Consider the following 112,419-nt stretch of genomic DNA (forward strand, 5'->3'; position numbering starts at 1 on the left):
CGCGCGGAGCTGGTGGGCATCAGCCTGGCGCTGCACCCCAACCTCGCCTGCTACATTCCGCTCGGCCATGGCGGGCAGGACCTGCTCGCCGAAGTGCCGCAACAGCTCGACCGCGCGGTGGCGCTCGCCAAGCTCAAGCCGCTGCTGGAGGACCCGACGGTCCTCAAGATCGGCCACAACCTCAAGTACGACATGATCGTGCTCGCCCGCTGCGGCGAGGGCGGCATCCGCGTCGCGCCTTATGATGACACGATCGTCATGAGCTTCGACCTGGACGCCGGCCGCCACGGCCACGGCATGGACGAGCTCGCCGCCACCCACCTGTCGCACAGCTGCATCGCCTATAAGGAGGTGGTGGGCACGGGAAAGAACCAGCGCGGCTTCCACGAGATCGATCTCAAGTCGGCGACCCGCTACGCCGCCGAGGATGCGGACGTGACGCTGCGGCTGTGGCGGCGGTTCAAGCCGCGGTTGCCGTATGAGTCCGCGACGCGCGTGTACGAGATGGTCGACCGGCCGCTGGTGCAGGTGCTCGCCGACATGGAGTGTCGCGGGGTCAAGGTCGACGCGGGGGCGCTGGCCAAGCTGTCGGAGGAGTTCTCCGGCCAGATCGCGGGGCTGGAGACCGAGATCCACGCGCTGGCCGGCGGACCCTTCACCATCGGCAGCCCCAAGCAGTTGGGCGACGTGCTGTTCGACCGCCTCGGCCTGAAGGGCGGGCGCAAGGGCAAGTCGGGTGTCTATTCGACCGACGTCAACGAGATGGAGCGGCTCGCGGCCGACAAGGACCAGCCGCAGGGCGCCGAGATCGCGGGCAAGGTGCTCGAGTGGCGCCAGCTCACCAAGCTCAAGAACACCTATACCGATGCGTTGCAGGCGCAGATCAACCCGGCGACCGGACGCGTGCATACCAGCTATTCGCTGACGGGCGCGCAGACCGGGCGGCTGTCGTCGACCGATCCCAACCTGCAGAACATCCCGATCCGCACCGAGACCGGGCGCCAGATCCGCGACGCGTTCGTGGCGGAGCCGGGCAATGTCATCCTGGCGGCCGACTATTCGCAGATCGAGCTGCGACTGGCGGCGCACATCGCCGACGTTCCGCAGCTGCGCGAGGCGTTCGAACGCGGCGACGACATCCACTCGCTGACCGCGACCGAGCTGTTCGGCGAGGTCAACCGCGACACCCGCGCGCGCGCCAAGACGATCAACTTCGCGATCCTCTACGGCATCTCGCGCTGGGGCCTGGCCGGACGGCTCGACGTCTCGGCAGACGAGGCGCAGGCGATGATCGACCGCTATTTCGAGCGCTTCCCCGGCATCAACCGCTACATCGCCGAGACGCTGGAGGGCGTGAAGGAGCGGGGGTTCACCACCACGCTGTTCGGGCGCAAGACGCACTTCCCGCGCATCAAGTCCAAAAACCAGGCCGAGCGCGCAGGCTCGGAGCGGGCGGCGATCAACGCGCCGATCCAGGGGACGAGCGCCGACATCATCAAGCGGGCGATGGCACGGATGGAGCCGGCGCTCGTCGACGCCGGGCTGCCGAACGTCCGCATGCTGATGCAGGTGCACGACGAACTGGTGTTCGAACTGCCCGAGGCCGATGCGGAGGCGGCGCGTGCCGTGATCGAGCGGGTGATGGCCACGGCCGCCGAGCCGGCGGTCACGCTCACCGTGCCGCTCGCGGTCGAGATCGGCGTCGGCCCAAGCTGGGGCGCGGCGCACTAAGCGCTGGCGGGGATCGGACCCGACACCGCCGCCCGGGCTCTGCCTGGCGGATGGGTCCGCCCCGCCTTCTGTACGCCGCGCAACGCACCGACCCTTGCCGGGTGCGCGCCGATCCGTATCATCACCGGACTTCCAGGGGCGCAGACCCACCGGAGGTCAGGTATTGAGCAGGGGAGGTGTCGGTGATCTTCTTGTCGCTGTTGCTGCTGGCCCAGGCGGGGACGACGCCCGCTCCCCAGAAAGATGTGCTCAGCCAGACGCTTGAGGAGCAGTCCGCCGAGCTGGTGACGGTCACCGCACCCAGCCTGAAGGCGACCGGCGACGCACTCGAACACTGCCTTGCCCGTGCCTGCCCGCCGCAGGAAGACATTGCGGCCTCCCTTGCCCATGCCGAAAATCTGGTGATCGCCGGCGAGCTTCAGGATGCGCGCTCGGTGCTGCTGAAGGCGCGCGGCCGTAACAGCCGCCATGCCGCGGCCCTGCCGGTGCCGGTCAGCACGCTCCACGCCTTCAACGCGGATGTCGCATCGCTGCTGGGGCTGCCTGACCCGGCCCGCATCGGCACCATCGATTCGGTTTCTGCACTTAAGAAGGGCCTCCCGGCCGACGATCCGCGGATCGCGGCGCAGCGGCTGCGCGTCGCCGACGTGTTCCTGCGCGAGGGGCGGGTCGCCACTGCGGTGCGGATGTACGATGCGGTGGCGGAACGGGCGGAGGAAGCCGGCTGGGCAGAGATCCAGGGCATGGCGATGTTCCGGTCGCTGATGGTCTATGCCACGCTCGCCCAGCACAACTCCGGATACAAGGGACAGGCCCGACGCCGGTACGCCGCGCTTCGCGGAACGACACAGCCGGTGCTGCAGCCGACCCGCGACGCGACGTACCTGCTGGAGGCGCGGCTGCGGCTGCTGAACGACAAGAACAGCAACGTCGATGCGGTGCTGAAGAAGATGCGCGGCATCCGCACGGTCGAGCCGATGCTGGTGGTGGAGCCGACGATCGACATGCGGAAGCTTTTACCCGACACGGTGACGCCTTCGATCGCGCAAAGTCAATGGATCGACGTCGGCTATCGGATCACGCCCGAAGGGAAAGTTGCCGACGTCGAAATGCGCCAGGGGCCGAAGGCACGGGACCCCTGGGTGGACGCTGTCCGGCGCGCGATCGAGAACCGCCGCTACCTGCCGCTGGCGGTGCCGAACGATGCCGCGGGTCTGTGGCGTCGCGAGCGGATCATGATCGTCGTCGATGCAGCGCAGGCGACCGGATCACACATCCCGGATGCCGCCGGCCCGCCCAAGTTGCGGCGGATCGACCTAACCCGCGGGCCCGCACCGGCGTCTGCGGCCAGTTCGTAACGCCGCCCGTCCACCGTCACCCGAAAGCCGCAGGGCGCGCGCATTCTGCATCAAGGGCTTATGCGTGCCGCCCGGCTTGCTTATGGGGCGCGGATGAACCGCGCAGACGGCCTTACGACTTCCTCCCCCGACGATGACATCGCGGCACTCGCCAAGGGCGGCCGGACCAATGTGTTCGGCTTCGTCCTTCGCCTGCTCGCGCGCTTGCCGTTCCTGTTCATCGCCGGCCGCGTCTATGGCCCGGAGACGGTGGGGCGCTTCGCGCTCGCCGTGCTGGTCGTGGAATTGGCTGCGCTGCTGGCGACGTTGGGCCTGAAGCGCGGGCTGGCCCAGGCGCTGTCCTCCACCGACCGGCCGCACGTGCATGTCGTGTGGGATGCGATGGTGGTCGCGTTCGTCGTCTCGGTGGCGGCGAGCGCGGTGCTCTTCGTCTTCCCGCAGATCATGTATCCCAACAGCCACATCCTGGGCTTCGAACGGCTGCTGCCGCTGATCGTGTTCGCGATCGCCTGGTCCGACGTGAGCCTGGCGGCGCTCGCCTATCGGCTGAACGTCAAGGCCGCGGTGACGGCGCGGGCGGTGGTGGAGCCGTGGACGATCTCGATCGCGGCATGGGCGCTGTCCTATGTCTCCACGCGTGACGGGCTGATCCTCTCCTATGTGCTGTCGATGGCCGCGGCGCTGGTGGCCTCGCTCGTGCCCTTCATCCGCAGCTATGGTCTGCCGCGGGGCTGGACGCCCCAGTTGCGGCCGATGCTGGCGCTCGCGCGGCGCAACATGCCGCTGGCCGGCGCCGATGCGCTCGAATGGGGATCGCGCAACGTTGACCGCTTCATCCTGGGCGTGCTGTTCCCCCCGGCGATCGTCGGCATCTATTACATGGCGCAGCAGGTCTCCTCGCTGCCGCAGAAGCTCAAGACGAGCTTCGATCCGGTGCTGGGGCCGGTCATCACCAAGAGCCTGGCCGAGGGGGACAAGGCCGCAGTCGCGCGCCAGGTGCTGCAGGTGGGCTTCTGGATCATGGCCGCACAGGCGGCGCTGGCGCTCGCCGGATCGATCCCGGCGGAAGGCGTGATGGGGATCGTCGGGCCGCAATTCGTGAGCGGTGCGGGGGCGCTGTCCTTCCTGCTGGTGGCGGAGGTGCTCGCCGCGACCGGCGCGGTATCCGAAGCGGCGCTCGTCTATGTGGCGCGTCACCGCAACCTGATGCTTTCGATCGGCCTCCTTACCTTCCAGGTGTTGCTGAGCTTCGCGCTGGTGCTGCTGATGCGCTGGCTGGGCTTTCCCCAGCCGTGGCAGGCGGCAGGGCCGGCAGTCGCGCTTGCGGTGTCGCTCGCCTGCGGATCGTGGCTGAAGTCGCGGCTGCTGGCGCGCATCCTGGGCTATCGGGTGGCGGAGATTCGCCGGCCGTTCGTGCTGGCGATCGCGGCGGCATGTGCGGTGGGCTCGGTCATCATGCTGCTGCCGCCGCGGCTTGAGTGGGCGGAGATGCTGTTCGGCATCCCGGCGATCCTGCTCACCTACGGCTTCGTGCTGTGGCGCTGGGCGTTCGGCCCCGCCGATCGCGCGCTGTTCCACAAGGCGCCGGTGACGGCGACCATTCCGACCGAGAAGCACAAGAGCTAGGCGCGTCTCTCCTGCCGTCCTCCGGCGGTTGGCGCGGAAAGCTTTTGGGTGACGGGCATAAAAAAAGGGGCGCTCGCGAGCGCCCCTTTTCGTGTCGGTGATGTCCCGCCTCAGTGGCGGAAGTGGCGCATGCCGGTGAAGACCATCGCGAGGCCTGCCTCGTCGGCGGCGGCGATCACCTCTGCGTCGCGGATCGAGCCGCCCGGCTGGATCACCGCAGTGGCGCCCGCCTCGACGGCGGCCATCAGCCCATCGGCGAAGGGGAAGAAGGCGTCGGAGGCGACCGCCGAGCCGATCGTGCGCGGCTCGGCCCAACCGGCCTTGTCTGCGGCATCCTTCGCCTTCCACGCGGCGATGCGCGCCGACTCCAGCCGGTTCATCTGCCCGGCGCCGACGCCTGCGGTGCTGCCGTCCTTGGCATAGACGATCGCGTTCGACTTGACGTGCTTGGCGACAGTCCAGGCGAAGCGGCAGTCGGCGAGCTCCTGCTCGGTCGGTGCGCGCTTGGTGACGACCTTGAGCTCTTCCGGCGCCAGCAGGCCGTTGTCGCGCGACTGGACCAGGAGGCCACCGGCGATCGACTTGATCGCCAGGCCGGCGCGTGCGGGGTCTGGCAGCTCGCCCGTGACGATGAGGCGCAGGTTCTTCTTGGCGGCGAAGACAGCGCGCGCTTCCTCGTCGGCGTCGGGTGCGCACACGACTTCGGTGAAGATGCCGCTGATCGCGCGGGCGGTCTCGCCGCCGAGCGGGCGGTTGAGCGCGATGATGCCGCCGAATGCCGAGACGCTGTCGCAGGCGAGGGCCGCCTGATAGGCCTCCAGCAGCGTGTCGCCGGTGGCGACGCCGCAGGGGTTGGCGTGCTTGACGATGACCACGGTCGGCGGGCCGTCGCGGAATTCGGAGACGAGCTCCAGCGCGGCGTCGGCGTCGTTGTAGTTGTTGTAGCTCAGCTCCTTGCCCTGAAGCTGCTGGCCCTGGGCGATGCCGCGGGTGGCGCCGGTGTTGGGCAGGTAGAGCGCCGCGGTCTGGTGCGGGTTCTCGCCGTAGCGCAGCGTGTCGGCGCGGGTGAAGGCGAGCGGCAGCGTCTGGGGCAGCGTCTCGCCCTGGTCGACGCTCGCGAACCAGCCGGCGATCGCCGAGTCATAGGCGGCGGTGGCGGCATAGGCCTTGGCGGCGAAGCGGCGGCGGGTGTCGAGGCTGGTGGCGCCGGCGTTGGCATCGAGTTCCTCGACCAGTGCCGCATAGTCGGCGGGATCGGTGACGATCGCGACGTGGGAATGGTTCTTCGCGGCGGAGCGCACCATCGAGGGGCCGCCGATGTCGATGTTCTCGATGATCTCGTCGCGGTCGGCGCCCTTCGCCACCGTCTGGGCGAAGGGATAGAGGTTCACCACCACCAGGTCGATCGGGCCGATGCCGTGCTCGGTCATGGAGGCGACATGCTCGGGATTGTCGCGCACCGCGAGCAGGCCGCCGTGTACCACCGGGTGCAGCGTCTTCACGCGGCCGTCCATCATCTCCGGGAAGCCCGTGAGGTCGGAGATGTCGCGGACGGGAAGCCCCGCCTCGCGGATCGCCTTGGCAGTGCCGCCGGTGGAGACCAGTTCCACGCCGTGGCGGTCGAGCGCCCGGGCGAGGTCGAGGATGCCGCTCTTGTCGGAGACCGAGAGCAGCGCGCGCGTGACGGTGACGTTCATGGCCGGCTCCTTTGCCCCGATTCGCGGGGGAGGCAAGGGGAAGAGGTGAGGTTCGGGTCGGATGAACCCTCCCCGTCTGTCTTGAGTAGGGATCGAGCTTGTCGAGAGCCCGTATCGAGAGAGCCACAACAACCGATTTCTCGATACGCCGTCTCGACAAGCTCGACGGCTACTCGAAACGAACGGAGAAGGGGACGGGACTCCCGGGCCTATCGTGCGCGGTGGAAGCGCCAGCCGATGCCGGCGCCGCCGGGGGGCGCGATGCCCGTCAGCACCAGCTGCTGTGTGCCGTGCGGGATACCCTCGCCATCGATCCACAGGCTGTCCTCGACGCCAAGCGCCGCACCGCGGCAGCGGAACTGCCACACCGAGCGCCCGTCCGGCAGGCGGAGGAAGGCGGCAAGGCCGTCGGCGGTGGTCGCGACCTCGACGCCCAGGCCCAGGTGGAAGCGGATGGTGAAGCCGACGTCGCCGTGCTTGCCGCTGCTGCCGCCGCGCGTGGAGGCGGGGAGCAGCGTATCCTCCCCCACCAGGTCGCGGCCGTCGGTGGAGAGGGTGATGAGGCGGCGGTGGATGAGGCCCAGGCGGCGGACATAGCCGTCGTGGCTCGCCTCGATGCGGCTGAGCTCGTCGGTTTCCTGGCGGCTGAGCTCGACCTCGCCCACGCCGCGCCCGAGCGCGCCGTCCGCGTGGATGGCGGTGGAGTTGGAGTCGCCCAGCACCAAAGTCGAATGAGCAGCCGTCGTGCGCAGGGCCGGCGCGAGCGTCGGCGGCAGCGTCAGCAGCGCGCCATTGGCGCCGCCGCAGTTGACGACGATGCGCTGGCCGGCGTCCGACAGTTCGAAAGCCAGGGTGGAGGCACAGCCGCCGGTCGCCTGGCGGTTCGCAGGCGGCGGCGCCGCATCGAGTACCACCACGGTCTTGCCGGCCGACAGGCGCTGGTAGCCCCACTCGCGGGCCTGGCGCAGCGGACGCGTGCGCACGCCGGTCGCCTCGACGATCTGCTCGATGCGCTCGCCAGAGACGGGCGCCGATCCCTGCCAGCTGCCGAGTCCGCCATCGGAGTGGCAGACACCCAGCAGCGCCGACACCAGCCGGGTGAGGGTGTCCCCCAGCACATCGGGTGCCTCCATCCGCCGCGCGGCATAGGTCTCGCGCAGCATGGTGAGCAGCTGGATCAGGTCGAGCTGGTCGGCGGGCGAGCGACCGAGCGAGCCGCCGTCCTCGAACACCGCCGCGGCAAGCGCGCGAGCGAGCCCGGCCTCGCCGAACACGCGACGCGGATCGCCACCCGGGATCATCAGGCCGGCGGCGACCACGCCGCACCAGGCGGCGACGCGCGGCACGCCGGCTGCGACCTTGGCGGCGGTGTTGTCGAGGTGGCGGGCGCCGCGCGCGAGCGCGTGCAGCACCTTGGACCGATAGACGAGGTCGGTGCTCGACAGGATCAGCGGCGCATGCGCGGTCCAGAACAGCAGGCGACGGCCCCAAAGGTCGGCGCGCCAGGCGGGATTGGACACCTTGGTCTCGTGCGCGGCGAGCCAGTGGCGCATGATCGCCTCGGCAATCGGGGCGGCGGTGGCGCGGGTCGCGACGCTGGAGAGGTCGCGCAGCCAGGCGAAGCTATGGAGATATTCGGCGAACGGCGCCGAAAAGCTCGGGCGCGACAGCGACAGCGCGTTGATCGGGACGGCTTCACCCCGGAACAGCACCATGCCGTCGAGCAGTGCATAGCCACGCTCCAGATCACCGAAGAAGGGATCGTCGGCAACCGCAATCAGCTTGAGCGGATGCTTGCCGCGCAGGCGCAGCGCGTGGAACGGGGTGCGCCAGGTTAGCCGCTCGAGCCGTTCCGATAGTCGTTCGGCCAGCGACAGCCCCTTGCCGCCGCTCTGGCGGATGAGCCGCTTGCCCGCTTCGATCCCGTCGAGCCCGGTGGTTTCGGGAAGCGGATCCGTCACGCGCCTCTCAGAGCCCGGATGTTGTCGGCATAGGCGGCAGGGCCACCGGCGAAGGTGGCGGTGCCGGCGACGAGCACATTGGCACCCGCCTCGATTGCCAGAGGCGCGGTGGTGCGGTCGATGCCGCCGTCGACCTCCAGGTCGATCTCGCGGCCGCTCGCATCGATGCGCTGGCGCAGCGCCGCGATCTTGGCGAGCTGGCTCGTAATGAACTTCTGTCCGCCGAAACCCGGGTTCACGCTCATCACCATGATGAGGTCGACGAGGTCGAGCACATGGTCTACCGATTCCACCGGCGTCGCCGGGTTCAGCACCACGCCCGCGCGCTTGCCGAGCGCCTTGATCGCCTGGAGCGAGCGGTGGAGGTGGGGACCCGCCTCGGGGTGAACCGAGATGATGTCGGCCCCGGCCTCGGCAAAGGGCTGGAGCAGCGGATCGGCAGGCGCAATCATCAGGTGGACGTCGAAGGGCTTGGCACTGTGCTGGCGCAGCGCCTTCACCACCATCGGGCCGATGGTGAGGTTGGGCACGAAATGCCCGTCCATCACGTCCACATGGATCCAGTCGGCACCGGCCGCGTCGATCGCACGCACCTCCTCGCCCAGGCGGGCGAAGTCGGCGGACAGGATCGAGGGGGCAATGCGGACGGGTCTGCTCATGATCGGCCGACCTCTAGCATGGCACACCCCTGCCGCAACCGGGTGTCGGGAGCGGTCGGCGATTTCCGAGGGCGGGCTGTCGCTGCGGGAGAGTGTCGCACTCTCTCGTCTTGTACCCCGGCGGAGGCCGGGGCCCAGTTGCGGTGGTGCTGGATTGGAGCACCCCGCGGAGGCCTTCCCACCTGGGCCCCGGCTTCCGCCGGGGTACAGAAGGAAGGAACGGCGTTCCTCAGCCGACCCGATCGACCCGCGCGATGAAGAAGCCGTCGAGGCCGCCCTGTTCCGCCAGCATCCCCGGTAGCGTGCGCACCCAGCCTTGCGGGGAGGGCGCGATGCCCTCCGGCAGCAGTTCGGGCGCGGCCGGCACCAGGCGATAGTCGGCACGCTCGGCCAGGAACCGCTCGACCTGCGCCTCGCCCTCCTCGCGCTCCAGCGAGCAGGTCGCGTAGACCAGCCGGCCGCCGGGCTTCACCCATTCGGCGGCACGGGCGAGCAGGCGGGCCTGCAGCTCGACGGCCTCGGCGATCACCGCCGGCCGTACGCGATGGAGCACGTCGGGGTGCCGGCGGAAGATGCCGGTGGCACTGCACGGCGCGTCGAGCAGCAGCGCGTCGACCGCCTCCTTGGGCTTCCATTTGAGGGCGTCGGCGGCGATCACCTTTGCCGAAAGGCCGGTGCGCTCGAGATTCTCGGACAGGCGGGCGAGCCGCTTCTCCGACACGTCGAGCGCAGTCACGTCCCAGCCGGCGGCCGCGAGCTGCAGCGTCTTTCCGCCCGGCGCCGCGCACAGATCGAGCGCGGTGCCGGGCCCGTCGCCCAGCAGCCGCGCGGGCAGCGAGGCGGCGAGATCCTGCACCCACCATTCGCCCTCGGCAAAGCCGGGAAGTTCGGGGACGGTCGCGAACGCGGGCACGCGCAGGTGACGCGGCAGCAGCGACATGCCCTCGGCGGCGGTGGTGTCGCCGCGCAGGCTGAGATCGACCGGCGGCGGGGCGGCGATGGCGACGCGCGCGGCCTCGGCCACGTCCTCGCCCCAGGCCGCCTGCCAGCGCAGCCAAGTGGCGGCGGGGAGCTCCGGCAGCTCGGGCAGGGTCGCGTTCCGGCGCATCAGCGTGCCGAACACGCCGTGGACCAGCTTGCGCGGGCCGCCGTCGACTAGCGGCAGCACGGTGGCGATCGCGGCGTGTGGCGGCGTGCCGAGCGCGAGCGCCTGGACCAGCGCGATGCGGAGCGCAAAGCGCGCCTTGGCATCCTCCGGCAGCGGCCGCGCGGTGGCGGAGTCGATCAGCGCGTCGAGGTCGGGCAGCCGGCGCAGCGCCTCGCTGACGATCGCGTGGACCAGGCCGCGATCCTCGCGGCGGTCGAGGCCGGTGGTGGCGCGGTCGAGCGCCGCTTCCAGGGCGAGGCCGCGACGCAGCACGGCGTCGAGCAGGCGAAGCGCGGCGCGCCGGGCGGGGACGCCGGGCGGTTCAGGGGCGAGCTGGGGCCGCGCCATCAGCGATGCCGTCCGTGCGGCCGCTGCCGCATGCCGTGGTTGCTGTGCTTCACTTGATCCCAAGCCTTTCGCCGCCGATGTGGGGGCTGCATCATTATCGGAGAGTCCCATGGGCCAGCGACCGCCCCACGTGAAGCCACCCGAGCATCTTTCCAAGAGTCCGCCGGTGCCGACTCCGGAACCCGTCGTGCCGCCGGCCGCCGATCCGCTGGGCAGCAACCCGGTGCGCTACGGCGACTGGGAGCTGAAGGGCGTGGCGGTGGATTTCTAGGGCTCCGCACCGCTCGAAACTCCCGTGCTCCTGCGAAGGCAGGAGCCCAGAGTACCGCGCGATGCACCTCGTGGCCCTGGGCTCCTGCTTTCGCAGGAGCACGGGGTGAACGCGAGCCGCCTTACTTCGGCAGTTCGTCGCCGCGGGCGCGATAGAATTCCTCGACCGCCTTCCAGCCTTCCTCGGCGGTCTCGCAGAAGGTGATGAGGTCCAGGTCGCGCGGCGAGATCACGCCCTCGTCGCACAGCGCCTCCAGGTTGACGACGCGCTCCCAGAACTCGCGGCCGTAGAAGAGCACGGGGATCGGCTCGACCTTGCCCGTCTGGATCAGCGTCAGCAGCTCGAAGCTCTCGTCGAAGGTGCCGAAGCCGCCGGGGAACACCGCCACGGCACGCGCGCGCAGCAGGAAGTGCATCTTGCGCAGCGCGAAATAGTGGAACTGCATCGACAGCGAGGGCGTAACATAGGGGTTGGGCGCCTGTTCGTGCGGCAGCACGATGTTGAGGCCGACCGACTCGGCGCCCGCCTCGCTCGCACCGCGGTTCGCGGCCTCCATGATCGAGGGGCCGCCGCCCGAGCACACCACGAAGTGGCGCTTGCCGTCCTCCGACTGCGGGAAGTTGCTGGCGAGGCCGGCGAGCTCGCGGGCGACGTCATAATATTTGGACTTGGCGATCAGCCGCTCGGCGATGCGCTTGGCGCGATCGTCCTGCGCGAGTTCCAGGAGCGCGCCGGCCTTGCTCGGTTCGGGGATGCGGGCGGAGCCGTAGATCACGAAGGTGGAGGCGATGTTCGCCGCGTCGAACACCAGCTCGGGCTTCAGCAGCTCCAGCTGGAAGCGGACCGGGCGCAGGTCCTCGCGCAGCAGGAAGTCCATGTCCTGGAAAGCGAGGCGGTAGGACGGATGCTCCGTCTGCGGCGTCGAGATCTGGGTGCGGGCGCTCTCGGCCTCGTGCTTGGCGTCGCGAAATACGCGCGACGGAACTCGGGTATCGGTCATGACACTTCCTGCAACAGCCAAGGCGGGCGGGGCGCGCGCTTGGCGAAAGCGGACCAATCTAGAGCGGCTGGGCGCGCACGCAAGCTAGCGGCAGAAATCTCCGCGTCCGCCCATGTCGAAATGAAGGTGGTTGTAGTGGGCGGCGTTATAGTCCGGCCCGAGCACGGTCTTGAAGCGGCGGCAGGCGGAGCGGTGCACCACCTGCAGGAACTGCTGCACCGCCGGGTCGCCGGAGCGCCAGCCCTGTTCGATGCTGATGCGGCGGCCGTCGGCGAGCACGAAGCCGCCGATATCGATCGCGTTGGCGAGCCCGTGCTGCGACAGCTTGGCCGATCCGGCAGCGCCCTGCCCGACGATGCCGCGGCACACGTAGCTGCCATAGCTTTCGATCCGCACCACGTCGCTGCCCAGGATCTGGCGGGCGGCCGGGCCGACGCCGTACTGGACCCAGCCGACGAAGGCGCGCGCGGTCGGGCAGCGGATCGCCTTCAGGCCCGCGGTGGGCGTGCCGAAGTCGATGAGCTGCACCGCGCCCAGCACCAGGCAGCCGCCGCCATAGTCGCGGTCGGGCAGGGGGCTAAACCGGACGCCGGCGCGCGACAGGTCGGCATAGCATTGCTGCGTGCCGGGCGGGGTCTGGCCGGTCAGCGTCACCGGACCGCTGCCGCGTGGCCGCGGGGCCGGGCGGCGCTCCTCGCGCCCTCCGCCGAAAATGCAGCCTGCGAGCAGCAGGGGCAGCAACAGGGCGGAGAGCCGACGCGAAACCAAATGCATGGGGAGGGGTGTAGCGGACATCCGGCGGGCGGCGCCACCCGGCCGGAGGCGCCCACGCCTCGTCCTGCCGCCTTTCCGAACAGCTACCCAATTGGCGTAACGCGTTGACAAGCGCTCGCACGCCGCTAGGGCCGGCGGCGGGCCACGCTGTCCCAACGCAGCGCGTGCTCTCTGTGAGGAGAGACTATTTTGACGGATACAGTTTCGGTTCCCGCCACCGGTGCGTCTGCCGCACCCGCGAAGCCCGCCACCAAGCCGGTACGCCCCCATTTTTCCTCTGGTCCCTGCGCCAAGCCGCCGGGCTGGTCGCCCGAGAAGCTCGCCACCGAGGTTCTCGGCCGCTCGCACCGCTCGAAGCTCGGCAAGGCGCGGCTCCAGCGCGCGATCGACCTGACCCGCGAACTCCTCCAGGTCCCCGACACCCATCGCATCGGCATCGTTCCGGGCTCCGACACGGGTGCCGTCGAAATGGCGATGTGGTCGCTGCTGGGCGCACGGCCGGTGACGCTGCTCGCCTGGGAGAGCTTTGGCGAGGGCTGGGTGACCGATGCGGTCAAGCAGCTCAAGATCGAGCCCAACGTGCTCAAGGCACCCTATGGCGAGATCGTCGACCTGACCCAGGTCAGCCCCGAGCATGACGTGATCTTCACCTGGAACGGCACCACCTCGGGCGTGCGCGTGCCGAACGGCGACTGGATCGCCGACGACCGCGGCGGCCTGACCATCGCCGACGCCACCTCGGCCGTGTTCGCGATGGACCTGCCGTGGGACAAGCTCGATGTGGTCACCTTCTCGTGGCAGAAGGTGCTGGGCGGCGAGGGCGCCCACGGCGTGCTGATCCTGGGCCCGCGCGCGGTCGAGCGGCTGGAGAGCTACACCCCGGCCTGGCCGCTGCCCAAGATCTTCCGCATGACCAAGGGCGGCAAGCTGATCGAGGGCATCTTCAAGGGCGAGACCATCAACACGCCGTCGATGCTCGCGGTCGAAGACGCGATCTTTGCGATGGAATGGGCGCAGCACGTCGGCGGGCTCAACGGCCTGATCGCGCGCTCCACCGCCAATGCGACAGCGCTCGGCCGGATCGTCGAGGCGCGCGACTGGCTCGACCATCTGCCGGCGGATCCGGCGATCCGTTCGAACACCAGCGTCTGCCTGAAGCTCGTCACCGATGCAGATGCCGACGCCCAGGCGGCGATGATCAAGAAGATGGCGTCGCTCCTGGAAGCAGAAGGCGCGGCGTTCGACATCGCCGGCTATCGCGACGCCCCGGCGGGCCTGCGCATCTGGTGCGGCGCGACCGTGGACACCGCCGACATCGAGGCGCTCGGCCCCTGGCTCGACTGGGCCTGGGAACAGGTCAAGCCCGCCTGATCCCCGCGCTCTGACGTGCTCCTGCGCAGGCAGGAGCCCAGGGCCACACGCGTCTCGTTTCGAAACTCTAGGCTCCTGCCTTCGCAGGAGCACTGCATCTTCTTTCCAAGGACCGACCCATGCCCAAAGTCCTCATCTCCGACAAAATGGATCCCAAGGCCGCTCAGATCTTCCGCGAGCGCGGGGTCGAGGTGGACGAGATCACCGGCAAGACGCCCGAAGAGCTCAAGGCGATCATCGGCCAGTATGACGGCCTCGCCATCCGCTCCTCGACCAAGGTCACCAAGGAAATCCTGGACGCCGCGACCAACCTGAAGGTGGTTGGGCGCGCCGGCATCGGCGTCGACAACGTCGACATTCCGGCGGCCTCGGCACGCGGCGTGGTGGTGATGAACACCCCGTTCGGCAACTCGATCACCACCGCCGAACATGCCATCGCGCTGATGTTCGCGCTCGCCCGCCAGCTGCCGGAGGCAGACGCCTCGACCCAGGCCGGCAAGTGGGAAAAGAACCGCTTCATGGGCGTCGAGCTGACCGCCAAGACGCTGGGCCTGATCGGTGCGGGCAACATCGGCTCGATCGTCGCCGACCGTGCGCGCGGCCTGAAGATGAAGGTCGTCGCCTTCGACCCGTTCCTCACCCCGGAGCGCGCGATCGAGATGGGCGTGGAGAAGGTCGATCTCGACATGCTGCTCGCGCGGGCCGACTTCATCACGCTGCACACGCCGCTGACCGACCAGACCCGCAACATCCTGTCGGCCGAGAATCTCGCCAAGACCAAGAAGGGCGTGCGCATCATCAACTGCGCGCGCGGCGGCCTGATCGACGAGGCGGCGCTGAAGGCCGGGCTCGATTCGGGGCATATCGGCGGCGCGGCGCTCGACGTGTTCGTGACTGAGCCGGCGAAGGAATCGCCGCTGTTCGGGACGCCCAATTTCATCTCCACCCCGCACCTGGGCGCATCCACGACCGAAGCGCAGGTCAACGTCGCCATTCAGGTGGCCGAGCAGATGGCCGATTACCTGGTGTCGGGCGGCGTCACCAACGCGCTCAACATGCCGTCGCTGTCGGCCGAGGAAGCGCCCAAGCTCAAGCCGTACATGGCGCTGGCCGAAAAGCTCGGCTCGCTGGTGGGCCAGCTGGCGCATGGCGCGCTCAGCTCGATTTCGATCGAGGTCGAGGGCGCGGCCGCCGAGCTCAACCAGAAGCCGATCACCGGCGCGGTGCTCGCGGGCCTGATGCGCGTCCATTCGGACACGGTGAACATGGTCAATGCGCCGTTCCTGGCGAAGGAGCGGGGCCTTGAGGTGCGCGAAGTGCGCAACGAGCGCGAGGGCGACTATCACACGCTGGTGCGCGTGACGGTGCGCACCGAGGCGGGCGACCGTTCGGTCGCAGGTACGCTGTTCGGCAACCAGGCGCCGCGCCTGGTCGAGCTGTTCGGCATCAAGGTCGAGGCCGACCTTGCCGGCCACATGCTCTACATCGTCAACGAGGACGCGCCGGGCTTCATCGGCCGCCTCGGCACCACGCTGGGCGAGGCAGGGGTCAACATCGGCACCTTCCACCTCGGCCGCCGCAATGCCGGGGGCGAGGCGATCCTGCTCCTCTCGGTCGACGAGCCGGTGACGCCGGAACTCGCCGCCCAGGTTCGCGCGCTTCCGGGCGTGCGCACGGCGATGGCGCTGGCGTTCTAAGGAGCAACCTAGCATCGTACCCCGGCGGAGGCCGGGGTCCAGTTTGGAAAGCGGCTGGGGGTGGGCCAACGCCTCGAACCCGCCGTAACTGGACCCCGGCCTTCGCCGGGGTACGAGCCTGCAAGGGGTGGGCGCGCCGACCAAGCTTGTCGGGCGCGCATGCATCCCGTAGCTGGCCGAGGCGCGCCGATCGGGGCTGCGCCCAACAGGATTTTGCGATGACCGGCCTTTTGCCCGAAGGGTTTCACGACCGCCTGCCGCCCGCTGCCGATGCGGTGGCGCGGTTCGAAGGGCGCGTGCTGTCGGTCGCGCGCAGCTATGGCTATGAACAGGTCGATCCGCCGCTTGCCGAATATGAGGATGCGCTCGGCCGCCGGCTGAAGGCGGCGCGCGCGCAGGATGCCGTCCGCTTCGTCGATCCGGTGTCGCAGCGCACGCTGGCGATCCGCCCTGACATGACGGCGCAGGTCGGCCGCATCGCCGCGACTCGCATGGGCCATCACCCGCGCCCGGTGCGGCTGTGCTATGCTGGCCCGGTGCTGCGGCTGCGCGCCGCCGATCTCGACCAGCGCCGGGCGCTGCGCCAGATCGGTGCCGAGCTGATCGGCCTCGACAGCGTGGCGGCGGTGCGTGAGGTGGTGACCGTCGCCCTGGAGGCACTGGCGGCTGCCGGGCTTTCGGACGTGTCGGTCGACTTCACCCTGCCGGACCTGCTCGACGCGCTGGCCGGCGACACGCTGGCGCCCGAGCAGTTGACGGCGCTGCGCGAGGCGCTTGACGGCAAGGACGCCAGTGCGGTCGCGGCGATCGACCCGGCCTATCTGCCGCTGATCCAGGCGGCGGGGCCGTTTGACCAGGCGCTCGCCGGGCTGCGCGCGAGCGACGTGGCGGGAACGCTCCGCACCAGGCTTGACGGCCTGGAGGCGATCGCCGAGGCGATCCGCGGCCGCGCGGCGCTGACGCTTGATCCGACGGAGCGGCATGGATTCGAATATCAGAGCTGGGTCGGCTTCTCGCTGTTCGCGCGCGACCTGCGCGCGCAGATCGGCCGCGGCGGCGCCTATGCCGTGGTAGGCGAGGACGGACGCGCCGAGCCGGCGGTGGGCTTCTCGCTCTATGCCGACGTGTTGCTCGACGCGGGCATCGGCGCGGACGCGCGGCGGCGGCTGTTCCTGCCGTTCGGGACCCCGGTCGCATCCGGCGCGGCGCTCAGGGCCGAGGGCTGGGTGACGGTCGCGGCGCTGACCGCAGACGACACGCCCGAGGCGCAGCTGTGCACGCATCGGCTGGGGAGCGAGGGGCCGGTCGCGCTGGGGTGAGAGGTTTTCCTCCCTTTCCCCGTTCGTGCCGAGTAGAGACCGAGTAGCTCCGTAAGGAGCGTATCGTGGCTCGTATCGAGGTGCCGCCCGGGGAGGCGACCTCTCGATACGCTGCTTCGCAGCTACTCGACGGCTACTCGAGGCAAACGGAAGGGGGGTCGGGGGCTGCGTGAGCCTCCCAGCCTCACCCCGCCCTTGTCAGCTTCAGCAGCCGGCCGCCTTCGCCGTCCTCCAGCAGCCAGATCGCGCCGTCCGGGCCCTGCTCGACGTCGCGGATGCGCTTGCCCATCGGCCACTGGTCGCCCTTGCGGGCGTTGGTGTCGTTCACGTCGACGCGGACCAGCGCCTCGCTCGACAGGCCGCCGATGAACAGGTCGCCCTGCCACTCGGGGAACATCGCCCCCGTATAGACCAGGAGCCCGCCCGGCGAGATCACCGGGTTCCACGACACCTTGGGCGGCTCGAAGCCATCGCCGGCCTTGTGGTCGGGAATGTCGCGGCCGTCATAGTGGCTGCCGTTCGAAACCTTCGGCCAGCCATAGTTGCGGCCGGGCAGGATCAGGTTGACCTCGTCGCCGCCCTTGGGGCCCATCTCCTGCTCCCACAGATTGCCCTGGGCATCGAAGGCGAGGCCGAGCAGGTTGCGGTGGCCGTAGGACCAGACCGCGGGGTGGAAGCCGCGCGCGGTGAGGCCGGGGTCGCCCGCCGGCTTGCCGTCGAGCGTCAGGCGCAGCACCTTGCCGAGCGTCGCCTTGGGATCCTGTGCGGGATCGAACTTCTGGCGCTCGCCGTTGGTGAAGAACAGGTGCTGGCCGTCCGGCGCAAAGGCGATGCGGCCGGAGTAATGGCCGTCGCCGGAGACGAAGGGCGTCGCGCTGAACAGTTCCGTGACGCCCTCCAGCCGCGCGCCCTGCTCGGCATCATGCACAAGGCGGCCACGCCATAGCTTCACGCCCTTGCCGCCGGGACCGGTGACGGAGCCCGAGAAATAGACGAGCTTGCTGCGCGCGAAATCGGGTGCCGCGACCACGTCCATGAGCGCGCCCTGGCCTTCGCTGTCGACGGCAGGAACGCCTGCGATCGGCCAAATGATGGGGTTGCCGCCTGTTGACTGCTGCACCAGCAGCATCCGCCCCGCCTTCTCCGTCACCAGCATCCTGCCGTCGGGCAGGAAGGTCATCGCCCAGGGGGAGTCGAGGGTGGTGACTGGCGTCACCGCGAAGGGGCGACCGTCCGTGGCAGCGGGGGCGCTGCTCGCCTGGGGTGCGCTGCCGTTGGCGATGGCGGGATCGTTGGGCGCGCCGCAGGCGGCGAGCAGGATGGCGGCGGTGGCGCAGGCGATGGTGCGATGCATGAACGTCTCCCTGTTGCTGCCTCAACGCAGGCGGCGGTGCGGCGTTGCGCAGACCCGGCGCGCGTTTCGCGCTTGTCCTGATCCGGCGAACGCCCTATATCGCGGCTGTTCTCGACATTGGAAACCTTGGCGAGGTCGGGCCCGACGGGTCCGGCGGCGGCGGGGCGTACCTTGGTTCGAACCGACTCTAAGGACCGGCGCTTGGCCGGCCGCAACGAACTGGAGCGTGGATTGGCGGACATCGCCGAACTCAACCGGCTGATCGAGCCCGAGGCGAAGGCCCTGGGGCTGGCGCTGGTGCGCGTGAAGATGTTCGGCGGCAAGTCGGACCCGACGCTGCAGGTCATGGCCGAGCGCCCGGACACCCGCCAGCTGACGATCGACGACTGCGCCACGCTGTCGCGTCGCCTGTCCGACGTGTTCGACGCGCTGGAGGCCGAGGGCCGCGACCCGATCGAGGGCGCGTACCGGCTCGAAGTGTCGTCGCCCGGCATCGATCGTCCGTTGACGCGCCTCCAGGACTTCGCCGACTGGGCAGGGCAGGAAGCGCGCATCACGCTCGCTGAGCCGATCGAGGGACGCAAGCAGCTCACCGGCGACCTCGTCGGTGTCGAAGGCGACCAGATCACGATCGACGTCCGCAAGTTTCGCGCGATGACGATCCCGTTCGCCGCGGTCGCCGACGCCAAGCTCACCATCACCGACAAGCTCCTCGCCGCCACCCAGCCGCTCGACGCGAGCGGGGCGGACGACATCATCGAAGTAGAAGGGTAAGCCCATGGCCACTGCCGTTACCGCCAACCGCGCCGAGCTGATCGCGATCGCCGATTCGGTCGCGCGCGAGAAGCTGATCGACAAGGGCATCGTCATCGAGGCGATGGAGGACGCGATCCAGCGCGCCGCCCGTGCCCGCTATGGCGCCGAGAACGACATCCGCGCCAAGCTCGACCCCAACACCGGCGACCTGCGCCTGTGGCGCGTGGTCGAGGTGGTCGAGGCCGTCGACGACTATTTCAAGCAGGTCGACGTCACCCAGGCGCAGAAGCTCCAGAAGGGCGCGGTCGTCGGCGACTATATCGTCGATCCGCTCCCCCCGATCGAGTTCGGCCGCATCGCGGCGCAGGCTGCCAAGCAGGTGATCTTCCAGAAGGTCCGCGACGCAGAGCGCGAGCGCCAGTTCGAAGAGTTCAAGGACCGCGTGGGTGAGATCATCACCGGCGTCGTCAAGCGCGTCGAGTTCGGCCACGTCGTGGTCGACCTGGGCCGCGCCGAGGGCGTGATCCGCCGCGACCAGCAGATCCCGCGCGAAGCGGTGCGCGTCGGGGACCGCACCCGCTCGCTGATCCTGAACGTCCGCCGCGAGAACCGCGGGCCGCAGATCTTCCTGTCCCGCGCGCACCCGGACTTCATGAAGAAGCTGTTCGCGCAGGAAGTGCCCGAGATCTACGACGGCATCATCGAGATCAAGGCGGCCGCCCGCGACCCGGGCTCGCGCGCCAAGATCGGCGTCATCAGCCGCGACAGCTCGATCGACCCCGTCGGCGCCTGCGTCGGCATGAAGGGCAGCCGCGTGCAGGCGGTCGTCCAGGAGATGCAGGGCGAGAAGATCGACATCATCCCTTGGTCGGAAGACACCGCGACCTTCGTCGTCAACGCGCTGCAGCCGGCGAACGTCAGCCGCGTCGTGATCGACGAGGAAGAGGATCGCATCGAGGTGGTCGTCCCTGACGATCAGCTGAGCCTCGCGATCGGCCGTCGCGGCCAGAATGTACGACTGGCCAGCCAGCTGACCGCCAAGGCGATCGACATCCTGACCGAGGCCGATGCGTCGGAGAAGCGCCAGAAGGAATTCGTCGAGCGTTCGGCGATGTTCGAGCGCGAACTCGACGTCGACGAGACGCTGGCGCAGCTGCTGGTCGCCGAGGGCTTCGGCGAGCTGGAAGAAGTCGCCTATGTCGAGGTGGACGAGCTTGCCGCGATCGAGGGCTTCGACGAGGACCTCGCCGCCGAGCTCCAGAACCGCGCGCAGGAAGCGCTGGAGCGTCGCGAGGAAGCGAACCGCGAGGCACGCCGTGCCCTGGGCGTCGACGACGCGCTGGCCGAGATGCCGTACCTGACCGAGGCGATGCTGGTCACGCTCGGCAAGGCGGGCATCAAGACGCTGGATGACCTGGCCGACCTCGCCACCGACGAGCTGGTCGAGAAGAAGCGCGCCGAGCCGCGCCGTCGCAACGACGATGCGGCCAAGCGCAGCGAGCCCAAGGGCGGCATCCTGGCCGAGTACGGGCTGTCGGACGAGCAGGGCAACGAGATCATCATGGCCGCGCGTGCGCACTGGTTCGATGACGAGGAAGCGGGCGAGGCTCCGGCCGAAGCGTCCACCGGCGAGGAGGCCGAGGCCTGATGCCGTTCGTCGACATTCGCCTGGCCGGCGCCGCCTCGCGCGAGCAGAAGGCGGCGATTGTCGCCGACGTCACGCGTTCGCTGGTCGAGCGGCTGGGCAAGAACCCGGCCGCCGTCCAGATCAACATCACCGAGCTCTCGACCGAGAACTATGGTGCGGGCGGCCAGCTGATCGCGGATCGCGATGCCGGCACGCCCCAAGCGAGGGAGGACGCGCATGCGGAACCCTCGCAATGATGCCGCTTCGGTAACCCCGCGCGCCTCCGGGCACCGCGGACAGCGTAATCCCGCCACGCCCCGGCCTCCGCGTGAACCGCGCGGACCGGAGCGCAGCTGCATCCTCACTCGCGAGACGGGTGAGCGGGGCGCGCTCGTGCGCCTCGCGCTGTCTCCGGACGGCGAGGTGCTCCCCGACGTCCATGCCAAGGCACCCGGACGCGGTGCCTGGATCGGCGTCGATCGCGCGGCACTGGATGCGGCGATCGCCAAGGGCCGGCTGAAGGGTGCGCTGTCGCGCGCCTTCAAGACGCAGGCGATCACGATTCCCGACGACCTCTCCGACCGAATCGAACAGGCGCTGCAACGCGCCGCGCTCGAACGGCTCGGGCTGGAGGCGCGTTCGGGCAAGCTGGTGTCGGGTGGCGAGCGGATCGTGAAGGCGGCGCGCAGCGGCCAGCTTCACGCGCTCTACCACGCCTCCGACGCGGGTGCCGACGGGGCGGGCAAGCTCGCCCAGGCATGGCGCGTCGGGTCCGATCGCGAAGGCAGTGGCGTCAGGGGATTGGAATTGCCCGTCGGGCGTACCATATTGTCCTTGGCGCTGGGGCGCGAAAATGTGGTACATGTCGGTGTGACCGACAGACCAGCGGCCAGTCGGGTCGGCGAAGCGATCGCCCGATGGCTGCACTTTATCGGACCCGTACCCTCCTCCGTGTCTTGCGAAACCGAATCGCAGGGCGCATCGGCTGCCGGAATCTCGGCCGCCGCACAGACGACGACGAAGCAGGAACTCGAGTAACGCATGAGCGAGACGGACAACGACAAGCCGAAGCTGGGCGCGCGGGCACCGCTGGGGCTGAAGCGCACGGTGGAGACGGGCAAGGTGAAGCAGAGCTTCAGCCATGGCCGCTCCAACACCGTGGTCGTGGAGGTCAAGCGCCGCCGCGTGCTCGGCCGCCCGGGCGAAGAGCAGCAGCAGGGTGCTCCTGCGGCCGCGCCCGCCCAGGAGGCCACGAGCCCGACGCCGGCGCCTGCGCCCGTCGCACCGCGTGCGCCTGCGCCCGCCCCGGCCGTGAACGCCAATGCCGGCCTGTCGCGCCACGAGCTTCAGGCGAAGCTGCTGCGTGAGGCCGAAGAGGCCCGCATGACCGCGCTCGAAGAGGGCCGCCGTCGTGACGAGCGCCTGCGCCAGGAAGCGCAGGAGCAGGAGCAGCGTCGCGCCGAGGAAAGCCGTCGCGCGGCAGAAGCGCCGGCAGCGGCGCCTGCCGAGCCGGCCGCCCCGGCCGTGGAGCCGACGCCCGAGCCCAAGGTCGAAGCCGCCCCCGCACCGGCTCCGGCAGCGCCCGAGGTTTCCGAGCCGGTCGCCGTGGCACCTGCCGCTCCGACTCCCACCCCTGCGCCGACGCCCGCACCGGCCCCCGCGGCCGAAGCGCCGAAGCCGGCTGCGCCTGTCGCTGCCGCGCCGAAGCCGGCCGCTCCTGCCGCCCAGGCACCGCGTCGCCCGGCCGCGCCGCCGCGTCCGGCGCAGCCCGTGACGGTGCAGTTCGACTCGTCGCTGCCGGCGCCGCGTCGCTTCACGCCCGTGCAGCGTCCCGAGATCCCGAAGCCCGAGCCCAAGCCCGCACCGGCTCCCACGCCGACGCCGAGCGCCTCGCCCGCTTCGAACAACGCCTCGCCTGCGAACCGTACGGGCGCCGCCCTCCCGCCGCGTCGCAACGATGCGCCGAGCCGGCCTGCACCGTCGCGCGACCGCAAGGGTGACGATCGCCGCCAGTCGGGCAAGCTCACCGTCACGCGTGCGCTTGGTGATGGCGACGGCGCGCGTGCGCGCTCGCTCGCGGCGCTGAAGCGCGCCCGCGAAAAGGAAAAGCGTCACTACGGCGGCCCGCGCGAGCCGCAGGCCAAGCAGGTCCGTGACGTGCAGGTGCCGGAGGCGATCACCGTTCAGGAACTCGCCAACCGCATGGCCGAGAAGGGCGCCGACCTGGTCAAGGCGCTGTTCAAGATGGGCATGCCCGTCACCATGACGCAGACCATCGACCAGGATACGGCCGAGCTGCTGGTGACCGAGTTCGGCCACAACATCGTCCGCGTGTCCGACGCCGACATCGACCTGGCGCTCGACACGACGGAGGACGCACCCGAGGCGCTCAAGCCGCGTCCGCCGGTGGTGACGATCATGGGCCATGTCGACCACGGCAAGACCTCGCTGCTCGACGCGCTGCGCGGCACCGACGTGGTGCGCGGCGAGGCCGGTGGCATCACCCAGCACATCGGTGCGTATCAGGTGACGCTGAAGGACAAGTCGAAGATCACCTTCCTCGACACGCCGGGCCACGAGGCCTTCACCGAGATGCGTGCGCGCGGTGCCGACGTCACCGACATCGTCGTCCTGGTGGTGGCGGCCGACGACGGGCTGATGCCGCAGACGATCGAGGCGATCAACCACACCAAGGCGTCGGGCAAGCCGATGATCGTGGCGATCAACAAGATCGACAAGCACGAGGCGAACCCGCAGCGGGTGCGCGAGCGTCTGCTCGAGCACAACGTCCAGGTCGAGGAAATGGGCGGCGAGACGCAGGACGTCGAAGTCTCCGCGCTCAAGAAGATCGGTCTCGACACGCTGATCGAGAAGATCCAGCTGCAGGCCGAACTGCTCGAGCTGCGCGCCAACCCCGACCGCCAGGCCGAGGGTGCGGTGATCGAGGCGAAGCTCGACAAGGGCCGCGGCCCGGTCGCGACGATCCTCGTCAACCGCGGCACGCTCAAGGTCGGCGACGTGTTCGTCGTCGGTGCCGAGAGCGGCAAGGTCCGCGCGCTGATCGACGACAAGGGCCGTCAGGTGAAGCAGGCGGGTCCGGCGATGCCGGTCGAGGTGCTGGGCCTGTCGGGCGTGCCGATGGCCGGCGACCTGCTGCAGGTGGTGGAGAACGAGGCGCGTGCCCGCGAAGTCGCGGAATATCGTGCCGGCGTGATCCAGCAGAAGCGCACCACCAACGCGCCCGCGAGCCTGGAGAGCATGTTCTCTGCGCTCAAGGACAAGCAGGCGATCGAATATCCGCTGGTCGTCAAGGCCGACACCCAGGGCACCGTCGAGGCGATCGTGGGTTCGCTCAACAAGATCTCGACCGACGAAATCCGGGTGCGCATCCTGCATTCGGGCGTCGGCGGCATCACCGAGAGCGATGTGACGCTGGCGGGTGCCTCGGGTGCGCCGATCATCGGCTTCAACGTCCGCCCGAACAGCAAGGCGCGCGAGATCGCCGAGCGGAACAAGGTGGCGCTGAAGTATTACGACGTCATCTACGACCTGGTGGACGAGATCCGCGCCGGCATGGCGGGCGAGCTCGGTCCCGAGGCGTTCGAGACGGTCGTGGGCCGCGCCGAGATCCGCGAAGTCTTCTCCGCGGGCAAGACGGGCAAGGCCGCCGGTCTGCTGGTGGTCGAAGGGGTCATTCGCAAGGCGCTCAAGGCGCGCATCACGCGCAACGACGTCATCATCTACCAGGGCGAGATCGCCTCGCTCCGTCGGTTCAAGGACGATGTCGCCGAAGTTCGTGCAGGCCTGGAATGCGGTGTGACGTTCACGCAGAACTTCACCGACATCAAGGCCGGCGACTTCCTTGAAACCTTCGAGGTCGAGCTGCGCGAGCGCACGCTCTGAGTATCCGTGTCACCTCGGCTCCGCGCCGGGGTGACACCCTTTTTCTAAGATTGCACCATGAAGAACGAACCGCAGGAACGCTCCGTCCGCACGCTCCGCGTGGGCGAGCAGGTGCGCCACGTCCTGTCCGAGATCCTGCAGCGCGGCGACGTCCATGACGAGACCCTGGCCAAGCACATGGTGTCCGTGACCGAGGTGCGCATGTCGCCGGACCTGCGCCATGCGACCGTGTTCGTGAAGCCGCTGCTCGGCAAGGACGAGGAGGCGGTGCTGAAGGCGCTGCGCACCAACACCGCCTATCTGCAGCGCGAGGTCGCGCACCGCGTGAAGATGAAGTACGCCGCCAAGCTCAAGTTCCTGGCCGACGACAGCTTCGAGGAAGCAAGCCACATCGACGCGCTGCTGCGTGCGCCTAAGGTGGCGCAGGATCTGGGTGGCGAGACCGACGGCGACGATTGACGCTGCAGCCGGTAAGACGCATCTTACCGACGTGGGCGCGCAAACTACTATGTCCGAAAAGGGCCAGGTCGTCATCCCGAAGGATGTGCGGGATGCGCTTGGGTTTGCCCCGGGGCAGCGGTTCGAGGTGATTCGTACCGGTCGCGGCGTCCTCCTCCAGCCATCCGCTGCGAAGAGCGGCCGGAGCAGCGAAGAACTGCTCCGCGAGATCCGCAAGATCACCGCGGCCTACAAGGGCCCGCCCGTCACGATCGATGAGATGAACGACACTGTCGCCGCCGAATGGGCGAAGAGCGGCACGCGCGGCGAGTGGTGAAGGCGCTCGACACCAATGTCGTGCTGCGCTTGCTGGTCCCGGACGATCCCGATCAGACCCGCCTAGCCGAGGAGCAGATGCAGGGCCCTGTCCTGCTGCCCCTCACGGTGCTGCTGGAGACTGCATGGGTCCTGGGTTCGCGCTACGGCTTCTCTCGCGGACAGATCGTGTCGATCCTCACCCATTTGCTCGACCAGCCGCAACTTACCGCCGAGGCCGTGGATCAGCTGCCCTGGGCGCTGGAGCGCTATGCAGCCGGGGGCAATCTTGCGGATATGCTGCACCTCGTCGCCGCACGGGGAGCCGATGCGTTCGTCACCTTCGATCGCGCGATCGCCAAGTCGGCAGGCCCGAACAGCCTTCTTCCCGTCGAGACCCTCGCCTGATGGCCAAGCTCTATTTCTACTACGCTTCCATGAATGCCGGGAAGTCGACCACCCTGCTGCAGGCGGACTTCAACTATCGGGAGCGGGGGCTCACGACACTGTTGTTCACGGCGGCGCTGGACGACCGGGCGGGCGCGGGGACGATCGGGTCGCGCATCGGCCTGTCGGCGCCGGCCGCGATGTTCGATGCCGCAACCGATCTCTACGCCGCCGTCGCCGCCGAGCCCGCGCCGGTCGGCTGCGTGCTGGTGGACGAGGCCCAGTTCCTCTCGGCGGAGCAGGTGGACCAGCTCGCGCGGGTGGCCGACGAGCTGAACGTGCCGGTGCTCGCCTATGGCCTGCGCACCGACTTCCAGGGCGTGCTGTTCCCGGGCTCGGCGCGGTTGCTCGCGATCGCGGACGCGCTGGTGGAGATCAAGTCGGTGTGCGTGTGCGGGCGCAAGGCGACCATGAACCTGCGCGTCGATGCGGCGGGCCGTGCGGTGCGCGAGGGCGCGCAGACCGAGATCGGCGGCAACGACCGCTACCTCGCACTGTGCCGCAAGCATTTCTGCGAGGCGATGCGCGCGTGATGGCGTTGGGGAATACCCGTTTGTCCTGAGTAGCCATTGAGCGCAGTCGAAATGGCGTATCGAAGGACCGGTCGCGGTGCTTCGATACGGGGCTTCGACAGGCTCAGCCCCTACTCAGCACGAACGGTCGTACCCAAACGCCTCTTGAACCAGCTGGTGTCCGCGTGCGGACTTGCGGCGGGTCCCGTGCATCGCCACTGACACACCCATCATGGACATTGCACAAACCGCTTGGACCATCGCCGTGTGGCTCGTGCCGCTGGTGATCGCCATCGTCTTTCACGAGGTCGCGCATGGCGTGGTCGCCAACTGGCTGGGGGATCCGACCGCGGCCGAGCAGCGGCGGCTGACGTTTAACCCGATCCGCCACGCCGACCCGATCGGCACCGTCGCGCTGCCGCTGGTGCTCGCCGTCTCGGGTACGCCGGTGTTCGGCTGGGCAAAGCCGGTGCCGGTGAATGCCGGGCGCCTGCGCAACCCGCGCTGGCACATGGTGCTGGTGGCGCTCGCCGGACCTGGCATCAACCTGCTGCTGGCGCTTACCGCCGCGCTGCTGATCGCCGTTGTGGCGGCGGTCACCGGCGAGGAGGCGGGGATCGTCAGCCGGTTCGTCGTCAGCAATCTCCTCAACTTCGTGCTGATCAACCTCTTCCTGGCGGTGTTCAATCTGATGCCGGTGCCGCCGTTCGACGGCGGGCACGTGGTGGAGGGGCTGCTGCCGCGCCCGCTCGCCTATCGCTACGCGCAGCTCGGGCGCTTCGGCATGCCGGTGCTGCTGCTCCTCTTGCTGGTGCTGCCGATGCTGTCGCCGCAGCTGAACGTGGTCGAGCGCGTGGTGTCGCCGATCGTGTTCGGACTGGCCGAGGCGTTGCTACGCCTCGTCGGGCTGGGGGGCTGAGATGCACGGCTGGATCTTGCTCGACAAGCCGCTGGGGCTCGGCTCCACGCAAGGGGTGAGCGCGGTCAAGCGCGCGCTGCGCGACGGCGGCTATGGCCGGTTCAAGGTCGGCCACGGCGGCACGCTCGATCCGCTCGCTACCGGGGTGCTGCCGATCGCGCTGGGGGAGGCGACCAAGCTTGCCGGGCGGATGCTCGACAGCGACAAGGTCTACGACTTCACCATCCGCTTTGGCGAGCAGACCGACACGCTCGACCGCGAGGGCGCGGTGATCGCGGAGTCCGACGTGCGCCCCGCCCGCGCCGCGCTGGAGGCGGTGCTGGCGCGCTTCACCGGCCCGATCGCACAGGTGCCGCCCGCCTATTCGGCGCTCAAGGTCGATGGCCAGCGCGCCTATGATCTTGCGCGGGCGGGGGAGGAGGTCGTGCTCAAGAGCCGCGACGTCACCATCCACGCGCTGACGATCGCCGCGGCGGGCGATGGCGCGCTGGAGGAGGCAACCCTCACCGCCCATGTGTCGAAGGGCACCTATATCCGCAGCCTCGCGCGTGACATTGCGCTGGCGCTCGGCAGCGTCGGCCATGTGACGATGCTGCGGCGGGTGAAGGCGGGGCCGTTCGGGCTCGACGCGGCCATTTCGCTGGACAAATTGGCGGAACTCGGTAAGGGCCACGCGCTTGCACAAGCGCTTCTGCCATTGAGGGCAGGGCTGGACGACATCCCGGCTTTTTCCCTCACCCCCGACCAGGCAGGGCGGCTCCGCCAGGGGCAGCAGTTGGTCGGGATCGCCGCTGACGATGGTCAGGCCTTTGCGACGCTGGACGCGGTTCCGGTCGCCCTGGTCGAGGTCCAGCACGGGGTCGCCCGTGTCGTTCGCGGCTTCAACCTCGAATAGAAAGGACGACGATGTCGATCACCCCGGAGCGCAAGGAAGCGCTGATCAACGAACACGCCCGCGAGAGCGGTGACACCGGCAGCCCCGAGGTCCAGGTCGCGATCCTGACCGAGCGGATTTCCAACCTGACCGAGCACTTCAAGACCCACGCGAAGGACAACCATTCGCGCCGCGGTCTGCTGATGCTGGTCAACAAGCGTCGTTCGCTGCTCGACTACCTTCGCAAGAAGGATGCCGAGCGCTACACCGCGCTGATCGCGAAGCTGGGTCTTCGCAAGTAAGGAACGGCGCCCCGCGGGGCGCCGTTTTCTTATCCCCACATTGCCGGGGATATGGCACAAGGGCGCCGCCGCCTTCGGCGGCACCCACGAAATTCCTCCGACGTCTCTCTGCTGAAGCGGAACACGAAGGAGCAAGCAGGACCGGACGCAATCCGGCGATCTGGTCCCGAGCCCTAAGCGGCTCATCCCTGCGGGCGGTGCCCGCAAGCTGCCCCGGACGGCATCGGGCCGCCGGAGTGAAGGAAACGACATGTTCGATATCAAGAAGACCAGCATCGAGTGGGGCGGCAAGACCCTGACGCTCGAGACGGGCCGCGTCGCCCGCCAGGCCGATGGCGCGGTGATCGCGACCCTTGGCGAGACGGTGGTGCTGTGCGCGGTGACCGCCGCGCGTTCGGTGAAGGAAGGCCAGGACTTCTTCCCGCTGACCGTCCACTATCAGGAGAAGTATTCGGCCGCGGGTCGTATCCCGGGCGGCTTTTTCAAGCGCGAGCGCGGTGCGACCGAGAAGGAAACGCTGACCAGCCGCCTGATCGATCGCCCGATCCGCCCGCTGTTCCCGGAGGGCTTCTACAACGAGATCAACGTCATCGCTCAGGTGCTGAGCTATGATGGCGAGAACGAGCCGGACATCGTCGCGATGATCGCCGCGTCCGCTGCCCTCACCATCTCGGGCGTGCCGTTCATGGGCCCGATCGGCGCGGCGCGCGTCGGCTACCAGGATGGCGAGTATATCCTCAACCCGACGCTGGAGCAGACCAAGGCGGGCGAGCTCGACCTGGTCGTCGCCGCAACCCACGACGCGGTGATGATGGTCGAATCCGAAGCCAAGGAGCTTTCGGAAGAGGTCATGCTGGGCGCCGTCGTGTTCGCGCACCAGGAGTCGAAGAAGATCGTCGAGGCGATCATCGATCTGGCCGAGCAGGCTGCCAAGGATCCCTGGGAGCTGACCCCGGTCGCCGACCAGTCCAAGCAGAAGAAGAAGCTGAAGGATCTGATCGGCGCCGATCTGGCCGCCGCCTACAAGCTGACGGGCAAGCAGGACCGCCAGAACGCGATCAACGACGCCCGCACCAAGGCGCGCGAAGCGTTCGCGGACCTGAAGGAAAGCGATCCCGCGCAGTATCTGGGCGTCCTCAAGCTCGTGAAGAAGCTCGAGGCGGACGTGGTGCGCACCGCGATCCTGAAGGAAGGCCGCCGCATCGACGGCCGCGACACCAAGACCGTCCGTCCGATCGAGGCGATGGTGCACTTCCTGCCGCGCACCCACGGCTCGGCGCTGTTCACCCGGGGCGAGACCCAGGCGATCTGCTCGACCACGCTTGGCACCAAGGACGCCGAGCAGATGATCGACGGCCTGAACGGGCTGCACTACGAGCACTTCATGCTGCACTATAACTTCCCGCCCTATTCGGTCGGTGAAGTGGGCCGCTTCGGTGCGCCCGGCCGTCGCGAAGTCGGCCACGGCAAGCTCGCCTGGCGCGCGCTGCACCCGGTGCTGCCGTCGAAGGAGGAGTTCCCCTACACGATCCGCGTCCTGTCCGACATCACCGAGTCCAACGGCTCCTCGTCGATGGCGACGGTGTGCGGCGGTTCGCTGTCGATGATGGACGCGGGCGTGCCGCTCAAGCGTCCGGTGTCGGGCATCGCGATGGGCCTGATCCTGGAGGGCAAGGACTTCGCCGTGATCTCCGACATCCTGGGTGACGAAGATCACCTGGGCGACATGGACTTCAAGGTGGCAGGCACGTCCGAGGGCATCACCAGCCTTCAGATGGACATCAAGATCGCCGGCATCACCGAGGAGATCATGAAGGTCGCGCTGGCACAGGCGAAGGAAGGCCGTGCGCACATCCTGGGTGAGATGAACAAGGCGCTGGGCGAGACCCGCACCGAGCTTTCCGCCCATGCCCCGCGCATCGAGACCTTCACGATCGACAAGTCGAAGATCCGCGACGTCATCGGCACCGGCGGCAAGGTGATCCGCGAGATCGTCGCCACCACCGGCGCCAAGGTCGACATTGACGATGAGGGCGTGATCAAGGTCAGCTCGTCCGACACCGCGCAGATCGAAGCCGCGATCAACTGGATCAAGGGCATCGTCGAAGAGGCCGAGGTCGGCAAGATCTACACCGGCAAGGTCGTCAACATCGTCGACTTCGGTGCGTTCGTGAACTTCATGGGCGGCAAGGACGGCCTCGTCCACGTCTCCGAGATGAAGAACGAGCGCGTCGAGAAGCCGGGCGACGTCGTCACCGAAGGCCAGGAAGTGAAGGTCAAGGTCCTCGAGGTCGACCAGCGCGGCAAGGTGCGCCTGTCGATGCGCGTCGTCGACCAGGAGACCGGCGCCGAGCTGGAGGACACCCGTCCGGCGCGCGAACCGCGCGGCGAGCGTGGGGATCGCGGTCCGCGTGGCGACCGTGGTGACCGTGGCGATCGCGGCCCCCGCCGCGAGGGTGGCGAGCGCGGCGGCGAGCGCCGTCGCGAGCGCGGCCCGCGCCGTGAGCGCAGCGAAGGCGAGAACAAGGGCGGCGAGGACGGCGGCGACATCGGCCTGCCATCGTTCATCACCGACAACTGATCGGTCGCTGAAACCGATCGAAGACGAGGGGCTTGCGGCAACGCGGGCCCCTTTTTCTTGCAGCCCTTCCAATTGCTTGTCCCCTGCGGCCGTGCCATGGAGCGCAGCCGCCCTGGGTGCGGCGGGGGAGCAGCACGCGTGATGCCGAAGGCGGGAAGCCATTTCCTGGAACGCTTGCCGCTCGCCAGCGATCGGCCGGTTCTGGGTGTATCGATCACCCTGGTCCTGGTCGCGGGCGCCTTCGTCCTGCGCTGGTTCGCCGACCCGTTCCTGCCGAGCGGCTTTCCCTATGTCACCTTCTTCCCGGCGGTGATCGTCAGCTCCTTTCTCTTCGGAGTTCGACTGGGGGCCTTGTCCGCGCTGCTGTGCGGGTTGCTCGCCTGGTACTATTTCATCCCGGAGTACCACAGCTTCGACGTTGCGGGGCCGGGCGTGCTCGCCCTCCTCTTCTACGTCTTCGTCGTCGTGACCGACATCGCCCTGGTGCACTGGATGCAGCGTGCCAACCGCAACCTGGCGCGTGAGCGCGAGCTGAGCCGGACGCTCGCGGAAACGCGCGAACTGCTGTTTTCCGAACTCCAGCACCGGGTGTCGAACAATCTGCAGGTCGCGGCGGGGCTGCTGTCGGTCCAGAAGCGGCAGGTGGTCGACATGACCGCCCGCGCAGCGCTGGACGAAGCGGCACGCCGGCTGGCGCTGATCGGCCGGATCAGCCGCCAGCTCTATGACGCCGGCGGCGCTACGCGCAGCATGCGCGAATTCCTGGAGCCGCTGTGCGCGGACGTGGTGGAGGCGAGCGGACGTACGGGCGTGCGCTGTTCGATCAACGTGGCGGAAGACGCGCCGCTCTCCCCGGACGCGGCGATCCCGCTCGCGCTGATCGTTGCCGAGGCGATGGCAAACGCGATCGAGCACGGCTTTCGCGACAAGGAGGGCGGTTGCATCGAGGTGCATCTGGCGCGGCACGGCGCCGACATGGTGAAGGTCGAGGTCCGCGACGACGGCGACGGCCTGCCGGATGGCTTTCGGATCGAGGCGTCCGACAGCCTGGGCCTCAAGATCGCGACGATGCTGGCGAGCCAGCTCAACGGGAAGTTCGATCTGATCCGCGAGCACGGGACGACCGCCCGTCTGCTGCTGCCAGCCTGAGCGAGAGAGCGGGAACCGCGCGTCGGCCCATGCGCTGACTGCGGACACCCCTATCGCGAGGAGCATGCCGTGGACGACGAACGGGTCTGGCAGTTCGAGGAAAGCCTGTGGACGGGAGATGCGGAGCACTACCGCGCCTCCATCGATGACGAGAGCGTGATGGTCGTGCCGGCCAAGCCGTTCGTCGTCACGGGCATGCAGGCGGCAGAGGCGGTATCGGATACGCCGCGGTGGCAGTCGGTTGCCTTTTCCAACCAGCAGATCATGCGCCCGCAGGAAGGGCTGATCGTGATCGGCTATACGGCAGAGGCCAGTCGTGGCGAGGAGCGCTACGTCGCGCACTGCACCTCGACCTATCGCCGGCTGGCGCACGAGGAGTGGCGCGTGGTCCAGCATCAGCAGACGCCGCCGCCGGTTGCGGAGGCCAGGGAAGGCTGAAGGTGGTGAGTGGGGAGCTTCTGTTGCCCGGTGCTCCCCGAACCGCTGGAATCCGCTTCTGTTGCCCGGTGCGGTCCAACCGCGCATTTTAGTCTAACCTTAGGCCGTTAAGCCGTGGGGTTAGGCCGCAATAGCGAGTGCTTCGTTATCGTTGGCACTTGTGTAATGGGCCGTTGCGGTGGTCCCATTCCGAGCGAAAACAGCGCCTTTCAACACACGTCGATCCTGGTTCGGCCCCGTCAGGACCGGCCTGGAAGGCTGGTTCTGGTGGAGCCGCCGGGTACTGCCCCCGGGTCCGCTGCGCCTAGTCTACGCCGCAGTTTATCGCCATATCCGGCCGAAGCCGGCAGAAGCGCATATAGCCACTCGGTTTCGGCAATTAAAGCCTGCCGCGGTCTTTTCATGGCCACAAAGGGCTGGCATGGGCTCCTCCAAGATGTTGACCCAGCGTTCCCGTTATGCGCTGCGCGCAATGTTGTTCCTGGCCGCCCAACCTCCGAGCGTCGCACCCACCCCGATGCACCGGATCGCGACCGGGGCCAATGTCCCGCGCAAGTTCCTCGAACTGATCCTCGCGGATCTGCGCGAGGCGGGGTTCCTGCTGTCCACGCGCGGCAAGGCGGGCGGCTATCGCCTCGCCCGTCCCAGCCACCTGATCTCGCTGGGGGAAATCATCCGCGTGATCGAGGGGCCGCTGGCGCTGGTGCCCTGCGTGAGCCGGACGGCCTATCGTCCCTGCAACGACTGCAAGGACGAGGCGGCCTGTGCGATCCGCATCGCCATGGCGCGGGTGCGGGACGAGACCGCCCGCATCCTCGACGGCACCAGCCTGGCGGACGCGACGGCCGAGGAACTGGCCGCCGCCTGACGCCTCGGCGCCGCCTGGTTTCCGCACCGGACGCGCCGGCGCGGGACGACCCGGCTCAGTCGCGCTTCATCGCCTCCAGCAGCCGCTTCACTTCCTGGGAGCGGCCGCGCGGCAGGATCAGGATGTCCTCGCCGCTCGCGACGACGATCAGGTCCTTGACTCCCACCATGGAGATGCGCGCGCGGTCGCTGCGGACCAGGCAGCCGCTGGTCTCCAGCATCAGCACCTCGGGACCGGCGACATTGTCGTTCTCGTCGCGGGCGCTGATCGCGTGGAGCGCGTCCCAGCTGCCGACGTCGCTCCACCCCATCGCCACCGGGACGACGACGACCTGGGCCGCCTTTTCCATCACGGCATAGTCGATCGACTCCGAAGGCGAGGCGGCAAAGGCTTCGGCCTCGGGATAGACGCGCTTGCCCGCATGCCGGGCGCGGCTCATCGCCGTTTCGGCAGCGACGCGCATTTCGGGCGCATGGGTGCCGAGCGCGCCCAGATACATGTCGGCGCGGAACAGGAAGATGCCGCCGTTCCAGGCGTGGCTGCCATCGGTCAGCATCGCCTCCGCCTTCTCCCGCGCGGGCTTCTCCACAAAACGCTCGACGCGGTGGGCACCGGGCGCGATCTCTTCGCCCACCTTGATCCAGCCATAGCCGGTCTCCGGCGAATCGGGGGCGATGCCGAAGGTGACCAGCCAGCCTTCCGCGACCAGCGGCAGCGCTGCCTCGATCGCGGCGTGGAAGGCGGGCACGTCGGCGATGACGTGGTCGGACGGCATCACCAGCAGCGGGGTGGCGTCCCCGCCGGCCGCCACCGCCGCCAAGGCGATCGCGGGCGCGGTGTTGCGTCCCATCGGCTCCAGCACGAGCGCCTGGGCCGCGGCACCGATCTCGCCGAGCTGGTCCTCGATCTCCTGCGCGTGGGCGGCGTTCGCCACCACGATCGGCGCGCCGAACCGCGGTCCCGACGCCCGGCGCGCGGTCAGCTGGAGCATGGTCTCCTCGGCGGTCAGGCAGAGCAGCTGCTTGGGGCGCTCCCGCGTGGAGATGGGCCACAGCCGTGTCCCGGACCCTCCCGACAGGATGACGGGGACGATCGCGGTTGCGGACTGCATGTGGCGCTTCTCCATGGAAAATGAGATATGCCCCGAAGGATGCGGGGCATTAGACGTCAGGATGACGCAGCGCACAACGCACCGTGGGCGTCTGTGTTCAGCTTTTCTTTGGGTATTGTTGCAAGAGGGAAGGGGTGCCGACCGGGTTCTTACGCCCGGCCAGGAAACCGGGCGTCATGATCAGGCTGTTCAAGCACTACATACCCCATGCCGTGCTGTTGCTCGGGATGCTGGACTTCGCGCTGTTGCTGGTGGCGGCGGAGCTGGGCTGGATCGTGCGCGCCGGGCAGATCGGCATGGTCGCAGAGCCGATCCAGACGCGCATCCCCGAATTGCTGAGCTTCGCCGCGGCACTGGAACTCGCGATGATTGCGGTCGGCGTCTATGGTGCGGAGGCGCTCCAGTCGCTGCGCTTTGCCGCCGCCCGGCTGATCGTCGCCATTGCCCTGGGCGCGATCGCGCTGGCGGCGCTGTTCTTCCTGATCCCCACGATCACCTTCTGGCGCTCCAACCTGCTCTACGCGATGGGGTTCGCCGTCGTCCTGCTGCTGATGCTCCGGATCCTGCTCGGGCGGACGCTTGGAGGCCACGTCTTCAAGCGGCGCGTGGTGGTGCTCGGCGCCGGCCCCCGTGCCGCGCGGCTGAAGGCACTGGCACGCGCGCCGGGCGCTGCCTTTGTCGTGGTCGGCTATGTCGGCATGGGGGACGCGCAGCCGGTGATGCCGGAGGCGATCGGACGCGAGGCGATCAACAACCTGGCCGAGCACGTCGTGCTGCTCAACGCGAGCGAAGTGGTGCTTGCCCTGGAGGAACGGCGCAACGCGCTCCCGCTCAAGGACCTGCTGCGGATCAAGACCACCGGCGTCCACGTCAACGAGCTCTCGACCTTTCTGGAGCGCGAGACCGGGCGCGTCGACCTGGACAGCGTGAACCCGTCCTGGCTGATCTTCTCCGACGGATTCTCGTCGGGCCGGGTGTTTTCCAGCATGTTCAAGCGACTGTTCGACGTGACGGTCAGCCTGCTGCTGCTCGTCCTCGTGATGCCGGTGCTGGTGCTCGCCGTGCTGGCGGTGAAGCTCGACAGCCGGGGACCGGCTTTCTACCGCCAGCGCCGGATCGGCCTCTACGGCCTCGCCTTCGACATCATCAAGCTGCGCTCCATGCGGGTGGATGCGGAGGTCGGCGGCAACGCCGTCTGGGCGGAAAAGGATGATCCGCGCATCACGCGGGTAGGCCGCATCCTGCGCAAGCTGCGGATCGACGAGCTGCCCCAGTGCTGGAGCGTGCTGAAGGGCGACATGAGCTTCGTCGGCCCGCGCCCCGAGCGCCCCCAGTTCGTCGACGATCTCGAGCAGCAGCTTCCCTATTATGCCGAACGGCACATGGTGAAGCCCGGCATCACCGGATGGGCGCAGATCAACTATCCCTATGGCGCCTCGATCGAGGATTCGCGCCAGAAGCTGGAATACGACCTCTACTACGCCAAGAACTACTCGCCCTTCCTGGACCTGCTGATCCTGCTCCAGACGGTGCGGGTGGTGCTCTGGCCCGAGGGCGCGCGCTGAATGCTGCCCGACCTCATCCTGTGGAGCCATGCGCTGGCCGCGCTGCTGTTCGGGATGCTGGCGATCTGGGCGGTGCGCAGCCGCGAGCTGCCGCGCGTGATCCGCGTCAGCTTTGCCGCCGCGCTGGTGCTGACGGCGCTCTGGGCCCTGTCGGTCGCCGGAATCGGCAATGCGGAGCCCGTCACCGTGGTGGTGGAGGGAGTGCGCAACCTTGCCTGGCTGGCCGTCATGCTGGCGATCCACCGCTGGGGCGGTGCGCGCTACCTGACGCTGCCGATCGCCTATGCGGTCGTGGCGCTGGTGGTCGCGTTGCAGGTGGTCCTGCAACTGCTGGCGACCGGGGCGAAGCCGGAAGCCGTGGCCACCGGGCTGATGCGCGCCGCGCTGCTGATGCGCGCCCTGTCGGCAGCGGGGGGGCTGGTGCTGCTCTATGGGTTGAGCACGGGGCTCGGCCGGTCGGGACTGCGGCTGGCGATGACCGCGATCGGGGCGCTGTGGCTGATCGACGTCAACCTCAGTGCGCTCCGCTATCTGACCGGGGACGCCCCGGGCGAGTTCCAGGCGATGCGCGGCCTGGCACTGGCGCTGCTCGCCGCCGTCATCGCGCTAGCCTTCCACCGCAGCGGCGGGCGCGAGTTGCGGGTGTCCCGCACCGCGACGCTGCACTCGCTCTCCGTTCTGGGCCTGGTGGGCTATGTGCTCGTCATGATCGCGGGCAACGCGGCCTTGGCGAGCCTAGGCGGCGACCATGCACGCGTTCTCCAGACGGCGTTCGTCTTCGGGTCGACCGCGGCGCTGCTGACGCTGATGTCGTCGACCTGGCTGCGCGCCTGGGTCCGGGTCAAGCTCACCAAGCACCTGTTCCAGCACCGTTACGACTATCGCGTCGAATGGGCACGCTTCACCGAGACGCTAGGCCGGCCCCAGGGCGGCGCGCCGCTTGCCGAGCGCGTGGTGAAGGCGATCGCGGACCTGACCCAATCCCCGGCGGGCATGCTGCTGATCGCGGGCGAGGAGGGGCTGGAGCGCGCCGCCGGCTGGAACTGGCCGATGGAGGGGCCGACGCCGGGGCCTGCCGCTGCCCTCGCCCGGCATCTGGCGGAAAGCGGACGGGTGCTGGAGCTCGATGCAGTCCGCTCGGGCATCGCCGAGCGGATGGATGCGGAGGCGATTCCCGCCTGGATGCTGGACCTCGCGGATGCCTGGGTGGTCGTGCCGCTGCCGCACCTGGGGCAGCTCGTCGGCGCGATCCTGGTGGCGCGGCCGCCGGTCGACCGAGCGCTCGACTGGGAAGATTTCGACCTGCTCAAGATCGCGGGGCGCCAGGTCGCCAGCTATCTGGCCGAGGCGCGCGCGACCGAAGCCCTGTTGGAGGCGCAGCGCTTCGACGAGTTCAACCGGCGGTTCGCCTTCATCCTGCATGACCTGAAGAACCTGGTCAGTCAGCTGAGCCTGGTGGCGCGCAATGCCGAGCGCCATGCCGACAACCCGGAGTTCCGCGCCGACATGGTGGCGACCTTGCAGGAGTCCGCCGCGCGGATGAACGACCTGCTGGCGCGGCTTGCGCAGCGGCAGCCGGCGGCGGCGGGCACGCCGAGGCCGCTCGACCTGGTGGCGCTGGCGCATGGGATCGCCGAGGCGCGGCGCGCCCAGCATGCGGTGCGCGTGGAGGCCGAGGAACCGGTTCGCGCGATTGCCGATGCGGCGCGGCTGGAACAGCTGCTGGGGCATCTGGTCCAGAATGCCGTGGAGGCGAGCCCGCCAGACATGCCGGTGATGCTGCGCGTGCGCCATGCCGAGGGCATGGCAGCCATCGAGGTCATCGACTGTGGCCAGGGCATGTCGCCGGCATTCGTGCGCGAGCGCCTGTTCAAGCCGTTCGTCTCGTCAAAGGCCGGCGGTTTCGGGATCGGCGCGTTCGAGGCCAGCCAGCTGGCGCAGGCGATGGGCGGACGGGTCGAGGTGACCAGCCGCGAGGGGCAGGGATCGACGTTCCGCGTGCTGCTGCCGCGTGCCCCGCAATCGACCATGGAGGAGGCGGCATGAGCGCCGAGATGCGACGGCTGCTGATCGTCGAGGACGACCTGGGCCTCCAGCGGCAGCTGCGCTGGGCCTATGAGGGCTATGCGATCACGGCGGTGGGCGACCGTGCGGCGGCACTCGCGGCGCTCCGGGCGGAGGAGCCCCAGGTGGTGACGCTCGACCTGGGGTTGCCGCCGGATCCGGACGGCACCAGCGAGGGCTTCGCCACGCTGGAGGCGATGCTGGCGCTGAAGCCGGACACCAAGATCATCGTCGCATCCGGCCACGGCGCCCGCGAAAGCGCGCTCAAGGCGATCGCGATGGGTGCGTTCGATTTCTACTCCAAGCCGATCGACATCGACACGCTGGGGCTGATCGTCGCGCGCGCGTTCCACGTCCATGCGCTGGAGGCGGAGAACCGGCGGCTGGCGGCCCGGATCGAGGGTGAGACGGCGCTGGGCGGCATGCTCACCGCCGCGCCGGAGATGCTGAAGGTCACGCGCACCATCGAGCGGGTGGCGCCGGCCGACGTGTCGGTGCTGCTGCTGGGGGCATCGGGCACGGGCAAGGAACTGCTGGCGCGCGGGCTGCACGACGCGAGCCCGCGCGCGAAGGGCGCGTTCGTCGCGATCAACTGCGCGGCGATTCCGGAGACCCTGCTCGAAAGCGAGCTGTTCGGGCATGAGAAGGGCGCGTTCACCGGCGCGATCAAGACGACCGCGGGCAAGATCGAGGCTGCCCAAGGCGGTACGCTGTTCCTGGACGAGATCGGCGACGTGCCGCTGCCGTTGCAGGTGAAGCTGCTGCGCTTCCTGCAGGAGCGGGTGATCGAGCGGATCGGCGGACGCAAGCCGATCCCGGTGGACACGCGCATCGTCTGCGCGACCCACCAGGACCTGGACGCGATGGTGGCGGACGGGCGCTTCCGCGAGGACCTCTACTATCGCCTCGCAGAGATCGTGGTGCGGATCCCGTCGCTGGCCGAACGGCCGGGGGACGCCGGGCTGCTCGCGCGGCATTTCCTGCGCCGCTATGCGCGCCAGATGAACGCAGGGGTGACCGGCTTTGCACCCGACGCCCTGGCGGCGATCGATGCCTGGAACTGGCCGGGCAACGTGCGCGAGCTGGAGAACCGGGTGAAGCGCGCCGTCATCATGGCGGACGCCAAGCAGGTCACCGCTGCGGACCTGGACCTCGACCATGGCGAGGCCGAGCCGATCAACCTGAAGGCGATCCGCGAAGAGGCGGACCGCCGCGCCATCCGCCATGCGCTGGCGCGGGCCCAGGGCAACATTTCCGGCACCGCGCGGCTGCTGGGGATCAGCCGGCCGACGCTCTATGACCTGATGAAGGCCTATGACTTGCAGCCGTGAGCTTGCCTGACGCCATCGCGCGCGGGTAGCGCGGGCACATGGACGCACAGAACGACACGCTGGCGCGGATCGCCGCTGCGCTCGAACGGCTCGCACCGCCGCCGCCGCCCGCTGCCGATCCGCTCGCTCATCCCGCATACCTGTGGGACGGAACGGTGCTGAAGGCGGCGCGCGCGTTCGATCCGCTGCCGATCGCGCTGCTGTCGGGCATGGAGGCGCAGAAGGCGAGCTTCGTCGCGAACCTCCAGCGGCTGGCCGGCGGCATCGCGGCGCAGGACGTGCTGCTGTGGGGTGCGCGCGGCACCGGCAAGTCGGCGCTGGTGAAGAGCGCCGTCGCCGCCGTGCAGGCCGGAGGCGCGGCGCTGGCACTGATCGAGGTGGTGACGCCGCGACTGGAAACGTTGCCGGCGCTGTTCGCGGCCATTGCCGGCGCGGGGCGGGCGTTTGCGATCTTCCTGGACGATCTCGGCTTCGAGCATCCGGGCGAGGCGCGGGCGCTGCGCTCGCTGCTCCAGGGTGGGGCGGAGGCGCGGCCCGCAAACGCACGGCTGGTGGTGACCTCCAACCGCCGCCACCTGATGCCGCGCGACTTGGCCGAGCAGGCGAGCGCGATCAACCCGCGCGATTCGGTCGACGACAGCCTGGCGCTCGCCGACCGTTTCGGGCTGAGCCTGGGATTCCATGTCGTCGATCAGGACGCTTATCTCGCGATCGTCGCCGGCTATTGCGCGACCCACGACCTGCCGTTCGATCCCACCGATGCGGTGGGCTGGGCGACGCGCCGCGGCAGCCGCTCGGGTCGCATCGCATGGCAGTATGTCACCGACCTGGCGGGCCGGCACAGGCGCGCGTTGTAGCAGCCATGCTCCTGCCTTCGCAGGAGCATGGGGCGATCAGCCCGCCAGCGCCTCGGCTTGCTCGGCGAGTTCCAGCCAGCGTTCCTCGGCCGCATCCTTGTCGGCGCGCGCCTTGGCGACGCTGGCCATCAGCGTGTCGAACTTCTTGGGATCGCGGGCATAGAGGTCCGGGTCGGCCAATGCCGCCTCGTCCCGCGCGATCGCCTGCTCCAGCTTCTCGATCTGGCCGGGCAGCAGGTCGTAGTCCCGCTGGTCCTTGTAGCTGAGCTTGGTCGGCTTGGTCCGCACCTGCTCGGCGGCGGGAGCCGCCTTGGGCTTGCGCTCCACCTTGGGCTTGCGGCGCGCTTCCCAGTCGGCATAGCCGCCGACCACTACGTCGACCGTTCCAGATCCGTCGAGGCCCAGCGTCACCGTCACGGTGCGATCGAGGAAGTCGCGGTCGTGGCTGACGATCAGAACGGTGCCGGCATAGTCGCCGATCACTTCTTGCAGCAGATCGAGCGTTTCCAGGTCGAGGTCGTTGGTTGGCTCGTCGAGGACCAGCAGGTTCGAATGCCGCGCGAACTCGCGGGCCAAGAGCAGCCGCGAGCGCTCGCCGCCGGACAGCGTGCCGATCTTGGCCTCGGCGATGCTGGGGTCGAACAGGAACTCCTTCAAATAGCCGTGGACGTGCTTCTTCACGCCCAGCACCTCGATCCAGTCGCCGCCATCGGCGAGGACGTCGCGCACGCGCTTCTCCGGCGCCATCAGCTTGCGTTGCTGGTCGATGACGATGCCGTCGAGCGTCTTGGCGCGGGTGATCTTGCCCGAATCCGGCTCCAGCTCGCCAGTGAGCATGCGCAGCAGCGTGGTCTTGCCCGCGCCATTGCCGCCGACGATGCCGATGCGGTCGCCGCGCCGCACGCGCAGCGAGAAGTCCTTGATGACGGTGCGGTCGCCGAATGCCTTGGTGACGTGCTCTGCGTCGATCACGACCTTGGTCTTGGTGTCGTCGCTCTCCACCGCGAGCTTGGCAGTGCCCTGCGGCCCCGTCATCGCCGCGCGTTCGGCGCGCATCTTGTGCAGCGCCTCCAGCCGGCCCTGGTTGCGCTTGCGCCGTGCCGTCACGCCGCGGTGGAGCCAATGCTCCTCGATCTTGAGCTTGGCGTCGAGCTTCTCGGCGGCGCGCTGCTCCTCGGCCTGCACCGTCTCCATCCACGCGTCGAAGCCGCCGAAGCCGATCTCGTTGCGGCGGATCGTCCCCCGGTCCAGCCACAGCGTGGAGCGGGTCAGCCGGGTCAGGAAGGTACGGTCGTGGCTTATCGCGACGAAGGCGCCCGAAAAGCGGCCGAGCCATTCCTCCAGCCACTCGATCGCGGACAGGTCGAGGTGGTTGGTCGGCTCGTCGAGCAGCAGCACGTCCGGGTTCATCGCCAGCGCGCGCGCAATGGCCGCGCGGCGCCGCTCGCCGCCGCTGGCGGTTGCTGCCTCGCGCGACAGGTCGATGCCGAGCTGGTCGGCGATCGCCTCCACCTCGTGGGTCGCCGCCGCGTCCTCGCCGTGACAGGCGAAGTCGTGGAGCGTCGCAAAGCCCGAGACGTCGGGATCCTGCTCCAGCAGCACGACGCGCGTGCCGGGTACCACCGTCCGGCGACCCTCGTCGGAATCCAGCGTGCCGGCGATCAGCCGCAGCAGCGTCGACTTGCCTGCGCCGTTGCGGCCGATCAGCGCCAGCCGGTCGCGCTGGCCGATATGGAGGTCCAGGCCGCGGAACAGCCAGCCGGATCCCTGGATCAGGCCGAGGCCTTCGTAGCTCAAGATGGGTGCTGCCATGGGCGGCAGGTAGGCGGCCGCTGCGGACGGGGCAAGTTGCCGCCGTGCAACACTTGCCCGCCCGGCCATATTCATAGGCTATTCAACGCGCTCCCCCTATGCCAACCAGCATGAAGATGTTGGTTCGAGCCGGTCTCTGCGTGTGCGCACTGCTGCCTGTGGCAGCGGATGCTGCGCCCGTGGCCGGCATGCAACGCCATCGGGGCGATCAGGAAGCGGCGATGGAAGGCCGCAAGCAGGGCCGCATCCTGCCCCTGCGCGAGATCGAGCGGCGGGTCACCGGCAAGATCCGCGGCGCACAATATCTGGGCTTCGACTTCGATGCCGGCACTGCCATTTACACGCTCAAGTTCCTGCGCGATGGAGCCGTGATCTGGGTCGATGTCGACGGCCGCACCGGTGAGATCGTTGGCCGGACGGGAAAATAGAGCCTTCGCGAAAGGGTGGAAATGCGCGTTCTGATCGTCGAGGACGAACCGAATCTGGGCCGCCAGCTGCGGGCCACGCTGGAAGGCGCCGGCTATGCCGTGGACCTCGCCACCGATGGCGAGGAGGGGCATTTCCTGGGCTCCACCGAAACCTATGACGCGATCATCCTCGACCTCGGCCTGCCCGAGGTCGACGGGCTGACCGTGCTCGATCGCTGGCGCAAGGAGGGGCGCACCGCACCCGTTCTCGTGCTGACCGCGCGCGACAGCTGGTCCGACAAGGTGGCGGGGCTCGATGCCGGCGCCGACGACTATGTCGCCAAGCCGTTCCAGACCGAGGAACTGATCGCGCGGCTGCGCGCGCTGATCCGCCGCGCGTCCGGCAATGCCTCGGCCGAGCTGATCGCGGGCGACATCCGCCTCGACACGCGCTCGGGCAAGGTCACCAAGGCGGGCGAGCCGGTGAAGCTCACCGCGCAGGAATATAAGCTGCTGAGCTACCTCATCCACCACAAGGGCAAGGTGGTCAGCCGCACCGAACTGATCGAGCATATCTACGACCAGGACTTCGACCGCGATTCGAACACCATCGAGGTGTTCGTGACGCGCATCCGCAAGAAGCTGGGCTCGGACGTGATTACCACCATCCGCGGCCTCGGCTACAGCCTCGACGAGCCGGGCGCGCCTGCGCCGATCGCGTGATGCGGGGCCGATGAAGGCAGCGTTGCAATGAAACCCTGGGGCGGCCTGCTCGACACCTGGGCTGCGCGCCACGACAAGGCGGCTATGCCGGTGCAGCCGGGCCCGGGCGACCCGCCCCCGCGCAGCTATGTGCGGGTGACGGGCTCGCTCAGCCGCCGCATGATCCTGATCGCGGCGGTATGGATTCTGGTGCTGCTGTCGGGCGGCGGTTTCGCGCTCGACCGGGTGCTGACTTCGGCGATCACGCGCAATTTCGACGACCAGCTCGACTATCTGCTGACCTCGATGATCGTCACGGCCGAGATCGGGTCGGACGGGGAAGTCGTGTTCAACCGCAACCTGGGGGACCAGCGCTTCCTGGAGCCCGGTTCCGGCCTCTACTGGCAGGTAAGCGGCAAGGGCTTCGAGCCGTTTCCGTCGCGGTCGCTGTGGGATCGCAAGCTGCCCGAGGGCGACCCGCATCACGACAAGGAAATCCACACCTACGACAGCAACGCCTTCCCGGACGAGAAGCTGCGCATCGTCGAGCGCGACCTGACGCTGCCGGGATCGCCGGTGCGCTGGCGCTTCCAGGTGGCGGAATCCCGCGACGTGCTGGACGCGCAGATCGACGCGCTGCGCCGTACGCTGATCCGCAGCTTCCTGCTGCTGGGGCTGGGGCTGATCGTGATGGCGGCGCTGCAGACCTGGTACGGCCTGCTACCCTTGCGCAAGCTGCGCTACGCCATCGCCCGGCTGCGCAGCGGCGAAGCGGCGCGGCTGGAGGGCGCGATGCCCGCCGAGGTCGCGCCGATGGTCGAGGAGCTCAACGCGCTGGTCGAGCACAACGACCGGCAGGCGGAGGAGGCGCGGCGCCACGCCGGCAACCTCGCCCATGCGCTCAAAACGCCGCTGACGGTCATCATGAACGCCGCGGCGGCCGGGCAGGACGATCTGGCGGCGACGGTGATCCGCGAGGCGCGCACGATGCGCCGGCAGGTCGACCATCACCTCGCGCGCGCGCGCGCGGTGGGGCGGCGCGGCAGCGCCCACAGCCGCGCCGAAGTGTGGCCGTCGGTGGAGGCGGTCGAGCGCGCGGTCAGCCGGCTTTATCCCAACGTGCGGGTCGATGTGGATGGCGCGCGCGATCTGATCGCGCGGATCGAACGTCAGGACCTGGACGAGATCCTGGGCAACCTAGTCGAGAACGCCGCCAAATACGGCGGCGGGAGCGTGTTCGTGACGGTGCGCGCGGACATGGGCTTTGCCGAGATCCTGGTCGAGGACGACGGCGTCGGCATTCCGGAGGCCGATCGCCAGCGCATCTTCGACCGCGGCGTCCGGCTGGACAGCGGCAAGCCGGGCACCGGCCTTGGCCTCGCGATCGTGCGGGACGTGGCCGAAATCTACGAAGGCACGGTCACGCTGGAAGAGAGCGAGGACCTGGGCGGATTGCTCGTGCGGCTGCGCCTCCCGGCCTTCGGCTAATACCCGGCGGCGGCACGACGCCCCTCAAAAGACGTGGAGGCCCAGCCGGCGTGCGGCCGCTGCATAGTTCCGCATCCCTTCGAACGCCTTGTTCGTGAGCGCGATATAGGCGCGGCGGCGGTCCAGTGGGTCGTCCTCCCGCTCGAACAGCCCGGCCTCGATCATGGTCGTGATCCAGCGTAGCGCCGTCGTTGGCGGGACCGCGGCAGCGATGCACAGGCTGGAGACCGAGACCGAGACCCGCTCCAGGCGCGCCGCCATCAGGTCGAGCAGCATGTCCCAGGCCGGATCCGCGAACAGCTGCGGATCGAAGAACTGCGCGCGCAGCCGACGTGCCCGGATCTGCGCGCGGATCGCGGCCGGCTGCGGCAGCGGCTCCTCCTCCGACGGCTTGGCTTTGGCACCCGCATCCGGGCCGGAGCCGTCCAGCCGCTCCGGCTCGGCACCGTAGCCGTCGCGATCCTGCGCCTGTCCGTTCGCGCTCGCGAAGGTGAGGCGCGTCAACGCCTCGGCAATGCGGGCGACTTCTTCACTCAGCCGCCGGATGCGTTCGCCGTCGGTCTCGGTCGCACCGGCATATTGGATCGTCGGCCGGCATCCCGCGATCGCGAGCGCGGAGACTCGTTCGGACACGTCCGGGGCGCACAGCATCTGCACGCCCGCCACGGACGTCTGGGCCACGGCCTGGTCCAGTTGTGCCGGCGTGAAGCAGACGATCAGCCGAGAGCCGGCCCAGGCGCGGATCTCCTCGCCCCACTGCAGCAGCGCTTCCAGTTCGGTGGGTGACGCCGGTGCGGCCTCGATCAACAGGATGTCGTGCCGAGGCAGGTCCGATGGCCGCGGCAGGTCGCCGAAGCCACCGCGTCCGATCACGTGCGCGCCGGCCAGCGCTGCCGCGTCTGCTGCCGCTTCGGCTCCGGAGGCATCATGGGCGACGATGAAGAGGGCCGCGGGGTGATGAAAGCCCTGTGCGCTGCTCGGGGCATCCGCCGGAGACCCGAACGCGCGGGAAGACGATCCAAGCATGACAGGCCCCCAACCGTGTACCGGACGTTAAGCATCCGCTATGGAGCCTTGTCTGGCATAGAAGCGGGACAGTATCAATCGAGTGCCTTGACGATCTCTTCTGTCATCTTCTTGGCGTCGGCCAGGAGCATCATGGTGTTGTCCATGTAGAACACCGGGTTGTCCACGCCGGCATAGCCGACGCCGCCCATCGAGCGCTTCACGAACAGCACCGTCTTGGCCTTTTCCACGTCCAGGACGGGCATGCCGTAGATGGGCGAGCTCTTGTCGGTTTTGGCCGAGGGATTGGTGACGTCGTTGGCGCCGATCACGAAGGCGACGTCGCTCTGCGCGAACTCGGCGTTGATGTCCTCCAGCTCGAACACCTCGTCATAGGGAACGTTCGCCTCGGCCAGCAGGACGTTCATATGGCCCGGCATGCGACCGGCGACTGGGTGAATGGCGTATTTGACGCGGACACCATGCGCCTTGAGCTTGTCGGCCATCTCGCGCACCGCATGCTGCGCCTGGGCGACCGCCATGCCATAGCCGGGGACGATGATGACCTGCTCGGCCTGGCTCATCAGGAAGGCGGCGTCCTCGGCCGAACCGCGCTTCCACGGGCGGTCGATCGCCTCGCCGCCGCTGGCGCCGCCGCTCTCGGCCCCGAAGCCGCCCGCGATGACGCTCAGGAAGCTGCGGTTCATCGCGCGGCACATGATGTAGCTCAGGATCGCGCCCGACGAGCCCACCAGCGCGCCGGTGATGATCATCGCGCTGTTGCCGAGCGTGAAGCCCATCGCCGCGGCAGCCCAGCCCGAATAGCTGTTCAGCATCGACACCACGACCGGCATGTCCGCACCGCCGATTGGGATGATGAGCAGGAAGCCGACGGCAAAGGCGAGCAGCGTGATCGCCCAGAACATCCACGGTGCCTGCGTCTCGTAGAAGCCGGCGATCAGGGCGAGGATCGCGCCCAGCACGGCCAGGTTGAGGACATGGCGGCCCGGCAGCAGGATCGGCTTGCCCGACATGCTGCCGTTGAGCTTGAGGAAGGCGATCACGGAGCCGGAGAAGGTGATCGCGCCGATGGCGGCGCCCAGCGTCATCTCGATCCGGCTGACCCGGTGGATGGCCGCGAAGGGCTGGCCGATCATCGGCACCACCAGCTCGGCGATGCCGAAGGCGACCGGGTTCAGGAAGGCGGCGCAGGCGACCAGCACCGCGGCGAGGCCCACCAGCGAGTGAAAGGCCGCGACCAGCTGCGGCATCGCCGTCATCGCGATCCGCCGGGCGGTGGTGAGGCCGATGACGGCGCCGAGCGCGATGGCGCCCAGGATCTCCAGCAGCGTGAGCATGTCGATGCGCGCAAACAGCGGGCCGGTCGCGGCGATGGCTCCGCTGGGGTCTGCCAGGACGAGGCCGACCGTCTGCACGGGCAGGTGCGTCACCAGCGTGGTGACGACGGCCAGGCCCATGCCGATCATCCCCAGCCGGTTGCCGCGCCGGGAGGTGGCGGGGGACGACAACCCGCGCAGGGCCAGGATGAAGCACACGCCCGAGATCAGATAGGCCAGCGCCACCCAGGGGTTTATCGAAGCCGTATGTTCCATCCTGAACCCCCTTTCCGTCCCCCCGGCGAAGGCCGGGGTCCATCTTTCCACCTGCGCATGCCGCACGATGGATCCCGGCCTTCGCCGGGATGACGACCTAGTGCCTGGCGGCCGTGTCAGGCCGCTCCTTCTTCTTGTACATGGCCAGCATGCGTTCGGTGACCGCGAAGCCGCCGAAGATGTTGATGCTCGCAAGCACGACGGCGAGCAGCCCCAGCCATTTGGCGCCGGGTGCGCCCGCGGCCGCTGCCGCGACCAGCGCGCCGACGATGATGACGGACGAGATCGCGTTGGTGACGGCCATCAGCGGCGTGTGCAGCGCCGGGGTGACCGACCACACCACATAATAGCCGACGAAGCACGCCAGCACGAAGATCGACAGGATCGAGACGAAGTCCATGCTCTTGCCCTTTCGTCAGCGGCTCGCGGGGATCGCGCGCAGGCAGGCCTCGAACGCCGCCATTGCCGCCGGGTCCCCGTCTGCGACCGTCACCCATTCCCCGTGCGACGCGACCGCGCCGCCGAGCATCAGATTGTCCTGATGGCCGAAATCCTCCACCACCGCGTTCGGGTCCGAACCGACCAACGCCCGCATGCGCGTCGCGAAATCCTCGGCGCTCGACGAATAGCCGTAGATCGGCCGTTCGAGCGCCGCGAAGAAGCCGAGTTCGAACGCGGTGCCGGCGTCGGCACCGGGCCCGCGGAACGGCGTCAGATTGGCAAGGATCGCATCGGCCGAACGCATCAGGGCGAGATTGGCGCGATAGATCGCCACTCCTTCCTGGAAGCTGCCGCTGGCCGACGGGCTCGCCTCGACATCGAAGGGGAAGATGCCTTCGAAGCCGTGCTCGGCGCACAGGGCGAGCTTGGCCCGGGCGATCGCCGGCGCGTGCCCCAGGAACACGTCCGGACCGGCAAGATAGAGGCGCCTGAGCATGCGGACCCGTCAGGCCTGCAGCAGCCGGGGCTGCACCACGGCGCCCCCGCGGGTCAGGCGGATGCCCTGGGTGACCTCGTCCTCGTCGGGGAGCACGGGGCGACCCGCTTCCTTGTCCCAATAGGCAGAGAGGAAGTTGTAGAGGTTGCGCGCGAACAGCGCCGAGGCGTCGGCGGCGAGGCGGCTCGGCATGTTGCGGTGGCCGAGGATGCGCACGCCGTGGCGCTCCACGACCTCGCCGGCGACCGCGCCCTCGACATTGCCGCCCTGCTCGACGGCCAGATCCACGACGATGCTGCCGGGGCGCATCGTCTGGAGCTGCGCATCGCTGATCAGCCGCGGTGCGGGACGGCCCGGGATCAGTGCGGTGGTGATGACCACGTCCTGCTTGGCGAGGTGGCTGGAGACGAGTTCGGCCTGCGCCTTCTGATACTCGGGCGACATCTCGGTGGCATAGCCGCCCGAACCCTCGCCCTCGATGCCGGCGACATTCTCCACGAAGATCGGCTTGGCGCCGAGCGACTGGATCTGCTCCTTCGTCGCCGAGCGCACGTCGGTGGCGGAGACCTGCGCACCCAGGCGCCGGGCGGTGGCGACCGCCTGGAGGCCCGCGACGCCCACGCCCATCACGAAGACGCGCGCGGCCGAGACCGTGCCTGCTGCCGTCATCATCATCGGAAAGGCGCGGCCGTACGCCGCGGCCGCATCGATCACTGCCTTGTAGCCGGCGAGATTCGATTGCGAGGAGAGGATGTCCATCGATTGGGCGCGGGTGATGCGCGGCATCCACTCCATCGCCAGCGCCTCGATACCCAGCGCGGCATAGCCGTCGACCCGCGCGCGCTCGCCAAAGGGATTGAGGCCGGCGACCAGCCAGGCGCCCGGCTTGATGCCCGTGAGCGACTCGGGTGCCGGGCCCTGCACCGCCAGCACGACATCGGCATCGGCCAGCACTTCGGCGCGGCTGCCGAGGGTCGCCCCCGCGGCGGCATAGTCGGCGTCGGCGACCGAGGCCGAGCGCCCGGCGCCCGCCTCCACCGCGACGCGGGCGCCCAGCTGGACGAACTTCTTGACCGTCTCGGCCGTGGCGGAGACCCGCCGCTCGTCCAGAGCGGCTTCGGACAGGACGGCGATCTTCATCAGGCGGCGATCAGCCAGACCACCAGCGCGGCGAGCAGGAGCACGATGATCGTTCCCCATTTCACCAGCGTGAGGAATCCGTTGTACGTGTCCTTGTGCGCGCTCAGGTCGCCATTGCCGGCCATCCTCGGATCCCCTGTCGTCTGCTGTTGGACGGAGCTTAGCTTCGCCGCCGGGAACCGCCAACCCCTGCCTACGGGCGGGCTTAAGCGGGCCTTTACCGTCGTGCTATAGCCACGGCGCGACGAGACTTGGGGAGTCGGGAATGACGCGCAATGGCCAGCGCCTGCTGATGGTGATTGACGACGACCCTGCGCAGCGCCGCCTGATCTCGGTGATCGCCGCGCGGCGCAGCTGGCGGACGATCTTTGCGGACGATGTCGATTCGGCCCTGGAGACGCTCGCGACGCCGGAAGGGCTGGCGCTCGACGCGATCCTGCTCGATCATCGATTCCCGGATACGGAGACGGAACTCGCCGGCCTGATCGGGGCGCTGCGCCGCAATCGGCCGGCGCTGCCCCTGCTGATGCTGACCGCCGACGGCTCGGTTGCACAGGCGGTGGCCGCGATGCGCGCGGGCGCCAGCGATTTCCTGGTCAAGCCGCTCGTCCCCGAACGGCTGCTCTCCGCCCTCGACGCGGCGGCGGGTGCCGGCGACACGGGCGAACTGCGGCCGCTTGCCGAAAAGCTGTCGATGCCGCTCGCTTTCGACGAGGTCGTGGGCTCGGCTCCCCAGTTCCGCGCGGCGCTCGCGATCGCGGCAAAGGCCGCGCGCGCACGCGTGCCGGTGCTGGTCGAAGGCGAGAGCGGCGTCGGCAAGGAAGTGCTGGCGGAGGCGATCCACGCCGCATCGCCGCGCGCGCGCCGCCAGATGGTGCATTTCAACTGCGGTGCGATTCCCGCAAACCAGATCGAAAGCGCGCTGTTCGGACACGAGAAGGGCGCCTTTCCCGGCGCCTTCGAACGCCGCATCGGGCGATTCGAGGAGGCGGACGGCAGCACGCTGTTCCTGGACGAAGTGGGCGAGATGCCGCTCGCGGTGCAGGCGAAGCTGCTCGACGCGATCGTGTCAGGGGAGGTGCGGCCGATCGGCGCGTCCTATGCGCGCAGCGTCGACGTGCGCGTGATCGCGGCGACCAACCGCACGCTCGCCGACGAGGTGGAGGCCGAGCGCTTCCGGGAGGACCTCTACTATCGCCTGAACGTCGTCCAGCTGACGATCCCGCCCCTGCGCGAGCGTCCGGGCGACGTGGCCCCGCTCGCACGCCACCTGCTGGCGCGGATCGGACGGCAGCCGGGGCTGCGGCAGCTTGGCATCACCGACGATGCGCTGGCGCTGCTCGCCGGCTACGACTGGCCGGGCAATGTGCGGCAGCTCCAGAACGCGCTCTTCCGCGCGGCGGTGCTGTGCGAGGGGGATGCGCTGACGCGTGCCGATTTCCCGCAGATCGCGCAGCTGTCCGACGAGGAGACGATCCGTCGCCCGGCGCCGGTGCGCCCGACCGAGGCGGGGGTGACGCTGTTCCGGCCCGACGGCAACCTGAGGGCGCTCGACGAGATCGAGGCCGATGTGATCCGGCTGGCGATCGGCCATTATCGGGGGCGCATGAGCGAAGTCGCCCGGCGCCTCGGCATCGGGCGCTCGACGCTCTACCGGAAGCTGGGCGAACTGGGGATCGACCAGAGCGCCGCCTGACGTTCATTCAGAGGCATTTCCCGGGGCCGTCCGCGGCGGCACGGGCGCGGTCGTTCTGGCCGGCGCCGGGACGGATTTTGGCGGACAGGCAGGGCGTCCGCTCCAGCGACACCGGCAGCAGGTAGGAGGTCGGCCTGGTCGGCTGGTCGAAGTTCTCGACCACGTCGTAGCGCAGGATCAGCGCGTCGGGGCGGAAGCTGCCGTCCTGCTCGCGCCCACGCCATTCGATCCGCTTGCCCAGCTCGCTGAAGCCGCCGCTGGTGACGGACGAGAGGCGCAGGTTATGCTCGCGCCCGCCCGAGACGAGCAGGAGGTTCTGGCGCCCGTCGGCTTCGACCAGCTTGAGCCGATATTCGCCGAGGCCAGGGCAGCTCGATTCGGAGAAGCCCGCCTCGTCCGGGGTCGAGCGCACCACCCGGCAATCGGAGAGGCTGGTGTAGCGCGACACGCGGCCCGCGGTGGACGAGGTCGCGGCCGGTGAAGGCGTCGGCGTGTCGCTGCTCGGCACGGGCGTCGCAGGTGCCGTGGGCGCTGGGGTCGGTGCAGGGGTTTCCTCAGCGACGGCGGCGTTGGGCGCCGCCTCCTCGGGCGTCTGGTCGCCGCCGCACGCACACAGGCAGGTCAGCGCCAGCAGGGGAAGGAAGGACCGCATGGGGGAGTAACGGTGGACGTGGCCGAGTGGCTCCATCCTCAACCCGCGAGCGCCGTGTCGCGCAGGCCGCGCCACACCCGCAGCGCCTGCACCGTTTCCGGCACGTCGTGGACGCGGATCAGCTGCGCGCCCATGTCCGCGCCTTTCAGCGCCAGCGTGAGCGAGCCCCCCAGCCGCTGGTCTGCCGGCGCCTCGTTGGCGAGCGCGCCGATCAGCCGCTTGCGACTGGCACCGAGCAGGATCGGGCAGCCGAGGCCGTGGAAGATCGCGACGCCGTTCAGGAGCGCGAGGTTTTCGGCAAGCGACTTGCCGAAGCCGATGCCGGGATCGACGAGGATGTTGGCGCGGTTGACGCCCCCGGCGACCACCGCCTCGATACGCTCGTCCAGCCAGTCGAATACGTCGGTGAGCACGTTGCGATATGCCGGGCGGGCATGGCCACCGGTTGCCGGGTCGGGCGAGTGCATCAGCACCACCGGGCAACCGGCGTGGGCCACCACCTCCAGCGCCCGTGGGTCGAACAGCAGGGCGGCGACGTCGTTGACGATGTGCGCGCCTGCCGACAGCGCCGCCTCCATCACCGAGGCCTTGCGGGTGTCGATCGAGACGGGGGTGCCGCTTGCGGCCAGGCGCTCGATCACCGGCAATACGCGGGCGATCTCGTCGCCTTCCCAGACGGCGGCGGCGCCCGGCCGGGTCGATTCGCCGCCGACGTCGATCAGCGCCGCACCGGCCTCTGCCATGCGATGCCCGGTGGCGGCGATCGCTTCGGGATCGCTGCCGTTGCGGCCGCCGTCGGAAAAGCTGTCGGGCGTGCAGTTGAGGATGGCGGCGACCAGCGGCTGGTCGAGGCGCAGCACGCGCTCGCCACACGCAATGGGAGCACGGGGCGAAGTAATGCGGGCGTGCAGGGTCTGCAGCCGATCGGCCTGGGTGCTCGATACGCCTTCGAGCAGCCGGGGGAAGTCGGCGAGCGGAACGGTCGCTCGGAGGCCGGGGGCGAGCAGTTCATAGGCAGCGAACCACTGCATCCCACCAGCTAGCCGTTCGGCCTGGCCGTCGAGCGCCACGGGCGTGTCGATCAGCTGGACCGGGCGAAGGTGGAGGCGGGCATCGGGGGCGATCGGAGGGACGGTCATGGCCTGCTTTCGCGCAGGCTCGCGTCTGCCGCAACCGGAAGGCCGTGCTCCTGCCTGCGCAGGAGCCTAGAGCTCCGACGGCGTTGGTGGCCCTGGGCTCCTGCCTGCGCAGGAGCACGGTTTTATGGAGTGTCGCCGGCCTTAAGGCTGCGTCGCCAGCAGGTACGTCTGCCGCAGTGTGTCGATCGCCTGAAGGCGTCCTTCGCTCTCGTGGTGCCAGAAGGTCCAGCCGTTGCAGGAGGGCGCGCCCTGGAGCGTCGCGCCGAGCTTGTGGATCGAGCCGGTCTCGACGCCGCAGGCGAGCGAGCCGTCGGCGCGCACCACCGCCTGGAAGCGGCGCTTGGCATCGGTCAGCACCATGCCAGGTGCGACCATGCCGTTTTCGACCAACGTGCCGAAGGCGACGCGCGGGGTGCCCTTGGGCGCCTGCATCGTGCGCAGGGACGATTCGTCGAGCGGCAGCGCCTCGGCAATGCGCTGGGTGGCGGCGTCGATGTAGACGCCCTCGCGCTCGATGCCGATCCAGCGGCGGCCCAGCCGCTTGGCGACGGCGCCGGTGGTGCCGGTGCCGAAGAAGGGGTCGAGCACCACGTCGCCCGGATGGGTCGCGGCCAGCAGCACGCGGTAGAGCAGCGCCTCCGGCTTCTGGGTCGGATGGACCTTGTGCCCGTCCTTCTTCAGCCGCTCGGGCCCGCCGCAGATCGGGAACTCCCAGTCGGAGCGCATCTGCAGCTCGTCGTTGAGCGTCTTCATGCTGCGATAGTTGAAGGTGTACTTCGACTTCTCGCCCATCGACGCCCAGATCAGCGTCTCGTGCGCGTTGGTGAAGCGGGTGCCGCGGAAGTTCGGCATCGGGTTGGCCTTGCGCCAGACGATGTCGTTGAGGATCCAGAAGCCCAGGTCCTGGATGGTCGCGCCGACGCGGAAGATGTTGTGGTAGCTGCCGATCACCCAGATGGTGCCGTCCGGCTTCAGGATGCGGCGCGCCTCGGCCAGCCAGTCGCGGGTGAAGCGATCGTAGCTCGCGAACGAATCGAACTTGTCCCACTCGTCGGTGACGGCGTCGACGTGGCTGCCGTCGGGGCGGTTGAGGTCCCCGCCGAGCTGGAGGTTGTAGGGCGGATCGGCGAAGATCATGTCGACGGACGCAGTCGGCAGCGCGCGCATGTGCGCGATGCAGTCGCCTTGCAGGATGGTGTCGAGCGGCAGCGCCGCGCGCGGTTCCGCCATCGCCGTCTTCGGCGACCGCGTCCGCACTTTCTCCAGCACCCCCATCGATTCACGCCCCCTTGTTGTTGCCCACACTCCTGCGGATCGGCGGAGTCGGGTCAAGCAAACATTTATTTACCAGATTCCCCCGCGATTCCGCGGAGATGCGCGGCAACGCGCCCTGACCGAAGATATTGAGTCTGTACCCGTTGCCACGCCCTACCACTGGTGGGTGTGGCGCAAAGGACTCAGCCGACGGTTTCCAGCGGCAGCCACGCTTGCGCGACCGGCGCGAACGAACGGCGGTGCAGCGGCGTGGGGCCGAGCGACTTGAGCGCCTCCAGGTGCGCCTTGGCCGAATAGCCCTTGTTGGAGGCCCAGCCATAGCCGGGATGGCGGGCGTCGGCCTCGATCATGATGGTGTCGCGGTGGTGCTTGGCGACGATCGAGGCGGCGGCGATCGACAGGCAGAGCGCATCGCCGCCGACCAGCGCGCGCGAGGGGTGGGGCCAGTCGGGGCAGCGGTTGCCGTCGACCAGCACCATGCCGGGCGCCACCCCCAGCGCATCCACGGCGCGGTGCATGGCCAGCATGGTCGCCCAGAAGATGTTGATCTGGTCGATCTCCTCGACGCTGGCGATGCCGATGCCGACCTTGGCGCAGGCGAGGATCTCCGCACACAGCCGCTCCCGGCGCAGCGCCGTCAGCGCCTTGGAATCGTCGATGCCATCGGGAATGCAGTCGGGGTCGAGCACCACCGCGGCGGCGACGACCGGACCGGCAAGCGGGCCGCGGCCGGCCTCGTCCACGCCCGCGACGGGGCCGGGGTGCAGGCGTTCATGAGAGTAATCAGGCATTTGCGATGCGCCATGGCGGAAACCGCCGCATCTCGCCAGCCTGGTAGAGACAGACGGCATTGCCCGCGGGATCGGTGAGCCGCGCCTCGCGCCAGCCCCAGGGCTGCTCGACCGGTTCCTGGGTGAAGGCGACGCCCTGCTGGCGGAGGTAGCGGACCGGGATGTCGAGGTCGCCGACCTCGAAATAGACAGTCGGGCGGTCGGTACCCTCGGCCATTTCGATCGAGAAGGTTGCGCCGCCCTCGCTCTCGAAGCGCGCGTAGCGGCGGCTGGAACGGACGATCTGGCGCAGTCCGAGCATCCGGTAGAAGCGCTCGCTGGCAGCGAGATCGGTGGCGGGCACCGTCACCTGGTTGAGCATCGGCGACCAGCGGCTGGCGTTGAGGTCGAGCCGCACGCCCTGCTGCGCCATCGGACCATGGCCGTCGCCCAGCGGTTCGGCTCCCAGCATTGCGATCCGCACGAAGCGGCGTGCGCGGGCGATCGCCTGGGCGAGGTTCCACTCGCCGGCGAGGCTGCAGGCAATGGCGGTGGAGAGGGTGCAGCCGGTACCGTGCGTCGCGGTGCTGTCGATGCGGGGATCGCTCCATTCGAGCACGGGCGGCGCGCCGCTTTCTGCCGGATAGAGCCGGTCGATCACCATCGGTCCGTTGTCATGGCCGCCCTTGACCAGCACGGCGCAGCCGTGGGCGGCCGCGAGCCGGCGCGCGGCCTCCGCCCGGGCCTCGACCGTCGGGAGGGCCGCACCGGCGATTGCCTCGAGTTCCGGGATGTTGGGCGTGACCACGGTTGCCCGGTCCATCAGCCGCTCGAACGCGGCGATGGTGGCGGTGTCCGCCAGTCGGGCGCCGCTGCTCGCCACCATGACGGGGTCGAGCACCACCGGCACGCCGGGGAGCTGTTCGAGCCGTTCCGCAAGCGCGAGTGCGGTGCGGGCCGAGCCGATCATGCCGATCTTCACCGCGTCGACGCCAATGTCGGAGACGACCGAATCGATCTGCGCCAGCACCATGTCGGTCGGGATCGGGTGGACGCCGTCGACGCCCAGCGTGTTCTGGGCGGTGATCGCGGTGATCGCGGTCATGCCGTGGCCGCCGAGCATGGTGACGGTCTTGAGGTCCGCCTGGATGCCGGCGCCGCCGCCGGAATCGGAACCGGCGACGATCAGGATGCGGGGGATCGTCACGCCGCGTATCGCCGCTCGGTGGAGGCGGGATGGTCCCTCAGCGCCTTTCCGACGCGGGCGGGCCGGTCGAGCAGCTCCCCGCCGCAATTGGGGCACTGCTCGTCCAGGTCGTCTGCGCATTCCGCGCAGAAGGTGCATTCGAACGAGCAGATGAACGCGCCGCCCTGGTCGGCGGGCAGGTCGGTGCCGCAGCGTTCGCAGTCGGGCCGCATCTCCAGCATCAGGCCGCCGCCTTCTGCACGGCGTCGCAGATGCGGGTCACCACCGCTTCCACCTGCGCGCGATCGTCGCCTTCGGCCATCACCCGGATCACCGGCTCGGTGCCCGACGGGCGGATGACCAGCCGGCCGCGGCCGGCCAGCTCGGCCTCGGCCGCGGTGATGATGTCGGTGACACGCGCGTCCTCCAGCGGCTTGCCGCCTGCGAAGCGGACGTTGCGCAGCAGCTGGGGCAGCGGATCGAAGCGGTGCAGCACCTCGCTTGCCGGAGCGCCGGCGCGGGTGACCTCGGCGAGCACCTGGAGCGCTGCCACGAGGCCGTCGCCGGTGGTCGCATAGTCGGACAGGATGATGTGGCCGGACTGTTCGCCGCCGACATTATAGCCGGACGCGCGCATCTTCTCGAGCACGTGGCGGTCGCCGACCTTGGTGCGCACCATGCCGAGCCCTTGCGCGGCGAGATGGCGTTCGAGGCCGAGGTTGGACATGACGGTGGTGACCAGGCCGCCGCCCTTCAATCGGCCCTGGCGCGCCCAGCCGGCAGCGATGGTCGCCATCAGCTGGTCGCCGTCGATCACGCGGCCGGTCTCGTCGACCACGATCAGCCGGTCGGCGTCGCCGTCGAGCGCGATGCCGATTGCGGCGCCGGACCCGATGACGGTTTCGCTGAGCGTGGCGGGTGCGGTCGAGCCGACGCCGTCGTTGATGTTCTTGCCATTGGGGGTGACGCCGATCGCCACCACCTCGGCCCCCAGCTCCCACAGCGCGGAAGGGGCGACCTGATAGGCGGCGCCATTGGCGCAATCGACCACGACCTTCAGCCCGTCCAGCCGCAGTTCCTCGGGGAAAGTGGACTTGGCGAAGTGGATGTAGCGGCCCCGTGCGTCCTCGACCCGGCGGGCGCGGCCGATCTCGGCCGAGGGCGCGAGCGGGACCTGCCCGTCGATCAGCGCCTCGATCGCCGCCTCGTCGGCATCGGAAAGCTTGAAGCCGTCCGGGCCGAACAGCTTGATGCCATTGTCCGCGTAGGGGTTGTGGCTGGCCGAGATCATCACGCCCAGGTCGGCGCGCATCGAGGTGGTGAGCATCGCCACCGCTGGCGTCGGCATCGGCCCCACCAGCACCACGTCCATGCCAACCGAAGTGAAGCCAGCGACCATGGCGTTTTCGAGCATATAGCCCGACAGGCGCGTGTCCTTGCCGATCACCACGCGATGGCGGTGGTCGCCCCGGCGGAAGTGCGCGCCGGCGGCCATGCCGACCTTCATCGCCATCTCGGCGGTCATCGGCGACTGGTTGGTGGCGCCGCGAATGCCGTCGGTGCCGAAATATTTTCTTGCCATCGGCTCAGCTGCCCTCAGGTTGTGCCGCTCGTGATCGGCGTGGATAGCGCGCGTTTTGACGAAGGGCGAGCATGTCGCAAGCGGCGCGTATTCTGACCGGACTGGTGGCGGGACTGGCGCTGGGGGTGATGCTCGCCGCCCAGGCGCCCGGCACCGCGCTCGCGGGCATCGCCTGGGCAGAGCCGATCGGCACCGCCTGGCTCAATGCGCTGCGCATGACGATCGTCCCGCTGGTGGTCGCGCTGCTGGTGACCGGCGTCGCCCAGACCGCAGAAGCCGCGCGCGCCGGCCGGATCGCGACCCGATCCATCCTGTTGTTCGTCGTGATCCTCTGGACCTCCTCGGCGCTGGGCGCAGGCGTCACCCTGGGGCTGCTCGACTGGTTTCCGCTGTCGGACACGGCAGCCGGCGCCCTGCGCGGGACCTTCGGGCAGGCGGGCCCCACGGCGGAGGTTCCGCCCTTCACCCAGTTCCTGGTCGCGATCGTGCCGACCAACCCGATCGCGGCCGCGGCGAACGACCAGTTCCTGCCCCTGATCCTGTTCACCCTGGTGTTCGCCTTTGCGCTCACCCGGCTTTCGGGCGATTCCCGCCAGCTGCTGGTGCGGCTGTTCCAGGGGCTGGCCGACACGATGCTGATCGTGATCCGCTGGGTCTTGTGGCTGGGGCCGCTCGGCGTGTTCGCGCTCGGCTATGTCGTCGGCGCGCGGGCGGGTACGGCCGCCTTCGGTGCGCTGGTGCACTATGTGCTGATCGTGATGGCGGTCGGCATGGTGGTGTGGCTGCTCGCCTATCCGCTGGCGATGTTTGGCGGGCGTGTGTCCCTCGGCCGCTTCCTGCGCGCGACGGCGCCGGCACAGGCGGTGGCGATCAGCACCCAGTCCTCGCTCGCCTCGCTGCCGGCGATGCTGCGCGGATCCGAGGAGGCGGGGGTGCCCGTCGCCACCTCCGGCGTGGTGCTGCCGATGGCGGTGGCGCTGTTCCGCGCGACCGGGCCGGCGATGAACGTCGCGGTCGCGGTCTATGTCGCGCATGTCTTCGGCGTCCACTTGGGCGCCGGGCAGATCGCGGCCGGTATCGCCGCGGGCGCGATCACCACCATGGGTGCGGCGAGCCTCCCGGGCCAGATCAGCTTCGTCTCGTCGATCGCGCCGATCGGCATCGCCATGGGCGTGCCGGTCGAGCCGCTCGCGCTGCTGGTGGCGGTGGAGACTTTCCCCGACCTGGTCCGCACGCTCGGCAACGTGACGATGAACCTGGCGGTGACCAGCGTGATCTCCGAGCGGGTCGCTGGCGGTGCTGCGCGGACCGGGTCGGACGCGCTGCTCTCGGGGGATGAGGTGCCGGCTCGCTAGGACAGACAATCGCAATGCGATCCGTTTGTCCTGAGTAGCCATTGAGCGAAGTCGAATTGGCGTATCGAAGGACCTGCGCAGGTGCTTCGATACGGGTCTTCGACTTCGCTCAGCCCCAACTCAGCACGAACGGTTTCCTCCGGGGCTCGAGGCCTCGCCCGTTCAGCGCATCAGCACCAGTTCCTCGGCCATGCTCGGGTGGAGCGCCACCGTCTGGTCGAAGTCGTCCTTGGTAAGGCCTGCCTTCACCGCGATGGCGGCGGCCTGCAGGATCTCGGGCGAGTCCGGGCCGATCATGTGCAGCCCCACGACCCGGCCAGTCTCGCTCTCGCAGATCATCTTATAGAGCGCGCGCTCGTTGCGGCCGGCGAGCACGTTCTTCATCGGGCGGAAGTCGGACTGGTAGACCTTCACCGAGCCGAGCTTGTTCTTGGCCTGTGCCTCCGTCATGCCGACGCCGGCCATCGGCGGATGGCTGAACACGGCGGCGGGGATGTTCTCGTAATCGACGCGGTGCGGCTTGCCGCCGAACACCGTGTCGGCGAACGCCTGCCCCTCGCGGATCGCCACAGGCGTCAGCTGCACGCGGTTGGTGACGTCGCCCACCGCATAGATGCTGTCGCAGCTCGACTTGCTGTCCGCGTCGACCTTGATCGCACCCTTGTCGTCCAGTTCGACCCCGGCCGTCTCGAGCCCGAGCCCTTCGGTGTTGGGAACGCGGCCGGTGGCGAACAGCACGCAATCGACCGTGATCGGCTCGTGGTTCGACATGGTGACGGTGAGGCAGCCGTCCTCGCCCTTTTCGATGCCTTCGAACTCGGCATGGAAGCGGAAGTCGATGCCCTTGAGCATCGAGATCTGGAGCAGCCGGTCGCGGATGGATTCGTCATAGCCGCGCAGGATCACGTCGCTGCGGTTGATGAGCGTGACCTTGCTGCCGAACTCGTTGAAGATCCCGGCGAACTCATTGGCGATATAGCCCGCGCCCGCGATCAGGATGCGCTTGGGCACCGCGTCGAGGTGGAACGCCTCGTTGGAGGTGATGCCATGCTCATGGCCGTGGCAGACGGGGATCGCCGGGCGCGCGCCGACCGCCACCAGGATCTTGCCCGCCGTGATCGTGCGGCCGGAAGCCAGCGTCACCGAATGGGAGCCGGAGATCGTGGCGCGCTCGCCGATGATCTCGACGCCATGGTTGGTGAGGGTGGCGGTATAGGCCTTGTTGATCCGGTCGACCTCACTCAGCACGTTGTCGCGAAGCCGCGGCCAGCTGAACGCGCACGGCTCCGGCACGTCCCAGCCGAACTGCTTGGCATCGCGCAGGTCCTCGGCGAAGTGCGCGCCGTAGACGAGCAGCTTCTTGGGCACGCAGCCGCGGATCACGCAGGTGCCGCCGACCCGATATTCCTCGGCGATCGCCACCTTCGCCCCATGCGCTGCGGAGACGCGGGCGGCGCGCACGCCGCCGGAGCCGGCGCCGATGACGAAGAGGTCGTAGTCGAAGTCTGCCATGATGCTCGCCTGCAGGAAGGGGCGCGGGTGGGCGCGAAGGAACTGCCTCTATAACGCGGGATCGGCGTGAGGGTGGCGCAATGCCTCCCTCACGTCGATCGGCTGCGTCGATCAGCCGGCGAGACCGGCGCGGCGGAGCAGGTCCGTCGTGGACGCGTCGAACGCTTGGCCGCCCTTGTCCGCCGCCTTGGCCATTTCCTTGCCGAGTTCGACGCCGAACTGGTCGAACGGGTTGATCCCCAGCAGTGCCGCGCTGACGAAGGTGCGGTGCTCGTAGAAGGCGATCAGCGCGCCCAGCGTGCGGGCGTCCACCTGGTCGAGCAGCAGCGTCGACGACGGGCGGTCGCCCGGATAGGCGCGCGCCTGGTCCTCGTTGTCGCGCCCCGCCATCAGCGCCGCGCCCTGGGCCAGCGCATTCAGCAGCAGCTGGCGGTGGTGGGCTTCGCTCAGCACATCGCCCGGCTCGATCGCGGCGATGAACTCGACCGGCACCAGGTGGGTGCCCTGATGGAGCAGCTGGAACACCGCGTGCTGCGCGTCGGTACCGACGCCGCCCCAGGTGATCGGTGCGGTCGGGCGGGTGACGGGCGTGCCGTCGGCGGTCACGCGCTTGCCGTTCGACTCCATCTCCAGCTGCTGGAGATAGGAGGGCAGCAGCCGCAGCCGCTCGTCATAGGCGAAGGTGGCGCGGGTCTCGGCCTTGCGGACCTGGGTGTAGTAGAGGTCGGCAAAGGCCGCGAGCACCGGCGCGTTGCGCAGCGGCTCGGCTAGGCGGAAGTGGCGGTCCATCTCGGCCGCGCCCTCCAGCAGTTCCTCGAACACGTCCCAGCCAAGGCCGATCGCGGCCGGAAAGCCGATCGAGGACCACAGCGAATAGCGGCCGCCGACGCTTTCGGAGAAGGGGAGGACGCGGGTCTCGTCGACGCCCCATGCGATCGCCTGCTCGGGGTTCGCCGTCAGCGCGATCACCTTGCCATAGGGGTCCGCCACGCCATTCTCGGTCATCCAGCCGATCGCGCTCTCCGCATTGAGCATCGTCTCGGTGGTGGTGAAGGTCTTGGACGCGATCACCAGCAGGGTCGCATCGGGATCGAAGTCCTCGATCGCTTCCTCCAGCGCGAGGCCATCGACGTTGGAGACGATCGCCACGTCGTAGCGGTCCGAATCGCGGCCGAGCGCATCCATCAGCAGGTCCGGGCCAAGCGCCGAGCCGCCGATGCCGATGTGCAGCACGTGCCGGATCGGGCCCAGTGCGTCGGCCTCGATCGCGTCGATCAGCGCGCGCATGCGGGCGTGGAAGCCGCGCGCCTGGGCGACACTCTCCGGATGGCCTTCGCCGCGCTGGGCCGCATGCTCGGCGGCGCGGCCCTCGGTCACGTTGACCGGCTCGCCCGCGAACAGCGCGTCCCGGCGTGCGGCGAGGCCGGCGGCATCGGCCAGCTGCGCGAACGCCTGGAGCCCGGCTGCGTCGAGGTGCGTCTTGGACCAGTCGAAATGAATACCGGCGACGTCGAGCGTCAGCGCCTCGAGCCGGTCTGGCTCGGCTGCAAACAACTCGGTCAGGCGCTTGGGCGCCAGTGCCTCCACGGCCTGCCAGGCGGTGTCCGTCATGCGTTTTCTCCTTCAAGCCGTCGTCGTGGCGCGACCTAGCGCGGCACAGGCCGCTCCGCTACTCCCCAACAGCCTGGGTTGACGTGGGCAGGAGTCCCCCGCACAGCAGGCGTCATGGCCAGCAAACCCGCCGCCCGTCGCCAGCGCTCCGAACTGCGCGAGACGGTGCTGTTTTTCGTGAAGCTCGCGATCTTCGTGTTCGTGATCCGCAGCTTCTTCTTCTCGCCCTTCAACATCCCGTCGGGCTCGATGCTCCCGCGGTTGCTGGTCGGCGACTATCTGTTCATCACCAAGTGGAACTACGGCTATTCGCGCCACAGCCTGCCGTGGAGCCTGCCGCTGATCCCCGGCCGCGTATTTGCGAGCACGCCCGAGCGCGGCGACGTGGTGGTGTTCAAGGCACCGCCGACCGCCGAGGACAATTGGGTCAAGCGCGTGATCGGCCTGCCGGGCGACCGCGTGCAGATGCAGCGCGGCCAGCTGTTCTTGAACGGAAAGCCGATCCCGAAGCAGCGCATCGCCGACTTCGTGCTGCCGGTGTCGCCGAACTTCGGCTGCCAGTTCGAATTCCAGGACGAGGATGCGGCCGGCAAGCCGATCTGCCGCTATCCGCAGTTCGAGGAGACGCTCCCCAACGGCAAGCGCTATCGCGTGCTCGACCAGGCGGAGACGCCCGCCGACGACACCGGCGTCTACACGGTGCCCGCGGGGCATGTCTTCTTGATGGGCGACAACCGCGACGACAGCGCCGACAGCCGCTTCCCGGCGATGCCCAACCAGGGCATCGGCTTCGTGCCGATGGCAAATCTGGAGGGCAAGGCGGTGGTCAACTTCTGGTCGACCGACGGCAGCGCGCAGTGGCTGCTGCCCTGGACCTGGGTCAGCGCCGCGCGCTTCGATCGGATCGGGGAAGGCTTCTGAGCACGCCCCCGCTCGCCCCCTGGATCGCCGCCACCTTCGGCCGCGACGACCTGCCGCTGCCGCTGTTCGAGCGGGCGGTGACGCATGGCAGCCATGCCGGCGAAAGCTATGAACGGCTCGAGTTCCTGGGCGATCGCGTGCTCGGCCTGCTGATGGCGGAGTGGTTGTTCGAGCGTTTCCCGGAAGAGCCCGAGGGCAAGCTGTCGCGGCGGATCAACGCGCTGGTGACGGGTGCCGTGTGTGCCGAACTGGCGCGCGAACTGGGCGCGGTGCCGCACCTGCGCCTGGGTAAGCAGGCGCGCGACGACGGCGCGACGCAGAGCGACAATGTGCTGGGCGACGTGATGGAGGCGCTGATCGGCGCCTTCTACCTGGAGGCGGGGCTGGAGGCGACGCGCGGCTTCGTGCGCCGGATCTGGGCCGATCGCATCGAAACGCAGGTCCGCGCGCCCAAGCACCCCAAGTCCGCGCTTCAGGAATGGGCCGCCGCAAATGACCGGCGCCCGCCCGAATATACCGTGGTCGACCGCTCCGGGCCGGGGCACGCGCCGCGGTTCACCGTCAAGGTGTCGATCGGCAAGCTCGCCGAGGCGTCGGCACAGGGTACGTCCAAGCAGGAGGCGGAAACCGCCGCCGCCAAGGCGCTGTTGCGCCAGCTGGAGCGTTGACGCGACAGCGGTGGCTTGCACGGCCGGGCTTCGCGGCCCACAATTTCTCTCTTAGCATTTAGGCTTGCATATGAACCCCTCCACCCAACGCTGTGGCCTCGTTGCCGTGGTCGGCGCCCCCAACGCGGGCAAGTCGACGCTCGTCAACGCGATGGTCGGCCAGAAGGTCGCGATCACCAGCGCCAAGGCACAGACCACGCGCACCCGCCTGATGGGCATCGCCATCGAAGGCGACACGCAGTTGCTGCTGGTCGATACGCCCGGCATCTTCGACCCGCGCCGCCGGCTCGATCGCGCGATGGTCGCCGCCGCCTGGGAAGGTGCCGAAGGCGCGGACGCCATCGCCTTCGTGGTGGATGCCAAGGGCGGCCTCGGCCCCAAGGTGACGGACATCGCCGAGCGGCTCGCCCACCGCCGCGAGCCCAAGCTGCTGATCCTCAACAAGGTCGACATCGCCGACAAGCCGCGCCTGCTGACGCATGCCGCGCGCCTGAACGAACAGATGGGCTTCGACGAGACTTTTTTCGTGAGTGCCCAGACCGGCGACGGCGTGCCGGAGCTCAAGGCTGCGCTTGCGGCGCGCATGCCGGAAGGGCCCTGGCACTTCCCGGAGGACCAGGTCTCCGACGCGACCGACCGGATGCTGGCGGCGGAGATGACCCGCGAGCAGATCTACCACCAGCTCCATGCCGAGCTGCCCTATGCGATCGCGGTCGATACCGAGCTGTACAAGGAGCGCGAGGACGGGTCGGTCGAGATCCACCAGCAGATCCTGGTCGGGCGCGAGAGCCAGCGTGCGATCGTGCTGGGCAAGGGCGGGACCCGCATCAAGGAAATCGGCGCCAAGGCGCGAGCCGAGCTCCAGACGCTGATGGGTGTGCGCGTCCACCTCTACCTCCACGTCAAGGTGAAGCCCGACTGGGAGGAGGACCGCACCCTCTATCGCGACATCGGCCTCGACTGGGTGGAGTGAGGCTCAGCGCCCGGCGAGCACTTCCTCGACCCATTCCGGCACCAGCCGTGTCGCCGGACCGAGGCGGCTTTCTTCGAACGAGTGGCTGCCGGCCGAGGGTTCGAGATTGAGTTCCAGGGTAGCGGCACCAAGATGCGCGGCCATTTGGACGAAGCCGGCGGCGGGATAGACCGCGCCGGAGGTGCCGATCGATACGAACAGGTCGGCGTCCGCGAGCGCCGCCTCGATGCGATCCATGTCGTACGGCATCTCGCCGAAGAAGACGATGTCCGGGCGCAACGCCGCCGCGCCACAGACCGGGCAGCCGCTGCCGGGAGGCAGCGGGCCCTCGTGCGGCATGCGGGTGCCGCACGCCGCGCACAGGGCGGAGCGCAGCGCGCCATGCATGTGCAGCAGCCGTTGCGCACCGGCGCGCTCGTGCAGGTCGTCGACGTTCTGGGTGACGATCAGCAACTCGCCCGCCCATGCGGCATCCAGGCGCGCCAGGGCCTGGTGCGCCCCGTTGGGCTCCACGGTGTCGAGCGCCTCCCGCCGCGCATCATAGAAGCGGTGCACCAGCGCCGGATCCTGCGCCAGCGCCTCGGGCGTGCACACGTCCTCGACACGATGCCCTTCCCACAGGCCGCCGGGGCCGCGGAAGGTCGCAAGGCCGCTTTCGGCGGAAAGGCCGGCGCCGGTGAGAACGACGATGTTGCGGACGGCGTGCATGGGGGGATCTAGCCCCGGGACGGGACAGCCGCCAATCCACAAACACGCTTGAAGCGGTGGCGGCGTACGACTAGCTGCGTGCCGCAATGCAACAAATGCTCGAACTAGCCCGTTCCACCCCCGTGAGTGACGCCCAAGAAGACCGCGCGAGCATCAGCGACATCCTGCGCTTCGCAATGATGCAGCGCATCTGCGTGTCGGTGGTGTACAACAACATGGACATGCTGCTGGCGCCCCACATGCTGTGGACCAAGCATGGCGACCTGCACGTCGATGCGGTCACCGTGGAGCGTGCCGGCGGCGCGCCCAAGGTGGCGAAGCTCGGCACCTTCAAACTCGCCGGGCTGAACGGCGTTGCGCTGACCTCGCGCCTGTTCACGCCGTTCCCCGAGTTCAATCCCCAAGATCCGAAATACGCCGAGGCACCGGTCGCGCACGTCGCCGCCTGATCCGTTTCGCTGTCGCTTCCGCTTGTCGGGGGCGGCGGCTTTCTGCCATGAGCCGCGGACCGGTCGTCGAGGCGGGGAGCCGGTGCTCCCGACGCGCGTTGGGCCGCCGGGCACGGCAAGGCGGAGCATCATGGCAAGCATCGGCATCTATGGGCGGCTGGGCCGCATGGGACAGGCCATCGCCGCCGTCATCCCGGAGCTGGGCGCGACGCTGGCCGGTGGCGCCGATGCCGGCGAGAATCCGGAGGGTATCGCGCGCAGGGCCGACGTCCTGGTCGACTTCTCCGCAGCCGTTGCCGTCGATGCCCATATCGCCGCCGCCCGCGCTACGGCGACCCCGATCCTGATCGGCACCACCGGCCTGTCGCGCGCGCAACATGCGCTGATCGACCAGGCTGCCGAGGAGATCCCGATCCTGCAGACCGGCAACACGTCACTCGGCGTGGCGCTGCTGTCGCGCCTGGTGCGGGAGGCGGCCGAGCGGCTCGGTTCCGACTGGGACATCGAGATCGTCGAGATGCACCACCGCATGAAGGTGGATGCGCCGTCGGGTACGGCGCTGATGCTGGGCGAGGCCGCGGCCGAGGGCATGGGCGTCGAGCTGTCGGAAGTGGCCGTGGTTGGCCGTGCCGGGCTGGTCGGTGCGCGAGCGCAGGGCACGATCGGCTTTGCGGCGCTGCGCGGCGGGCGCGTGGTGGGTGACCACCAGGTGATCTTCGCCGGCGAAGGCGAGCGGATCGAGCTGGGCCATCGCGCCGACGACCGCGCGATCTTTGCGCGTGGCGCGGTGAAAGCGGCGCAGTGGCTCGTGCAGCAGGCGCCCGGGCGCTACAGCATGGACGCGGTGCTGGGCCTTTGAAGCGGGCCGACGTTTTCGAATTCTACCGGCGGTTGGCCGAAGCCAATCCGCACCCCGAGACCGAACTCGAATCGGTCAACGACTTCACCCTGCTGGTGGCGGTCGTGCTCTCGGCGCAGGCGACCGACGCCGGCGTCAACAAGGCGACGCGCCGGCTGTTCGCCGAGGTCGACACGCCGGAGAAGATGGTGGCGCTCGGCGAGGCGGGGCTGAAGGAGCACATCAAGACCATCGGCCTGTTCAACACCAAGGCCAAGAACGTGATCGCGCTGTCTGAGGCGCTGATCGCCGAGCATGGCGGGAAGGTGCCGGCGAGCCGTGAGGCGCTGGAGAAGCTGCCCGGCGTGGGGCGCAAGACCGCAAACGTCGTGATGAACGTCGCGTTTGGGGCGGAGACGTTCGCCGTCGACACCCATATCTTCCGGGTCGGCAACCGCACGGGCCTGGCCAAGGGCAAGACGCCGCTGGCGGTGGAACTGGTGCTCGACCGGGTGACGCCGCAGCCGTTTCGGCTGCACGCGCACCACTGGCTGATCCTGCACGGCCGCTATGTGTGCAAGGCGCGGACCCCGGAATGCTGGTGCTGCCCGGTGGTCGATCTGTGCGCCTACAAGCCCAAGACACCGCCGCCCGCGGCCCGCAAGGCCGCCGCTGGCGTCTGAACTGCCGAGCCCCACACGGCTGCCGGCCCTTGCGGACCGGCAGCCGGGGCTCTCCCAAGCGCGTTAGAAGCTGTAGGCGAGGCCCACCGAGCCCAGCCACTGATCGCGGTCGCCCGCGATGCTGGTCACGGGGCTTTCGGCGAAGTCGTTGAGCATGCGGCGATAGACGACGCCGCCGAACGCCTGCAGGCCGTTGCGCAGGTTGCCGGTCAGCGACACGGCGCCGGCCCCGCCCAGCGTCCAGTTCTTCCAGCCGCCGCGCGCGTTGTAGACGGGCAGGCCGCTATCCTCGCTCTGCTGCGGATTGATGCCGAAGTAGCTCTGCGCGTACCCCTTTTCCGCGCGCTCGGCCGCGACGAAGATGGTGACGACCGACTTGGTGCTGAGCGGGGTCATGTAGGTGACGGTCGGCGTGAAGATGCCGGCGGAGTGCGCCCCGGTCACGCCCTTGCGATAGCTGACCGAGGCGGAGAGACGATCGAACTCGCTGGTGAAGACGCCGGTCTGGCCGATGCCGAGATAGCCACCGACTTCGAGCGCGGTCTTGCGCTTGCCGAGCGCCTTGACGCGCTCGTCGTCGATGCTCTTGGTGCTGCTACGGTTGAAGTTCAGCGCCGCGACCGGACCGGCCTGAAAATCGAGGCCGGGGCCGAAGTTGTCCGCAATCAGGTCGACGCTCAGCCGGTTGCCCGCGAGCAGGAAGTTGAAGCCCGAAACTCGGCCGATGCCGATCGGAACCGGCGTAAAGCTGTAGTCGTCGGAACCCTCATAGTCCGTCAGGATCGCGCCGCCCAACCCGAGCACGGCGTAGTCGCTGCCGTCATCGTTGTTGTGGATGGTGGTGGAATCACCGTCCTGCGCCAGTGCAGGAGTGGTGCCGAGGGCAGAAAGCGAAAGCACCAGCGCGGCAGAGGCGGTGCGGAAGATCGTAGTCAAGGACAGGTGCCTTTATGGAATGTTGCTGGAGCGTAACGCCGCGCAACACCCTTGGCTCCCGCGGTTCCGCTCAAAACAGATAACGGATCTTTACCTGTTGCCGATCGGCATCACCTGACAGCGCGAACTGCGCGGCGGCGAAGCGCGGCGGTCCGAATCCGAGGCCCGGATTGTTGGAAAAGCCGAAGCCCTCGCGCGGGATACCGGCAAAGGTGTCGAGCTTGCCGTTGCCGTTCTCGTCGTGGATCACCGACAGCGCATAGGTGCCCGGCACAAGCCCTTGCACGCGGATCACATGCTCGGCGGCGGGGACGGAGCGGGTGATGGCATGCGCGTCCTTGGCACAGCCGGGAAAGCTTTTCGGGTTCGCGGTCACGCACAGCCGGATCATACCCTTCGAAGAGCGCAACTGGTTGAGGGTGACTTCAAGCTCGGTGGTCGGCGTGGCTCCCGTCAGCAGCACCAGTGCCGCTGCGCCCCAGCCGAACCGTATCGCTGTTGCGCACGCCTGCTTGATCATTCCTGTTCTTTCCAAAGCTGCCGAGTCCGTCATCGGTGCCGCACAGGCGATCCCAGAAGCGGAAGTAGAGGCCGAAATTGCAGCCATAGCGCTGGTGGTGGCGCTGGTGATGGCTGGCGGTGATGAGCCAGCCGCCGAGCGGCCCGGCCCAGACCGCGCGCGGGAAAATCTCCCACCCCATGTGGTTGGTGACGCCCATCACCGTCATCACCGTCAGCACCACGCCCAGCGCCCCGACATGGATCGGGATCAGGAACACCAGCAGCGGGATGACGAAGGCGCCGGTCAGCGCCTCGATCGGGTGGAACGCCATCGCCGCCCAGGCCGTCGGTGGCCGGCTGGCGTGGTGGACCGCATGCGCCACCCGGAACACGCGCGGCCGGTGCATCCAGCGGTGGCTCCAGTAGAACCAGGTGTCGTGCAGGAAGAGATAGAGCAGCACCGACAGCGGCAGCCACCACAGCGGCCGGTCGTGCACGTCGGTGTAGATCCGGGTCCAGCCCCGGTTCTGCCAGCCCCAGGCGACGACGCCGGCCGGGATGCCATAGATGGCGGCGGAGATCAGGCTCCAGCGGATTTCCTTCACGATCTGCCGGTCGAGGCCCTGGTAGAGCCCCGGCTGGCGCAGCCGCGTCGCGAACGCGAAGCCGCCGGACGCGAGCAGGTAGCGCACGCCCACGATCGCGGTCATCGCAAGCGCGGACAGCAGGATGGCGAGGGCGACGGACATGGGCGGGCTTTAGCGGTTCCGTCGGCCCGGCGCCATGGCGCGCTGCCCTTTCGCCGCTCGGCAAGCTCCGCTAGGCGAGGGGCATGCCAACCCATCATCACTGCGACCTGGCGATCCTGGGCGGGGGACTCGCAGGAGGGCTGATCGCGCTGGCGCTCGCCAAGCGTCGCCCGGAGCTGTCGCTGCGGCTGGTGGAGTCGGGCGAGCGGTTCGGCGGCAATCACCTGTGGTCCTTCTTCGACAGCGATGTCGCGGCGGCCGATCGCTGGATCATCGAGCCGGTCGTGGGCCATCGCTGGCAGGGCTATGACGTCGCTTTTCCGGGCCACCGCCGCACGCTCGACGCCACCTACAACAGCGTGGAGTCGGAGCGGCTCGACGGGGTGCTGCGCGCGGCCCTGCCCGACGACGCGCTCCTCACCGGCCGGAGCGTGGTGGAGGCCGGTGCGACCAGCGTGGTGCTGGACGATGGCACACGGATCGACGCCAAGGGCGTGATCGACTGCCGGGGTCCCGGCGACCTGTCGCGCCTCCAATGCGGATGGCAGAAGTTCGTCGGGCAGGAGCTGGTGCTGGAACAGCCGCACGGGCGCACCCGGCCGACCGTGATGGATGCGCGCGTCGAACAGCTCGACGGCTACCGTTTCGTCTATTGCCTGCCGCTCGGCCCCGACCGGATGTTCGTCGAGGACACCTATTACAGCGACGGTCCCGAGATCGATGCGGCGGTGCTGCGGCAGCGCATCCGCGCCTATGCCGAGGCGCAGGGTTGGCGCATTGCCGAGGTGGCGCGGGAGGAGCGCGGGGTGCTGCCGGTCGCGTTCGGGGGCGACTTCGACGCCTATTGGAACTCCACCCCGCCGGTCGCGAAGGCGGGCATGCGATCCGGGCTGTTCCACCCGCTGACCGGCTATTCGCTGCCCGACGCGGTGCGGACGGCGGCGGCGATCGCGGGCGCGCGCGATCTGTCCGCCGCGGGCCTCGCCGAGTTGACGCAGGGCCTTGCGCGCACGACATGGCGTGCGCGGGGATTCTACCGCATGCTTACCGCCATGTTGTTCAGGGCAGCGAAGCCTGAGGCGCGCTATCGCGTGCTGGAGCGATTCTATCGGCTGGACGCGGGACTGATCGGGCGCTTCTATGCCGGACGGTCGAGCTGGGCCGACAAGGTGCGTGTGCTCGCCGGCAAGCCGCCGGTCCCGGTGGCACGCGCGATACGGGCGATTTGGGACATGCAGGCTGGCGGCCGGGAGAAACGGACTTGAGAACGGCAACGGTGATCGGCGCAGGATTCGGCGGCTTGGCGCTCGCCATTCGCCTGCAATCGGCCGGGGTCGAGACGACGCTGATCGAGGGCCGCGAAAAGGCCGGCGGCCGGGCCTATGTGTTCGAGCGCGACGGCTTCACCTTCGACGCAGGCCCCACGGTGATCACCGATCCCGACTGCCTGCGCGAGCTGTGGCAGCTGTCGGGGCACGAGATGGCCTGGGACGTGACGCTGGAGCCGGTGACGCCCTTCTACCGGCTCAACTGGGCGGACGGCACCAACTTCGACTATTCGAACGACGATGTGTCGCTGCGCTCCGAGATCGCCAAGCTCGATCCGCAGGACGTCGATGGCTACGCGCGCTTCCTGGAATACGCCAAGGGCGTGTACGAGGAAGGCTATGTGAAGCTCGGCGCCAAGCCGTTCCTCGACTTCCGATCGATGCTGAAGGCGGCGCCGGCGCTGGCGAAATACCAGGCGTGGCGCTCGGTCTATGCGATGGTCTCCACCTTCGTGAAGAACGAGAAGCTTCGCCAGGCGCTGAGTTTTCACACGTTGCTGGTCGGTGGCAACCCGAGCACAACCAGCGCCATCTATGCGCTGATCCACAAGCTGGAGCGCGACGGCGGCGTCTGGTTCGCCAAGGGCGGTACCAACCAGCTGGTCTCGGGCATGGTCGCGCTGTTCGAGCGGCTGGGCGGCACGCTGATCCTGGGCGATCCGGTGACGGAGATCGAGACGCTGGGCGACCATGCCACCGGCGTGGTGACCCGCAGCGGCAGGCGCATTGCGTCGGACGCGGTGGCGAGCAACGCCGACCTGATGCACAGCTACAAGGACCTGCTGCGCAACTCCCGCAGTGCGCGCCGGACGACGGCGCGGCTGGAGAAGAAGCGCTTCTCGCCGTCGCTGTTCCTGGTGCATTTCGGGATCAAGGGCACGTGGCCGGGCATCCCGCACCACATGATCCTGTTCGGGCCGCGCTATCAGGGGCTGCTGTCCGACATCTATGACCATGGCGTGCTGTCGGAGGATTTCTCGCTCTACCTGCACCACCCGACCGTCACCGATCCGAGCTTGGCGCCGGAGGGGCATTCGACCTTCTACGCGCTGGCGCCGGTGCCGCACATGGGCAAGCTGCCGATCGACTGGGACACCATCGGCCCCATGTACGAGAAGCGAATCCTGGACGAGGTCGGCCGCCGGCTGATCCCCGACATCCACGATCGGATCGTCACCAAGTTCAGCTATGCGCCGCCCGATTTCGCGAAGGACCTCAACGCGCATCTGGGCTCGGCCTTCTCGCTGGAGCCGATCCTGACGCAGAGCGCCTTCTTCCGCGCGCACAACCGCGACGACCATATCCCCAACCTCTATTTCGTGGGGGCGGGTACGCATCCCGGCGCCGGCATCCCGGGTGTGGTGGGAAGTGCGAAGGCGACCGCCTCGTTGATGCTGGAACGCGGCCGCTGACCCGCGGCTGCGTCGACATTCCAAGGACAAAGTACGTGAAGCGACTGGCCATCTATTGCGGTTCGGCGACTCCGTCGGACCCCGTCTACATCGATAATGCGCGCTTCGTCGGCCGCACGCTGGCGGAACGCGGCATCGGCGTCGTCTATGGCGGCGGCCGCCTCGGCCTGATGGGTGCGGTTGCCGACGGCGCGCTGGAGGCGGGCGGCGAGGTGATCGGCGTGATCCCGACCGCGCTCGTCAATGCCGAGGTCGCGCACCGCGGCTGCACCGAACTGCACGTCGTCGAGACGATGCACCAGCGCAAGCAGGCATTCACCGACCTGTCGGACGGCTTCGTCACCATTCCCGGGGGCACCGGCACCATGGACGAGCTGTGGGAGGCGATGAGCTGGGCGCAGCTCGGCTATCACACCAAGCCGGTCGGGCTGCTCAACGTGGCGGGCTATTACGACGGGCTGATCGCGTTCGTGGACAAGATGGCCGAGGTCGGCTTCCTGCGGCCGATGCATCGCGACATCCTGCTGATCGACGACCAGCTCGATTCGCTGCTCGATCGCATGGCCGGGCACAAGGTCGCGCGGCCGATCTTCTCGATGTCGAGCAGCGAGCTCTAAGCTTCATGACCGCCGCGGTGCATGCCGATCGCCCGAGCCGCGATGCGATCGTCGCGACCGCGCGCGAGACGATTGCGGCGGGATCGAAGAGCTTCGCCGCCGCGAGCCGGCTGTTCGACCGGCGGACGCGGGAACGTGCGTGGCTGCTCTATGCCTGGGCGCGGGCGTGCGACGACCTCGCCGATGGGCAGGAGCTCGGCCATGGCATGACGGCGGTCGCCGACGCGCCCGCGCGGCTGGCGGAGATCACGGCCAAGACGAACATGGCGCTGGCCGGCGAATGGGTCGGCGATCCAGCGTTCGATGCGCTACGGATCGTAGCCGCCGAAGCCCGGCTACCGCACGCGCTGGTGCATGACGTGATCGCGGGCTTCGCTCTCGATGCGGAGGAGTGGCGCCCGCGCAGCGAGGACGACCTCTACCGCTATTGCTACCATGTCGCCGGGGCGATCGGCTGCCTGATGGCGGTGGTGATGGGAGTCGATCCGGCCGACCAGGACACGCTCGACCGTGCGTGCGACCTGGGGATCGCGTTTCAGCTTTCCAACATCGCGCGCGACCTGGCCGAGGATGCGGCTGCGGGGCGCTGCTACCTGCCGGTCGCGTGGCTGGTCGAGATCGACGCGCCACCGGGCGAGCATATGAAGCCGCACCTTCGGCCGCGGATCGCGATGCTCGCGCGGCGGCTGGCGGACCAGGCCGAGCGGTATGAGGCAAGTGCGCGCGAAGGCACGCCGGCGCTGCCGTTCCGCGCCGCCTGGGCCGTGCTGGCGGCGGCCGACATCTATGGCGGGATCGGGCGCGCCGTCAGGGCACGCGGCGAGCATGCCTGGGATCACCGCGTGACCACCTCCAAGCCGCAGAAGATCGCCGCGATCGCACGGGCCTTTGCGGCGGCGCAGGGGCGGGCGAAGCGCTATCCGCGGACGCCGCGCGATCCGGAGCTGTGGACGCGGCCTCGGCACGGGTGAACCGCCCCGTGCTCCTGCGCAGGCAGGAGCCCAGAGCCGCAGGAGGTGTCGCTTGTGGCCCTGGGCTCCTGCCTCCGCAGGAGCACGCGTTAGGCGACGAACTGGCGCTCCCCTCCTGTGCGCAGCCCGGCCTCGTTGGTGCCTGAGGGCCAAGACGGGACCGTCATGCCGGAACGTTGGCATTCAGACGCGCTAGATCCCGGCTACCGATGTACCGGCAACGCCGTCCGACTTCCGCCAGGATAACGATGATTGCCTTTGGAGGGAAAACCGCTTCCGGTTCCCGGCCTGAGCCTGGGAACCGGAGCAGTTGTGGTGCGGTCGAGAAGACTCGAACTTCCACGGCCTTTCGGCCACAACGACCTCAACGTTGCGCGTCTACCAGTTCCGCCACGACCGCACATGAACACCGTGGGGAGAACCCCCGGCTGGTAGGCGAGCGCCCCTAGCAGTCGATTCGGCGGCATGCAACCGACTTCGCGATTTTCCTGCGGCAGATGGTGCGCCGGGGCCCTTTTCTGATGGATGTCGCCGAGATGCCGGGCGTTCCGCTTTGCCGAACCCGCCGCTAGGGCTCTGTCCGTCGCCTCTTGCCGTCGAGTATCTCCGTGTCCCCGATCCCCGCTGCCGCTCTTGATGCTCCCTCGCCGCGATCCGAGGTTCGCCGACTGCTGGCGCTGGCCTGGCCGGTGATGCTCACCAGCCTCAACTGGACGCTGCTCCACGTGACGGACGTGGTCGTCGTCGGTCTGGCCGGCACGGAAGAGGTGGCCGCGCTGGGGGCGAGCCGGTCGCTGACCTTCGTCGGCATCGTCGTCGTGCTCGGCTGGCTGTCGGGCGTGCTGGTGTTCGCCGCCCGGGCGGATGGTGCCCGCGACCTGCCGGCGACGGGCCGGGTGCTGCACGAGGGGCTGGTGGCGGCGCTGCTGCTCGGTCTCGCCAGCGGCGGCGTGCTGCTCGCCTTCGCCGAGCCCTTGTTGCGCCTGCTCGGGGTCTCGCCCGCTCTAGCGCCGGCAGCGGCGGCGGTGGTGCGCGCCATGGCCTTTGCCTATCCCTTCCAACTGCTCACCATTGCGGCGAGCTTCTTCCTGGAGGGTATCAGCCGCCCGCGGCTGGTGACGGCGGTGAACCTGGGTGTGCTGCCGATCAACGCGCTGCTCGCCTGGGCGCTGGTTGGTGGGCATCTGGGGCTGCCGGCACTGGGCGCGGTCGGTGCAGCGGCGGCCACCGCGATCGCATCGGCGATCGGGGCGATCGTCCTGCTCGCGTGCGTGCTGCGGCTGCCGGACAGGGCGGTCCGCCACGTCGGCCGCTGGCGCGGGGCGGCGGCGCCGCGCTGGTCGGGCGTGCGCGCACTGCTGGGCTTCGGGCTCGTGCCGGCGATCGCCTCCGGGCTGGAGCTGGTCGGCTTCGCGGTGCTGATCGGCCTTTCGACCCAGCTCGGCACCGAGACGGCGCACGCCTTCCAGATCGTGTTCTCGATCCACAACGTCACTTTTGCGGTGGCGCTGGGGCTGGGCTCGGCTGCAGGCGTGCGCGCCGGCAACGGCGTAGGAGAGGGCGTGCCGCACCGCGCGATCCAGCGGGGCGTGGTCGCTGCCGTCCTGGCCGCCGCCGCGACCGGGCTGCTCGCGCTGGTGCTGCTCCTGTCCGCGGGCTGGATCACCGGGCTGTTCCCCGCGACTGCCGACGTGCACTTGCTGGCCGGCGCCATGCTGCTGCGCTGGGCGCCCTTCATCCTGTTCGACGGGGTGCAGGTGGTGCTGGTCTATACGCTGCGGGCGCTGGGCGATCAGGTGATGGCGGGCGCCAACAGCATCCTCGCCTTCTTCGTGGTGACCGGCGGCGCGGGCTGGCTGCTGGTCGGGGCGGGCGTCGGCCCGCTGGCGCTCGCCTGGGCATCGGGCCTCGGCATGCTGGTGGCAGCGCTGCTCCACGGCGCGCGGCTGGCACAGCTCGCGCGCCGGATCGCCAAAGCTTCCGGGCCACCGCGGGCCGGCGCCAGTGCCTAGAGGCCGTTCACGAAGCTGAGTTCGAGCATCTTGGAGTTCGCCGGGACGTCGAGCTTCGCCGAGTTGAACAGGATGGTGCCGCTGGGACCCAGCTCCCGCTGCGACGGCGTGATCGTCCAGCTGTAGACGACGCGCTCCTGCTGGTCCTTCAGATCGACGCGGATGTCGGGCACGCGCTGGCGCTCGCCGGTGGGGTTCACGACCTTGCCGGAAATGGCGAACAGCTCGTTGCCGCTCGACAGGTTGCGGCGCTCGATCTGCTTGTCGGCGAACAGCAGCGGCGTTTCGATCTTGCCGATCGGCAGGCCGACCTTGGCAGCGATGCCGGGCGTGCCGAGATAGAGGATGGCGGCGATGCCGATGATCATCGCGACGCTCGCGGCGATGGCGGCCGCGGTCCAGCGGCGGAACGGGTTGCGGCGCGGGCGGAACGGCGGGCGCGGCGCAAAGGCGTCGTAGCGGCGCGGCTCACCGCGCTCGGCGCGCTCGCCCTCTGGATCGACATAGCGGTGCGAGGGCTGGACGGCGGCGGGCGAGGTCGCTTGCGCAGCCGGTGCGGGCGGGGGTGGCGCTGCCGGTGTCGGCGCGGCAACCGGCTCGGCCACCGGGGGAGACGCTGCCGCGGCCGGCGCGGGCTCCTGCGCCGGGAGTGCCTCCGCCGCGCCCAAGTCCAGCAGCGGTGGACGCTGGAACCAGCTGTGCTTGCAGCTTGCGCAGCGGACGGTGCGTCCGTCGGGCCCGATCGCATGGTCGGGCACCACATAGCGCATGTGGCATTGGGTGCACTCGAGGATCATCGACGCGGCAATTCCGATCTGGGCATAGCGATCCTAAGCATGCGGAAACCCGTGCTGGCAAGGGTGCAGCAGCGTCCCCCGCTTGAGCAGGTCCGGCGGCTGTGCGATGGCGGCGCCCGCGAAGCTTCAAACGGGGTGGCCGGCGCCAGCGATGGCCAATATCGTACAGTTTGAGAATGTCGGCCTTCGCTACGGCAATGGGGCAGAGACGCTGTCGGACGTGAGCTTCACGCTGACGACGGGCTCCTTCTATTTTCTCACCGGCGCGTCGGGCGCGGGCAAGACTTCGCTCTTGAAGCTCCTCTACCTCGCCCAGCGGCCGAGCCGGGGCGTGATCCGGCTGTTCGGCGAGGACGCGGTGACGCTGCCGCGCGCGCGTCTGCCCGGTTTTCGCCGGCGTATCGGCGTGGTGTTCCAGGACTTCCGCCTGGTCCCGCACCTGTCGGCCTATGACAATATCGCCTTGCCGCTGCGGGTGGCCGGTGTGCCGGAGGCGGACGTGGCGGTGCCCGTCAACGAGATGCTCGCCTGGGTGGGGCTGTCCGACCGGGCCGACGCGCCACCGCCCACGCTTTCGGGCGGCGAGCAGCAGCGCATCGCGATCGCGCGCGCGGTGATCGGCCGGCCCGAGATCCTGGTGGCGGACGAGCCGACCGGCAACGTCGACCCCGACATGGCCGAGCGGCTGCTGCACCTGTTCGATTCGCTCAACCGGCTGGGAACCACGGTGGTGGTGGCGACCCATGACTATGAGCTGCTCCAGCGGATTCCGGCTGCGCGCATGATGCGGCTGGAGCGGGGTAAGCTGATCGACCCCACCGGCCAGATGCGCTTCCCGCCCGCATCGGATGGACCACGCTGATGGCGATGCGCGCAAGCGACCGGCGCCTGCTGGGCGACCGGCAGGGACGGCGCACCATGGTGTGGATCATGGCGATCATGATCTTCCTGACGGTGCTGGCGGCAGCCATGGGCCTGTCGGTCGCGGGTGCCGGTGGTGCGCTGGACCGGCAGCTCGCCGGCCGGCTGACCGTGCAGGTGGTGGAGGCGGACGCCGCCAAGCGCGATGCCGCGGTCGCACGGCTGCTCGCCGGGCTGCGCAAGGCGCCGATGGTGGCGCAGGCCGTCGAAGTGAACCGAGCCGAACTGGCCGAGCTGATGCGGCCGTGGCTGGGAGAGGCGGGGCTGGATGCCGACCTGCCGATCCCGGCGATGGTGGACGTGGACCTGCGGCAGAGCGACGACGCTGCGGTCGCGGCGGTGACCCGCATCGCCCACGCCGCCACGCCGGCTGCCCGGGTCGACTGGCACGCGAGTTGGCTGGCGCCGGTGCGCGGTTTCCTGCGCACGCTCGGCTGGGTCGCGTTCGGTCTCGTCGCCGTGATGGCGACCGCGACGGCTGCGGTCGTGCTGCTTTCGGCGCGGGCAGGGCTGGACACGCACCGCGGGACCATCGACATCCTCCACATGCTCGGCGCCACCGATGTCCAGATCGCCCGCCTGTTCCAGCAGCGGATCGCCGTCGACACGCTGACGGGCGGGCTGATCGGCACCGTCGCAGGTCTTGCGGTGGTGCTGGTGGTGGGGCTGCAGATCGGCGGCCTGGAGTCGCAGGTACTCGCCGGGCTCGCGCTGTCGACGGCCGACTGGCTGCTGATCGTGGCCACGCCGATCGCCTTCATGCTGCTGGCGATGGTCGCCGCACGCATCGCGGTGCTGCGCGCGCTGGGGCAGGTGCTGTGATCTGGCGGCTGTTCTCGGTGGCGCTGATCGCCTGGGTCCTGGGCTTCGCGCTGTTCACCGTTGCGCTGCCGCGCCCGGCACCGGACGGGCTGGTGACCGATGCGGTGGTCGTACCGACCGGCGCGCCCGGCCGCATAGACCGCGGCCTGGCCGTCGTGCGCGCGGGCAAGGCCAAGCGGATGCTGGTGACCGGCGTCGACCCGGACGTTCGCCCCGGCGAGCTGGCGGCCGCGTACAAGGTGCCGGCGCGGGTGTTCGCCTGCTGCGTGGACCTGGGCCATGAGGCGGTCGATACCCGCTCCAATGCCGACGAGACCGCGGACTGGGTCCGAACCCACGGCTATGGCACCGTGCGGCTGGTGACGTCGGACTGGCACATGGCACGCGCCGCCCTGGAGCTTCGCCATGCGCTCGACGATCGGGTGGAGGTGATCGCCGATCCCGTCCCGGGCACGCCGCGCTTCGGCATCCTGTTCGACGAGTACAACAAATATCTGGTCCGGCGCGTGGTCCTGTGGCTGGGGCTGGGCGTATGATCGCCTGGCTGCGGACGCTTGCGTTCAACCTCGTCTTCTATGCCCTCACGATCGCCATCGTTCTCGCCGCGCCGCTGGTCGCGCTGGCGGGACCCAGGGCGTTGCGGCGCCATGCGGAAGGATGGGCACGCGCCCAGGGCGCACTCGCCCGCTGGCTGCTCGGCATCCATGTCCGGATCGAGGGGGAAATTCCCCAAGGACCGTTCCTGTTCGCGGCCAAGCACCAGGCGATGTTCGAGACGCTGGAACTGGCGTGGCGGATCGGCGCGCCGGTGATCGTGATGAAGCGCGAACTGACCCAGATCCCGTTCTGGGGCCGTGCGGCGCAGCGCTACGGCAGCATCGGCATCGACCGGGCGGGAGGCGCCGACGCGCTGCGGGCGATGCTGCGCGAGGCCAAGGAAGCGCGCCGCGCCGGCCGCGCGGTGCTGATCTTCCCGGAGGGCACCCGCGTCCTGCCGGGCGAGACGCCGCCGCTGCGCTCGGGCTTCGCCGGCCTCTACAAGGCGCTCGCGATGCCGGTGGTGCCGGTCGCGCTCGACAGTGGGCCGTTGTGGCCGCGCAAGGGCGTGAAGCATGCGGGCACCATCACGCTGCGCTTCGGCACGCCCATTCCGGCCGGCCTCTCCCGCGCCGAGATCGAGGCGCGGGTCCATGCCGGCATCAACGCGCTGGAGCCGGCGTTCTCCGCCGACTGAGGCGTCAGATGCCGGCGTACCAATCGTAGTCGGCGATATCCTCCCACAAGCCTCCCTTGCCGCCGGCGATGCCGTCCAGGCTCGCCACCGCCTCGATCCGCTCGACATATTTGGCGTGCTTGTAGCCGAGCTGGCGCTCGACCCTGAGGCGCAGCGGCGCGCCGTTGGGGACCGGCAGCAGCGCATCGTTCATCGCCCAGGCGAGGATCGTCTGCGGGTGGAAGGCGTCGATCAGGTCGATCGATTCGTAATAGGGCCGCCCGCCCAGCCGGTCGGCGCAGTGGAAGACGATGTAACGGGCCTGGTCGCGAAGGCCGGCGAGGTCGAGCAGGCGCGACAGGCGGGGGCCGCTCCACTTGCCGATCGCGCTCCACCCCTCCACGCAATCGTGGCGGGTGATCTGGGTACGCGCGGGCATCGAGCGGATCTGCGCCATCGAGAGCGACAACGGCCGCGCGACCAGGCCGTCGACGGCGAGCCGCCAGTCGGCGAACGCGCTGGCCGCATGCGCGGCATAGGCGGACGTGTCGGGTCGTGCAGTGCCGTTGGAGCGGAAGATCGGCGAGCGCTGGTCAGCGCGGTATTCGGGCGCGAGCGCGTTGCGGGCGGTGAGCCCGCGCTGCAGCCAGCGCTGCGCGTCCTCGCCCTTGAACAGCAGGCCACGGACGGCGGGCGACTCCCCCAGCTGGTCGCAACCGGAAACGAGGCCGGCGGCGCCTGCGGTCATGCCGGCGAGGACGCGGCGGCGGGTGAGGATGCGGCTCATGGCTGCTCCTCTTCGGGTACGCGCCACCAGCCGGTGATCATCGAGCGGACTTCGTTGATCGGGCCGGCGAGAATCACCAGCACCAGATGCACCACTGTGAAGAGCGTGATGGCGGCGGCGGCGAGGAAGTGGATCGACCTCGCCGAGGCGCGGCCACCGAACAGGTCGAGCAGCCAGGGCCAGGCCGCGTTCATGCCGGGCGAGAGGGTGAGGCCGGTCAGGATCACCACCGGCAGCGCGACGAACAGGATCGCGATGTAGCTCAGCTTCTGGAAGCTGTTGTAGTCGCGCGGCGCCTCCGGATCGTGGAAGCGGAAGGCCAGGTGGGCGCGAAAATCTGCCCGGAGGTGCCGCCGCGAGAGCTCGCCACGGCTGATCGTGAGGTCGCGCGAGAGGTGCCGGTTGAGGAGGCTGCCGATCAGGAAGATCAGCAATCCGAACGCGAGCACCAGCGCGAAGAACAGGTGCCAGCGGCGCGCAAGCGCGAGATTGTAGGTCGACGGGATCGTGATCCAGCCCGGGAACCGGTCGAAGCGGATCCAGGCGTGGTCGAAGTTCGCGCCATAGTCGCCCCAGTAGAGCTGGGGGTGGGCGTTCAGGATCATGAGCCCGCTGCCGATCATCACGAAGATTGCGACGGCGTTGACCCAGTGCCACAGCCGGGTGAGCGGACGGTGCCGATAGACGGCGCGGGGCGGCTGGCGGCTCACCGGCAGAACGATAGACCGTGCGGCTGCCTGCGGGTAGCCCCCCGGCCGGCTCACGCGTTAGGAGCGGCCATGACCGACTTCCACTTCTACGAGCCCGCCGACGGGCACCGCCTGCCGCACGATCCTTTCAACGCGATCGTCGCGCCCCGCCCGATCGGTTGGATCAGCACGCTGGGTGCCGATGGCCGGCGCAATCTGGCGCCCTACAGCTTCTTCAACGCGTTCAACTATCGGCCGCCGCTGATCGGCTTCGCGTCCCAGGGCCGCAAGGACAGCCTGGCCAATTGCGAGGCGACGGGCGAGTTCGTCTGGAACCTGGCGACGCGCGCGCAGGCGGAAGCGGTGAACGCGAGTTCGGCATCGGGCGATGCGGACGAGTTCACGCTCGCGGGGCTGGAGGCGCTGCCCTCCCGCCTGGTGGCGGCGCCGCGGGTGGCAGGCAGCCCGGTGCAGTTCGAGTGCAAGGTGACCCAGATCGTCCGGCTGGAGACCAAGGAAGGCCGCGCGCTGGACCAGTGGCTGGTGCTGGGCGAGGCAGTCGGCATCCACATCGACACGGCGCTGCTGGAAGACGGCATCTACCAGACCGCCCGCGCGCGCCCGATCGTGCGCGGCGGCGGCCCGGCCGATTACTTCGAAATCGCCGAAGACGCGCTGTTTCACATGCGACGGCCGGCATAGAAGGCGCTCGCACTCGCGCTGCGACATCCGTATTCTGATCCCATGACGGACCAGGATCGAGCTTCCGAGACAGAGACCTACTGGCGGGATGGCTATGTTCCGCTTCGGGGATTATTTCCGCGCGAGATTCTCGACGCCTTCTACATGCGGATGCGCGCCGATCTGGAGGCGGCCGGCAGGCCACTGCAGTCCTTCGTCGCGGAAGGACCCTTGCTGCGTGGACGGGGCCATCGAGCTCTACGCATACCAATATGCGCCGATGCTGGCCTTTCTCTGGGGGCTCACCCCGCGCATGGCACAGGCGACCGGGCGGGCGCTGCTGCCCACCTACGCCTATTTCCGGGCCTATCAGCAGGGGGACATCTGCCGGGTCCATTATGACCGGCCTTCGTGCGAGCACAGCCTCTCGCTGACCATCGCCTATGGGGAAGACAAGCCCTGGGCCCTCTCCGTGGCTACGGAGGGGGGGGAGCGGCCGACCGGCGAAGTGACGGAAGATTTCGGGTCGCGCGGCTATGGGTCGGTGGCGATGGCGCCGGGCGATGCCGTCCTCTACCGGGGAACGCACCGGCTGCACGGGCGGCTCGAGCCCAATCCGAACAGCTGGTCGGCGCACCTGTTCCTGCATTGGGTGGAACGGGACGGCCAATATTCTGAGCATGCCTTTGATCGGCCGGCGATCGAGCGGGCGATGCGGCGACCGGGCTGATCAGCCGTAGGCGCGCCAGAAGAAGGCGGCGGTGGTGACGCCGGTCACCGCTAGCGTCCAGAGCCGGATGGTGCGGGCCGACAGGCGATCGCCGAGCCAGGCGCCGCCCCAGCCGCCCAGGATGCCACCCAGGAGCATGGGGAGGCAGGCTGCCCAGGCGACCATGCCGAAGGCCGCGAACACGCCGGCGGCGGCGAGGTTTGCGGTGGCGAGGATCAGCGTGCGGGGTGCGGCCATCCGCTTGGGATCGGTGCCGACGAGGAGCCCGAAGACCGCCGTCATCATCATGCCGATGCCGCCCCCGAAATAGCCGCCATAGACGCCGAGCAGCAGCTGGGCCGCGATCAGCGTGCGCGGGCCGATCGTTGCATGGGCACGCAGCCAGGCGGCGCCGCGCTGGCCCGCGGCGATCGCCCCGAAGGCGAAGAGCAGCAGCCAGGGCACGATCACGTCGAACGCCGTCGGCGGTGTCACGACCAGCAGATAGCTGCCGACCAGCGCCGCCACGAAGTTGACGCTGTTCAGCAGCCGGATCGAAAGGCCGCCCAGCGGCTCGAGTCCGCGGCGGTAGGTCCAGGCGCTCGCCATGGCGGCAGGCTGCATCGCGACGTTGCTGGTGGCATTCGCGATCGTGGCGGGAAGCCCGATCCCGACCAGCGCCGGCATGGTTGCGAAGGCACCGCCGCCGGCGAGCGCGTTCATCGCGCCGCCGACGCAGCCCGCCAGGGCGGCAAGCCCGATGACACTCCAGTCCATGACGGGCTCAGCCGAGCGCCGCCATCTTTTCCTCGGCCTCGCGATCCAGCTGCGCGCGGCTCTTCTTCTCGGCTGCGGTCTTCAGCTGGCCGCAGGCGGCGTCGATGTCGCGGCCGCGCGGGCGGCGCACCGGCGCGGAAATGCCCGCCTCGAACACGATGTCGGAAAAGGCGTTGACCCGATCCGGCGTCGAGCATTCGTACGGCGCGCCCGGCCAGGGATTGAACGGGATCAGGTTGACCTTGGCCGGCAGCTGATACTTGCGCAGCAGGCGGACGAGCTCATGCGCGTCGGCGTCGCTGTCGTTCTTGTCCTTGAGCATCACATATTCGAAGGTGATGCGCCGCGCATTGTTGGCGCCGGGATAGTCGGCGCAGGCCTGCAGCAGCTCCTCGATGCCGTACTTCTTGTTGAGCGGCACGATCTCGTCGCGCACTTCCTTGGTCACGGCGTGGAGCGAGACCGCCAGGTTCACGCCGATCTCCTCGCCCGCGCGTGCCATCATCGGCACCACGCCCGAGGTGGAGAGAGTGATGCGCCGCTTGGACAGGGCGAGACCATCGCCATCCATGACGATCTGGAGGCCCGTCTTCACCTCGTCGAAGTTATAGAGCGGCTCGCCCATGCCCATCATCACGATGTTGGTGAGCATGCGCCCCTCGGGGCTCGACGGCCATTCGCCCAGCGCGTCGCGCGCCAGCATCACCTGGCCGACGATCTCGCCCGCGGTGAGGTTGCGCACCAGCCGCATCGTGCCGGTGTGGCAGAAGCGGCAGTTGAGCGTGCAGCCCACCTGGCTGGAGACGCACAGCGTGCCGCGATCGGCGTCCGGGATGAACACCATCTCGTAATCCTGCCCGTCGGGCGAGCGCAGCAGCCACTTGCGCGTGCCATCGGACGAGACCTGCGCCTCGACCACATCCGGCCGGCCGACGACGAAGCGCTCGGCCAGCCACGGGTGCTGCGCCTTGGCGATGTCGGTCATGGCCGAGAATTCGGTGGCGCCGCGGTTGTAGATCCAGTGCCACAGCTGCTTGGCGCGAAGCTTCGCCTGTTTCGGCTCCATGCCCGCAGTTTCCAGCGCCTCGCGGATGGCGGGCTTGGACAGCCCGACCAGGTCGACGCGGCCATCCGGGCGCGGCGCCTTGGCCGTTGCACGGGGCACGGGCACGGGATCGATGTGCCCCGGAATGGGCATCGGCGGCGTCGACACTGTCAGCATGGGCGCGCATATAGTCGAATTTGCAGGCAATTTCCATGCCCGCCGCCGGCTTCGTTTCGGGACGTGCTACGCGGGCAGGCAGGCGAGCGCCGCCGCGTCGATCGCGGTCGCTGCGCCCTTCAGTGCATAGACGTCCACGAACGGCCTGCCGCCCTCGGCCAGGCTCTCCACGCTCATGCTGCGCGCGGAGCGCATCGCGGACACGATCGCGCGATCGGCGGCGGCGTCCGGCGCCCAGGCGTCGAGCGTACCGGCGCGCAGTGGGAAGCGGCGATCGCCGACGGAAAGCGTCACTTGCGCCGAGGGCGCACGCCGCCGGCTGAGCCGAAGGTGGAGCTGGTTGCGGGCGTGGGCACCGGGCCAAATCGCTATGCTGGCGAACGGATAGAGCGCCGTCCGCCGCGAGATCGGCTTGGCGATCGCATAGCAGCGCCGAGGCGCGGCATCGGCGAAGGCGCCCCAGCGCTCGAAGATGCCGAGGGTGCGCCGCGCGGGCGGCGCGGCGGCCGGCGCCTGCGCGAGCGCGGCCGCCGCCAGCAGCGTTGCGATCATGCCGGCGCCGAGTGCGCGATGTCGCCGCTGCCGAGATGTACGACCGTCTCCACGCCGTGTTCGATGCGGACGATCGAGCCCTGCGGCAGGTCGGGCGCGACGGGCGCGGCGAACTGCGGCATCACGTCCAGGCCGGTCATCAGCCCGCGCAGCACGCGGCTCGACATGCCGTGCATGATCACCAGCCGGTCGCCCGGATCTGCGTCGGTGTCGGCGAGCCAGCCGGAGACGCGGGCCGCGATTGCGTCGTACCACTCTCCACCTGGAGGCGGACGGCGGTAGAGGCGATGCTCCTCGTCCATGAAGTCCGGCGACTCGGCCGCGACATCCCGATAGTAGCGTCCGGTCCACTGCCCCATGCCGATCTCGACGAGCCGCGCGTCGGTGCGCGCCTGGTGCCAATCGAGCTCGAGATGTTCGGCGATGATCGCCAGCGTCTGGAGCGCGCGGCCGGCGGTAGAGGCCCAGAGCGTCAGCTTCGGCTTCGGCCCGAGCAGCGTCCGAAGCGCCGCCCCCATCGCATCCGCCTGGGCAAAACCGGCGCGCGTGAGCGGGATGTGGAGGTGGTCGCCCTGCATGCGCCGGGCCACGTTGTAGACCGTCTCGCCATGCCGCGCGATGAAGTCGCGCCCCTGCCGTGCCTTGTTCACCATGGCCCTGCTTTCAAGCCCCTGTTGCGCGAATGCAACGAAAATCCCTGTTTAGCTGGGGTTCATGAAACCTGCCGGCGCGTCGCCTATTTGAGCGCTGTGCCCGGCGTACCTCGGGCAGCAATTCAGGAGTTTGTTATGCGTTACGTCGCTCTGGGCCTGCTGGCCGCTTCCTCCGCATTCGCCGCCCCGGCGATGGCGCAGGACGTCAACCCGAACTTCACCGGCCCGCGCGTCGGCGTGGTCGCCGGCTATGACGCGGTTCGTCCGGGCAGCAGCGAGGATTCGGACATCGACGGCGACGACCAGACCGTGGACGGTTTCCTCTATGGTGTGGACGTCGGCTATGACTTCGCCGTTTCGGGCGCCGTGCTGGGCCTCGAGGCGGAACTGACCGACTCGACCGGCAAGACCAAGACCGACACGCGCGATCCGAACTATTTCGGCTATGGCCGCGTGGCACCGGGCCGCGACATCTATGTCGGCGTGCGCGCCGGTATCCTCGCGACGCCGCAGACCCTGGTCTATGCCAAGGCCGGCTACACCAACGCCAAGCTGAACGTGCAGGGCGTGAACGGCGACGTGGACCTCGACCGCAACTATGAGCTGGACGGCTATCGCGTCGGCGCCGGCGTCGAGCAGTCGATCGGCACCAACACCTATGCCAAGCTCGAGTACCGCTACTCGAACTATTCGAGCGCAGACTTCCGCTTCGACGGCAACACGACCGACAGCTTCGACGTGGATACCGACCGTCACCAGGTGCTGGTCGGCGTCGGCATGCGCTTCTAAGCGGGCGCCGCTTGCCGCGCCGTCAGGGCGATACCACCCAGACGGCATGCGCAATCGGAAACAAGGAGGGCCGGAGCAGCTTGCTCCGGCCCTTTTTTGCGCGCTAGAGGTGAGACAACGGACCAATCCCACCCGACCGGGTGGCCAGGACTAGGGCGGGCGCCCGGGGGTTTTGAAAAGATGAAGGCGACGATCGAACGCGCGACCCTGTTGAAGGGGCTGAGCCACGTCCAATCCGTCGTCGAGCGGCGGAACACGATTCCGATCCTGTCGAACGTGCTGATCGAGGCGGCCGAGAACGGCTCGATGCGGTTGATGGCAACCGATTTGGATCTGCAGATTGACGAGACGATCGCAGCGGCGGTCGACCAGCCGGGCGCGATCACGGTTTCGGCGCACACGCTGTTCGACATCGCGCGCAAGCTGCCGGAGGGTGCGCAGGTGCAGCTGTCGGCGGCCGAGGGCCGGCTGACGGTGGTGGCGGGCCGCGCCCGCTTCAACCTCGCCACGCTGCCGCGCGACGATTTTCCGGTGATCGCCGAGGGCGAGCTGCCGACGCAGTTCGAACTGCCGGCAGAGATGCTCAAGCAGATCATCGACAAGACGCGCTTCGCGATCTCGACCGAGGAAACGCGCTATTATCTGAACGGCATCTTCCTGCACGTGTCCGAGGATGCGAGCGGCGAGCCGGTGCTGAAGGCGGCGGCGACCGACGGCCACCGGCTGGCACGCGTGACGCTGCCGCGTCCGGAAGGCGCCGAAAAGATGCCGGACGTGATCGTGCCGCGTAAGTGCGTGGCCGAGCTGCGCAAGCTGCTCGAAGAGGTCGACGGATCGGTCGGCGTGTCGCTGTCGGGTTCCAAGATCCGCTTCGACCTGGGGCAGGCGATCCTCACCTCCAAGCTGATCGACGGCACCTTCCCGGACTATTCGCGCGTCATCCCGACCGCGAACGACAAGCTGCTCAAGCTCGATCCGAAGAGCTTCATGGAGGGCGTCGACCGCGTCTCCACCATCGCCACGGAGAAGACCCGCGCGGTGAAGATGGCGCTCGACCGCGACAAGATCACCCTGTCCGTGACCAGCCCGGAGAACGGCGCGGCTGCCGAGGAAGTACCCGGCGACTACAGCGCGCTGCCGTTCGAGATCGGCTTCAACAGCCGCTACCTGCTCGACATCCTGGGTCAGATCGAGGGCGACCTCTGCGAGGTGCACCTGGCCGACGCGGCAGCCCCGACGCTGATCCGCGAGAACGACAAGTCGCCGGCGCTGTACGTGCTGATGCCGATGCGGGTGTGAGGCGCGCTTCGGCGCTCCTGCACCCTGACCCATCCGGTACCCCGGCGAAGGCCGGGGTCCAGTTGCGGCGCGCGCGGTAAGGCCACGCGCTCCTCGCCAATGCTTCCCAACTGGGCCCCGGCCTTCGTCGGGGTACAGGCGCGGATTAACCGCAGGCCCAAGTGCGACCGGCCGCGCCGCCGCTATTTCGCCAGCAGCGCGCTGGCCTTTGCCTTGCCCTCGTCGCGGACTGCCCGGGCCTTTGCTTCGGCCTGTTCCTCGACCAGCTTGGCCTCGCGCTCGCGGGCTTCGGCGCGGACCTGCAAGCGCTGGGCATCATAGCCGCCGCCCTGGCCTGCCTGCTGGCGCAGTTGCTCGGCTTCGGCCTTCATGCCTGCCGACACGTTTCCAGCCTGCGCCTCGATGGCGTCGGCCTGCGCCTCTGCGGCATCGCGCAGCTGGTCGGCCTCGCGCTCCTGCGGCGTCTGCGCCCCGCAGGCCGCCACCGCCAGTGCTGCCGCCGCAATCCACCATTTCCGCATCATCATCCCCTTTTCTCGGTTCCGCTGAAGGCAATTCCCTGCGGGCCGGAAGGTTGCGTCGCGCTGGGGCGCGGGTTGCGCTACAGCGGCGCCAACGATGCTCGCGCGCCTGTCCCTCACCGACTTTCGCAACCATGCCGACGCGGTGCTCGCACCCGGGCCGGGCTTCGTCGTGCTGTCCGGGGACAATGGGGCGGGCAAGACCAACGTGCTGGAAGCGGTGTCGCTGCTGGCGCCGGGGCGCGGCCTTCGACGCGCGCCCTTGTCCGAGATGGCGCGCCAGGGCGGCAGCGGCGGCTTTGGCGTGGCGGCGGTGTTGGCGGACGATACCGCGCTTGGCACCGGTACCCGGCCCGATGCGCCCGAGCGGCGGCTGGTGCGGATCAACGGCGCGCCGGCGACGGCCATGGCGCTGGCCGAGTGGCTGACGGTGCTGTGGCTGACCCCGGCGATGGATCGGCTGTTCGTCGAACCCGCGGGCGAGCGTCGGCGTTTCTTGGATCGCCTGGCGCTGGCGCTCGCGCCCGGCCATGCCAGCCACGCTAGCCGCTACGAAGCGGCGATGCGCGAGCGCAACCGGCTGCTGGCCGACGATCGCCCGGCCGATCCCGAGTGGCTCGCGGCGCTGGAGGCGCGGATGGCCGAACATGGCGCGGCGGTGGATGCGGCGCGCCGGACGACGGTGACCATGCTGGCAGAGCGGATCGCGGCGAGCCCTGCCGGTGCCTTTCCGCGGGCCGGGCTCTCGATCGAGGGGTGGGGCGGCGATGCCGATCGGCTGCGGGCGGAACTCGCCGCCGGCCGCACCCGCGACGCGGCGGCGGGGCGGACGCTGGCGGGGCCGCATCGGTCCGACCTGGCGGTGGTGCACCTGGAAAAGGGACAGGCGGCGCATCGCTGCTCGACGGGCGAGCAGAAGGCGCTGCTGCTGGGGCTGGTGCTTGCCCATGCCGCGCTGGTCGCCGAGCGGGCCGGGCGCCCGCCGCTGCTGCTGCTCGACGAGGTGGCGGCGCATCTCGATCCCGGCCGCCGGGCGGCATTGTTCGAGCGGCTGGCAGGCGGCGGCCAGGTCTGGTTGACCGGCACCGAGCCAGGCTTGTTCGACGCGATCGGGCCAGAGGCGACGCGCTTCCACGTCGTCGATGGACGGGTGGTCGGGCCGCAACCTTGACTTTTCGGGATGGCGGGCGCATCTGCCACACCGCAGCGACGCTTCAAACAAGCAGCGTGATCCGGCCTTGCGGCCGAGGCTCGCGTCGCGCTCCACCGGCTTCCCAAGTCACGCGGGTCGCATTTTTGCCCCGCCTTCCCGTGCGTGCCGTCTGGCCGCGCGTGCCGGCTACTGACAGGTATTCCATGTCCTTCCAGTCCCTTGGTCTTTCCAAGCCGCTTCTCGATGCCCTGACCGAGAAGAACTACACCGAGCCGACGCCGATTCAGCGCGACGCGATCCCGATCGTGCTGGAGCAGCGCGACCTGCTCGGCATCGCCCAGACCGGCACCGGCAAGACCGCGGCTTTCGTGCTGCCGTCGCTCGACCTGCTGGTGAAGGCCAACGTCCGCCGCAAGCCGATGCGCTGCCGCATGCTGGTGCTGGCGCCTACCCGTGAGCTGGTCAGCCAGATCGCGGACAATGCCCGCACCTACGCCAAGTACACCAAGCTGAATGTCGCAACCGTGTTCGGCGGCGTGCCCGTCGCGCGCAACATCCGCGACGTGGCGGCCGGCGTCGATATCCTGGTCGCCACCCCGGGCCGCCTGCTCGACCTGATCGACCAGAAGTGCCTGGCGCTGAATGAGCTCGAGATCCTGGTGCTCGACGAGGCCGACCAGATGCTCGACCTGGGCTTCATCCACGCGCTGCGCCGCATCGTGTCGATGGTGCCGAAGGATCGCCAGACGCTGTTCTTCTCGGCCACCATGCCCAAGGACATCCGCGACCTCGCCGACAAGTACCTCACCCATCCGGCCGAGGTGAAGGTGGCGCCCGTCTCCTCCACCGCCGAGCGCGTCGAGCAGTATGTCACCTTCGTGCAGCAGCAGGAGAAGCAGGCGCTGCTGACCCTGTTCTTCCGCAACAACAAGATCGATCGCTCGCTGGTGTTCACCCGGACCAAGCATGGCGCCGATCGTGTCGTGAAGCTGCTGGCCGCCAACGGCATCGCCTCCAACGCGATCCACGGCAACAAGTCGCAGCCGCAGCGTGAGCGTGCGCTCGGCGAGTTCCGTTCGGGCAAGGTGCCGATCCTGGTGGCGACCGACATCGCCGCGCGCGGCATCGACGTCTCGGGCGTCAGCCATGTCGTGAACTTCGAGCTGCCGAACGTGGCCGAGCAGTACGTCCACCGCATCGGCCGCACCGCGCGCGCCGGTGCCGATGGCATCGCCTTTGCGTTCTGCGCCGAGGACGAGCGCCCCTATCTGCGCCAGATCGAGAAGCTGACCCGTCAGAAGATCGAGGTGGTGCCGCTGCCGGAGAACTTCCTGGCCGAGGCGGCGAACATCAAGGCGACGCGCGCACCGCATGCGCCCGATCGGCCCGAGCGTGCTCCGGGCGATCGCCAGTTGCCCCGTCCGCGCGCCACGCACAGCGCCAAGCCCGCGGGTTCGGGTCGCGGCCCGGTCGGCAATCCGTCGCGCGGTGGCCAGGGCAAGCCGGCAGGCGAGCGCCCCGCGGGCGAGCGTCCGGCGGGTGCGCGTCCCGGCGGCCCGCGCCGGGGTGGGCGCGGTCGGCGTCCGGGTGGCGGCGGCCAGGGCGTCGCGCGCTAAGGCGCGCGACTCTTCGGGGGGCACCGAAACGCCGTTGCTGCGTTGACCTGCGCATGCGGCGCTGCCCCACCTTCTTGAACATGCCGGTCGGCTGATGCCGACCTGGCTCGAGGCAGGGCTCTGGGGCCTCCTCGGCGGCTCGGCGTTGCTGATCGGCGCCGCCATCGCGGGCGCAGTGCAACTGCCGCAGCGCCTGATCGCCGCCGTGATGGCGATCGGCTCGGGCGTCCTCATTTCCGCCGTCGCCTTCGACCTGATGGACGATGCGTTCGCCCGCGGCGGGCTCGATGCGACCGCCGCCGGGTTCGTTGGCGGTGCAGCCCTCTACACCGCCGGCAACGTCTGGCTCTCGCGCCGGGGCGCCCGGCACCGCAAGCGCTCGGGAACCGAGAGCACGGAGACGCAGCCGCACGCGAGCGAAGGAGGCGGCGGCGCCATCGCACTCGGCGCCCTGCTGGATGGCATTCCCGAGTCGATCGTCATCGGCATCAGCCTGATCGGCGGGACGGGGGTGAGCACCACGGTGGTCGCCGCGGTGTTCCTCTCGAACATCCCCGAGGGCCTTTCTTCTGCCGCCGGCATGAAGAAGGCGGGGCGGTCCACCGCCTATATCTTCGGCGTATGGACCGCGATCGCGGTCGCGTCGGGTCTGTCGGCGCTGCTCGGCAATCTGTTGCTGGCGGACGCGAGTGCGGATCTGGTCGCGGTGATCACCGCTGTCGCCGCAGGCGCGATCCTTGCCATGCTGGTCGACACCATGATCCCGGAGGCGACCGAGAACACGCATGAATATACCGGCCTGATCGCCGTCGCCGGTTTCCTGGCCGCATTCTGGCTCAGCAAGGTCGGCTGAGGGGGCCCAAACGCCCGCATTTTGCTTCCGTTCCTGGGGGTGAATCCCTATATCCTCGGTATGGCGACGAACCCCAACTCCAATGAATATGGCGCGGAATCGATCAAGGTCCTGAAGGGCCTGGACGCGGTTCGCAAGCGCCCCGGCATGTATATCGGCGACACCGACGACGGCTCGGGCCTCCACCACATGGTGTTCGAGGTGAGCGACAACGCGATCGACGAGGCGCTTGCCGGCCATTGCGACCGGGTGCTCATCACGCTCAATCCCGACGGGTCCGTCTCGGTCGAGGACAACGGCCGCGGCATCCCGACCGGCATCCACCCGGAGGAGGGCGTCTCGGCGGCCGAGGTCATCATGACCCAGCTGCACGCGGGCGGTAAGTTCGAGAACACGTCCGACGACAACGCCTACAAGGTGTCCGGCGGCCTGCACGGCGTCGGCGTGTCGGTGGTCAACGCGCTGTCCGAATATCTGGACCTGACCGTCTGGCGCGACGGCGAGGAGCACTACATGCGGTTCCGCCACGGCGATGCGGTGGCGCCCCTCAAGGTGGTCGGAAAGGCCGAGGGCAAGCGCGGCACGCGCGTGACCTTCCTGCCCTCGACCGAGAAGGCGCCGGGCGACGGCGGCACGTTCAAGAACCACATCGAGTTCGACTTCGACAAGCTCGAGCATCGCTATCGCGAGCTCGCGTTCCTGAACTCCGGCGTGCGGCTGGTGCTGGCGGACGCCCGACACGAGGAGCGGCGCGAAGTGGAGCTGTTCTACGAGGGCGGCATCGCTGCCTTCGTGAAGTGGCTCGACCGCAACAAGCAGCCGCTGATGCCGGATCCGGTGGCGATCACCGGCCACCGCGACGACGTCGGCATCGATGTCGCGCTGGAGTGGAACGACAGCTATTACGAAAACGTGCTGTGCTTCACCAACAACATCCCGCAGCGGGATGGCGGCACGCACCTGGCGGCGTTTCGTGCGGCGCTGACCCGCACGATCAACAACTATGCCGACAAGTCGGGCGCGCTGAAGAAGGAGAAGGTCACCCTTACCGGCGACGACATGCGCGAGGGGCTGACCGCGATCGTCTCGGTCAAGCTGCCGGATCCCAAGTTCAGCTCGCAGACCAAGGACAAGCTGGTCTCCTCCGAAGTCCGCCAGCCGCTCGAAAGCCTGATGGCCGACAAGCTGGCGGAGTGGTTGGAGGAAAACCCGGCGGTCGCGCGCCAGATCATCCAGAAGGTGATTGACGCCGCCGCCGCGCGCGAGGCCGCCAAGAAGGCGCGCGAGCTCACCCGGCGCAAGGGGGTGATGGATATCGCCTCGCTGCCCGGCAAGCTTGCCGATTGCCAGGAGCGCGACCCCGCCAAGTCCGAGCTGTTCCTGGTGGAGGGCGACTCGGCCGGCGGATCGGCCAAGCAGGGCCGTGACCGCCACTTCCAGGCGATCCTGCCCCTGCGCGGCAAGATCCTGAACGTCGAGCGTGCGCGCTTCGACCGGATGCTCTCGTCGCGCGAGATCGGGACGCTGATCCAGGCGATGGGCACCGGCATCGGCCGCGACGACTTCAACCTGGAGAAGCTGCGCTACCACAAGATCGTCATCATGACGGACGCGGACGTCGACGGCGCCCATATCCGCACGCTGCTGCTGACCTTCTTCTATCGTCAGATGCCGCAGATCATCGAGGCGGGGCATCTCTATATCGCCCAGCCGCCGCTCTATAAGGCGACGCGCGGCCGTTCGGAGGTGTACCTCAAGGACGATGCCGCGCTGGACGCCTATCTGGTGGACGCGGGCGTTGCCGCGCAGGTGCTGGAGACGCCGGCCGGTGGCCGCAGCGGCAGCGACCTCAAGACGCTCGTGGATCATGCGCGGCGCATGCGCACGCTGATGCGCTACGTCCCCCGCCGCTATGCCCCCGAGATCGTCGAGGTGCTGGCGCTGTCCGGCACGCTCGACCCCGAAGCGTCGCGTGCCCAGCGCGAGGAGCGGCTGGCGGATGCGGTTCGGCGCCTCGACAGCACCGATGGCGACGCCCGCTGGAGTGCCAGCATCTCCGAAGAGGGGGCGCTCCACTTCCGTCGCGTGTGGCGCGGCGTCACCGATCACCATGTGATCGAGGCCGCCTTCCTGACCTCGGCCGAGGGGCGCAAGCTCCACGCGCTGACGGCCGAGGAGGTCGAGAGCTACGCTGCCACGGGCAAGCTGGTGCCGGCGCGCGGCGCCCAGGCGAGCGATGCCGACAATCCGGTCGCGGACCTGGAAGAGAGCGAGGCGACGCCCGTCACCGCCGCCAAGGGCGAGGTGCTGATCGCACGGCCCAGCCAGCTGCTCGACGCGATTCTCGCCGCCGGGCGCAAGGGCCTGTCGATCCAGCGCTACAAGGGGCTGGGCGAGATGAACGCGGAACAGCTGTGGGAAACCACGCTCGATCCGCAGAACCGCTCGATGCTGCGCGTCGCGATCGAGCAGGCGGACGTCGCGGACGAGATCTTCACGCGCCTGATGGGCGACGTGGTGGAGCCCCGCCGCGAGTTCATCCAGGAGAACGCGCTGAGCGTCGCCAACCTCGACGTGTAATTTGTGCTGCCCGGCCGCGCGACACGCCGGGCAGAACTTCTGGTAGCGGTAATTTTGCTACGGATTGAGTCGCTTTGACGCACGAAACGAAAAGAGCTGGTTGACCAGAGCGCTTCCGCAGCGCAGCAACCCGGCATGGCCAGCCTTCCCCCGATCACCAACAATCCCGATGTTCGCTTCCTCGGCCGACTGCTTGGCGACGTGATCCGCGCCTATGGCGGGGAGGACCTGTTCAAGCGCATCGAGTACATCCGCGCGACTTCGGTCGATCGCCACCGCGGGGTGGCTGGCGCGGACGCGATCGATCCGGGGCTCGACCGGCTGACGCTGGACGAGACGATCGCGTTCGTGCGCGGCTTCATGCTGTTCTCGATGCTCGCGAACCTCGCCGAGGATCGGCAAGGCGTGGCGGCGGAGGCCGGAGCGGACGTCGCCCATGCCCTGGAGCGATTGGGGAAGCACGGCATCGGCCGCGATGCGGTGCTCGCGCTGCTCGACGACGCGCTGCTGATGCCGGTGCTCACCGCCCATCCGACCGAGGTGCGGCGCAAGAGCATGATCGACCACCGCAACCGCATCGCCGAACTGATGGCGCTGCGGGATGGCGGCGTAGAGGAGACCGAGGACGGCGACCAGGTCGAGGAGGCGATCGTCCGGCAGATCGCGCTCCTGTGGCAGACCCGCGTGCTGCGCCGGGAACGGCTGTATGTGGCGGACGAGGTCGAGACCGCGCTCAGCTACCTGCGGGACGTGTTCCTGCCGACGCTGCCGGCGCTCTACGCGCGCTGGGAGCGGGCGCTCGGCGCGCGGCCCGCATCGTTCCTGCGCCCCGGCAGCTGGATCGGCGGCGATCGCGACGGCAATCCTTATGTCACCGCGGACTCGCTGCGGCTGGCGCTGTCGCGCTCGGCCGAGGCGGTGCTGGGCTACTATCTGGATGCGGTGCATGCGCTGGGCGCCGAGCTGTCGATCTCGACCGAACATGCGACCGTCGACGCAGGGGTCGAGGCGCTGGCGGAACGGAGCGGGGATACGGCCGCAAGCCGCGCCGACGAACCGTTCCGCCGCGCGCTGTCGGGCATCTACGCACGGCTCGCCGCCACCTATCGGGCACTGACAGGCAAGGCGCCGCCGCGGCCGGCTGCCCTGGACGGCGAACGCTATCCCGACCCGGCTGCGTTGCGGGAGGATCTGACGGCGCTTGCGCATGCGCTCACCATCGGCGGCAACGGCCCCCTGGCGAGCGGCGGCGCCCTGGGCCGGCTCATCCGGGCGGTGGAGACCTTCGGCTTCCACCTGGCAACGCTCGACATGCGCCAGAACAGCGCCGTGCACGAGCGCGTCGTCGCCGAACTCCTGAAGGCCGGCGGGGTCGCGGAGGACTATGCCGCTTTGGACGAAGACGCGCGGGTGGCGCTGCTCCGCCGCGAGCTGGCGAGCCCGCGGCCGCTGACCTCGCCCTATGCCGCCTATTCGGAGGAGACGGCGTCCGAGCTGGCGATTCTCCACGCCGCTGCCGAGGCCCATGCCCGCTACGGCCGCGACTGCATCCGCCACTATATCGTCTCCATGGCGCAATCCGTGTCGGACCTGCTGGAGGTCAACCTGCTCCTGAAGGAAGCGGGGCTGTACGTACCGGGCGCGCCGCCGCAGGCGCATGTCATGGCGATCCCGCTGTTCGAGACGATCGGTGACCTGGAGGCAGCGCCCGAGATCATGCGCGCCTGGTTCGCGCTGCCCGAGGTGGCCGCGGTGGCAAGCGTGCGTGGGCACCAGGAAGTGATGATCGGCTATTCCGACTCCAACAAGGATGGCGGTTATCTGACCTCCACCTGGCAGCTGAGCCGCGGGTCGACCGCGCTCCGGCCGGTGTTCGAGGAGGCCGGGGTCCGCATGCAGCTGTTCCACGGCCGCGGCGGCGCGGTCGGGCGCGGGGGCGGGTCCTCGTTCGCGGCGATCCAGGCGCAGCCGCCCGGCACCGTCCAGGGCCGCATCCGCATCACCGAACAGGGCGAGGTGATCGCCGCGAAATATGGCACGCGCGCGAGTGCCACCACGAACCTGGAGGCGATGGCCTCCGCGACCCTGCTGGCCAGCCTGGAGCCGGAGCGGCTGGCGCCTGCCGATTACGAGCGCTTCGCCGCGGCGATGGACACGCTCTCCGAGACGGCGTTCCGCGCCTATCGCGGGCTGGTCTATGAGACCGAAGGCTTCCGAACCTTCTTCCGCCAGATGACGCCGATCAGCGAGATCGCGGGGCTCAAGATCGGATCGCGCCCGGCAAGCCGCAAGAAATCCGACGCGATCGAGGACCTGCGCGCCATCCCGTGGGTGTTCAGCTGGGCGCAGGCGCGGGTCATGCTGCCCGGCTGGTACGGCGTCGGCCAGGCGATCGCCGCGTTCGAGGACAAGGGGCTGCTGCGCGAGATGGCGAGCGGTTGGCCGTTGTTCGCCGCGACGCTTGCCAACATGGAGATGGTGCTCGCCAAGTCCGACATGGGGATCGCCGCGCGCTATGCGGCGCTCGTGGAGGATCGGGCGCTTGGGGAGGCGATCTTCGGGCGCATCCGCGACGGCTGGCAGGCGACGCAGGATGGGCTGCTCACCGTCACCCGCCAGACGCGGCTGCTGGAGAAGCATCCGGCGCTGGAGACGTCGATCCGGTTGCGGTTGCCGTACATCGAGCCGCTCAACCTGCTGCAGATCGAGCTGCTGAAGCGGCATCGTGCCGGCGAGGAGGATGCGCGGATCGGGGAGGGTATCCTGCTGTCGATCAACGCGATTGCGACGGCGCTGCGGAATAGTGGGTGAAGGGAGCTCAGCCTCCCACCTTCGTCATGCTGAAGGGGAGGGCGAGGACCAGTCGCGCCTCTCACCCCCCGTTTGCTTCGAGCTTGTCGAGAAGTGCTGGCGGGTGGCTTGTGGCTGCTTCTCGACAGGCTCGAAGTAAACGGGGAGGCAGGGGAACGGGGAACCACCGTGCTCCCGCGGAGGCGGAAGCCCAGGGATTCTCAGCGGAGCGTTTGTGGCGGCTTCTCGACAAGCTCGAAGCAAACGGGACGGGCGCCGGAACCCTAACGCTCTCGCGTGGCCGCAAACCGCACCTTCGGATAGCGATCCGCCACATACCCCACTTCCCACGCCGACTTGGCGAGGAACACCGGGTTGCCGTCGCGGTCCTTGGCCATGGCGGTGCGGTTGAGGTCGGCAAAGGTCTTGAGGTCCGCCGGATCCTCCGAGGACACCCAGCGCGCGGTCTCGAACGGCGCGGGCTCCAGCCCGGCGGCGACCTTGTATTCCGCGTCGAGGCGGCTCAGCAGCACCTCGAGCTGGAGCTGGCCGACTACGCCGATGATCCAGTTGGAGCCGATCTCCGGATAGAAGACCTGCGTCACGCCTTCCTCGGCCATGTCGTCCAGCGCCTTGCGCAGCTGCTTGGTTTTGGTCGGGTCCTTGAGCGCGACGCGGCGCAGGATTTCCGGCGCGAAGTTGGGAAGGCCCGTGAAGCGCACGTCGGCGCGTTCCGACAGCGTGTCGCCGACGCGCAGCGTACCGTGGTTGGGAATGCCGATGATGTCGCCCGGGAACGCCTCGTCCGCCAGCTCGCGCTCGCGCGCGAAGAACAGGATCGGCGAGTGGACCGCGATCGGCTTGCCGTGGCCCGACGGGATCAGCTTCATGCCGCGCTTGAAGGTGCCCGAGCACAGCCGCATGAAGGCGATGCGGTCGCGGTGGTTGGGGTCCATGTTGGCCTGGACCTTGAACACGAAGCCGGTGACTTCCGGGTTGCTCGGGTCGACCGGCGCCGGCTCGGCCGGCTGCGGGCGCGGCGGCGGGGCGTATTCGGCAAGCGCCTTGATGAGCGAGTCGACGCCGAACTCCTTGAGCGCCGAGCCGAAGTACACCGGCGTCAGGTCGCCGTTGCGATAGGCTTCGCCATCGAACTCGGCATAGCCGGCCATCGCCAGCTCGGCGTCCTCGCGCAGCTTGGCGACGCCCTCGGCCGAGAGCAGTTCGTCGAGCTTGGGATCGTCCAGGCCGGTGGTCTCGACCACCTTGCCCTGGAACTCGCGGCTCGGTCCTTCCGGCAGCAGCAGGCGGTTGCTGCGCAGATCGTAGATGCCCTCGAACGCGCCACCCATGCCGACCGGCCAGGTCATCGGCGTGACGTCGAGCTGGAGCAGGTCGGCGACCTCGTCCAGCGTCTCGAACACCGGGCGCCCCTCACGATCGACCTTGTTGACGAAGGTGATGATGGGCACGTTGCGCAGGCGGCACACTTCGAACAGCTTGCGCGTCTGGCTCTCGATGCCCTTGGCGACGTCGATCACCATCACCGCCGAATCGACCGCGGTCAGCGTGCGATAGGTGTCTTCCGAGAAATCCTCGTGGCCCGGGGTGTCGAGCAGGTTGAAGGTCACGCCCTCGCGCTCGAATGTCATCACCGACGAGGTGACGGAGATGCCGCGCTGCTGCTCGATCTTCATCCAGTCGGAGCGCGCGCGCCGCGCGGCGCCGCGCGCCTTGACCTCGCCCGCCAGATGGATCGCGCCGCCGAACAGCAGCAGCTTTTCGGTGAGCGTGGTCTTGCCGGCGTCGGGGTGGGAAATGATCGCAAAGGTGCGGCGGTCGGAAGCGGTGGGCATCGGGAATCCAGGAAAGGGGTTGCGGACGCCCTGCCCTGCTTTTGCGCGGGCGTCAAAAGGAGGCGGGGAGCCAGCAAGCACCGCGCCCGCCTTCCCCTCGTTCGGGGCCGCCTCCCTTCACCGTTTGTGCCGAGTAGAGATCGAGGTGCTGCGTCAGCAGCGTATCGAGAGCTCGTATCGAGGTACGGTCCCGCGCGACAACCCTCCCTCGATACGCCATCTCGATACGCGGCTACGCCGCTACTCGACGGCTACTCGGGATGAACGGGGGGTGGAGGAGGGGAGGCGCAGGTCAGGATTGGGCGTGTAGGGTTAGGGACGCCGCCCCTTACCGCCGCACACTCCGCGCAGCCGCCACCGCAACGTGTGCGGTCAGCACGTCCCCCGCGCTCGCGCCGGACATGGTCGCGCGCTCGGTCTGCCGCAGCCGGTCGATTGCGCGGGCGAGTTGCGGCGAACTCCAGCGGCGCAGCGCGTCCATCGTCGGCTGCTTCTCGCGAAAGAACACGCGGTGGCGCTCGATCACGTCGGCGGGGCGATCCCCCGCGTCGATCTCGGCGCGCATCTCGGCGAGCGACAAGAGCTTGCGGACCGTCATGCGCAACAGCGGCACCGAGTGGTTGCCGCCGGCCTCGAGCGCGGCGACCTCGGCGCCGGCGGTGGCGGCATCGCCGCCGACGATCGCGGCAATCGCGCCGAACATCTCCGCCTCGCCCAGGTCTGCGCCGATCGCGTCGAGGGCGGGCAAGCCGGCGTCGCGGGGCTGGTCGGGGGCGGCGTCGAGGAACAGCGCCAGCTTCTCGATCTCGCGCGCCAGGATCGCCCGGTCGCCGCCGCTTGCCACCGCAAGATGCTCGGCCGCCTCGTGGCTGAGGCGCAGGCCTTGGTCGCGCCCGAGCGCCGTCGCGAGCCGGGCGGCGGCTTGTGCATCGGGCACGTAGCAGGCGCATTCAAAGGCGTTGGACGCGGCCGACACGAGCTTCACGAGCTTGCCGGTGCCCTTCACCGAGGGGGCGAGCGCCACCACCGGGTTGCCGGCGCGCTCGGCCGAGAGCAGCAGCGTCACCGCCTCCAGCGACTCCTCGCCCATCGCATTGACGCGGATGTAGCGGGCACCGCCGAACAGCGAGAGCGAGGCGGCTTCGTCGGCCAGCGCGCCGGGGCGTGCCTTCAACCCGCTGCCCTCGAACTCGATGCGCTCGGCTTCCGGCCCCATCGCGCGGGCGAGCCGCTGCGCGAGCTCGGCCGCACCCGCCTCATCGGGGCCGTGCAGCAGGTAGAGGCGGATGTCGGGGGCCGGCTTGTCGAGCCGCGGCCCGAGGGTATCAGGCTTGGCCTTCACTGCCCGGCGGGGAGGTCGGTCCGCTGCGCGTAGAGCGCCAGGCGGCTGATGATCTGGTCCGCGACGATGCCGGACAACCGCTCCAGCGCCGACTGCTCGGCGGCGATGGTGGCATATTCGGAGCTCACCACGTCAATGCCGACGTCGGAGCCCGCGGTTGCGTCGAGCACCGTCTCGCCGCTTGCGGCATCGACCAGCTGGTAGCGCGCGCGCAGCGTCCGGCGCTCGCGCGTCACCGCATCGTCGCGGCGGACGCCCAGGCCGGTGATCTCGTCATCGAGCACCACCTGCAGCCGGTAGCGCGGTGCGCCTTCGGCACGCAGCCGGTCGCGCAGCGCCGTCGACATCAGCCAGCCGTTCTGGCCGGGGATGGGGGCCACCTCGACGCCCGAGAGCAGCGCGCGCACCGGTCCGGACTCGCCGCCCGCATAGAGCGGCCGCAGCCCGCAGCCGGTGAGGGCCAGCGGCAGGCAGGCGAGCAGCAGCGGGGCGGCGCGCCGGATCATGCGACGATGTTCACCAGGCGATCGGGAACCACGATCACCTTGCGCGGCGGCTTGCCCTCCATCGCGCGCTGGACGTTGGCCGAGGCGAGCGCCGCGGCCTCCGCATCCTCGCGCGAGGTGCCCTTGGGCAGGGTCAGCGTGTCGCGCAGCTTGCCGTTGACCTGCACCGCGACGGTGACTTCGTCCTCGACCAAGAGCGCGGCGTCGACTTCCGGCCAGGGCGCGTCTGCGATCAGCCCGTCGCCGCCGTTTGCGGCCCAGGCTTCCTCGGCGATGTGCGGCACCATCGGCGCCACCAGCCGCATGAGCGTGCGGATCGCCTGGGTACGCGAGGCGGACGGCGCGGCCTTCTCGATCATGCCGGTCAGCTCATAGAGCTTGGCCACCGCCTTGTTGAACGCCAGCGCCTCGACGTCGGCGGCGATGCCGGCGATCGTCTGGTGCAGCTTGCGGTCGAGCGCCTTGTCGCTGCCCTCAGCGTTCGCCTGTTCGGCCAGGCCGTCGAACAGCCGCCACAGCCGCTGGACGAAGCGCCACGACCCCTCAATGCCCGCCTCGCTCCACGGCAGGTCGCGCTCGGGCGGACTGTCGGACAGCATGAACCACCGCACCGCGTCCGCGCCATACTGGTCGACGATCGGACCCGGATCGACGGTGTTCTTCTTGGACTTGGACATCTTCTCGACGCGGCCGACCGTGATGGCCTCACCGGTCGCGATCTCCACGCCGTCCTGCACTTCCGCAGGACCCAGCCAGCGGCCGTCCGAAGACTTGTAGGTCTCGTGCGTCACCATGCCCTGGGTGAACAGACCGGTGAAAGGCTCCGCCACGTCGATCAGGCCGGTGCGCTTGAGCGCGCGCGTCCAGAAGCGGGCGTAAAGCAGGTGCAGGATCGCATGCTCGACGCCACCGATGTACTGCCCCACCGGCAGCCACTGGGCGACGACGTCCTTGTCGAACGGCTTGTCCTTGGGCTGGCTGGCGAAGCGGATGAAGTACCAGGACGAATCCGCGAAGGTGTCGAGCGTGTCCGTCTCGCGCCGCGCCGGCTTGCCGCAGGTGGGGCAGTCGACGTGCTTCCAGGTCGGATGGCGATCGAGCGGGTTGCCGGGCACGTCGAAGCTGACGTCCTCGGGCAGCACCACCGGCAGCTGGTCCTGCGGCACCGGCACCGCGCCGCACGACTCGCAATGGATGATCGGGATCGGCGTGCCCCAATAGCGCTGGCGGCTGACGCCCCAGTCGCGCAGGCGCCAGACGGTCGTGCCTTCGCCCCAGCCATCGGCCTCGCCGCGCGCGATCACCGCCGCCTTGGCGGCGTCCACGTCCAGGCCGTCGAGGAAGTCGGAGTTCACCAGCGGGCCACCGCCGGTATAGGCCTCGTCGCCTTCGAACAGCGGATCGCGGTGCTCGCCGTCGGCGACCACGCGGCGCACCGGCAGCTGGTATTTGCGCGCGAAATCCAGGTCGCGCTGGTCGTGCGCCGGCACGCCCATGACGGCGCCGGTGCCATATTCCATCAGCACGAAGTTCGCGATGAACACCGGCATCGGCAGCCCGGTGAATGGGTGCGTCGCAGTGGCGCCGGTGTCGTAGCCGAGCTTTTCCTGGGTCTCGATCTCGGCCGCGGTGGTGCCGCCCTGCTTGCAGCGGTCGATGAACGCCTGTGCCTCCGGATCGCGGGCAGCGGCGGCCTGCGCGATCGGGTGGTCGGCGGCGACCGCCACGAAGCTCGCGCCAAAGATCGTGTCGGGGCGCGTCGAGAAGACCTCGACCGGCTGGCCGTCCGAGACCTGGAAGCGGATCTTCATGCCGCGGCTCTTGCCGATCCAGTTCTCCTGCATCAGCTTGACCTTGTCGGGCCACTGATCGAGCGTCTGGAGGCCGTCGAGCAGCTCGTCTGCGAAATCGGTGATCTTCAGGAACCACTGGGAGAGCTTGCGCTTCTCCACCAGCGCGCCCGAGCGCCAGCCGCGGCCGTCGATCACCTGCTCGTTGGCAAGCACGGTCATGTCGACCGGATCCCAGTTGACCGCGGATTCCTTGCGGTAGACCAGGCCGGCCGCATAGAGGTGCAGGAACAGCGCCTGCTCATGGCCATAATAGTCCGGCTCGCAGGTCGCGAGCTCGCGCGTCCAGTCGAGCGCGAAGCCCAGGCGCTTGAGCTGCGCCTTCATCGTGGCGATGTTGTCGCGGGTCCAGCCGCCGGGGTGCACGCCCTTTTCCATGGCGGCGTTCTCGGCCGGCATGCCGAACGCGTCCCAGCCCATCGGGTGGAGCACTTCATAGCCGGTCATGCGGCGGAAGCGCGCCAGCACGTCGCCCATGGTATAGTTGCGGACGTGGCCCATGTGGATGCGCCCCGACGGATAGGGGAACATCTCGAGCACGTAGCTCTTGGGGCGCGGGCTATCGTCGCGGGCGGCGAAGGTGCGGCGGTCTTCCCACAGCTTCTGCCAGGCCGCATCCGCCTTCAGTGCATTGAAACGCGAGGCCATTTCAGGGGTGCTTGCCTCAGCCGATCAGCGCGCCGCGGCGCAGGTCGCGCGCACGGGTCAGGATGATGTCTTCCAGCTTCTGGACGGTGGCGGCCTGGACAGGCGCCTCCACCCACTGGCCGTTCTGCTGCACCTGGCGGAGCGCCGCCACGCGCAGCGCATCGGCGCGCAGATCCTGGTCCAGGATGCTGACGGTCACCTTCATGCGCTCGGTGGGCGTGGCCGGGTTCACATACCAGTCGGTGACGATCACGCCGCCGTTCGAATCGGTCTGGAGCAGCGGCATGAAGCTGAGCGTATCGAGGCTGGCGCGCCACAGATAGCTGTTGACGCCGATGGTCGTCACCTGGGAGGCGGCGAGATCGGCCTTCAGATCGTCCTTGCGGCTGCCGCAGGCGGTGAGCGTGAGGGCAATCGCGAGCGGACCCAGGATCGCGGTGCGCAACGGGCGGATCATCGGCGTTTCCTTGGAAGAACGGAACATCGGCTGCTTCTATAGAGGGTCGCGGTGCCGCCGCAAGCGGCGCGGCCCCGCAGGCAGTACCGGGCGGCATGTGGGCGGATTGCAACAGTTCACCGGAATCGTGTTCGGCCGGTGGCGACATGCAACCGAATCATGCTAGCGCACTTTTGAAGCGGGAGGAGAAACGGGGTGCTTACGATGCGCGCCATGGCTGGATTGGGGATCGGGGTGCTGAGCGCCGCCGGAGCCTTGATCGCGCCTGCGCTGGGTGCGCCGGAAGGCTCGCGTGCCGTGGCTTTTCGCCGTGCGGCCCCCGTCAGCAGCATCGGCGGCTTCACGCCCTCGTCTGCCGATCCCAAGCTCGCCGCGGTTCTCGCGCGCAGCGGGATCGACGGCAGCAGCTTCCGCTTTACGCCTTCGGAAGGCCAGCGAATCAGCAAGCGTGCCGTGACCGTCGCGGTGCGTGCGCGTACGCAGCCGGCTGCCGCGTCGGAACATGCGGCGGTCGACACCAACGTCGGCCCGACGCTTGCGCCTATCGCCTATAATCTCGGGACTTCGGTCGGCTGGAAGCGTTTCGCCGCCGTCGGCGATCTCGCCAAGCTCGATCTGGGCGCGCAGCCGGGCAATCGCGATCGCATCGGTGCGGCGGTCGGCAAGTCGACGCGTCGTACCAGCAGCGTGATCGTGGGCGGCGAGAAGCCGCTCGTCGATCAGGCCAAGCTGGTGGCGGATGTACCCAGCGCGTCGATCGACGTCGGGGGGTCCTATTCGCTGACCCGTCACTTCGACGTGACGGCGGGCGTGCGCTACAAGTCCGACAAGGACCGGCTCCTGCGGACCGAGGACACGCGTCGGGACAGCCAGGCGCTGTACGTGGGCACCGCCTTCCGCTTCTGATCCGGCCGGGCGCTAGCGCGTCCAGGCGTCGATCGCAGCCCAGCCGTGAACGCCGAAGCCGGCCAGGCTGCGCGCGCGCCGTGCATCCATGCCGCCGAGTGCGATCACCGGGATACCGGCTCCTCGAATCATCGTTCCGAAGCGGACTCGTCCGAGCGCGGGAGCGCCCGGGTGGGAGCGGGTGGCGAAGACCGGGGAGGCGAACACGGCGTCGACTCGGGCGCGGCGGGCGGCCACCACATCGCGACGATGGTGTGCGGGCCGAGTTGCGATCCCTTGCTTTGGGACTGCGCTGCGCGTGCCATGCCGACCGTCGGCGCCTGGCAGGCTGGCGCCGGCGACGAGCAGCACCAGCCGCCGGCGCCGCGCGATGCGTCGGACACGCGCGAACAGCGCGGCGCGCTCTTGGGGCGGCAGCTGATAGTGGCGGAACACCACGCCCGCGCCGCGCGGCAGCCGTTCGAGCGCGTCCCATAGCGCCTCGCCCATCCGCGGGTCGGTCATCAGCCATTGGCGGGGGAGGGGCTGGCGGGCACGCATCGTGCTACCTATAGCGCCCCCGATGATCACCGACGATGCCCCCCAGCGGCTGGCCGATGTGCGCGAGCGGATCGCGCGCGCCGAGCAGCTCGCCAAGCGCCCGCCCGGCGCCACCAGCCTGATCGCGGTCTCCAAGACGCACGAGGCCCCCGCCATCGCCCCGCTGATCGCCGCGGGCCAGCGCGTGTTCGGCGAGAACCGCGTGCAGGAGGCGCAGGCGAAATGGCCGGCGCTGCGCGAGGGGACGCCGGACATCGAGCTGCACCTGGTCGGGCAGCTTCAGTCCAACAAGGCTGATGACGCGGTGGCGCTGTTCGACGCGATCCATTCGCTCGACCGACCGTCGCTGGTCGCCGCCCTCGCCAAGGCGATGGACCGGCACGACCGACGCCCCGCCTGCTTCGTGCAGGTCGACATCGGCGACGAGCCGCAGAAGGGCGGCGTTGCCGTCTCCGAATTGCCGGCACTGCTTGCCGAGGCCCGCAGCGCCGAATTGCCGGTGATCGGGCTGATGTGCGTCCCGCCGCTGGAGCTGGAGCCGGCACCCTGGTTCGCGCTGCTGGCGAAGCTCGCCGACGACAACGGCCTGCCGGGGCTCAGCATGGGCATGTCCGGCGATTACGAGACGGCGGTGACGCTGGGGGCCACCCATGTGCGGGTCGGCACCGCTCTGTTCGGGGCACGCTGATGCGGTTCGACGCGATCCTGTTCGACTTCGACGGTGTGCTGCTGGAAAGCGAATGGGCGGGAAACCGCCACCTCGCCGATTACCTGACGGCCGCCGGCCACCCGATCGACACCGCCGAGGCGATGGCGCGCTTCATGGGTCGTGCGGGCAAGGACTTCCTGGACGAGGTAGAGGCGTTCCTGGGGCGCCCGATCCCGGCCGACTTCCACGAGGCCCGCGCCGCCGAGGATGCGCGTGCGGTCGCCGAGGGGATCGAGGAAGTGGCGGGTGCGGTCGCCTTTGTCCGATCGCTGCCGCGCGAACTGCCGCGCGCGATCGCCTCGTCGAGTTCGACGCGCTGGATCACCGCGCATCTCGACCATCTGGGCCTGCGCGACGCGTTCGGCGAAAAGGTGTTCAGCGGGCGCGAGCACGTCACCCGCGGCAAGCCGGCGCCGGACCTGTACCTCTATGCGGCCAAGGCGCTCGGCGTGCCGATCGAACGCTGCGTAATCCTGGAGGATTCGCCGGTGGGCGCAACCGGTGCGGTGGCATCGGGTGCGCACGTCATCGGCCTGTGCGCCGGCCAGCATTGCGGCATCGGCCATGCGGACGTGCTGCGCGGCATCGGCGTGCACGACATCGCCGGGGATTTCGAAGAGGTGGCGCGGCTGGTCGCCTGATCGCTTGGCCGGAACGCCGGTCCTGCCCGGCGGTTGACCGGAAATGATCGACGAGTCCCTGCTGCTTTCGGCCATCCACGGCGTCACGCGCGCGGTGGAGGTCATCGGTGTCACGGTGCTGCTGCTCGGCGCCGCCGTGTCCGGCGTGCGCTATGTCCGCGATCTGCGGCGATGCCCGGCAGGCGCCGCCTACAAGCGGCTGCGATCCAACCTGGGCCGCTCGATCCTGCTGGGGCTGGAGCTGCTGGTCGCCGCCGACATCATCAACACGGTGGCGATCGAGCCGACGCTCGAAAGCCTGGCGGTGCTCGCCGGCATCGTCCTGATCCGCACCTTCCTCAGCTTCTCGCTGGAGGTGGAGATCGACGGCCGCTGGCCGTGGCAGGCCAGGAACGAATCCGATGGCGGCCGTGAGCAGCCCTCCGGCTGAGGTCCGCGGCACCGGCTGGCGCCGTGGACCTCCAGCCGCTTACTTCACCGGGAAGCCGCGGCGCTTGAACAGGGCGTTGACGTCGGGGTCGCGGCCGCGGAACGCGCGATAGGCCTGCTTGCGGTCGGTCTCGTTGCCCGTCGACAGCAGCACCTTGCGGAAGCGATCCGCGGTCGCCTTGTCCCAGACGTTGCCGGTCTCGGTGAAGGCCGCCCAGGTATCGGCGTCCATCGTCTCCGACCACAGGTAGCTGTAGTAGCCGGCACTATAGGCGTCGGACGAGAAGAGGTGGTTGAACTGCGGCAGGCGGTGCCGCATCACCATCTCCTTCGGCATCCCCAGCTCGGCCAGCGTCTCGCGCTCGAACGCATCGACGTCGGTGACCGGCGTGTCGCGGTCGTGCAGCTTCATGTCGACGATCGCCGACGAGAGATATTCGACCGTGTCGAAGCCCTGGTTGAAGGTCGACGACTTCTCGATCTTGTCCACCAGCGCCTGCGGCATGGGTGCGCCCGTCTGATAGTGCTTGGCATAGCGATCGAGCACGTCGCGGGTCAGCAGCCAGTTCTCGTTCACCTGGCTGGGATACTCCACGAAGTCGCGCGGCGTGCCGGCGAGCCCCGGATATTTCACGTTCTGCAGGAAGCTGTGGATGGCGTGGCCGAATTCGTGGAACAGCGTGGTCGCGTCGTCCAGGCTGATCAGCGTCGGCTGGCCGGGGGCGCCCTTCACGAAGTTGTTGTTGTTGGACGCCAGCACGTTCTTGTGGCCGCCCAACTCCTGCTGCCGGCGATAGGCCGTCGCCCAGGCGCCCGAGCGCTTGCCCGAGCGCGCATAGGCATCGAAGTAGAAGACGCCGACATTGTGCCCGTCGCGCTTGTCGGTGACGACAAAGGTGCGCACCGCCGGATCGAAGACCGGGATTTGGCCGGTGTTTTCCTGGAAGTCGAGGTCGTAGAGCCGGCCGGCGGCGTAGAGCGCACCCTGGAGGATGTTGTCGAGCTGGAGGTAGGGCTTCACCTCGCTTTCATCGAGGTCGTACTTCGCCTTGCGCACTTTCTCCGCGTAGAAGCGATAGTCCCACGGCTCGATGGTGATCTTGGTGCCGCCCTGGTTGGCGAGCGCCTGCATGTCCGCAACCTCCTGGTGGACGCGCGCGACCGCGGCCGGCCACACGCGCATCATCAGCGACATGGCGTTGGCCGGGGTCTCCGCCATGGTGTCGTCCATGCGGTACCAGGCGTGGTTCTGGAAACCGAGCAGCTTGGCGCGTTGCTGGCGCAGCTTCAGGATCTCGGCGATCGTCGCATTGGTGTCGTTGGCGCCGCCGTTGTCGCCACGGTTGACGAAGGCGCGCCACACCTTTTCGCGCAACGCCCGGTCGGTGGCATAGGTCAGCACCGGCGCGACGGAGGAGCGGGTGTTGATGATCGCCCACTTGCCGGGAAGCTTGCGTTCGTCGGCCGCGGCCTTGAGCGAGGCGACGAAGCTGTCGGGCAGGCCCGCAAGTTGCTTGGCATCGTCGACGACGATCCAGGTCTCCTCGTCGGCCAGCACCTTTTCGCTGAAGCTGTTGTAGGCGACCGACAGCGCCTGGTTGAGCTGGGACACCTGCGCCCGTTGCGCATCGGTGAGCAGCGCGCCGCGACGCACGAAGCTGCGATAGGTGCGCTCCAGGAGGCGCAGCTGCTTGGGATCGAGCTTCTGGCTGGCGCGGCCGTCGTATGCCGCCTTCACCCGCGCGAACAGCTTGGGGTCGAGATAGAGCTCGTCATAGAAGGCGGAGAGCTTGGGGCTCCACTCGCGGTCGATCGCCTGCACCTCCTTGGTAGCGAGGTTGCTCGAATAGACGCCCCACATCGACTCGACGCGGTCCATCGTGTCGCCGGCGAGTTCCATCGGCTCGATCACGGTCTGGAAGGTCGCCGGGCGCTTGTCGTCGCGGATCTTGAGTACGTCGCGGCGCAGCTCGGCCATGGCGACCGGGAAGGCGGCGGGGAACATCGCCGGCGTCACCTTGTCCCAGGGCGGCACGCCACCATAGGGACCGCCCCAGGGGGCGAGCAGCGGGGTTGCATCGACGGAAGTCGAGGAGGGGGCCGCAGCGGCGGAAGTCTGCGCCATGGCGGCTCCTGCAGGGAAAAGGGCGAGGATCGTGGTCGCGGCCAGAACGGCGCGCAGGCGTGCGGTCATCAGGGGCTCCGATAAGGGTCGCAGGCGAGCCTAAGCATCGGGAAAGGAATGGCAAGCCGGCGCCCGCGCAAGGGTCATGCGATCGGCGGTTGACTCGGGAGCGCATTAGAACAGAATAGGAACATATCGAGTCCCTCGTGAGTCCTAGCTGTTGTCGTGACCCAAGCTCAAGCCCCTGTCCTGGACGCCTTGCGCGCGCAGCTGCGCGCCATCGAATGCGGCCGCTATCGCCGGCGCGAGGTGCTGCCGTTCGGCGTGCCGGCGCTCGACGAGGTGCTGGCCGGAGGTGGGCTTGCGCTCGATGCGCTGCACGAGGTGGCAGGCGCCGGACCGGACATGGCCGACGATTGCGCGGCGACGCTGTTCCTGGCGGGAATTGCCGCACGCGCCTGGGGTCCGGTGCTGTGGGTGGTGCGCCGCCGAGACCTGTTCGCGCCGGGGCTCGCACAGGTCGGGCTGGGGCCGCACCGGGTGCTCTATGCCGAGGCTGCCGACGATGCCGAACTGCTCCAGCTGATGGAGGAGGGGCTGCGCCACCGGGGTCTCGGCGCGGTGATCGGCGAGGCCAAGCGCGTTTCCATGACCGCCACCCGCCGGTTGCAGCTGGCGGCGGAGGGCGGGCGCACCATCGCGCTGCTGCTGCGCCGGCACGGGCGCGCGGGCGCCGATCCGCTGGCGGTGCCCTCGGCCGCAGCGACGCGCTGGCGGGTGGCATCCGCGCCCTCGACGCCGCTGCCGGTGGCCGGCGTCGGCCGCGCCCAATGGAACCTTGCGCTTGTCCGCCAGAAGGGCGGCGAGCCCCGCGACTGGACCGTGGAGGCATGCGATGAAACGGGTCGCTGCGCTCTTCCTGCCCGACTGGCCGATCGACCGGCTGCGGCAGGCAGAGCGAACCGCCGCGCCGCCTGAGGCGGGACGCACGGGCTCCGCCTTCGCGGCGATCGGCCGGGTGGCCGAGGCCGAACGCGCCAGCCAGTGCTCCGTCCCCAAGGAGGGCGGCTGGCGCCCCGGCGCGCGCTGGGCGCGGGCGGAGGTGGAGGCTGCGATCGAGCAGCTGCCCACGCACCAGCGCCCGCCGCAGCGGGAGCTGGGCCGTACCAGCGTAGCCGCCGACAATCCCTTCAAAGGCGAGCGGCCCTTCAAGGACGTTCATCGCCAGGGCCGCCCGCTCGACGCCTCGCCCGCATCCGCCGCCTGGGCCGCAGATGCCGAGGCCGTGGAACGGGCGATCGCGGCGCTGCCGCTGCACCAGCAGCCGCCGTTCCGCGAGCTCAGCCGGCGGTCGGAGGTGATGGACCATCCGTTCAAAGCGATGCCGCCGGACGAGGGCGGGTGCAGCCATCACGCACTCGCCCAGCCGCAGGCGTTCCCCCGATCGGACCGGCCGACGCTGGCGCAGATGGCGGCGATGCCGGCAGTGCAATATCCGGGCGAGGGGCCGCACCCGGACGCGCACGGCCGCGAGCCGATCGCGGGCTATGCCGCCGCGGGCCGATTCTTCCAGACCGGACGCACGCTCGGCGACCTGGTCGCGCGGGTGTGCGTGGAGGAAGTGCCCGGTAGTCCTGTCGCGGCAAGGGATACCGTGCCGCTGGTCACCGCCGCCCGCCAGGGAGGACGCGTGGCAATCGCGGCGGCGTCTCCGGCGGCGCAGGCACTGGGGCTGCGGCCGGGTATGGCGCTCACCCAAGCACGCGCGCAGGTGCCCGAGCTGCAGGTGCGCGATGCCGATCCGGCCGGCGACTGCGCCGATCTGCGCCGGCTGGCGATGCTGCTCGCCCGGCGCTGGACGCCGGTGGTCGACCTGTCCGATCCCGACGGGCTGCTGCTCGACCTGACGGGCGTCGCGCATCTGCATGGCGGTGAGGCGCGCATGGCACTGCGGCTGGTGCGCCTGCTCGCGCGCCATGGCGTCAACGCCTGCGTAGGCATTGCCGATACGGCCGGTGCCGCCTGGGCGCTGGCCCGGCAGGGTGGGGCAGCGGTGCGGATCTGCCCGCCCGGTGCGCAGGCCGAGGCGCTGGACCCGCTGCCGGCCGGGCTGTTGCGGCTTCCGGAAAGCGCGATCGAGCTGCTCGCCCGACTGGGCGTGACGACGATCGGCCAGCTGCGGGCGCTCCCTCGCGGGCAGTTGGCGCGGCGGTTCGGCGATGCGGTGCTCGCCCGGCTGGACCAGGCGCTGGGGGCGCGTGCCGAACCGCTCGACCCGGTGGTGCCGCCGGAGCGCGTCCAGGTCCGCCAGCGCTTCGCCGAGCCGATCGCCACCGCAGAGGCGATCGCGCACTGGCTGGGCGAACTGGTGCCCCGGCTGGTGGCGGTGTTGCGGAAAGCCGGGCTGGGCGCACGGCAGGTGGAACTGGTGCTCGACCGCGTCGACGGCGTGCCGCAGCGGCTGCGCATCGGCCTCGCGCGTGCCAGCCGCGACTCCGAGCATCTGTTGCGGCTGCTCGGGCGGCGAATCGAGACGGTGGAGCCCGGCTATGGCATCGACGCCATGGCGCTGCACGTGCGTCGCGCCGAGCCGCTGGGCGCGGAGACTCTGGGTGCCGCGCTGGTCGAGGACACGCCGCCGGACCTGGGGCCGCTGGTCGACCAGATCGTCAACCGCATCGGCGCGCAGCGCATGTGGCGGGTGGTCCCGGTGGAAAGCGATGTGCCCGAACGCGCATCCACGCGGGTGGCGCCGCTCGACCCCGCCGACACACCCGCGGCGCAGCTGCGCGAGGACGACGTTCGCCGGCTCGACGGTCGCGAGGCCGACCACCCCTGGCACCTGCGCTGGCCGCGTCCGGTGCGCGTGCTGCGCCGGCCCGAGCGGCTCGATCATGTCATGGCCGAACTGCCCGACCAGCCGCCGCGGCGCTTCACCTGGCGCGGGGTGCCCCATGTGGTGGTGCAT

General features: G+C 69.2%; 105 protein-coding genes, 1 tRNA gene and 1 other RNA gene (2 of these 107 only partly in view). 62 read left to right on the plus strand and 45 right to left on the minus strand.

Annotation, left to right across the window (positions count from 1 at the left end; all coding sequences use genetic code 11):
- The 3 genes from polA to VPH46_RS03720 all read left to right on the plus strand — a co-directional run.
- Nucleotides 1-1,731, plus strand: partial view of a DNA polymerase I gene (polA, locus tag VPH46_RS03710; RefSeq protein WP_416608994.1) — the 3' portion only. It extends 1,038 nt beyond the left edge of the window; 1,731 of the gene's 2,769 nt are visible here — the last part of the coding sequence; its start codon lies beyond the left edge, outside the window; it ends in the stop codon at nt 1,729-1,731.
- Nucleotides 1,732-1,913: 182 nt separating this feature from the next.
- Nucleotides 1,914-3,089: a hypothetical protein gene (locus tag VPH46_RS03715; RefSeq protein WP_416608996.1), complete on the plus strand. Its 1,176-nt coding sequence runs from the start codon at nt 1,914-1,916 to the stop codon at nt 3,087-3,089.
- A 93-nt stretch (nt 3,090-3,182) separates the two neighbouring features.
- The gene (locus tag VPH46_RS03720; RefSeq protein ID WP_416608998.1) at nt 3,183-4,715 is read left to right on the plus strand and encodes a lipopolysaccharide biosynthesis protein; all 1,533 of its coding nucleotides are present in this window, start codon (nt 3,183-3,185) and stop codon (nt 4,713-4,715) included.
- Nucleotides 4,716-4,825: 110 nt separating this feature from the next.
- Here VPH46_RS03720 and purH read toward each other — a convergent pair whose 3' ends face one another.
- The 4 genes from purH to VPH46_RS03740 all read right to left on the minus strand — a co-directional run bounded on the left by purH (nt 4,826) and on the right by VPH46_RS03740 (nt 10,527).
- Nucleotides 4,826-6,412: a bifunctional phosphoribosylaminoimidazolecarboxamide formyltransferase/IMP cyclohydrolase gene (gene purH / locus VPH46_RS03725; protein ID WP_416609000.1), complete on the minus strand. Its 1,587-nt coding sequence runs from the start codon at nt 6,410-6,412 to the stop codon at nt 4,826-4,828.
- 209 nt (nt 6,413-6,621) lie between these two features.
- Entirely contained in the window at nt 6,622-8,373 is a 1,752-nt protein-coding gene (locus VPH46_RS03730) for a heparinase II/III family protein (protein WP_416609002.1), read from the minus strand.
- Entirely contained in the window at nt 8,370-9,032 is a 663-nt protein-coding gene (gene rpe / locus VPH46_RS03735; RefSeq protein ID WP_132882912.1) for a ribulose-phosphate 3-epimerase, read from the minus strand. The genes VPH46_RS03730 and rpe overlap by 4 nt, the downstream gene beginning before the upstream one ends.
- Before the next feature lie 229 nt (nt 9,033-9,261).
- On the minus strand, nt 9,262-10,527 hold the full coding sequence (locus VPH46_RS03740) for an RsmB/NOP family class I SAM-dependent RNA methyltransferase (protein ID WP_416609004.1): 1,266 nt from the start codon (nt 10,525-10,527) through the stop codon (nt 9,262-9,264).
- A gap of 109 nt (nt 10,528-10,636) precedes the next feature.
- Between VPH46_RS03740 and VPH46_RS03745 the strand changes: the two genes are divergently transcribed.
- A complete protein-coding gene (locus VPH46_RS03745; protein WP_239433928.1) occupies nt 10,637-10,798 on the plus strand; it encodes a DUF1674 domain-containing protein in 162 nt (53 codons plus the stop codon).
- 121 nt (nt 10,799-10,919) lie between these two features.
- Here VPH46_RS03745 and VPH46_RS03750 read toward each other — a convergent pair whose 3' ends face one another.
- Both VPH46_RS03750 and VPH46_RS03755 read right to left on the minus strand, forming a co-directional pair.
- Complete coding sequence (locus VPH46_RS03750) at nt 10,920-11,798, minus strand: LOG family protein (protein ID WP_125962107.1); 879 nt, start codon at nt 11,796-11,798, stop codon at nt 10,920-10,922.
- Between the two features lie 84 nt (nt 11,799-11,882).
- Nucleotides 11,883-12,572, minus strand: a complete 690-nt coding sequence (locus tag VPH46_RS03755; protein ID WP_416609007.1) for an extensin family protein — start codon at nt 12,570-12,572, stop codon at nt 11,883-11,885.
- A 189-nt stretch (nt 12,573-12,761) separates the two neighbouring features.
- Here VPH46_RS03755 and VPH46_RS03760 point away from each other — a divergent pair, with 189 nt between their 5' ends.
- The 3 genes from VPH46_RS03760 to VPH46_RS03770 all read left to right on the plus strand — a co-directional run bounded on the left by VPH46_RS03760 (nt 12,762) and on the right by VPH46_RS03770 (nt 16,959).
- Entirely contained in the window at nt 12,762-13,943 is a 1,182-nt protein-coding gene (locus VPH46_RS03760; protein ID WP_416609009.1) for a phosphoserine transaminase, read from the plus strand.
- A gap of 119 nt (nt 13,944-14,062) precedes the next feature.
- Nucleotides 14,063-15,640 carry a phosphoglycerate dehydrogenase gene (serA, locus tag VPH46_RS03765; protein ID WP_416609011.1) on the plus strand — a complete coding sequence of 526 codons (1,578 nt, stop codon included), beginning with the start codon at nt 14,063-14,065 and terminating at the stop codon, nt 15,638-15,640.
- Between the two features lie 218 nt (nt 15,641-15,858).
- A complete protein-coding gene (locus VPH46_RS03770) occupies nt 15,859-16,959 on the plus strand; it encodes an ATP phosphoribosyltransferase regulatory subunit (protein WP_416609013.1) in 1,101 nt (366 codons plus the stop codon).
- Nucleotides 16,960-17,143: 184 nt separating this feature from the next.
- Here the strand turns inward: VPH46_RS03770 and VPH46_RS03775 are convergent, their stop codons facing one another.
- Complete coding sequence (locus VPH46_RS03775; protein WP_416609015.1) at nt 17,144-18,313, minus strand: PQQ-dependent sugar dehydrogenase; 1,170 nt, start codon at nt 18,311-18,313, stop codon at nt 17,144-17,146.
- Between the two features lie 231 nt (nt 18,314-18,544).
- On the opposite strand from VPH46_RS03775, the gene rimP reads away from it, so the two are divergent.
- The 15 genes from rimP to VPH46_RS03850 all read left to right on the plus strand — a co-directional run bounded on the left by rimP (nt 18,545) and on the right by VPH46_RS03850 (nt 32,574).
- Nucleotides 18,545-19,087, plus strand: coding sequence for a ribosome maturation protein RimP (rimP, locus tag VPH46_RS03780; RefSeq protein WP_132883002.1), 543 nt, complete (start codon nt 18,545-18,547; stop codon nt 19,085-19,087).
- Nucleotides 19,088-19,091: 4 nt separating this feature from the next.
- Nucleotides 19,092-20,717: a transcription termination factor NusA gene (gene nusA, locus VPH46_RS03785; protein ID WP_416609017.1), complete on the plus strand. Its 1,626-nt coding sequence runs from the start codon at nt 19,092-19,094 to the stop codon at nt 20,715-20,717.
- On the plus strand, nt 20,717-20,953 hold the full coding sequence (locus VPH46_RS03790) for a tautomerase family protein (protein ID WP_125962114.1): 237 nt from the start codon (nt 20,717-20,719) through the stop codon (nt 20,951-20,953). Before nusA ends, VPH46_RS03790 begins: the two co-directional genes overlap by 1 nt.
- Nucleotides 20,934-21,734 (plus strand): DUF448 domain-containing protein, encoded by an 801-nt coding sequence (locus VPH46_RS03795; RefSeq protein WP_416609019.1) that lies wholly within the window; start codon nt 20,934-20,936, stop codon nt 21,732-21,734. Before VPH46_RS03790 ends, VPH46_RS03795 begins: the two co-directional genes overlap by 20 nt.
- A gap of 3 nt (nt 21,735-21,737) precedes the next feature.
- The gene (gene infB, locus VPH46_RS03800; RefSeq protein ID WP_416609021.1) at nt 21,738-24,599 is read left to right on the plus strand and encodes a translation initiation factor IF-2; all 2,862 of its coding nucleotides are present in this window, start codon (nt 21,738-21,740) and stop codon (nt 24,597-24,599) included.
- 57 nt (nt 24,600-24,656) lie between these two features.
- On the plus strand, nt 24,657-25,058 hold the full coding sequence (gene rbfA, locus VPH46_RS03805) for a 30S ribosome-binding factor RbfA (RefSeq protein WP_416609023.1): 402 nt from the start codon (nt 24,657-24,659) through the stop codon (nt 25,056-25,058).
- Nucleotides 25,059-25,107: 49 nt separating this feature from the next.
- Entirely contained in the window at nt 25,108-25,374 is a 267-nt protein-coding gene (locus VPH46_RS03810; protein WP_416609025.1) for an AbrB/MazE/SpoVT family DNA-binding domain-containing protein, read from the plus strand.
- Nucleotides 25,341-25,760: a type II toxin-antitoxin system VapC family toxin gene (locus VPH46_RS03815; RefSeq protein WP_416609027.1), complete on the plus strand. Its 420-nt coding sequence runs from the start codon at nt 25,341-25,343 to the stop codon at nt 25,758-25,760. The genes VPH46_RS03810 and VPH46_RS03815 overlap by 34 nt, the downstream gene beginning before the upstream one ends.
- A complete protein-coding gene (locus VPH46_RS03820) occupies nt 25,760-26,332 on the plus strand; it encodes a thymidine kinase (protein WP_416609029.1) in 573 nt (190 codons plus the stop codon). Before VPH46_RS03815 ends, VPH46_RS03820 begins: the two co-directional genes overlap by 1 nt.
- Before the next feature lie 211 nt (nt 26,333-26,543).
- Nucleotides 26,544-27,230 (plus strand): site-2 protease family protein, encoded by a 687-nt coding sequence (locus VPH46_RS03825; RefSeq protein ID WP_416609031.1) that lies wholly within the window; start codon nt 26,544-26,546, stop codon nt 27,228-27,230.
- A 1-nt stretch (nt 27,231) separates the two neighbouring features.
- Entirely contained in the window at nt 27,232-28,125 is an 894-nt protein-coding gene (truB, locus tag VPH46_RS03830) for a tRNA pseudouridine(55) synthase TruB (RefSeq protein WP_416609033.1), read from the plus strand.
- A gap of 11 nt (nt 28,126-28,136) precedes the next feature.
- A complete protein-coding gene (gene rpsO, locus VPH46_RS03835) occupies nt 28,137-28,406 on the plus strand; it encodes a 30S ribosomal protein S15 (protein ID WP_125962122.1) in 270 nt (89 codons plus the stop codon).
- A gap of 250 nt (nt 28,407-28,656) precedes the next feature.
- Entirely contained in the window at nt 28,657-30,987 is a 2,331-nt protein-coding gene (pnp, locus tag VPH46_RS03840; RefSeq protein WP_317893004.1) for a polyribonucleotide nucleotidyltransferase, read from the plus strand.
- Nucleotides 30,988-31,128: 141 nt separating this feature from the next.
- Nucleotides 31,129-32,136, plus strand: a complete 1,008-nt coding sequence (locus VPH46_RS03845; protein ID WP_416609036.1) for a sensor histidine kinase — start codon at nt 31,129-31,131, stop codon at nt 32,134-32,136.
- 69 nt (nt 32,137-32,205) lie between these two features.
- Nucleotides 32,206-32,574, plus strand: a complete 369-nt coding sequence (locus VPH46_RS03850; protein WP_416609038.1) for a DUF4440 domain-containing protein — start codon at nt 32,206-32,208, stop codon at nt 32,572-32,574.
- 8 nt (nt 32,575-32,582) lie between these two features.
- Here VPH46_RS03850 and ssrA read toward each other — a convergent pair.
- Nucleotides 32,583-32,962, minus strand: a transfer-messenger RNA (tmRNA) gene (ssrA, locus tag VPH46_RS03855).
- Nucleotides 32,963-33,010: 48 nt separating this feature from the next.
- Here ssrA and VPH46_RS03860 point away from each other — a divergent pair.
- Complete coding sequence (locus VPH46_RS03860; RefSeq protein WP_125962126.1) at nt 33,011-33,442, plus strand: RrF2 family transcriptional regulator; 432 nt, start codon at nt 33,011-33,013, stop codon at nt 33,440-33,442.
- Nucleotides 33,443-33,497: 55 nt separating this feature from the next.
- Here VPH46_RS03860 and VPH46_RS03865 read toward each other — a convergent pair whose 3' ends face one another.
- The gene (locus VPH46_RS03865; protein ID WP_416609040.1) at nt 33,498-34,553 is read right to left on the minus strand and encodes a mannose-1-phosphate guanylyltransferase/mannose-6-phosphate isomerase; all 1,056 of its coding nucleotides are present in this window, start codon (nt 34,551-34,553) and stop codon (nt 33,498-33,500) included.
- A 176-nt stretch (nt 34,554-34,729) separates the two neighbouring features.
- On the opposite strand from VPH46_RS03865, the gene VPH46_RS03870 reads away from it, so the two are divergent.
- The 4 genes from VPH46_RS03870 to VPH46_RS03885 are packed head-to-tail and all read left to right on the plus strand — an operon-like array spanning nt 34,730 to nt 40,370.
- Nucleotides 34,730-36,118 (plus strand): TIGR03013 family XrtA/PEP-CTERM system glycosyltransferase, encoded by a 1,389-nt coding sequence (locus VPH46_RS03870; RefSeq protein ID WP_416609042.1) that lies wholly within the window; start codon nt 34,730-34,732, stop codon nt 36,116-36,118.
- The gene (gene prsK, locus VPH46_RS03875) at nt 36,119-38,164 is read left to right on the plus strand and encodes an XrtA/PEP-CTERM system histidine kinase PrsK (RefSeq protein WP_416609044.1); all 2,046 of its coding nucleotides are present in this window, start codon (nt 36,119-36,121) and stop codon (nt 38,162-38,164) included.
- Nucleotides 38,161-39,513: a PEP-CTERM-box response regulator transcription factor gene (gene prsR, locus VPH46_RS03880; RefSeq protein ID WP_416609046.1), complete on the plus strand. Its 1,353-nt coding sequence runs from the start codon at nt 38,161-38,163 to the stop codon at nt 39,511-39,513. The genes prsK and prsR overlap by 4 nt, the downstream gene beginning before the upstream one ends.
- A gap of 38 nt (nt 39,514-39,551) precedes the next feature.
- Entirely contained in the window at nt 39,552-40,370 is an 819-nt protein-coding gene (locus VPH46_RS03885) for a DUF815 domain-containing protein (protein WP_416609048.1), read from the plus strand.
- A gap of 36 nt (nt 40,371-40,406) precedes the next feature.
- On the opposite strand, the gene VPH46_RS03890 is transcribed toward VPH46_RS03885, so the two are convergent.
- Entirely contained in the window at nt 40,407-42,182 is a 1,776-nt protein-coding gene (locus tag VPH46_RS03890) for an ABC-F family ATP-binding cassette domain-containing protein (protein WP_416609050.1), read from the minus strand.
- Between the two features lie 188 nt (nt 42,183-42,370).
- Between VPH46_RS03890 and VPH46_RS03895 the strand changes: the two genes are divergently transcribed.
- The 3 genes from VPH46_RS03895 (at nt 42,371) to VPH46_RS03905 (ending at nt 44,779) form a co-directional block, all read left to right on the plus strand.
- Nucleotides 42,371-42,610, plus strand: coding sequence for a hypothetical protein (locus tag VPH46_RS03895; protein WP_239433905.1), 240 nt, complete (start codon nt 42,371-42,373; stop codon nt 42,608-42,610).
- Nucleotides 42,611-42,631: 21 nt separating this feature from the next.
- On the plus strand, nt 42,632-43,312 hold the full coding sequence (locus VPH46_RS03900) for a response regulator transcription factor (RefSeq protein ID WP_132882887.1): 681 nt from the start codon (nt 42,632-42,634) through the stop codon (nt 43,310-43,312).
- Nucleotides 43,313-43,396: 84 nt separating this feature from the next.
- On the plus strand, nt 43,397-44,779 hold the full coding sequence (locus VPH46_RS03905; RefSeq protein ID WP_132883000.1) for an ATP-binding protein: 1,383 nt from the start codon (nt 43,397-43,399) through the stop codon (nt 44,777-44,779).
- Nucleotides 44,780-44,803: 24 nt separating this feature from the next.
- Here the strand turns inward: VPH46_RS03905 and VPH46_RS03910 are convergent, their stop codons facing one another.
- From VPH46_RS03910 to VPH46_RS03935, 6 genes are all read right to left on the minus strand, one after another.
- Nucleotides 44,804-45,805: a hypothetical protein gene (locus tag VPH46_RS03910; RefSeq protein WP_416609053.1), complete on the minus strand. Its 1,002-nt coding sequence runs from the start codon at nt 45,803-45,805 to the stop codon at nt 44,804-44,806.
- 74 nt (nt 45,806-45,879) lie between these two features.
- Nucleotides 45,880-47,397, minus strand: coding sequence for an NAD(P)(+) transhydrogenase (Re/Si-specific) subunit beta (locus tag VPH46_RS03915; protein WP_416609055.1), 1,518 nt, complete (start codon nt 47,395-47,397; stop codon nt 45,880-45,882).
- 97 nt (nt 47,398-47,494) lie between these two features.
- Entirely contained in the window at nt 47,495-47,797 is a 303-nt protein-coding gene (locus tag VPH46_RS03920; protein WP_125962137.1) for an NAD(P) transhydrogenase subunit alpha, read from the minus strand.
- A gap of 15 nt (nt 47,798-47,812) precedes the next feature.
- Nucleotides 47,813-48,334, minus strand: coding sequence for a nucleoside 2-deoxyribosyltransferase (locus VPH46_RS03925; protein ID WP_416609058.1), 522 nt, complete (start codon nt 48,332-48,334; stop codon nt 47,813-47,815).
- A 9-nt stretch (nt 48,335-48,343) separates the two neighbouring features.
- A complete protein-coding gene (locus VPH46_RS03930) occupies nt 48,344-49,474 on the minus strand; it encodes an NAD(P) transhydrogenase subunit alpha (protein WP_416609060.1) in 1,131 nt (376 codons plus the stop codon).
- Complete coding sequence (locus tag VPH46_RS03935) at nt 49,474-49,599, minus strand: aa3-type cytochrome c oxidase subunit IV (protein ID WP_125962140.1); 126 nt, start codon at nt 49,597-49,599, stop codon at nt 49,474-49,476. Before VPH46_RS03935 ends, VPH46_RS03930 begins: the two co-directional genes overlap by 1 nt.
- A 140-nt stretch (nt 49,600-49,739) precedes the next feature.
- Between VPH46_RS03935 and VPH46_RS03940 the strand changes: the two genes are divergently transcribed.
- Nucleotides 49,740-51,170, plus strand: a complete 1,431-nt coding sequence (locus VPH46_RS03940; protein ID WP_416609062.1) for a sigma-54-dependent transcriptional regulator — start codon at nt 49,740-49,742, stop codon at nt 51,168-51,170.
- A gap of 7 nt (nt 51,171-51,177) precedes the next feature.
- Here the strand turns inward: VPH46_RS03940 and VPH46_RS03945 are convergent, their stop codons facing one another.
- The 7 genes from VPH46_RS03945 to glmM form a co-directional block, all read right to left on the minus strand.
- Nucleotides 51,178-51,822, minus strand: a complete 645-nt coding sequence (locus VPH46_RS03945; RefSeq protein ID WP_416609064.1) for a hypothetical protein — start codon at nt 51,820-51,822, stop codon at nt 51,178-51,180.
- Between the two features lie 38 nt (nt 51,823-51,860).
- On the minus strand, nt 51,861-52,961 hold the full coding sequence (gene folP / locus VPH46_RS03950) for a dihydropteroate synthase (RefSeq protein ID WP_416609066.1): 1,101 nt from the start codon (nt 52,959-52,961) through the stop codon (nt 51,861-51,863).
- 141 nt (nt 52,962-53,102) lie between these two features.
- Nucleotides 53,103-54,236 (minus strand): site-specific DNA-methyltransferase, encoded by a 1,134-nt coding sequence (locus VPH46_RS03955; protein ID WP_125959485.1) that lies wholly within the window; start codon nt 54,234-54,236, stop codon nt 53,103-53,105.
- 182 nt (nt 54,237-54,418) lie between these two features.
- Nucleotides 54,419-55,027 (minus strand): ribonuclease HII, encoded by a 609-nt coding sequence (locus VPH46_RS03960; protein WP_416609069.1) that lies wholly within the window; start codon nt 55,025-55,027, stop codon nt 54,419-54,421.
- Complete coding sequence (thiD, locus tag VPH46_RS03965) at nt 55,020-56,213, minus strand: bifunctional hydroxymethylpyrimidine kinase/phosphomethylpyrimidine kinase (RefSeq protein WP_416609071.1); 1,194 nt, start codon at nt 56,211-56,213, stop codon at nt 55,020-55,022. The genes VPH46_RS03960 and thiD overlap by 8 nt, the downstream gene beginning before the upstream one ends.
- Complete coding sequence (locus tag VPH46_RS03970) at nt 56,210-56,434, minus strand: DUF1272 domain-containing protein (RefSeq protein ID WP_416609073.1); 225 nt, start codon at nt 56,432-56,434, stop codon at nt 56,210-56,212. Before VPH46_RS03970 ends, thiD begins: the two co-directional genes overlap by 4 nt.
- The gene (gene glmM / locus VPH46_RS03975; RefSeq protein WP_125959481.1) at nt 56,434-57,774 is read right to left on the minus strand and encodes a phosphoglucosamine mutase; all 1,341 of its coding nucleotides are present in this window, start codon (nt 57,772-57,774) and stop codon (nt 56,434-56,436) included. The genes VPH46_RS03970 and glmM overlap by 1 nt, the downstream gene beginning before the upstream one ends.
- 71 nt (nt 57,775-57,845) lie before the next feature.
- Here glmM and VPH46_RS03980 point away from each other — a divergent pair, with 71 nt between their 5' ends.
- Nucleotides 57,846-59,129 (plus strand): dicarboxylate/amino acid:cation symporter, encoded by a 1,284-nt coding sequence (locus VPH46_RS03980; RefSeq protein WP_416609076.1) that lies wholly within the window; start codon nt 57,846-57,848, stop codon nt 59,127-59,129.
- A 162-nt stretch (nt 59,130-59,291) separates the two neighbouring features.
- Here the strand turns inward: VPH46_RS03980 and gor are convergent, their stop codons facing one another.
- Complete coding sequence (gene gor / locus VPH46_RS03985; protein ID WP_416609078.1) at nt 59,292-60,641, minus strand: glutathione-disulfide reductase; 1,350 nt, start codon at nt 60,639-60,641, stop codon at nt 59,292-59,294.
- Nucleotides 60,642-60,752: 111 nt separating this feature from the next.
- Nucleotides 60,753-62,252 (minus strand): glucose-6-phosphate isomerase, encoded by a 1,500-nt coding sequence (gene pgi, locus VPH46_RS03990; protein WP_416609080.1) that lies wholly within the window; start codon nt 62,250-62,252, stop codon nt 60,753-60,755.
- 114 nt (nt 62,253-62,366) lie between these two features.
- Between pgi and lepB the strand changes: the two genes are divergently transcribed.
- The 3 genes from lepB to era all read left to right on the plus strand — a co-directional run bounded on the left by lepB (nt 62,367) and on the right by era (nt 64,814).
- Nucleotides 62,367-63,173, plus strand: coding sequence for a signal peptidase I (gene lepB / locus VPH46_RS03995; protein ID WP_239433890.1), 807 nt, complete (start codon nt 62,367-62,369; stop codon nt 63,171-63,173).
- On the plus strand, nt 63,170-63,841 hold the full coding sequence (rnc, locus tag VPH46_RS04000) for a ribonuclease III (protein ID WP_416609282.1): 672 nt from the start codon (nt 63,170-63,172) through the stop codon (nt 63,839-63,841). The genes lepB and rnc overlap by 4 nt, the downstream gene beginning before the upstream one ends.
- A 70-nt stretch (nt 63,842-63,911) precedes the next feature.
- Nucleotides 63,912-64,814: a GTPase Era gene (gene era / locus VPH46_RS04005; protein ID WP_416609084.1), complete on the plus strand. Its 903-nt coding sequence runs from the start codon at nt 63,912-63,914 to the stop codon at nt 64,812-64,814.
- 3 nt (nt 64,815-64,817) lie between these two features.
- Here the strand turns inward: era and VPH46_RS04010 are convergent, their stop codons facing one another.
- Nucleotides 64,818-65,522 carry an NAD-dependent deacylase gene (locus VPH46_RS04010; protein WP_416609087.1) on the minus strand — a complete coding sequence of 235 codons (705 nt, stop codon included), beginning with the start codon at nt 65,520-65,522 and terminating at the stop codon, nt 64,818-64,820.
- A 122-nt stretch (nt 65,523-65,644) separates the two neighbouring features.
- Between VPH46_RS04010 and VPH46_RS04015 the strand changes: the two genes are divergently transcribed.
- The 3 genes from VPH46_RS04015 to nth all read left to right on the plus strand — a co-directional run bounded on the left by VPH46_RS04015 (nt 65,645) and on the right by nth (nt 67,492).
- A complete protein-coding gene (locus VPH46_RS04015; protein WP_239433888.1) occupies nt 65,645-65,971 on the plus strand; it encodes a hypothetical protein in 327 nt (108 codons plus the stop codon).
- A 130-nt stretch (nt 65,972-66,101) separates the two neighbouring features.
- Nucleotides 66,102-66,830 carry a 4-hydroxy-tetrahydrodipicolinate reductase gene (gene dapB / locus VPH46_RS04020; protein ID WP_317892977.1) on the plus strand — a complete coding sequence of 243 codons (729 nt, stop codon included), beginning with the start codon at nt 66,102-66,104 and terminating at the stop codon, nt 66,828-66,830.
- Nucleotides 66,827-67,492, plus strand: coding sequence for an endonuclease III (nth, locus tag VPH46_RS04025; RefSeq protein ID WP_416609090.1), 666 nt, complete (start codon nt 66,827-66,829; stop codon nt 67,490-67,492). Before dapB ends, nth begins: the two co-directional genes overlap by 4 nt.
- A 63-nt stretch (nt 67,493-67,555) precedes the next feature.
- Here nth and VPH46_RS04030 read toward each other — a convergent pair whose 3' ends face one another.
- From VPH46_RS04030 to VPH46_RS04040, 3 genes are all read right to left on the minus strand, one after another.
- Nucleotides 67,556-68,428, minus strand: a complete 873-nt coding sequence (locus tag VPH46_RS04030) for a MipA/OmpV family protein (protein ID WP_416609093.1) — start codon at nt 68,426-68,428, stop codon at nt 67,556-67,558.
- Between the two features lie 70 nt (nt 68,429-68,498).
- Nucleotides 68,499-68,948 (minus strand): DUF2141 domain-containing protein, encoded by a 450-nt coding sequence (locus tag VPH46_RS04035; RefSeq protein WP_416609095.1) that lies wholly within the window; start codon nt 68,946-68,948, stop codon nt 68,499-68,501.
- The gene (locus tag VPH46_RS04040; protein WP_416609098.1) at nt 68,854-69,678 is read right to left on the minus strand and encodes a sterol desaturase family protein; all 825 of its coding nucleotides are present in this window, start codon (nt 69,676-69,678) and stop codon (nt 68,854-68,856) included. The genes VPH46_RS04035 and VPH46_RS04040 overlap by 95 nt, the downstream gene beginning before the upstream one ends.
- A gap of 83 nt (nt 69,679-69,761) precedes the next feature.
- On the opposite strand from VPH46_RS04040, the gene crtY reads away from it, so the two are divergent.
- From crtY to VPH46_RS04060, 4 genes are read left to right on the plus strand one after another with little or no spacing between them, the layout of a single operon-like run.
- On the plus strand, nt 69,762-70,943 hold the full coding sequence (crtY, locus tag VPH46_RS04045) for a lycopene beta-cyclase CrtY (RefSeq protein ID WP_416609100.1): 1,182 nt from the start codon (nt 69,762-69,764) through the stop codon (nt 70,941-70,943).
- Nucleotides 70,940-72,418, plus strand: coding sequence for a phytoene desaturase (locus tag VPH46_RS04050; protein ID WP_416609102.1), 1,479 nt, complete (start codon nt 70,940-70,942; stop codon nt 72,416-72,418). The genes crtY and VPH46_RS04050 overlap by 4 nt, the downstream gene beginning before the upstream one ends.
- A gap of 35 nt (nt 72,419-72,453) precedes the next feature.
- Nucleotides 72,454-73,035 carry a TIGR00730 family Rossman fold protein gene (locus VPH46_RS04055; protein WP_317892970.1) on the plus strand — a complete coding sequence of 194 codons (582 nt, stop codon included), beginning with the start codon at nt 72,454-72,456 and terminating at the stop codon, nt 73,033-73,035.
- Nucleotides 73,036-73,040: 5 nt separating this feature from the next.
- On the plus strand, nt 73,041-74,006 hold the full coding sequence (locus tag VPH46_RS04060; protein ID WP_416609104.1) for a phytoene/squalene synthase family protein: 966 nt from the start codon (nt 73,041-73,043) through the stop codon (nt 74,004-74,006).
- 313 nt (nt 74,007-74,319) lie between these two features.
- Here VPH46_RS04060 and VPH46_RS04065 read toward each other — a convergent pair.
- Nucleotides 74,320-74,406: transfer RNA gene (locus VPH46_RS04065), tRNA-Leu, on the minus strand.
- Between the two features lie 292 nt (nt 74,407-74,698).
- Here VPH46_RS04065 and VPH46_RS04070 point away from each other — a divergent pair.
- Complete coding sequence (locus tag VPH46_RS04070) at nt 74,699-76,018, plus strand: MATE family efflux transporter (protein WP_416609284.1); 1,320 nt, start codon at nt 74,699-74,701, stop codon at nt 76,016-76,018.
- On the opposite strand, the gene VPH46_RS04075 is transcribed toward VPH46_RS04070, so the two are convergent.
- Nucleotides 76,015-76,815: an MJ0042-type zinc finger domain-containing protein gene (locus tag VPH46_RS04075; RefSeq protein WP_416609106.1), complete on the minus strand. Its 801-nt coding sequence runs from the start codon at nt 76,813-76,815 to the stop codon at nt 76,015-76,017. The two genes, VPH46_RS04070 and VPH46_RS04075, sit on opposite strands and share 4 nt — an antisense overlap.
- 151 nt (nt 76,816-76,966) lie before the next feature.
- Here VPH46_RS04075 and ftsE point away from each other — a divergent pair, with 151 nt between their 5' ends.
- Genes ftsE through VPH46_RS04095 form a run of 4 tightly spaced genes read left to right on the plus strand, consistent with a single transcriptional unit; the run spans nt 76,967 to nt 79,792 of the window.
- On the plus strand, nt 76,967-77,677 hold the full coding sequence (gene ftsE, locus VPH46_RS04080; RefSeq protein ID WP_416609109.1) for a cell division ATP-binding protein FtsE: 711 nt from the start codon (nt 76,967-76,969) through the stop codon (nt 77,675-77,677).
- Nucleotides 77,677-78,558, plus strand: coding sequence for a cell division protein FtsX (locus tag VPH46_RS04085; RefSeq protein WP_416609112.1), 882 nt, complete (start codon nt 77,677-77,679; stop codon nt 78,556-78,558). The genes ftsE and VPH46_RS04085 overlap by 1 nt, the downstream gene beginning before the upstream one ends.
- Entirely contained in the window at nt 78,555-79,094 is a 540-nt protein-coding gene (locus tag VPH46_RS04090; protein WP_416609114.1) for a YdcF family protein, read from the plus strand. Before VPH46_RS04085 ends, VPH46_RS04090 begins: the two co-directional genes overlap by 4 nt.
- Nucleotides 79,091-79,792 (plus strand): lysophospholipid acyltransferase family protein, encoded by a 702-nt coding sequence (locus VPH46_RS04095; protein WP_416609117.1) that lies wholly within the window; start codon nt 79,091-79,093, stop codon nt 79,790-79,792. Before VPH46_RS04090 ends, VPH46_RS04095 begins: the two co-directional genes overlap by 4 nt.
- Nucleotides 79,793-79,796: 4 nt before the next feature.
- On the opposite strand, the gene VPH46_RS04100 is transcribed toward VPH46_RS04095, so the two are convergent.
- On the minus strand, nt 79,797-80,558 hold the full coding sequence (locus tag VPH46_RS04100; RefSeq protein WP_416609119.1) for a molybdopterin-dependent oxidoreductase: 762 nt from the start codon (nt 80,556-80,558) through the stop codon (nt 79,797-79,799).
- Nucleotides 80,555-81,268 (minus strand): cytochrome b/b6 domain-containing protein, encoded by a 714-nt coding sequence (locus VPH46_RS04105; protein ID WP_416609286.1) that lies wholly within the window; start codon nt 81,266-81,268, stop codon nt 80,555-80,557. Before VPH46_RS04105 ends, VPH46_RS04100 begins: the two co-directional genes overlap by 4 nt.
- A 69-nt stretch (nt 81,269-81,337) precedes the next feature.
- Between VPH46_RS04105 and VPH46_RS04110 the strand changes: the two genes are divergently transcribed.
- Nucleotides 81,338-81,949, plus strand: a complete 612-nt coding sequence (locus VPH46_RS04110; protein ID WP_416609122.1) for a flavin reductase family protein — start codon at nt 81,338-81,340, stop codon at nt 81,947-81,949.
- Nucleotides 81,950-82,166: 217 nt separating this feature from the next.
- Nucleotides 82,167-82,658 (plus strand): hypothetical protein, encoded by a 492-nt coding sequence (locus VPH46_RS04115; protein WP_416609124.1) that lies wholly within the window; start codon nt 82,167-82,169, stop codon nt 82,656-82,658.
- Here the strand turns inward: VPH46_RS04115 and VPH46_RS04120 are convergent, their stop codons facing one another.
- The 4 genes from VPH46_RS04120 to VPH46_RS04135 form a co-directional block, all read right to left on the minus strand.
- Entirely contained in the window at nt 82,659-83,414 is a 756-nt protein-coding gene (locus tag VPH46_RS04120) for a sulfite exporter TauE/SafE family protein (protein ID WP_416609127.1), read from the minus strand.
- Between the two features lie 7 nt (nt 83,415-83,421).
- Nucleotides 83,422-84,636 carry a 23S rRNA (adenine(2503)-C(2))-methyltransferase RlmN gene (gene rlmN / locus VPH46_RS04125; RefSeq protein WP_125959459.1) on the minus strand — a complete coding sequence of 405 codons (1,215 nt, stop codon included), beginning with the start codon at nt 84,634-84,636 and terminating at the stop codon, nt 83,422-83,424.
- A 66-nt stretch (nt 84,637-84,702) separates the two neighbouring features.
- Complete coding sequence (locus tag VPH46_RS04130) at nt 84,703-85,188, minus strand: hypothetical protein (RefSeq protein ID WP_416609129.1); 486 nt, start codon at nt 85,186-85,188, stop codon at nt 84,703-84,705.
- Nucleotides 85,185-85,841 (minus strand): histidine phosphatase family protein, encoded by a 657-nt coding sequence (locus VPH46_RS04135; protein WP_416609131.1) that lies wholly within the window; start codon nt 85,839-85,841, stop codon nt 85,185-85,187. Before VPH46_RS04135 ends, VPH46_RS04130 begins: the two co-directional genes overlap by 4 nt.
- A gap of 135 nt (nt 85,842-85,976) precedes the next feature.
- Here VPH46_RS04135 and VPH46_RS04140 point away from each other — a divergent pair, with 135 nt between their 5' ends.
- Both VPH46_RS04140 and dnaN read left to right on the plus strand, forming a co-directional pair.
- Nucleotides 85,977-86,630 carry an outer membrane protein gene (locus VPH46_RS04140; RefSeq protein ID WP_132882853.1) on the plus strand — a complete coding sequence of 218 codons (654 nt, stop codon included), beginning with the start codon at nt 85,977-85,979 and terminating at the stop codon, nt 86,628-86,630.
- Between the two features lie 180 nt (nt 86,631-86,810).
- Entirely contained in the window at nt 86,811-87,929 is a 1,119-nt protein-coding gene (gene dnaN, locus VPH46_RS04145) for a DNA polymerase III subunit beta (protein WP_125959455.1), read from the plus strand.
- A gap of 182 nt (nt 87,930-88,111) precedes the next feature.
- Here the strand turns inward: dnaN and VPH46_RS04150 are convergent, their stop codons facing one another.
- Nucleotides 88,112-88,456 carry a hypothetical protein gene (locus tag VPH46_RS04150; RefSeq protein ID WP_416609133.1) on the minus strand — a complete coding sequence of 115 codons (345 nt, stop codon included), beginning with the start codon at nt 88,454-88,456 and terminating at the stop codon, nt 88,112-88,114.
- 91 nt (nt 88,457-88,547) lie between these two features.
- On the opposite strand from VPH46_RS04150, the gene recF reads away from it, so the two are divergent.
- From recF to ppc, 5 genes are all read left to right on the plus strand, one after another.
- Nucleotides 88,548-89,621, plus strand: a complete 1,074-nt coding sequence (gene recF, locus VPH46_RS04155; RefSeq protein WP_416609136.1) for a DNA replication/repair protein RecF — start codon at nt 88,548-88,550, stop codon at nt 89,619-89,621.
- 185 nt (nt 89,622-89,806) lie between these two features.
- Entirely contained in the window at nt 89,807-91,219 is a 1,413-nt protein-coding gene (locus VPH46_RS04160; RefSeq protein WP_416609138.1) for a DEAD/DEAH box helicase, read from the plus strand.
- A 94-nt stretch (nt 91,220-91,313) separates the two neighbouring features.
- Nucleotides 91,314-92,072, plus strand: a complete 759-nt coding sequence (locus VPH46_RS04165; protein ID WP_239433863.1) for a ZIP family metal transporter — start codon at nt 91,314-91,316, stop codon at nt 92,070-92,072.
- A gap of 60 nt (nt 92,073-92,132) precedes the next feature.
- A complete protein-coding gene (gene gyrB, locus VPH46_RS04170) occupies nt 92,133-94,652 on the plus strand; it encodes a DNA topoisomerase (ATP-hydrolyzing) subunit B (protein ID WP_416609141.1) in 2,520 nt (839 codons plus the stop codon).
- A gap of 135 nt (nt 94,653-94,787) precedes the next feature.
- Nucleotides 94,788-97,463 (plus strand): phosphoenolpyruvate carboxylase, encoded by a 2,676-nt coding sequence (gene ppc, locus VPH46_RS04175; protein ID WP_416609143.1) that lies wholly within the window; start codon nt 94,788-94,790, stop codon nt 97,461-97,463.
- A 263-nt stretch (nt 97,464-97,726) separates the two neighbouring features.
- Here the strand turns inward: ppc and VPH46_RS04180 are convergent, their stop codons facing one another.
- The 5 genes from VPH46_RS04180 to VPH46_RS04200 form a co-directional block, all read right to left on the minus strand.
- Entirely contained in the window at nt 97,727-99,298 is a 1,572-nt protein-coding gene (locus VPH46_RS04180) for a peptide chain release factor 3 (protein ID WP_416609145.1), read from the minus strand.
- Nucleotides 99,299-99,626: 328 nt separating this feature from the next.
- Nucleotides 99,627-100,640, minus strand: a complete 1,014-nt coding sequence (holA, locus tag VPH46_RS04185) for a DNA polymerase III subunit delta (RefSeq protein ID WP_416609147.1) — start codon at nt 100,638-100,640, stop codon at nt 99,627-99,629.
- The gene (gene lptE, locus VPH46_RS04190; RefSeq protein WP_416609149.1) at nt 100,637-101,146 is read right to left on the minus strand and encodes an LPS assembly lipoprotein LptE; all 510 of its coding nucleotides are present in this window, start codon (nt 101,144-101,146) and stop codon (nt 100,637-100,639) included. Before lptE ends, holA begins: the two co-directional genes overlap by 4 nt.
- Entirely contained in the window at nt 101,143-103,644 is a 2,502-nt protein-coding gene (leuS, locus tag VPH46_RS04195) for a leucine--tRNA ligase (RefSeq protein ID WP_416609151.1), read from the minus strand. Before leuS ends, lptE begins: the two co-directional genes overlap by 4 nt.
- 16 nt (nt 103,645-103,660) lie before the next feature.
- Nucleotides 103,661-104,101 (minus strand): DUF3576 domain-containing protein, encoded by a 441-nt coding sequence (locus VPH46_RS04200; RefSeq protein ID WP_125959444.1) that lies wholly within the window; start codon nt 104,099-104,101, stop codon nt 103,661-103,663.
- A 204-nt stretch (nt 104,102-104,305) separates the two neighbouring features.
- On the opposite strand from VPH46_RS04200, the gene VPH46_RS04205 reads away from it, so the two are divergent.
- Nucleotides 104,306-105,007 carry a hypothetical protein gene (locus tag VPH46_RS04205; protein ID WP_416609153.1) on the plus strand — a complete coding sequence of 234 codons (702 nt, stop codon included), beginning with the start codon at nt 104,306-104,308 and terminating at the stop codon, nt 105,005-105,007.
- A 12-nt stretch (nt 105,008-105,019) separates the two neighbouring features.
- Here VPH46_RS04205 and VPH46_RS04210 read toward each other — a convergent pair whose 3' ends face one another.
- Entirely contained in the window at nt 105,020-105,511 is a 492-nt protein-coding gene (locus VPH46_RS04210) for a thiamine phosphate synthase (RefSeq protein WP_416609155.1), read from the minus strand.
- Between the two features lie 58 nt (nt 105,512-105,569).
- Here VPH46_RS04210 and VPH46_RS04215 point away from each other — a divergent pair, with 58 nt between their 5' ends.
- From VPH46_RS04215 to VPH46_RS04225, 3 genes are read left to right on the plus strand one after another with little or no spacing between them, the layout of a single operon-like run.
- Nucleotides 105,570-106,235 (plus strand): YggS family pyridoxal phosphate-dependent enzyme, encoded by a 666-nt coding sequence (locus VPH46_RS04215; RefSeq protein ID WP_416609157.1) that lies wholly within the window; start codon nt 105,570-105,572, stop codon nt 106,233-106,235.
- On the plus strand, nt 106,235-106,897 hold the full coding sequence (locus VPH46_RS04220) for an HAD family hydrolase (RefSeq protein ID WP_416609159.1): 663 nt from the start codon (nt 106,235-106,237) through the stop codon (nt 106,895-106,897). Before VPH46_RS04215 ends, VPH46_RS04220 begins: the two co-directional genes overlap by 1 nt.
- A gap of 43 nt (nt 106,898-106,940) precedes the next feature.
- Nucleotides 106,941-107,327 (plus strand): DUF1622 domain-containing protein, encoded by a 387-nt coding sequence (locus VPH46_RS04225; RefSeq protein ID WP_416609161.1) that lies wholly within the window; start codon nt 106,941-106,943, stop codon nt 107,325-107,327.
- A gap of 39 nt (nt 107,328-107,366) precedes the next feature.
- Here VPH46_RS04225 and VPH46_RS04230 read toward each other — a convergent pair whose 3' ends face one another.
- Nucleotides 107,367-109,520 (minus strand): M3 family metallopeptidase, encoded by a 2,154-nt coding sequence (locus VPH46_RS04230; RefSeq protein WP_416609163.1) that lies wholly within the window; start codon nt 109,518-109,520, stop codon nt 107,367-107,369.
- Between the two features lie 189 nt (nt 109,521-109,709).
- On the opposite strand from VPH46_RS04230, the gene VPH46_RS04235 reads away from it, so the two are divergent.
- Nucleotides 109,710-110,429: an ImuA family protein gene (locus VPH46_RS04235; RefSeq protein ID WP_416609288.1), complete on the plus strand. Its 720-nt coding sequence runs from the start codon at nt 109,710-109,712 to the stop codon at nt 110,427-110,429.
- A protein-coding gene (locus tag VPH46_RS04240) for a Y-family DNA polymerase (RefSeq protein WP_416609165.1) crosses the window boundary here: on the plus strand, nt 110,347-112,419 show its 5' portion. Its footprint extends 183 nt past the window's final position; only the first 2,073 of its 2,256 coding nucleotides appear in the window; the start codon lies at nt 110,347-110,349; the stop codon falls past the right edge of the window. Before VPH46_RS04235 ends, VPH46_RS04240 begins: the two co-directional genes overlap by 83 nt.

The sequence above is a fragment of the Sphingomonas sp. MJ1 (PH-R8) genome, from assembly GCF_048058635.1.
Lineage (GTDB): Bacteria > Pseudomonadota > Alphaproteobacteria > Sphingomonadales > Sphingomonadaceae > Sphingomonas.

Bases quoted from the DNA above. Each gene is read 5' to 3' on its own strand.
- VPH46_RS03720 (WP_416608998.1), top strand. From the start codon at position 3,183: ATGAACCGCGCAGACGGCCTTACGACTTCCTCCCCCGACGATGACATC.
- purH (WP_416609000.1), bottom strand. From the start codon at position 6,412: ATGAACGTCACCGTCACGCGCGCGCTGCTCTCGGTCTCCGACAAGAGC.
- rpe (WP_132882912.1), bottom strand. From the start codon at position 9,032: ATGAGCAGACCCGTCCGCATTGCCCCCTCGATCCTGTCCGCCGACTTC.
- VPH46_RS03740 (WP_416609004.1), bottom strand. From the start codon at position 10,527: ATGGCGCGGCCCCAGCTCGCCCCTGAACCGCCCGGCGTCCCCGCCCGG.
- VPH46_RS03745 (WP_239433928.1), top strand. From the start codon at position 10,637: ATGGGCCAGCGACCGCCCCACGTGAAGCCACCCGAGCATCTTTCCAAG.
- VPH46_RS03750 (WP_125962107.1), bottom strand. From the start codon at position 11,798: ATGACCGATACCCGAGTTCCGTCGCGCGTATTTCGCGACGCCAAGCAC.
- VPH46_RS03755 (WP_416609007.1), bottom strand. From the start codon at position 12,572: ATGCATTTGGTTTCGCGTCGGCTCTCCGCCCTGTTGCTGCCCCTGCTG.
- serA (WP_416609011.1), top strand. From the start codon at position 14,063: ATGCCCAAAGTCCTCATCTCCGACAAAATGGATCCCAAGGCCGCTCAG.
- VPH46_RS03770 (WP_416609013.1), top strand. From the start codon at position 15,859: ATGACCGGCCTTTTGCCCGAAGGGTTTCACGACCGCCTGCCGCCCGCT.
- VPH46_RS03775 (WP_416609015.1), bottom strand. From the start codon at position 18,313: ATGCATCGCACCATCGCCTGCGCCACCGCCGCCATCCTGCTCGCCGCC.
- nusA (WP_416609017.1), top strand. From the start codon at position 19,092: ATGGCCACTGCCGTTACCGCCAACCGCGCCGAGCTGATCGCGATCGCC.
- VPH46_RS03790 (WP_125962114.1), top strand. From the start codon at position 20,717: ATGCCGTTCGTCGACATTCGCCTGGCCGGCGCCGCCTCGCGCGAGCAG.
- VPH46_RS03795 (WP_416609019.1), top strand. From the start codon at position 20,934: ATGCGGAACCCTCGCAATGATGCCGCTTCGGTAACCCCGCGCGCCTCC.
- infB (WP_416609021.1), top strand. From the start codon at position 21,738: ATGAGCGAGACGGACAACGACAAGCCGAAGCTGGGCGCGCGGGCACCG.
- rbfA (WP_416609023.1), top strand. From the start codon at position 24,657: ATGAAGAACGAACCGCAGGAACGCTCCGTCCGCACGCTCCGCGTGGGC.
- VPH46_RS03810 (WP_416609025.1), top strand. From the start codon at position 25,108: ATGTCCGAAAAGGGCCAGGTCGTCATCCCGAAGGATGTGCGGGATGCG.
- VPH46_RS03815 (WP_416609027.1), top strand. From the start codon at position 25,341: ATGGGCGAAGAGCGGCACGCGCGGCGAGTGGTGAAGGCGCTCGACACC.
- VPH46_RS03820 (WP_416609029.1), top strand. From the start codon at position 25,760: ATGGCCAAGCTCTATTTCTACTACGCTTCCATGAATGCCGGGAAGTCG.
- VPH46_RS03825 (WP_416609031.1), top strand. From the start codon at position 26,544: ATGGACATTGCACAAACCGCTTGGACCATCGCCGTGTGGCTCGTGCCG.
- truB (WP_416609033.1), top strand. From the start codon at position 27,232: ATGCACGGCTGGATCTTGCTCGACAAGCCGCTGGGGCTCGGCTCCACG.
- rpsO (WP_125962122.1), top strand. From the start codon at position 28,137: ATGTCGATCACCCCGGAGCGCAAGGAAGCGCTGATCAACGAACACGCC.
- pnp (WP_317893004.1), top strand. From the start codon at position 28,657: ATGTTCGATATCAAGAAGACCAGCATCGAGTGGGGCGGCAAGACCCTG.
- VPH46_RS03845 (WP_416609036.1), top strand. From the start codon at position 31,129: ATGCCGAAGGCGGGAAGCCATTTCCTGGAACGCTTGCCGCTCGCCAGC.
- VPH46_RS03860 (WP_125962126.1), top strand. From the start codon at position 33,011: ATGTTGACCCAGCGTTCCCGTTATGCGCTGCGCGCAATGTTGTTCCTG.
- VPH46_RS03865 (WP_416609040.1), bottom strand. From the start codon at position 34,553: ATGCAGTCCGCAACCGCGATCGTCCCCGTCATCCTGTCGGGAGGGTCC.
- VPH46_RS03870 (WP_416609042.1), top strand. From the start codon at position 34,730: ATGATCAGGCTGTTCAAGCACTACATACCCCATGCCGTGCTGTTGCTC.
- prsK (WP_416609044.1), top strand. From the start codon at position 36,119: ATGCTGCCCGACCTCATCCTGTGGAGCCATGCGCTGGCCGCGCTGCTG.
- prsR (WP_416609046.1), top strand. From the start codon at position 38,161: ATGAGCGCCGAGATGCGACGGCTGCTGATCGTCGAGGACGACCTGGGC.
- VPH46_RS03885 (WP_416609048.1), top strand. From the start codon at position 39,552: ATGGACGCACAGAACGACACGCTGGCGCGGATCGCCGCTGCGCTCGAA.
- VPH46_RS03890 (WP_416609050.1), bottom strand. From the start codon at position 42,182: ATGGCAGCACCCATCTTGAGCTACGAAGGCCTCGGCCTGATCCAGGGA.
- VPH46_RS03895 (WP_239433905.1), top strand. From the start codon at position 42,371: ATGCAACGCCATCGGGGCGATCAGGAAGCGGCGATGGAAGGCCGCAAG.
- VPH46_RS03900 (WP_132882887.1), top strand. From the start codon at position 42,632: ATGCGCGTTCTGATCGTCGAGGACGAACCGAATCTGGGCCGCCAGCTG.
- VPH46_RS03905 (WP_132883000.1), top strand. From the start codon at position 43,397: ATGCCGGTGCAGCCGGGCCCGGGCGACCCGCCCCCGCGCAGCTATGTG.
- VPH46_RS03910 (WP_416609053.1), bottom strand. From the start codon at position 45,805: ATGCTTGGATCGTCTTCCCGCGCGTTCGGGTCTCCGGCGGATGCCCCG.
- VPH46_RS03915 (WP_416609055.1), bottom strand. From the start codon at position 47,397: ATGGAACATACGGCTTCGATAAACCCCTGGGTGGCGCTGGCCTATCTG.
- VPH46_RS03920 (WP_125962137.1), bottom strand. From the start codon at position 47,797: ATGGACTTCGTCTCGATCCTGTCGATCTTCGTGCTGGCGTGCTTCGTC.
- VPH46_RS03925 (WP_416609058.1), bottom strand. From the start codon at position 48,334: ATGCTCAGGCGCCTCTATCTTGCCGGTCCGGACGTGTTCCTGGGGCAC.
- VPH46_RS03930 (WP_416609060.1), bottom strand. From the start codon at position 49,474: ATGAAGATCGCCGTCCTGTCCGAAGCCGCTCTGGACGAGCGGCGGGTC.
- VPH46_RS03935 (WP_125962140.1), bottom strand. From the start codon at position 49,599: ATGGCCGGCAATGGCGACCTGAGCGCGCACAAGGACACGTACAACGGA.
- VPH46_RS03940 (WP_416609062.1), top strand. From the start codon at position 49,740: ATGACGCGCAATGGCCAGCGCCTGCTGATGGTGATTGACGACGACCCT.
- VPH46_RS03945 (WP_416609064.1), bottom strand. From the start codon at position 51,822: ATGCGGTCCTTCCTTCCCCTGCTGGCGCTGACCTGCCTGTGTGCGTGC.
- folP (WP_416609066.1), bottom strand. From the start codon at position 52,961: ATGACCGTCCCTCCGATCGCCCCCGATGCCCGCCTCCACCTTCGCCCG.
- VPH46_RS03955 (WP_125959485.1), bottom strand. From the start codon at position 54,236: ATGGGGGTGCTGGAGAAAGTGCGGACGCGGTCGCCGAAGACGGCGATG.
- VPH46_RS03960 (WP_416609069.1), bottom strand. From the start codon at position 55,027: ATGCCTGATTACTCTCATGAACGCCTGCACCCCGGCCCCGTCGCGGGC.
- VPH46_RS03970 (WP_416609073.1), bottom strand. From the start codon at position 56,434: ATGCTGGAGATGCGGCCCGACTGCGAACGCTGCGGCACCGACCTGCCC.
- glmM (WP_125959481.1), bottom strand. From the start codon at position 57,774: ATGGCAAGAAAATATTTCGGCACCGACGGCATTCGCGGCGCCACCAAC.
- VPH46_RS03980 (WP_416609076.1), top strand. From the start codon at position 57,846: ATGTCGCAAGCGGCGCGTATTCTGACCGGACTGGTGGCGGGACTGGCG.
- gor (WP_416609078.1), bottom strand. From the start codon at position 60,641: ATGGCAGACTTCGACTACGACCTCTTCGTCATCGGCGCCGGCTCCGGC.
- pgi (WP_416609080.1), bottom strand. From the start codon at position 62,252: ATGACGGACACCGCCTGGCAGGCCGTGGAGGCACTGGCGCCCAAGCGC.
- lepB (WP_239433890.1), top strand. From the start codon at position 62,367: ATGGCCAGCAAACCCGCCGCCCGTCGCCAGCGCTCCGAACTGCGCGAG.
- era (WP_416609084.1), top strand. From the start codon at position 63,912: ATGAACCCCTCCACCCAACGCTGTGGCCTCGTTGCCGTGGTCGGCGCC.
- VPH46_RS04010 (WP_416609087.1), bottom strand. From the start codon at position 65,522: ATGCACGCCGTCCGCAACATCGTCGTTCTCACCGGCGCCGGCCTTTCC.
- dapB (WP_317892977.1), top strand. From the start codon at position 66,102: ATGGCAAGCATCGGCATCTATGGGCGGCTGGGCCGCATGGGACAGGCC.
- VPH46_RS04035 (WP_416609095.1), bottom strand. From the start codon at position 68,948: ATGATCAAGCAGGCGTGCGCAACAGCGATACGGTTCGGCTGGGGCGCA.
- VPH46_RS04040 (WP_416609098.1), bottom strand. From the start codon at position 69,678: ATGTCCGTCGCCCTCGCCATCCTGCTGTCCGCGCTTGCGATGACCGCG.
- crtY (WP_416609100.1), top strand. From the start codon at position 69,762: ATGCCAACCCATCATCACTGCGACCTGGCGATCCTGGGCGGGGGACTC.
- VPH46_RS04060 (WP_416609104.1), top strand. From the start codon at position 73,041: ATGACCGCCGCGGTGCATGCCGATCGCCCGAGCCGCGATGCGATCGTC.
- VPH46_RS04070 (WP_416609284.1), top strand. From the start codon at position 74,699: ATGCTCACCAGCCTCAACTGGACGCTGCTCCACGTGACGGACGTGGTC.
- VPH46_RS04075 (WP_416609106.1), bottom strand. From the start codon at position 76,815: ATGATCCTCGAGTGCACCCAATGCCACATGCGCTATGTGGTGCCCGAC.
- ftsE (WP_416609109.1), top strand. From the start codon at position 76,967: ATGGCCAATATCGTACAGTTTGAGAATGTCGGCCTTCGCTACGGCAAT.
- VPH46_RS04085 (WP_416609112.1), top strand. From the start codon at position 77,677: ATGGCGATGCGCGCAAGCGACCGGCGCCTGCTGGGCGACCGGCAGGGA.
- VPH46_RS04095 (WP_416609117.1), top strand. From the start codon at position 79,091: ATGATCGCCTGGCTGCGGACGCTTGCGTTCAACCTCGTCTTCTATGCC.
- VPH46_RS04100 (WP_416609119.1), bottom strand. From the start codon at position 80,558: ATGAGCCGCATCCTCACCCGCCGCCGCGTCCTCGCCGGCATGACCGCA.
- VPH46_RS04110 (WP_416609122.1), top strand. From the start codon at position 81,338: ATGACCGACTTCCACTTCTACGAGCCCGCCGACGGGCACCGCCTGCCG.
- VPH46_RS04120 (WP_416609127.1), bottom strand. From the start codon at position 83,414: ATGGACTGGAGTGTCATCGGGCTTGCCGCCCTGGCGGGCTGCGTCGGC.
- rlmN (WP_125959459.1), bottom strand. From the start codon at position 84,636: ATGCTGACAGTGTCGACGCCGCCGATGCCCATTCCGGGGCACATCGAT.
- VPH46_RS04130 (WP_416609129.1), bottom strand. From the start codon at position 85,188: ATGATCGCAACGCTGCTGGCGGCGGCCGCGCTCGCGCAGGCGCCGGCC.
- VPH46_RS04135 (WP_416609131.1), bottom strand. From the start codon at position 85,841: ATGGTGAACAAGGCACGGCAGGGGCGCGACTTCATCGCGCGGCATGGC.
- VPH46_RS04140 (WP_132882853.1), top strand. From the start codon at position 85,977: ATGCGTTACGTCGCTCTGGGCCTGCTGGCCGCTTCCTCCGCATTCGCC.
- dnaN (WP_125959455.1), top strand. From the start codon at position 86,811: ATGAAGGCGACGATCGAACGCGCGACCCTGTTGAAGGGGCTGAGCCAC.
- VPH46_RS04150 (WP_416609133.1), bottom strand. From the start codon at position 88,456: ATGATGATGCGGAAATGGTGGATTGCGGCGGCAGCACTGGCGGTGGCG.
- recF (WP_416609136.1), top strand. From the start codon at position 88,548: ATGCTCGCGCGCCTGTCCCTCACCGACTTTCGCAACCATGCCGACGCG.
- VPH46_RS04160 (WP_416609138.1), top strand. From the start codon at position 89,807: ATGTCCTTCCAGTCCCTTGGTCTTTCCAAGCCGCTTCTCGATGCCCTG.
- VPH46_RS04165 (WP_239433863.1), top strand. From the start codon at position 91,314: ATGCCGACCTGGCTCGAGGCAGGGCTCTGGGGCCTCCTCGGCGGCTCG.
- gyrB (WP_416609141.1), top strand. From the start codon at position 92,133: ATGGCGACGAACCCCAACTCCAATGAATATGGCGCGGAATCGATCAAG.
- ppc (WP_416609143.1), top strand. From the start codon at position 94,788: ATGGCCAGCCTTCCCCCGATCACCAACAATCCCGATGTTCGCTTCCTC.
- VPH46_RS04180 (WP_416609145.1), bottom strand. From the start codon at position 99,298: ATGCCCACCGCTTCCGACCGCCGCACCTTTGCGATCATTTCCCACCCC.
- lptE (WP_416609149.1), bottom strand. From the start codon at position 101,146: ATGATCCGGCGCGCCGCCCCGCTGCTGCTCGCCTGCCTGCCGCTGGCC.
- leuS (WP_416609151.1), bottom strand. From the start codon at position 103,644: ATGGCCTCGCGTTTCAATGCACTGAAGGCGGATGCGGCCTGGCAGAAG.
- VPH46_RS04200 (WP_125959444.1), bottom strand. From the start codon at position 104,101: ATGATCCGCCCGTTGCGCACCGCGATCCTGGGTCCGCTCGCGATTGCC.
- VPH46_RS04205 (WP_416609153.1), top strand. From the start codon at position 104,306: ATGCGCGCCATGGCTGGATTGGGGATCGGGGTGCTGAGCGCCGCCGGA.
- VPH46_RS04210 (WP_416609155.1), bottom strand. From the start codon at position 105,511: ATGACCGACCCGCGGATGGGCGAGGCGCTATGGGACGCGCTCGAACGG.
- VPH46_RS04215 (WP_416609157.1), top strand. From the start codon at position 105,570: ATGATCACCGACGATGCCCCCCAGCGGCTGGCCGATGTGCGCGAGCGG.
- VPH46_RS04220 (WP_416609159.1), top strand. From the start codon at position 106,235: ATGCGGTTCGACGCGATCCTGTTCGACTTCGACGGTGTGCTGCTGGAA.
- VPH46_RS04225 (WP_416609161.1), top strand. From the start codon at position 106,941: ATGATCGACGAGTCCCTGCTGCTTTCGGCCATCCACGGCGTCACGCGC.
- VPH46_RS04230 (WP_416609163.1), bottom strand. From the start codon at position 109,520: ATGACCGCACGCCTGCGCGCCGTTCTGGCCGCGACCACGATCCTCGCC.